The sequence below is a fragment of the Streptomyces sp. NPDC101165 genome (assembly GCF_044768135.1).
In the GTDB taxonomy this organism is placed as follows: Bacteria; Actinomycetota; Actinomycetes; order Streptomycetales; family Streptomycetaceae; genus Streptomyces.
This window is the reverse complement of record NZ_JBIWPG010000007.1, coordinates 256,440-371,782: the sequence shown is the minus strand read 5'-3', so window position 1 is coordinate 371,782 and position 115,343 is coordinate 256,440. Positions and strand designations below refer to the sequence as shown.

97 protein-coding genes and 3 pseudogenes (1 of these 100 only partly in view) are annotated in these 115,343 nt (G+C 71.0%); 62 read left to right on the top strand and 38 right to left on the bottom strand.

Annotated features, from left to right (window positions below; all coding sequences use genetic code 11):
- The 4 genes from ACIRVH_RS17685 to ACIRVH_RS17670 all read left to right on the top strand — a co-directional run.
- Positions 1–570 carry the 3' portion of an MBL fold metallo-hydrolase gene (locus ACIRVH_RS17685; RefSeq protein WP_403953761.1) on the top strand. Its footprint begins 66 nt before the window's first position, so 570 of the gene's 636 nt are visible here — the last part of the coding sequence; the start codon falls outside the window, past its left edge; its stop codon occupies positions 568–570.
- 253 nt (positions 571–823) lie between these two features.
- Positions 824–1,186 (top strand): bifunctional 3-phenylpropionate/cinnamic acid dioxygenase ferredoxin subunit, encoded by a 363-nt coding sequence (locus ACIRVH_RS17680; RefSeq protein WP_361793748.1) that lies wholly within the window; start codon positions 824–826, stop codon positions 1,184–1,186.
- Positions 1,183–2,346, top strand: coding sequence for an NAD(P)/FAD-dependent oxidoreductase (locus ACIRVH_RS17675; protein WP_403953759.1), 1,164 nt, complete (start codon positions 1,183–1,185; stop codon positions 2,344–2,346). The genes ACIRVH_RS17680 and ACIRVH_RS17675 overlap by 4 nt, the downstream gene beginning before the upstream one ends.
- Positions 2,347–2,475: 129 nt before the next feature.
- Positions 2,476–3,609: an aromatic ring-hydroxylating dioxygenase subunit alpha gene (locus ACIRVH_RS17670; protein ID WP_403953757.1), complete on the top strand. Its 1,134-nt coding sequence runs from the start codon at positions 2,476–2,478 to the stop codon at positions 3,607–3,609.
- 69 nt (positions 3,610–3,678) lie between these two features.
- Here ACIRVH_RS17670 and ACIRVH_RS17665 read toward each other — a convergent pair whose 3' ends face one another.
- The gene (locus ACIRVH_RS17665; RefSeq protein WP_403953754.1) at positions 3,679–4,476 is read right to left on the bottom strand and encodes an IclR family transcriptional regulator; all 798 of its coding nucleotides are present in this window, start codon (positions 4,474–4,476) and stop codon (positions 3,679–3,681) included.
- 150 nt (positions 4,477–4,626) lie between these two features.
- Between ACIRVH_RS17665 and betA the strand changes: the two genes are divergently transcribed.
- The 15 genes from betA (at position 4,627) to ACIRVH_RS17590 (ending at position 26,455) form a co-directional block, all read left to right on the top strand.
- A complete protein-coding gene (betA, locus tag ACIRVH_RS17660; protein WP_403953752.1) occupies positions 4,627–6,297 on the top strand; it encodes a choline dehydrogenase in 1,671 nt (556 codons plus the stop codon).
- Positions 6,298–6,300: 3 nt separating this feature from the next.
- Positions 6,301–7,137, top strand: coding sequence for a 5,10-methylenetetrahydrofolate reductase (locus tag ACIRVH_RS17655; RefSeq protein WP_403953749.1), 837 nt, complete (start codon positions 6,301–6,303; stop codon positions 7,135–7,137).
- A gap of 138 nt (positions 7,138–7,275) precedes the next feature.
- Positions 7,276–8,745, top strand: coding sequence for an aldehyde dehydrogenase family protein (locus tag ACIRVH_RS17650; RefSeq protein ID WP_403953746.1), 1,470 nt, complete (start codon positions 7,276–7,278; stop codon positions 8,743–8,745).
- 20 nt (positions 8,746–8,765) lie between these two features.
- On the top strand, positions 8,766–9,854 hold the full coding sequence (locus ACIRVH_RS17645) for a glycine betaine/L-proline ABC transporter ATP-binding protein (protein WP_403953743.1): 1,089 nt from the start codon (positions 8,766–8,768) through the stop codon (positions 9,852–9,854).
- Positions 9,854–11,854, top strand: coding sequence for an ABC transporter permease (locus ACIRVH_RS17640; RefSeq protein ID WP_403953741.1), 2,001 nt, complete (start codon positions 9,854–9,856; stop codon positions 11,852–11,854). Before ACIRVH_RS17645 ends, ACIRVH_RS17640 begins: the two co-directional genes overlap by 1 nt.
- Positions 11,855–11,867: 13 nt before the next feature.
- A complete protein-coding gene (locus ACIRVH_RS17635) occupies positions 11,868–12,836 on the top strand; it encodes an ABC transporter substrate-binding protein (protein ID WP_403953739.1) in 969 nt (322 codons plus the stop codon).
- Between the two features lie 219 nt (positions 12,837–13,055).
- Complete coding sequence (locus ACIRVH_RS17630; protein ID WP_403953736.1) at positions 13,056–15,494, top strand: FAD-dependent oxidoreductase; 2,439 nt, start codon at positions 13,056–13,058, stop codon at positions 15,492–15,494.
- Positions 15,495–15,516: 22 nt separating this feature from the next.
- Positions 15,517–16,377 carry a bifunctional methylenetetrahydrofolate dehydrogenase/methenyltetrahydrofolate cyclohydrolase gene (locus ACIRVH_RS17625; RefSeq protein ID WP_403953734.1) on the top strand — a complete coding sequence of 287 codons (861 nt, stop codon included), beginning with the start codon at positions 15,517–15,519 and terminating at the stop codon, positions 16,375–16,377.
- On the top strand, positions 16,374–17,660 hold the full coding sequence (glyA, locus tag ACIRVH_RS17620; RefSeq protein ID WP_403953732.1) for a serine hydroxymethyltransferase: 1,287 nt from the start codon (positions 16,374–16,376) through the stop codon (positions 17,658–17,660). The genes ACIRVH_RS17625 and glyA overlap by 4 nt, the downstream gene beginning before the upstream one ends.
- A complete protein-coding gene (locus ACIRVH_RS17615) occupies positions 17,657–18,889 on the top strand; it encodes a sarcosine oxidase subunit beta family protein (protein ID WP_403953730.1) in 1,233 nt (410 codons plus the stop codon). Before glyA ends, ACIRVH_RS17615 begins: the two co-directional genes overlap by 4 nt.
- 11 nt (positions 18,890–18,900) lie before the next feature.
- Positions 18,901–22,158 (top strand): sarcosine oxidase subunit delta family protein, encoded by a 3,258-nt coding sequence (locus tag ACIRVH_RS17610; protein WP_403953727.1) that lies wholly within the window; start codon positions 18,901–18,903, stop codon positions 22,156–22,158.
- Complete coding sequence (locus ACIRVH_RS17605) at positions 22,151–22,774, top strand: sarcosine oxidase subunit gamma (protein ID WP_403953725.1); 624 nt, start codon at positions 22,151–22,153, stop codon at positions 22,772–22,774. Before ACIRVH_RS17610 ends, ACIRVH_RS17605 begins: the two co-directional genes overlap by 8 nt.
- Positions 22,771–23,148 carry a bifunctional 3-phenylpropionate/cinnamic acid dioxygenase ferredoxin subunit gene (locus tag ACIRVH_RS17600; RefSeq protein WP_403953723.1) on the top strand — a complete coding sequence of 126 codons (378 nt, stop codon included), beginning with the start codon at positions 22,771–22,773 and terminating at the stop codon, positions 23,146–23,148. Before ACIRVH_RS17605 ends, ACIRVH_RS17600 begins: the two co-directional genes overlap by 4 nt.
- A gap of 112 nt (positions 23,149–23,260) precedes the next feature.
- Positions 23,261–24,112 carry a dihydropteroate synthase gene (gene folP / locus ACIRVH_RS17595; protein WP_403953965.1) on the top strand — a complete coding sequence of 284 codons (852 nt, stop codon included), beginning with the start codon at positions 23,261–23,263 and terminating at the stop codon, positions 24,110–24,112.
- Positions 24,113–24,124: 12 nt separating this feature from the next.
- Positions 24,125–26,455 carry an FdhF/YdeP family oxidoreductase gene (locus ACIRVH_RS17590; protein WP_403953721.1) on the top strand — a complete coding sequence of 777 codons (2,331 nt, stop codon included), beginning with the start codon at positions 24,125–24,127 and terminating at the stop codon, positions 26,453–26,455.
- On the opposite strand, the gene ACIRVH_RS17585 is transcribed toward ACIRVH_RS17590, so the two are convergent.
- Both ACIRVH_RS17585 and purU read right to left on the bottom strand, forming a co-directional pair.
- A complete protein-coding gene (locus ACIRVH_RS17585; protein WP_403953719.1) occupies positions 26,443–27,240 on the bottom strand; it encodes an IclR family transcriptional regulator in 798 nt (265 codons plus the stop codon). The two genes, ACIRVH_RS17590 and ACIRVH_RS17585, sit on opposite strands and share 13 nt — an antisense overlap.
- 18 nt (positions 27,241–27,258) lie before the next feature.
- The gene (gene purU / locus ACIRVH_RS17580) at positions 27,259–28,128 is read right to left on the bottom strand and encodes a formyltetrahydrofolate deformylase (protein ID WP_403953716.1); all 870 of its coding nucleotides are present in this window, start codon (positions 28,126–28,128) and stop codon (positions 27,259–27,261) included.
- A 320-nt stretch (positions 28,129–28,448) separates the two neighbouring features.
- On the opposite strand from purU, the gene ACIRVH_RS17575 reads away from it, so the two are divergent.
- From ACIRVH_RS17575 to ACIRVH_RS17540, 8 genes and pseudogenes are all read left to right on the top strand, one after another.
- The gene (locus tag ACIRVH_RS17575; protein ID WP_403953713.1) at positions 28,449–29,534 is read left to right on the top strand and encodes an S-(hydroxymethyl)mycothiol dehydrogenase; all 1,086 of its coding nucleotides are present in this window, start codon (positions 28,449–28,451) and stop codon (positions 29,532–29,534) included.
- Positions 29,535–29,557: 23 nt separating this feature from the next.
- Positions 29,558–29,686, top strand: a pseudogene (locus tag ACIRVH_RS17570) (N-methyltryptophan oxidase); the annotation flags it as partial.
- Positions 29,687–29,691: 5 nt separating this feature from the next.
- Complete coding sequence (locus ACIRVH_RS17565; protein WP_403953711.1) at positions 29,692–30,825, top strand: aromatic ring-hydroxylating dioxygenase subunit alpha; 1,134 nt, start codon at positions 29,692–29,694, stop codon at positions 30,823–30,825.
- Positions 30,826–31,053: 228 nt separating this feature from the next.
- Positions 31,054–32,235: an NAD(P)/FAD-dependent oxidoreductase gene (locus tag ACIRVH_RS17560; protein ID WP_403953708.1), complete on the top strand. Its 1,182-nt coding sequence runs from the start codon at positions 31,054–31,056 to the stop codon at positions 32,233–32,235.
- A 210-nt stretch (positions 32,236–32,445) separates the two neighbouring features.
- The gene (locus ACIRVH_RS17555) at positions 32,446–33,828 is read left to right on the top strand and encodes an L-serine ammonia-lyase (protein ID WP_403953705.1); all 1,383 of its coding nucleotides are present in this window, start codon (positions 32,446–32,448) and stop codon (positions 33,826–33,828) included.
- A 15-nt stretch (positions 33,829–33,843) separates the two neighbouring features.
- Positions 33,844–34,701, top strand: a complete 858-nt coding sequence (fdhD, locus tag ACIRVH_RS17550; protein ID WP_403953703.1) for a formate dehydrogenase accessory sulfurtransferase FdhD — start codon at positions 33,844–33,846, stop codon at positions 34,699–34,701.
- A gap of 29 nt (positions 34,702–34,730) precedes the next feature.
- The gene (gene mshA, locus ACIRVH_RS17545; RefSeq protein WP_403953962.1) at positions 34,731–35,981 is read left to right on the top strand and encodes a D-inositol-3-phosphate glycosyltransferase; all 1,251 of its coding nucleotides are present in this window, start codon (positions 34,731–34,733) and stop codon (positions 35,979–35,981) included.
- Positions 35,982–36,390: 409 nt separating this feature from the next.
- A complete protein-coding gene (locus tag ACIRVH_RS17540; RefSeq protein ID WP_403953702.1) occupies positions 36,391–37,398 on the top strand; it encodes an RNA-binding protein in 1,008 nt (335 codons plus the stop codon).
- 73 nt (positions 37,399–37,471) lie between these two features.
- Here ACIRVH_RS17540 and ACIRVH_RS17535 read toward each other — a convergent pair whose 3' ends face one another.
- Positions 37,472–37,831, bottom strand: a complete 360-nt coding sequence (locus ACIRVH_RS17535; RefSeq protein ID WP_336114730.1) for an excisionase — start codon at positions 37,829–37,831, stop codon at positions 37,472–37,474.
- A 68-nt stretch (positions 37,832–37,899) separates the two neighbouring features.
- Between ACIRVH_RS17535 and ACIRVH_RS17530 the strand changes: the two genes are divergently transcribed.
- The 4 genes from ACIRVH_RS17530 (at position 37,900) to ACIRVH_RS17515 (ending at position 41,994) form a co-directional block, all read left to right on the top strand.
- Positions 37,900–38,871: a Clp protease N-terminal domain-containing protein gene (locus tag ACIRVH_RS17530; RefSeq protein WP_403953699.1), complete on the top strand. Its 972-nt coding sequence runs from the start codon at positions 37,900–37,902 to the stop codon at positions 38,869–38,871.
- 17 nt (positions 38,872–38,888) lie between these two features.
- Positions 38,889–40,049 carry an FAD-dependent oxidoreductase gene (locus tag ACIRVH_RS17525; protein WP_403953959.1) on the top strand — a complete coding sequence of 387 codons (1,161 nt, stop codon included), beginning with the start codon at positions 38,889–38,891 and terminating at the stop codon, positions 40,047–40,049.
- Between the two features lie 274 nt (positions 40,050–40,323).
- Entirely contained in the window at positions 40,324–41,178 is an 855-nt protein-coding gene (locus tag ACIRVH_RS17520; RefSeq protein ID WP_403953697.1) for an alpha/beta fold hydrolase, read from the top strand.
- 75 nt (positions 41,179–41,253) lie between these two features.
- Complete coding sequence (locus ACIRVH_RS17515) at positions 41,254–41,994, top strand: hypothetical protein (RefSeq protein WP_403953694.1); 741 nt, start codon at positions 41,254–41,256, stop codon at positions 41,992–41,994.
- A gap of 376 nt (positions 41,995–42,370) precedes the next feature.
- Here ACIRVH_RS17515 and ACIRVH_RS17510 read toward each other — a convergent pair whose 3' ends face one another.
- From ACIRVH_RS17510 to ACIRVH_RS17475, 8 genes are all read right to left on the bottom strand, one after another.
- Positions 42,371–42,841, bottom strand: a complete 471-nt coding sequence (locus ACIRVH_RS17510) for a DUF5959 family protein (protein ID WP_403953692.1) — start codon at positions 42,839–42,841, stop codon at positions 42,371–42,373.
- Between the two features lie 288 nt (positions 42,842–43,129).
- Entirely contained in the window at positions 43,130–43,585 is a 456-nt protein-coding gene (locus ACIRVH_RS17505; RefSeq protein ID WP_403953689.1) for a hypothetical protein, read from the bottom strand.
- 65 nt (positions 43,586–43,650) lie between these two features.
- On the bottom strand, positions 43,651–43,788 hold the full coding sequence (locus ACIRVH_RS17500; protein WP_403953686.1) for a hypothetical protein: 138 nt from the start codon (positions 43,786–43,788) through the stop codon (positions 43,651–43,653).
- A gap of 12 nt (positions 43,789–43,800) precedes the next feature.
- The gene (locus ACIRVH_RS17495) at positions 43,801–45,648 is read right to left on the bottom strand and encodes an ABC transporter ATP-binding protein (RefSeq protein WP_403953683.1); all 1,848 of its coding nucleotides are present in this window, start codon (positions 45,646–45,648) and stop codon (positions 43,801–43,803) included.
- Positions 45,645–46,082, bottom strand: coding sequence for a lasso peptide biosynthesis B2 protein (locus ACIRVH_RS17490; RefSeq protein WP_403953680.1), 438 nt, complete (start codon positions 46,080–46,082; stop codon positions 45,645–45,647). Before ACIRVH_RS17490 ends, ACIRVH_RS17495 begins: the two co-directional genes overlap by 4 nt.
- Complete coding sequence (locus tag ACIRVH_RS17485) at positions 46,079–46,333, bottom strand: lasso peptide biosynthesis PqqD family chaperone (protein WP_403953679.1); 255 nt, start codon at positions 46,331–46,333, stop codon at positions 46,079–46,081. Before ACIRVH_RS17485 ends, ACIRVH_RS17490 begins: the two co-directional genes overlap by 4 nt.
- A 29-nt stretch (positions 46,334–46,362) precedes the next feature.
- Positions 46,363–48,213, bottom strand: coding sequence for a lasso peptide isopeptide bond-forming cyclase (locus ACIRVH_RS17480; protein ID WP_403953676.1), 1,851 nt, complete (start codon positions 48,211–48,213; stop codon positions 46,363–46,365).
- 26 nt (positions 48,214–48,239) lie between these two features.
- A complete protein-coding gene (locus ACIRVH_RS17475) occupies positions 48,240–48,350 on the bottom strand; it encodes a keywimysin-related RiPP (protein WP_107440887.1) in 111 nt (36 codons plus the stop codon).
- A gap of 600 nt (positions 48,351–48,950) precedes the next feature.
- Between ACIRVH_RS17475 and ACIRVH_RS17470 the strand changes: the two genes are divergently transcribed.
- Genes ACIRVH_RS17470 through ACIRVH_RS17455 form a run of 4 tightly spaced genes read left to right on the top strand, consistent with a single transcriptional unit; the run spans position 48,951 to position 54,290 of the window.
- Positions 48,951–50,084, top strand: a complete 1,134-nt coding sequence (locus ACIRVH_RS17470; RefSeq protein WP_403953673.1) for a gala protein — start codon at positions 48,951–48,953, stop codon at positions 50,082–50,084.
- Positions 50,081–51,883: an ankyrin repeat domain-containing protein gene (locus tag ACIRVH_RS17465; RefSeq protein WP_403953670.1), complete on the top strand. Its 1,803-nt coding sequence runs from the start codon at positions 50,081–50,083 to the stop codon at positions 51,881–51,883. Before ACIRVH_RS17470 ends, ACIRVH_RS17465 begins: the two co-directional genes overlap by 4 nt.
- Positions 51,880–53,091 (top strand): AAA family ATPase, encoded by a 1,212-nt coding sequence (locus tag ACIRVH_RS17460; RefSeq protein WP_403953667.1) that lies wholly within the window; start codon positions 51,880–51,882, stop codon positions 53,089–53,091. The genes ACIRVH_RS17465 and ACIRVH_RS17460 overlap by 4 nt, the downstream gene beginning before the upstream one ends.
- An 11-nt stretch (positions 53,092–53,102) precedes the next feature.
- Complete coding sequence (locus ACIRVH_RS17455) at positions 53,103–54,290, top strand: VWA-like domain-containing protein (RefSeq protein WP_403953664.1); 1,188 nt, start codon at positions 53,103–53,105, stop codon at positions 54,288–54,290.
- A 313-nt stretch (positions 54,291–54,603) separates the two neighbouring features.
- On the opposite strand, the gene ACIRVH_RS17450 is transcribed toward ACIRVH_RS17455, so the two are convergent.
- Complete coding sequence (locus ACIRVH_RS17450; protein WP_403953662.1) at positions 54,604–55,290, bottom strand: calcium-binding protein; 687 nt, start codon at positions 55,288–55,290, stop codon at positions 54,604–54,606.
- A 721-nt stretch (positions 55,291–56,011) separates the two neighbouring features.
- Between ACIRVH_RS17450 and ACIRVH_RS17445 the strand changes: the two genes are divergently transcribed.
- Positions 56,012–56,542 carry a hypothetical protein gene (locus ACIRVH_RS17445; protein ID WP_403953660.1) on the top strand — a complete coding sequence of 177 codons (531 nt, stop codon included), beginning with the start codon at positions 56,012–56,014 and terminating at the stop codon, positions 56,540–56,542.
- 244 nt (positions 56,543–56,786) lie between these two features.
- Here the strand turns inward: ACIRVH_RS17445 and ACIRVH_RS17440 are convergent, their stop codons facing one another.
- Together ACIRVH_RS17440 and ACIRVH_RS17435 are read right to left on the bottom strand one after the other, a co-directional pair.
- Entirely contained in the window at positions 56,787–57,656 is an 870-nt protein-coding gene (locus ACIRVH_RS17440; protein ID WP_403953659.1) for an ASCH domain-containing protein, read from the bottom strand.
- 195 nt (positions 57,657–57,851) lie between these two features.
- Positions 57,852–58,508: a hypothetical protein gene (locus ACIRVH_RS17435; protein ID WP_403953970.1), complete on the bottom strand. Its 657-nt coding sequence runs from the start codon at positions 58,506–58,508 to the stop codon at positions 57,852–57,854.
- Here ACIRVH_RS17435 and ACIRVH_RS17430 point away from each other — a divergent pair.
- Positions 58,405–58,764 carry a DUF4158 domain-containing protein gene (locus ACIRVH_RS17430; protein ID WP_403953656.1) on the top strand — a complete coding sequence of 120 codons (360 nt, stop codon included), beginning with the start codon at positions 58,405–58,407 and terminating at the stop codon, positions 58,762–58,764. The genes ACIRVH_RS17435 and ACIRVH_RS17430 overlap by 104 nt on opposite strands.
- Here the strand turns inward: ACIRVH_RS17430 and ACIRVH_RS17425 are convergent.
- Entirely contained in the window at positions 58,718–59,476 is a 759-nt protein-coding gene (locus ACIRVH_RS17425) for an SDR family oxidoreductase (RefSeq protein WP_403953653.1), read from the bottom strand. The two genes, ACIRVH_RS17430 and ACIRVH_RS17425, sit on opposite strands and share 47 nt — an antisense overlap.
- 298 nt (positions 59,477–59,774) lie before the next feature.
- On the opposite strand from ACIRVH_RS17425, the gene ACIRVH_RS17420 reads away from it, so the two are divergent.
- A complete protein-coding gene (locus ACIRVH_RS17420) occupies positions 59,775–60,623 on the top strand; it encodes a helix-turn-helix domain-containing protein (RefSeq protein WP_403953650.1) in 849 nt (282 codons plus the stop codon).
- Here the strand turns inward: ACIRVH_RS17420 and ACIRVH_RS17415 are convergent.
- Both ACIRVH_RS17415 and ACIRVH_RS17410 read right to left on the bottom strand, forming a co-directional pair.
- A complete protein-coding gene (locus tag ACIRVH_RS17415; protein WP_403953647.1) occupies positions 60,592–61,014 on the bottom strand; it encodes a transposase in 423 nt (140 codons plus the stop codon). The two genes, ACIRVH_RS17420 and ACIRVH_RS17415, sit on opposite strands and share 32 nt — an antisense overlap.
- A 192-nt stretch (positions 61,015–61,206) precedes the next feature.
- Complete coding sequence (locus tag ACIRVH_RS17410; RefSeq protein WP_403953644.1) at positions 61,207–61,557, bottom strand: hypothetical protein; 351 nt, start codon at positions 61,555–61,557, stop codon at positions 61,207–61,209.
- A 171-nt stretch (positions 61,558–61,728) separates the two neighbouring features.
- Here ACIRVH_RS17410 and ACIRVH_RS17405 point away from each other — a divergent pair, with 171 nt between their 5' ends.
- Together ACIRVH_RS17405 and manD are read left to right on the top strand one after the other, a co-directional pair.
- Entirely contained in the window at positions 61,729–63,174 is a 1,446-nt protein-coding gene (locus tag ACIRVH_RS17405; RefSeq protein ID WP_403953642.1) for a gluconokinase, GntK/IdnK-type, read from the top strand.
- 98 nt (positions 63,175–63,272) lie between these two features.
- Positions 63,273–64,514: a D-mannonate dehydratase ManD gene (gene manD, locus ACIRVH_RS17400; RefSeq protein WP_403953639.1), complete on the top strand. Its 1,242-nt coding sequence runs from the start codon at positions 63,273–63,275 to the stop codon at positions 64,512–64,514.
- A 77-nt stretch (positions 64,515–64,591) separates the two neighbouring features.
- Here the strand turns inward: manD and ACIRVH_RS17395 are convergent, their stop codons facing one another.
- Positions 64,592–66,964 (bottom strand): SpoIIE family protein phosphatase, encoded by a 2,373-nt coding sequence (locus tag ACIRVH_RS17395; protein WP_403953636.1) that lies wholly within the window; start codon positions 66,962–66,964, stop codon positions 64,592–64,594.
- Between the two features lie 510 nt (positions 66,965–67,474).
- On the opposite strand from ACIRVH_RS17395, the gene ACIRVH_RS17390 reads away from it, so the two are divergent.
- From ACIRVH_RS17390 to ACIRVH_RS17370, 5 genes are all read left to right on the top strand, one after another.
- Positions 67,475–69,544 (top strand): SpoIIE family protein phosphatase, encoded by a 2,070-nt coding sequence (locus ACIRVH_RS17390; RefSeq protein WP_403953633.1) that lies wholly within the window; start codon positions 67,475–67,477, stop codon positions 69,542–69,544.
- A gap of 491 nt (positions 69,545–70,035) precedes the next feature.
- Positions 70,036–70,449 (top strand): SseB family protein, encoded by a 414-nt coding sequence (locus ACIRVH_RS17385; protein WP_403953630.1) that lies wholly within the window; start codon positions 70,036–70,038, stop codon positions 70,447–70,449.
- Positions 70,446–71,099 (top strand): hypothetical protein, encoded by a 654-nt coding sequence (locus ACIRVH_RS17380; RefSeq protein ID WP_403953627.1) that lies wholly within the window; start codon positions 70,446–70,448, stop codon positions 71,097–71,099. The genes ACIRVH_RS17385 and ACIRVH_RS17380 overlap by 4 nt, the downstream gene beginning before the upstream one ends.
- 2 nt (positions 71,100–71,101) lie before the next feature.
- The gene (locus tag ACIRVH_RS17375; RefSeq protein ID WP_403953624.1) at positions 71,102–75,874 is read left to right on the top strand and encodes a putative T7SS-secreted protein; all 4,773 of its coding nucleotides are present in this window, start codon (positions 71,102–71,104) and stop codon (positions 75,872–75,874) included.
- Between the two features lie 13 nt (positions 75,875–75,887).
- Entirely contained in the window at positions 75,888–76,649 is a 762-nt protein-coding gene (locus ACIRVH_RS17370; RefSeq protein ID WP_403953621.1) for a hypothetical protein, read from the top strand.
- A gap of 82 nt (positions 76,650–76,731) precedes the next feature.
- Here ACIRVH_RS17370 and ACIRVH_RS17365 read toward each other — a convergent pair whose 3' ends face one another.
- Positions 76,732–77,355: a TetR/AcrR family transcriptional regulator gene (locus ACIRVH_RS17365; protein ID WP_403953618.1), complete on the bottom strand. Its 624-nt coding sequence runs from the start codon at positions 77,353–77,355 to the stop codon at positions 76,732–76,734.
- A gap of 219 nt (positions 77,356–77,574) precedes the next feature.
- Between ACIRVH_RS17365 and ACIRVH_RS17360 the strand changes: the two genes are divergently transcribed.
- From ACIRVH_RS17360 to ACIRVH_RS17345, 4 genes are all read left to right on the top strand, one after another.
- A complete protein-coding gene (locus tag ACIRVH_RS17360) occupies positions 77,575–79,716 on the top strand; it encodes an MMPL family transporter (RefSeq protein ID WP_403953616.1) in 2,142 nt (713 codons plus the stop codon).
- Between the two features lie 46 nt (positions 79,717–79,762).
- On the top strand, positions 79,763–80,482 hold the full coding sequence (locus tag ACIRVH_RS17355; protein WP_403953613.1) for an LmeA family phospholipid-binding protein: 720 nt from the start codon (positions 79,763–79,765) through the stop codon (positions 80,480–80,482).
- A 302-nt stretch (positions 80,483–80,784) separates the two neighbouring features.
- Complete coding sequence (locus ACIRVH_RS17350; RefSeq protein WP_403953611.1) at positions 80,785–82,758, top strand: nitrate- and nitrite sensing domain-containing protein; 1,974 nt, start codon at positions 80,785–80,787, stop codon at positions 82,756–82,758.
- Complete coding sequence (locus tag ACIRVH_RS17345) at positions 82,755–83,174, top strand: roadblock/LC7 domain-containing protein (protein ID WP_403953608.1); 420 nt, start codon at positions 82,755–82,757, stop codon at positions 83,172–83,174. Before ACIRVH_RS17350 ends, ACIRVH_RS17345 begins: the two co-directional genes overlap by 4 nt.
- 168 nt (positions 83,175–83,342) lie before the next feature.
- Here ACIRVH_RS17345 and ACIRVH_RS17340 read toward each other — a convergent pair.
- Positions 83,343–83,519, bottom strand: a pseudogene (locus ACIRVH_RS17340) (3-hydroxyacyl-CoA dehydrogenase NAD-binding domain-containing protein); the annotation flags it as partial.
- Positions 83,459–83,848, bottom strand: a complete 390-nt coding sequence (locus tag ACIRVH_RS17335) for a 3-hydroxyacyl-CoA dehydrogenase NAD-binding domain-containing protein (protein WP_403953606.1) — start codon at positions 83,846–83,848, stop codon at positions 83,459–83,461. The pseudogene ACIRVH_RS17340 and the gene ACIRVH_RS17335, both read right to left, overlap by 61 nt.
- A gap of 149 nt (positions 83,849–83,997) precedes the next feature.
- On the opposite strand from ACIRVH_RS17335, the gene ACIRVH_RS17330 reads away from it, so the two are divergent.
- The 4 genes from ACIRVH_RS17330 (at position 83,998) to ACIRVH_RS17315 (ending at position 87,169) form a co-directional block, all read left to right on the top strand.
- Positions 83,998–85,281 (top strand): acyl-CoA dehydrogenase family protein, encoded by a 1,284-nt coding sequence (locus ACIRVH_RS17330; protein WP_403953604.1) that lies wholly within the window; start codon positions 83,998–84,000, stop codon positions 85,279–85,281.
- Between the two features lie 81 nt (positions 85,282–85,362).
- On the top strand, positions 85,363–86,580 hold the full coding sequence (locus ACIRVH_RS17325; RefSeq protein WP_403953601.1) for a CaiB/BaiF CoA transferase family protein: 1,218 nt from the start codon (positions 85,363–85,365) through the stop codon (positions 86,578–86,580).
- Between the two features lie 64 nt (positions 86,581–86,644).
- Positions 86,645–86,914 carry an enoyl-CoA hydratase-related protein gene (locus ACIRVH_RS17320; RefSeq protein ID WP_403953599.1) on the top strand — a complete coding sequence of 90 codons (270 nt, stop codon included), beginning with the start codon at positions 86,645–86,647 and terminating at the stop codon, positions 86,912–86,914.
- Positions 86,915–86,950: 36 nt separating this feature from the next.
- Positions 86,951–87,169 (top strand): enoyl-CoA hydratase-related protein, encoded by a 219-nt coding sequence (locus tag ACIRVH_RS17315; RefSeq protein ID WP_403953956.1) that lies wholly within the window; start codon positions 86,951–86,953, stop codon positions 87,167–87,169.
- A gap of 50 nt (positions 87,170–87,219) precedes the next feature.
- On the opposite strand, the gene ACIRVH_RS17310 is transcribed toward ACIRVH_RS17315, so the two are convergent.
- The gene (locus ACIRVH_RS17310) at positions 87,220–88,482 is read right to left on the bottom strand and encodes a PucR family transcriptional regulator (RefSeq protein WP_403953596.1); all 1,263 of its coding nucleotides are present in this window, start codon (positions 88,480–88,482) and stop codon (positions 87,220–87,222) included.
- 57 nt (positions 88,483–88,539) lie between these two features.
- On the opposite strand from ACIRVH_RS17310, the pseudogene ACIRVH_RS17305 reads away from it, so the two are divergent.
- Positions 88,540–89,617: pseudogene (locus ACIRVH_RS17305) on the top strand (AMP-binding protein); the annotation flags it as partial.
- A gap of 45 nt (positions 89,618–89,662) precedes the next feature.
- Positions 89,663–90,166: an acyl-CoA synthetase gene (locus tag ACIRVH_RS17300; RefSeq protein WP_403953954.1), complete on the top strand. Its 504-nt coding sequence runs from the start codon at positions 89,663–89,665 to the stop codon at positions 90,164–90,166.
- Here ACIRVH_RS17300 and ACIRVH_RS17295 read toward each other — a convergent pair.
- The 3 genes from ACIRVH_RS17295 to ACIRVH_RS17285 form a co-directional block, all read right to left on the bottom strand.
- Entirely contained in the window at positions 90,087–91,199 is a 1,113-nt protein-coding gene (locus ACIRVH_RS17295) for an aminotransferase class V-fold PLP-dependent enzyme (protein WP_403953593.1), read from the bottom strand. The two genes, ACIRVH_RS17300 and ACIRVH_RS17295, sit on opposite strands and share 80 nt — an antisense overlap.
- A 131-nt stretch (positions 91,200–91,330) precedes the next feature.
- Positions 91,331–92,662 (bottom strand): cytochrome P450, encoded by a 1,332-nt coding sequence (locus tag ACIRVH_RS17290; protein ID WP_403953591.1) that lies wholly within the window; start codon positions 92,660–92,662, stop codon positions 91,331–91,333.
- Between the two features lie 185 nt (positions 92,663–92,847).
- Complete coding sequence (locus ACIRVH_RS17285) at positions 92,848–94,560, bottom strand: MFS transporter (RefSeq protein ID WP_403953589.1); 1,713 nt, start codon at positions 94,558–94,560, stop codon at positions 92,848–92,850.
- Positions 94,561–94,844: 284 nt separating this feature from the next.
- Between ACIRVH_RS17285 and ACIRVH_RS17280 the strand changes: the two genes are divergently transcribed.
- Positions 94,845–95,633, top strand: a complete 789-nt coding sequence (locus ACIRVH_RS17280; protein ID WP_403953586.1) for a TetR/AcrR family transcriptional regulator — start codon at positions 94,845–94,847, stop codon at positions 95,631–95,633.
- Between the two features lie 59 nt (positions 95,634–95,692).
- Here ACIRVH_RS17280 and ACIRVH_RS17275 read toward each other — a convergent pair whose 3' ends face one another.
- From ACIRVH_RS17275 to ACIRVH_RS17225, 11 genes are all read right to left on the bottom strand, one after another.
- Positions 95,693–96,118 (bottom strand): hypothetical protein, encoded by a 426-nt coding sequence (locus tag ACIRVH_RS17275; protein WP_403953583.1) that lies wholly within the window; start codon positions 96,116–96,118, stop codon positions 95,693–95,695.
- Positions 96,115–96,861, bottom strand: a complete 747-nt coding sequence (locus tag ACIRVH_RS17270) for a class I SAM-dependent methyltransferase (protein WP_403953581.1) — start codon at positions 96,859–96,861, stop codon at positions 96,115–96,117. Before ACIRVH_RS17270 ends, ACIRVH_RS17275 begins: the two co-directional genes overlap by 4 nt.
- Positions 96,858–97,622 (bottom strand): DUF2071 domain-containing protein, encoded by a 765-nt coding sequence (locus ACIRVH_RS17265; RefSeq protein WP_403953580.1) that lies wholly within the window; start codon positions 97,620–97,622, stop codon positions 96,858–96,860. Before ACIRVH_RS17265 ends, ACIRVH_RS17270 begins: the two co-directional genes overlap by 4 nt.
- Positions 97,619–98,542 carry a hypothetical protein gene (locus tag ACIRVH_RS17260; RefSeq protein ID WP_403953578.1) on the bottom strand — a complete coding sequence of 308 codons (924 nt, stop codon included), beginning with the start codon at positions 98,540–98,542 and terminating at the stop codon, positions 97,619–97,621. Before ACIRVH_RS17260 ends, ACIRVH_RS17265 begins: the two co-directional genes overlap by 4 nt.
- Positions 98,539–98,916 carry a DoxX-like family protein gene (locus ACIRVH_RS17255; RefSeq protein WP_403953576.1) on the bottom strand — a complete coding sequence of 126 codons (378 nt, stop codon included), beginning with the start codon at positions 98,914–98,916 and terminating at the stop codon, positions 98,539–98,541. Before ACIRVH_RS17255 ends, ACIRVH_RS17260 begins: the two co-directional genes overlap by 4 nt.
- Positions 98,917–99,088: 172 nt before the next feature.
- Positions 99,089–99,595, bottom strand: coding sequence for a winged helix-turn-helix transcriptional regulator (locus tag ACIRVH_RS17250; RefSeq protein WP_403953574.1), 507 nt, complete (start codon positions 99,593–99,595; stop codon positions 99,089–99,091).
- The gene (locus tag ACIRVH_RS17245; RefSeq protein WP_403953572.1) at positions 99,592–100,650 is read right to left on the bottom strand and encodes an LLM class flavin-dependent oxidoreductase; all 1,059 of its coding nucleotides are present in this window, start codon (positions 100,648–100,650) and stop codon (positions 99,592–99,594) included. Before ACIRVH_RS17245 ends, ACIRVH_RS17250 begins: the two co-directional genes overlap by 4 nt.
- Positions 100,650–101,156 carry an SRPBCC family protein gene (locus ACIRVH_RS17240; RefSeq protein ID WP_403953569.1) on the bottom strand — a complete coding sequence of 169 codons (507 nt, stop codon included), beginning with the start codon at positions 101,154–101,156 and terminating at the stop codon, positions 100,650–100,652. Before ACIRVH_RS17240 ends, ACIRVH_RS17245 begins: the two co-directional genes overlap by 1 nt.
- 113 nt (positions 101,157–101,269) lie before the next feature.
- The gene (locus ACIRVH_RS17235; RefSeq protein WP_403953567.1) at positions 101,270–102,394 is read right to left on the bottom strand and encodes a DUF2235 domain-containing protein; all 1,125 of its coding nucleotides are present in this window, start codon (positions 102,392–102,394) and stop codon (positions 101,270–101,272) included.
- 13 nt (positions 102,395–102,407) lie between these two features.
- Entirely contained in the window at positions 102,408–103,355 is a 948-nt protein-coding gene (locus ACIRVH_RS17230; protein WP_403953565.1) for a DUF6424 family protein, read from the bottom strand.
- Positions 103,356–103,459: 104 nt separating this feature from the next.
- The gene (locus tag ACIRVH_RS17225) at positions 103,460–104,563 is read right to left on the bottom strand and encodes a hypothetical protein (RefSeq protein WP_403953562.1); all 1,104 of its coding nucleotides are present in this window, start codon (positions 104,561–104,563) and stop codon (positions 103,460–103,462) included.
- Positions 104,564–104,826: 263 nt separating this feature from the next.
- Between ACIRVH_RS17225 and ACIRVH_RS17220 the strand changes: the two genes are divergently transcribed.
- From ACIRVH_RS17220 to ACIRVH_RS17195, 6 genes are all read left to right on the top strand, one after another.
- Positions 104,827–107,709, top strand: a complete 2,883-nt coding sequence (locus ACIRVH_RS17220; RefSeq protein WP_403953560.1) for a SpoIIE family protein phosphatase — start codon at positions 104,827–104,829, stop codon at positions 107,707–107,709.
- 87 nt (positions 107,710–107,796) lie between these two features.
- Positions 107,797–109,311: a sugar ABC transporter ATP-binding protein gene (locus ACIRVH_RS17215; RefSeq protein WP_403953558.1), complete on the top strand. Its 1,515-nt coding sequence runs from the start codon at positions 107,797–107,799 to the stop codon at positions 109,309–109,311.
- Positions 109,308–110,354, top strand: a complete 1,047-nt coding sequence (locus ACIRVH_RS17210) for an ABC transporter permease (RefSeq protein WP_403953555.1) — start codon at positions 109,308–109,310, stop codon at positions 110,352–110,354. The genes ACIRVH_RS17215 and ACIRVH_RS17210 overlap by 4 nt, the downstream gene beginning before the upstream one ends.
- A 26-nt stretch (positions 110,355–110,380) precedes the next feature.
- Entirely contained in the window at positions 110,381–111,547 is a 1,167-nt protein-coding gene (locus ACIRVH_RS17205; protein ID WP_403953553.1) for a substrate-binding domain-containing protein, read from the top strand.
- A gap of 118 nt (positions 111,548–111,665) precedes the next feature.
- Positions 111,666–112,133, top strand: a complete 468-nt coding sequence (locus ACIRVH_RS17200; RefSeq protein WP_403953550.1) for a MarR family winged helix-turn-helix transcriptional regulator — start codon at positions 111,666–111,668, stop codon at positions 112,131–112,133.
- Positions 112,134–112,188: 55 nt separating this feature from the next.
- A complete protein-coding gene (locus ACIRVH_RS17195) occupies positions 112,189–113,115 on the top strand; it encodes a pirin family protein (protein WP_403953952.1) in 927 nt (308 codons plus the stop codon).
- A gap of 93 nt (positions 113,116–113,208) precedes the next feature.
- Here the strand turns inward: ACIRVH_RS17195 and ACIRVH_RS17190 are convergent, their stop codons facing one another.
- On the bottom strand, positions 113,209–115,161 hold the full coding sequence (locus ACIRVH_RS17190) for a protein-arginine deiminase domain-containing protein (RefSeq protein WP_403953548.1): 1,953 nt from the start codon (positions 115,159–115,161) through the stop codon (positions 113,209–113,211).
- Between the last annotated feature and the right edge of the window lie 182 nt (positions 115,162–115,343).

Genomic DNA, 115,343 nt, shown 5'->3' with positions numbered 1-115,343 from the left:
TGGGACGTCGACAACAACGTGTGGATCGTGGGGGACGACGACGAGGCGCTCGTCATCGACGCCGCCCATGACGCCGACGCGATCGTCCGGGCCCTCGGCGGACGCACCCTGCGGGCGATCGTGTGCACCCATGCCCACAACGACCACATCGACGCCGCGCCCGAACTCGCCGACCGGACCGGCGCCCCGATCCTGCTGCACGCCGACGATCTGCCGCTGTGGAAACAGACCCACCCCGACCGGCTGCCGGACGGCGAACTGACCGACGGGCAGCGCATCCCGGTCGCGGACACCGAGCTGACCGTGCTGCACACCCCGGGCCATGCCCCCGGAGCCGTCTGTCTGCACGCCCCGGACCTCTCCGCGCTCTTCAGCGGCGACACGCTGTTCGCCGGCGGGCCGGGGGCGACGGGACGGTCGTACAGCGACTTCCCCACCATCATCAGCTCGATCGGGGACCGGCTACTCGGCCTGCCGGAGGGCACCGTCGTGCACACCGGCCACGGGGAGACCACCACCGTCGGCGCCGAGGCGCCGCATCTCCAGGAGTGGATCGACCGCGGTTTCTGACCGCGTCGGCGGAGAGGCGGCCCTGAGCCGGTGACGGACCTCGTGGACGGCACCGGGGCAGGGCCGTCGTCGTACCGGACGAGGTCGTGCCCCCTTGTTCACCTGCGCTTTCGAGGTCGCTTCGGCGTGCCTCGAAGACCGTCGTCGGACCGTGCGCAACCCGGCCTGTGGACGCCTTGACAACGCTTCAGAACGGCCCGCAGACTGGCGTTGCGTCAATCGCAATCCGTTTCGTTATACGCACCGAGGTGTCATGATGATTCCCGCGTGCCGGCTCGCGGATCTGCCGCGAGGCGAGGCCCATCGGCTCGACATCGACCCGCCCGTGTCGGTGTTCCACACCGACGACGGCGAGCTCTTCGCCATCGACGACACGTGCACCCACCAGGACGCCTCGCTCGCCGACGGCTGGCTGGAGGGCTGCGAGGTCGAATGCCCCTTGCACGCCTCCAAGTTCGACCTGAGGACCGGAGCCGTGGACGCACCCCCGGCCAAGCTCCCGGTCCGCACCCACGAGGTCGTCGTCGAGGACGGGACGGTCTACGTCCGGCTGTCCACGGACGCGCCCAACCTGCCGCCGTGCATCGCCGCCCGCCTCGCCGGAGGCCCCGCGTGAGGACCGTCGCCGTGGTGGGCGCGTCGCTGGCCGGTCTGTCGGCCGCGCGCTCACTGCGGCAGCGCGGGTACGACGGCCGGCTCGTCGTCATCGGCGACGAGCCCCACCGCCCGTACGACAGGCCACCGCTGTCCAAGGAGTTCCTGGCCGGTGCGCTCGGCGAGGCGGACCTGGCACTGGAGCGGGACGACGAGGAACTCCGGGCGGAGTGGGTGCTCGGGGTCCGCGCCACCGGTCTCGACCGCACCGAGCGGGCGATCCGGCTCGCCGACGGCCGCGAGATCCGCGCCGACGGCGTGGTCCTCGCGACCGGAGCCGCCGCCCGCACCCTGCCCGGCACCGAGGGGCTCGCCGGGGTCCATGTGCTGCGCACCGTCGACGACGCCCGCGCCCTGCGGGACGACCTCGCCCGCGGCGGACGGCTGGTGGTGATCGGCGGCGGGTTCATCGGCGCCGAGGTGGCCTCCACGGCGTACGCCCTCGGCCTCGACGTGACCGTGATCGAGGCAGCGCCGACGCCGCTGGCCGGACCGCTCGGCGAGGCGATGGGCCGGGTCGTCTCGGCCCTCCACGCCGACCACGGTGTACGACTGCTGTGCGGGGTCGGGGTGAAGGGGCTGAGCGGGGAACACAGGGTCGATGCCGTACTGCTGGAGGACGGTCGCTCCGTCCCCGCCGACACGGTCGTCGTCGGGGTCGGCGCGCGGCCCTGTGTCGAGTGGCTTCAGGGGTCCGGCGTGGCGCTCGACAACGGCGTGAAGTGCGGCGCCGACGGGCGCACCAGTGTCGCCGGGGTGGTCGCCGTGGGCGACTGCGCCAACTGGTACGACCCGCGCACCGGAATCCACCGCAGGGTCGAGCACTGGACCGGCGCGCTGGAGCGGCCCGACGCCGCCGTGGCCACGCTGCTCGCGCACGGTGCCACGGAACCGGGTGTGCCACGGCCGCCGTACTTCTGGTCCGACCAGTACGGCGTGAAGATCCAGTTCGTCGGTCACGCCGCCGGAGCCGACAGCGTGACGGTCGAGGAGGGCTCGGCCGACGACCGCAGCTTCCTGGCCGTCTACCGGCGGGCGGGCCGGCCGGTCGCCGCGCTCGGGATGAACCAGCCGCGGCTGTTCACCCGCTGGCGCAAGCAGTTCACCGCCACGGCATCTTGACACCGCGCCGGCGACCTCCCATGCTGCGTTGCACATGACACTCGAAGTTGCGTCATGTGCAACTCATAGGAAGTCGCTCTTCCCGGCACGTGACTGAACCTTCCACGACGTTTCCCGAGGAGTGCAGCGTTGACCTCGACAAACCTGCCGGACAGCCTCATCGCCACCCTGCCCGGCTCCGCCTACACGGACCCGGGGATCTTCGCCCAGGAGCAGGAGCGCATCTTCGAGACGATGTGGTTCTGCGTCGCCCGCGCCGCGGACCTGCCGAAGCCCGGCGCCTTCCGCACCGTCGACGTGGGCCGTGAGAGCATCCTCGTCACCCGGGCCCGGGACCACTCGATCCGTGCGTATTTCAACGTCTGCCGGCACCGCGGAGCCAAGCTCTGCACCGAGGATTCCGGCGAGGTCAAGCGGGCTTTCCAGTGCCCGTACCACGCCTGGACCTACGGCCTGGACGGCAAGCTGGTCGCGGCGCCCAACCTCACCAAGATGCCCGACGTCGGCCGCACCGAGTACGGCCTGGTGAGTGTGGCCGTGCGCGAATGGCTCGGCTACGTCTGGGTGTGCCTCGCGGAGGACCCGCCGTCCTTCGAGCAGGACGTGATCGGGGCCGTGGTCGAGCGGCTGGGCGACGTCGAGTCGATCGAGCGCTACGACATCGACAACCTCGCGGTGGGCAGGCGGATCGTCTACGACGTCAAGGCGAACTGGAAGCTCATCATCGAGAACTTCATGGAGTGCTACCACTGCGCCACGATCCATCCCGAACTCACCGAGGTGCTGCCCGAGTTCGCCGACGGCTACGCCGCCCAGTACTACGTCGGCCACGGAGCCGAGTTCGGCGAGGACGTCCGGGGCTTCACCGTCGACGGCACCGAGGGGCTGGACCGCATCCCCGGAGTCTCCGAGGACCAGGACCGCCGGTACTACGCGATCACCGTCAAGCCGCAGGTGTTCATCAACCTGGTGCCCGATCATGTGATCTTCCACCGGATGTATCCGGTCGCCGTCGACCGCACCGTCGTCGAGTGTGACTGGCTCTATCTCCCGCACGTGGTGGAGAGCGGCAAGGACGTCGGCCGGTCCGTGGAACTCTTCGACCGGGTCAACCGCCAGGACTTCGACGCCTGCGAGCGCACCCAGCCGGGCATGAGCTCACGGCTGTACGCCAAGGGCGGTGTGCTGGTGCCCAGTGAGCACCACATCGGCGCCTTCCACGACTGGGTGCACGAGCGGCTCGGTACACGGCAGCCGGAGTGAGGCGGAGGAGGGTGCCCGTGGCCCGCGCGGGGGCGGACGCGGGCCGTACAGCGGTCGTACTGTGTGCGCTCAGCCCAGGTACCCCATGCGGTGGCTGATCTCCTCGGCGCCCTTCACCAGCACCGGAGCCAGTTCGTGCATGCGCTCCTCGGTGAACCGGTACGACGGCCCGGAGGCGCTGATCGACGCGATGACCTGGCCCTCCCGGTCCCGGATCGGCGCGGCCATGGCGTGCAGCCCGATCTCCAGCTCCTCCAGCGTCCAGGCGTAACCGCGCTCCCGGGCCTCGGCGAGATTCTTCTCCAGCTTCGCCTTCGAGGAGATCGTGTGCGGGGTCAGCTTCTTCAGGCCGGCCTCCGTGACCACCGCGGCGCGGTCCTGGGCCGGCAGATGGGCCAGCATGATCTTGCCGCTGGAGGTGGCGTGCAGGGGGGTCAGCTGGCCGACCCAGTTGTGCGCGGTGACGGCGGACTGCCCACGCACCTGGTAGAGGTTGATCGCGTAGTGCTCCTGCATCACCGCGATGTTGACCGTTTCGCCGATCTCCTCGGCCAGGCGCTCGCACACGGGCCGGCTCTGCTGGGTGATGTCGATGCGTCCCGTCACGGCGCCCGCCAGGCGTACGATGCCGAAGCCGAGCCGGTACTTGCCGCGCTCGCCCGCCTGCTCGACGAGACCGCGCGCCTCCAGGGCGCCGAGCAGACGGAACGCGGTCGACTTGTGAACATCGATCTCGGCGGCCACCTCGCTCACGCCCGCCTCGCCGCGCTGGGCGAGGATCTCCAGAACGCTGATGGCCCGGTCGACGGACTGCACGCCGCCGGACGGTGAACCGTTCGTTTCGGTCTCCGGACTGTAGTTGCTCATAGCGGAACTATACGCGCAGTAAACAACGCAGTTGCAAGTAACGCGGTGTGAACAAAGATCTTACAAGTTGCGTTGTTCGCAACCTGGTGCGCATGGCGATACTCGTATTAGCATCCCCGCATAGCGACGACGCGAGCGAGACGAGGCACCATGGCTCTCCTGCACTACGACTTCGTCATCGTCGGTGGTGGATCAGCCGGCAGCGCACTTGCGAACCGGCTCTCGGCCGAGCCCGGCAACCGGGTGCTCGTGCTGGAGGCGGGCCGCCCCGACTATCCCTGGGACGTGTTCATCCACATGCCCGCGGCGCTGACCTATCCCATCGGCAGCCGCTTCTACGACTGGAAGTACGAGTCCGAGCCCGAGCCCCACATGGGCGGCCGGCGCGTCTACCACGCGCGCGGCAAGGTGCTCGGCGGCTCCAGCAGCATCAATGGCATGATCTTCCAGCGCGGCAACCCGATGGACTACGAGCGCTGGGCGGCCGACCCCGGCATGGCGACCTGGGACTACGCCCACTGCCTGCCGTATTTCCGCCGTATGGAGAACTGCCTGGCCGCCGACCCGGACGACGAGTTCCGCGGCCATGACGGCCCCCTCGTCCTGGAACGCGGCCCGGCCACCAACCCGCTCTTCTCCGCCTTCCTCGAGGCCACCCAGGAGGCGGGCCACGCGCCCACGGACGACGTCAACGGCTATCGGCAGGAAGGTTTCGCCAAGTTTGACCGCAATGTCCACCGCGGTCGGCGTCTTTCGGCGTCGAAGGCGTACCTCAAGCCCGCCAGGAAGCGTCCCAACCTCACCGTGAAGACGCGCGCCCTCGTCACCCGCGTCCTCTTCGAGGGCAAGAAGGCCGTGGGCGTCGAGTTCCAGCGCGGCAAGGGCGCCCTCCAGCAGGTCCGGGCCAAGGAGGTCATCCTCTGCGGCGGCGCGATCAACTCCCCGCAGCTCCTGCAGCTCTCCGGCGTCGGCAATGCCGAGGAACTGCGCGCCCTCGGCATCGACGTCGTCCACGACCTGCCGGGCGTCGGCGAGAACATGCAGGACCACCTGGAGGTGTACATCCAGTACGCCTGCAAGCAGCCCGTCTCCATGCAGCCGTACATGGCGAAGTGGCGGGCCCCCTTCATCGGCCTGCAGTGGCTCTTCCGCAAGGGACCGGCCGCGACGAACCACTTCGAGGCCGGCGGCTTCTGCCGCAGCAACGAGGACGTGGACTACCCCAACCTGATGTTCCACTTCCTGCCCATCGCGGTCCGCTACGACGGCTCCGTGCCCGCCGGCGGCCACGGGTACCAGGTCCATGTGGGTCCCATGTACTCCGACGCCCTCGGCTCGGTGAAGATCAAGAGCAAGGACCCGCGCGAACACCCGGCGCTGCGCTTCAACTACCTCTCCACCGAGCAGGACCGCCGCGAGTGGGTCGAGGCGATCCGGGTCGCCCGCAACCTCCTCAACCAGCCCGCGCTCGCCCCCTACAACGACGGCGAGATCTCGCCCGGCCCGTCCGTGGCGACGGACGAGGAGATCCTCGACTGGGTCGCCAAGGACGGCGAGACCGCCCTGCACCCCTCCTGCACCTGCAAGATGGGCACCGACGAGATGTCCGTCGTCGACCCGACGAGCATGCGCGTGCACGGCGTGGACGGACTGCGCGTGGTGGACGCGTCGGTGATGCCGTACGTCACCAACGGCAACATCTACGCGCCGGTGATGATGATCGCCGAGAAGGCGGCCGACCTCATCCTCGGCAAGGAGCCGTTGGCGCCGTCCAAGGCCGCGTACTACCGGCACCGCGACGCCCAGAAGCAGGCCGGGTAGCCGGTGGGCGCCGAGGCCCTGCGGGCGCTGCTCGCCCGCGTCCGCTACGAGGTGCTGCCGGCGAGGGCGACGGAGGAGAAGGTCCTCGCCCATGTGCCCCGCGACGTCGTGGTCACGGTCACGGCGTCGCCGGTCAAGGGGCTGGAGCCGACACTCGGCCTCACCGAGCGGCTCGCGGCGCACGGCTACCGCGTCGTCCCCCACGTCCCCGCGCGGCTGCTGCGGGACGACGCGCACCTCAAGGACGTGACCGAGCGGCTGCGGGCGGCGGGAGTCGACGACCTCTTCGTACCCGCGGGTGACGCCGACCCGCCGGCCGGGCCGTACGACGGTGCCCTGCCGGTGCTGCGCAGGCTGAGCGAGCTGGGCAACCCCTTCGCGGACCTGGGGATCACCGGCTATCCGGAGAGCCATCCGCTCATCCACGACGACATCACCATCCAGTCGATGTGGGACAAGCGGGCGCACGCCACGTACGTCGTCAGCAACCTGTGCTTCGACCCGCGCGCGCTCGGCGACTGGATCGCCAGGATCCGGCGCCGCGACGTGACACTGCCCGTGCACGTGGGCGTCGCCGGGCCCGTGCAGCGCGCGAAGCTGCTGTCCATGGCGACGAAGATCGGGGTGGGGGAGTCGACCCGCTTTCTCGCCCGGCACCCCTCCTGGTTCCTGCGGTTCGCGGCACCCGGTGGATACGACCCCGAGCGACTGCTGGCTCGCGGCGCGGAAGAGCTCACCCGGCCGTCGGCGGGGGTGGCCGGACTGCACCTCTTCACCTTCAACCAGATCGCCGAGACGGAGTGCTGGCGCCGTAAGGTGCTGCATCGGCTGGGCGGCTGACACCCCCGGTGGAGCGCCGCTGCGGTGGCCGAATCGGGACATGCAGACCCCTTGACGGGTGTCCGTACATTCGGCCAGGGTGTTCCACCACAAGCAATACAGTGCACAATGCGCAACGAATTTTCGAAGGGCGCGGCAGTGGCAGATCTGTATGTGGACGGAGAATGGCGTGCCGCGGTGGCCGGTGGTCACCGGGAGATCCGTTGTCCGGCGGACGGCACGGCGGTCGCCACGGTCTCGGAGGCGACCCGCCCCGACACCGAGGCGGCGATCGCCGCGGCCCGGCGCGCCTTCGACGACGGCCCCTGGCCGCGTACCCCCGAGCGTGAGCGCGGCGCACTGCTGCTGCGCACCGCCGACCTGATCGAGCGCGACGCCAAGGAGTTCGCCCGCGCCGAGTCGCTGGACACCGGCAAGCGGCTGGTGGAGAGCGAGTACGACATCGCCGACGTCGTCTCCTGCTTCCGCTACTACGGCGGGCTCGCCGGCACCGATGCCGGCCGGGTGATCGACACCGGCCGCGACGACGCCGTCAGCCGCGTGGTCTACGAGCCCGTCGGCGTGTGCGGACTGATCACCCCGTGGAACTATCCGCTGCTGCAGGCCAGTTGGAAGGTCGCTCCGGCGCTGCTCGCGGGCAACACGATCGTCCTCAAGCCGAGCGAGCTCACCCCCTCCAGCTCCGTCCTGCTGATGAAGGCGCTGGAGGAGGCCGGGCTCCCGCCCGGCGCCGCCAACCTCGTCCTGGGCACCGGGCCCGAGGTGGGCGCCCCGCTCTCCGAGCACCCCGCCGTCGACATGGTCTCCTTCACCGGCGGCCTGGAGACCGGCAAGCGGATCATGGCCACCGCCGCCGCCACCGTGAAGAAGGTGGCGCTGGAACTCGGCGGCAAGAACCCCAACGTGATCTTCGCGGACGCCGACTTCGAGACGGCCGTGGACTTCGCCCTCACGGCCGTCTTCCTGCACTCCGGGCAGGTCTGCTCGGCCGGCGCCCGCCTGATCGTCGAGGATTCCCTGCACGACCGCCTCGTCGACGAGATCGTCCGCCGCGCCGAGCGGATCCGCCTCGGCGGCCCCTTCGACCCCGAGGCCGAGACCGGCGCGCTGATCTCCGCCCAGCACCGGGACAAGGTCGAGGCGTACGTCGCGGCCGGCCTCGCCGAGGGCGCCGTACTGCGCTGTGGCGGGCAGCGGCCCGCCGACCCCGCCCTCGCGAACGGCCACTACTATCCGCCGACCGTCCTCGACGAGTGCCGGCAGGACATGCGCGTGGTGCACGAGGAGTCCTTCGGCCCCGTCCTCACCGTCGAGCGCTTCACCGACGAGGACGACGCCGTACGCATCGCCAACGACACCGAGTACGGACTCGCCGGAGCCGTGTGGACCCAGGACGCCGGAAAGGCCCAGCGGGTCGCCCGGCGGCTGCGCCACGGCACGGTGTGGATCAACGACTACCACCCCTACGTGCCGCAAGCGGAATGGGGTGGCTTCGGGCACTCGGGCGTGGGCCGGGAGCTGGGGCCGACCGGCCTGAACGAGTACCGAGAGCCCAAACACATCTGGCAGAACATCCACCCCCGGCCGCAGCACTGGTTCCGCGGCTGAACGCCGAAAAGAGGTCGATCGTGACCCCAACACAGACCGAGGTGCCGCAGCGGCGCGGCACACCCCAGGACTCGGACGCCACTCCGGTCATATCCGTGCGCAATCTGTGGAAGGTGTTCGGGCCGAAGGCCGACCGGGTACCGGGCTCAGAGGAGCTGTGCGGTCTCTCCCGGCGCGAGCTCATGGAGCGCACCGGATGCACCGCAGCCGTACGCGACGTGAACTTCGAGGTGGCGCCGGGCGAGGTCTTCGTCGTCATGGGACTGTCCGGCTCCGGCAAGTCCACGCTGGTGCGATGTCTGACCCGGTTGATCGAACCCACCGCCGGTGAGGTCGTCTTCGAGGGCCAGGACATCCGCGAGGCGGACGACAAGCGCCTGCGCGAGCTGCGCCGCCGCAAGTTCTCCATGGTCTTCCAGCACTTCGGGCTGCTGCCGCACCGCCGCGTGGTCGACAACGTGGCCTTCGGCCTGGAGATCCGCGGTATGAGCAAGGCCGAACGCACCAGGCGGGCCCTGGAGGTCGTCGAACTCGTGGGCCTCGCCGGCTACGAGAACTCCTACCCCGACCAGCTCTCCGGCGGTATGCAGCAGCGCGTCGGCCTCGCCCGGGCCCTCGCCGGCGACCCGGACGTCCTCTTCTTCGACGAGCCGTTCTCCGCGCTCGACCCGCTGATCCGCCGCGACATGCAGAACGAGGTCATCCGGCTGCACCACGAGGTCGGCAAGACCATGGTGTTCATCACCCACGACCTCTCCGAGGCACTCAAGCTGGGTGACCGCATTCTGATCATGCGCGACGGCAAGATGGTCCAGTGCGGCACCGGCGACGAACTGGTAGGCGCCCCCGCCGACGACTACGTACGCGAGTTCGTCAAGGACGTGCCGCGCGGCGACGTCCTCACCCTGCGGTGGATCATGCGCCCCGCCGAGCCCGACGACGCCCTGGACGGGCCCGAGTTGGGGCCGGACGTCGTGGTGCGCGAGGCCACCCGCGCCGTCCTCGCGGCCGACAGGCCGGTCAAGGTCGTCGAGAACGGCAAGCTGCTCGGCATCGTCGGCGACGAGGAGATCCTCTCCGTGGTCGCCGGGCGGGAAGGCGGCGCGTGATGACCGTCGCCATCGAGAAACCCGAGAAGACAGGGACGGCCGAGCCGGCCGCTCCCGCCCAAGCGACACGCAGGGTCAGCCGGCCCATGGTGGTCGGCGCGATCGTGGTCGTCTGGCTGGTGCTGTTCGCGGTGCTGCGCGGCAAGGAGACCCTGTCCCTGGCGGCGGCCGACCTCACCGATCTGCACCGGTGGCTCAACGACGTCAACGACTCCATCGGCGCCGACCGCAACTCCAACCCGCTCTTCCTGTACTTCTTCAACGAGATCCGGCTGGTCATCGACAACCTGGTGACCTTCGTCCAGCATCTGATCTCCCAGCCCTCCGGCGCCCGTCCGGTCCCGCAGATCGGCTGGCTCGGCGTCGTCGGCCTCGCCGGCTACGTCTCCTGGGCCATGGGCAACTGGCGGGTCGCGCTGCTGGCCGTGGCCGGGTTCACCTTCATGGGGCTGCAGGGCCTGTGGCAGCCGAGCATGGACACCCTGGCGCTGACCCTCTCCGCGGTCTTCGTGGCGCTGCTGTTCGCGATCCCGCTGGGGGTGTGGGCGGGGCTGTCCGACCGGTTCAACCGGATCATGACGCCGTTCCTGGACTTCATGCAGACGATGCCGACCTTCGTCTACCTGGCACCGCTGACCCTGTTCTTCCTCATCGGCGGGGCCTCCGCCACCATCGCCACCGTGATCTACGCGGCTCCGCCGGCGATCCGCATCACCGCGCACGCCATCCGGAACGTGCCGGCGACCACGGTCGAGGCGGCCGACTCACTGGGCGCCACGCGCCGCCAGTCGCTGCTGAAGGTCCTGCTGCCGATGTCCAAGCGGACCGTGGTGATGGGCGTCAACCAGACCATCATGGCCGCCCTGGCCATGGTGACCATCGCGGCACTGATCAACGCGCCCGGCCTCGGCCCGGTCGTCATCCAGGCGCTGCAGTCGCTCGACGTCGGCACGGCCTTCAACGCCGGTCTCGCCATCGTCGTGATGGCGATCATCCTGGACCGGGTCACGACCGCGGCCGCCGCACGCGAGGAGAACGCACGGAACTCCGGGCACGGCTTCGAGAAGTGGCGGCGGCCCCTGCTGGGCGCCGGTGCCGCGGTCGCGGCGGTCCTCGTCTATCTCTCGCACACCTACGTGTGGGCGGCCGACTTCCCCGGCGACGGCACCGTCGGCAGCCACATCGCGAGCGCGGCGGACACCGCGACCAACTGGGCGCAGGACAACCTGTCGGGCCTGACCAACGCCATCCGCGACGTCATCACCAACGGCCTGCTCAACCCGTTCCAGACGCTGCTCACGGACTCCCCGTGGTGGCTCGTCGGCGCGGTGCTGGTCGGGCTCGGCGTGGTGCTCGGCGGCTGGAAGGCCGGGGTCACCACGGCGGTGTGCGTGGGCCTGCTGGTCGGCACCGGCCTGTGGTCGGACGCCATGACCACGCTGGCCTCGACGCTCGTCGCGACGGTGCTGGTGATGGTGCTCGGCATCGTCTTCGGCGTGTGGATGGGGCGCAGCATGATGGTGGACCGGCTGATCCGGCCCACCCTGGACGCGGCCCAGGTCATGCCGCCGTTCGTCTACCTCGTGCCGTTCCTCGCCCTGTTCGGTGCCAGCCGATTCACGGCCATCGTCGCCGCGATCGTCTACGGGGCACCCGTGGCCATGAAGATCATCGCGGACGGGATCCGGGCCGTGCCCGAGACCACCGTGGAGGCGGCCACCTCCGCCGGGTGCAACACCTGGCAGATCATCACCAAGGTCCAACTGCCGATGTCACGCAGTGCCCTGACGCTCGCGACCAACCAGGGCCTGATCTACGTGCTGTCGATGGTTGTGGTGGGCGGCCTGGTGGGAGCAGGCGCCCTCGGCTACGACGTCGTGGCCGGATTCTCGCAGGGAGAGCTGTACGGCAAGGGGCTGGCGGCGGGACTCGCCATCGTACTGCTCGGAGTCATGTTCGACCGGATCACTCAGGCAGCGGCGCGACGCGCGAGCGCTTAAGGAGCACGACACCATGGCAAGACACTGGCGAGCCGGCGCGGCCGGCCTGGCCGTCCTCGGCCTCACGCTCACCGCCTGCGGTGGGGCGAAGGTCGGCGACACCTCCTCGGGTTCGGACAACGCCGGCAGCTCCGGCAAGTGCGGCACGTTCAACCTCGCGGTCAACCCGTGGGTGGGCTACGAGGCGGACGCGGCGGTCGTCGCGTACGTGGCCGAGCACAACCTCGGTTGCAAGGTCACCAAGAAGAACCTCAAGGAGGAGATCGCCTGGCAGGGCTTCGGGACGGGCGAGGTCGACGCCGTCCTGGAGAACTGGGGCCACGACGATCTGAAGAAGAAGTACATCACCGAGCAGAAGACCGCCGTCGACGCCGGCCAGACCGGGAACAAGGGCATCATCGGCTGGTACGTGCCGCCGTGGCTGGCCAAGGCGCACCCCGACATCCTCGACTCGAAGAACCTCAACAAGTACGCGTCCCACTTCAAGACCTCCGAGTCGGGCGGCAAGGGCCAGCTCCTGGACGGCGACCCGTCGTACGTCACCAACGACGCGGCGCTGGTGAAGAACCTGAAGCTGAACTTCAAGGTGGTGTACGCGGGCAGCGAGACCGCGCTCATCCAGGCCTTCCGCACCGCCGAGAAGAACAAGCAGTGGGTGATCGGCTACTTCTACGAGCCGCAGTGGTTCCTGTCCGAGGTCCCGCTGAAGAAGGTCTCCCTGCCGAAGTACACGACGGGCTGTGACGCCGTCGCCGAGAAGGTCGCCTGCGACTATCCCGTGTACGACCTGAACAAGATCGTCAGCGCGAAGTTCGCCAAGTCCGGCAGCCCCGCCTACAACCTGGTGAAGAACTTCAACTGGACGAACGACGACCAGAACGAGGTCGCCAAGTACATCGCCCAGGACAAGATGTCCGACGAGGCGGCGGCGAAGAAGTGGGTCGACGCCAACAAGGACAAGGTGGACGCCTGGATCAAGTAGGCCGAGTCGGCAAGACGGGTCGGACATGCCCGGCGGGCGGTGCGTGCAGGTGCGCGCCGCCCGCCGGGCATTGCCGTGTCCGGGGGCGTGTTTCGGGCCGTTCTCCGACGTCACGGACCCCTTGACACCCCCTTCCGGGACAGGCACATTGAGTTGCGCAACCTGAACCAAGTTGCGGAGAAAGCAACTGCACCGGTCTCAATGTTCGGAGGTTGGGCGATGGCGGGACCCCGAGTGGTCATCATCGGAGCGGGCGTCGTGGGAGCGGCCCTGGCGGACGAGATCTCCGCACGCGGCTGGACCGAGGTGACCGTCGTCGATCAGGGCCCCCTCCCGGCCACGGGGGGATCCTCCTCGCACGCGCCGGGCCTGGTCTTCCAGACGAACCCCTCGAAGACCATGACCGAGCTGGCGCGCTACACCGTCGAGAAGTTCTGCTCCCTCGACGTCGACGGCAAGCCCTGCTTCCTCCAGGTCGGCGGCCTCGAAGTGGCCACCAGCCCCGAGCGCCTCACCGAACTCCGGCGCCGCCACGGCTGGATCGCCGCCTGGGGCATCGAGTCGCGCCTGCTGACCCCCGACGAGTGCGTGGAGCAGCACCCGCTGGTCGACCGCGACAAGGTCCTCGGCGGTCTCCTCGTCCCCACCGACGGCCTCGCCAAGGCCGTCCTCGCCGTCGAGGCCCAGATCCGCCGGGCCACCGAGCGCGGTGTGCGCTTCCTCGCCCGCCACGAGGTCCTCGACGTGCGGCAGAGCGAGGGCCGTGTCACCGGCGTGGTGACCGACCAGGGCGAGATCCCCGCCGACATCGTCGTGTGCTGCGCCGGCATCTGGGGACCGAAGATCGCCCGCATGGTCGGGATGAACCTGCCGCTCACCCCGCTCGCCCACCAGCTCGCCTGGACCGGCCCGGTCCCCGCCCTCGCCGGCCAGACCGAGGAGGCGGTGCGCCCGATCCTGCGCCACCAGGACGCCGACCTCTACTACCGCGACCGCTTCGACGGCCTCGGTATCGGCTACTACGGCCACCGCCCCATGCCCGTCTCCGCCGACGACATCCTCTCCGTGGACGAGGCCGAACAGATGCCCTCGGTCCTGAAGTTCACCGAGGCGGACTTCGAGGACGCCTGGACCGAGACCCGGTCGCTGCTTCCCGCGACCCGCGAGGCCAAGGTCGAGGAGGGCATCAACGGCCTGTTCTCCTTCACCACCGACGGCTACCCGCTGCTCGGCGAGTCCCAGGACGTCCAGGGCTTCTGGGTCGCCGAGGCCGTGTGGGTCACCCACTCCGCGGGCGTCGGCCGGGCCGTCGCCGAATGGCTGGTCGACGGCTACTGCTCCTCCTTCGACCTGCACGAGTGCGACGTCAACCGCTTCGAGCCGCACCAGCTCTCCCCGGAGTACGTCCTGGCCCGCGACTGCCAGAACTTCGTCGAGGTCTACGACATCCTCCACCCCCTCCAGCCGAGCGGGAAGCCGCGCCCGATCCGCACCAGCCCCTTCTACGCCCGCCAGCAGGAACACGGCGCCTTCTTCCTGGAGGCGAACGGCTGGGAGCGGCCCCAGTGGTACGAGGCCAACGCCGGGCTGGTCGAAGGCCGCGCCATCCCCACCCCTAACGACTGGGCCGCCCGCTACTGGTCGCCCATCGTCGGCGCCGAGGCCCAGGTCACCCGCGAGACCGTAGCCCTGTACGACATGACGGCCCTCAAGCGCCTGGAGGTCAGCGGCCCCGGTGCCGCCGACTTCCTGGAGAGCCTGGCCACCGGCAAGGTCGCCAAGTCCGTCGGCTCGGTGACGTACACCCTGCTCCTGGACCACGACGGCGGCATCCGCAGCGACATCACCGTCGCCCGCCTCGCCCGTGACCTCTTCCAGGTCGGCGCCAACGGCAACCTGGACCTCGACTGGTTCACCCGTCACCTGCCCGTCGACGGCACGGTCCAGGTCCGCGACATCACCCCCGGCACCTGCTGCATCGGCCTGTGGGGCCCGCTCGCCCGCGAGGTCCTGCAGCCGCTGACCGACGAGGACTTCTCCAACGAGGGCCTCAAGTACTTCCGTGCCAAGCGCGCCTACATCGGCTCGGTGCCGGTCACCGCGATGCGGCTGTCCTACGTCGGCGAACTCGGCTGGGAGCTCTACACGACCGCCGACCAGGGAGCGAAGCTCTGGGACACCCTGTGGCAGGCGGCCGAGCCGCTCGGCGGCATCATCGCCGGCCGCGGCGCCTTCAACAGCCTCCGCCTGGAGAAGGGCTACCGCTCCTTCGGCACCGACATGACCTACGAGCACGACCCCTACGAGGCCGGCGTCGGCTTCGCCGTCAAGCTCGACAAGGGCGACTTCGTCGGCAAGGCCGCACTGGAGCGCCGCAAGGCCGACGTGCGGCGCAGGCTGAGCTGCCTCACCATCGACGACCCGCGAGCGGTGGTCATGGGCAAGGAGCCGGTCTACGACGGAGATCGCGCCGTCGGCTACGTGACCAGCGCCGCCTACGGCTACACCGTCGGCAAGGGCGTCGCCTACGCCTGGCTCCCGGCGGAGCTGGCCACCCCCGGTACCACGGTGCACATCGGCTACTTCGACCAGCGCGTCGAGGCGACCGTCGCCGAGGAGCCCCTGTTCGACCCCACCATGTCCCGCCTCCGTGGCTGACCGTGGAGAAGGAGAACCGCCGGTGACCGCACAACTCCTCGACGGCAGGGCGACCGCCGCCGCCGTCCGTCGTGAACTCGCCGAGCGCGTGGCCAAGGTGATCGCCGCCACCGGACGGCAGCCCGGCCTCGGCACCGTCCTGGTCGGCAACGACCCCGGCAGCCACGCCTACGTCGCCGGGAAGCACCGCGACTGCAAGCAGGTCGGCATCGCCTCTCTGCGCCGCGAGCTGCCCGCCGACGCCACCCAGCAGCAGGTCGAGGACGTCATCGACGAACTCAACGCCGACCCGGCCTGCACCGGCTACATCGTCCAACTGCCGCTCCCGCGCCATCTGGACGCCAATGCCGTACTGGAGCGCATGGACCCCGCCAAGGACGCCGACGGCCTGCACCCGGTCAACCTCGGCCGGCTCGTCCTCGGCGTCGACGCCCCACTGCCCTGCACCCCCCGCGGCATCGTCGAACTGCTGCGCCGCCACGAGGTCCCGCTGGCCGGAGCACGCGTGTGCGTGGTCGGCCGGGGCATCACCGTGGGGCGGCCGATCGGACTGCTGCTCACCCGCCGCTCCGAGAACGCCACCGTCACCCTGTGCCACACCGGAACCAAGGGCCTGGCCTGGCACGTACGCGAGGCGGACATCGTCGTCGCGGCGGCCGGCTCGCCCGGACTGATCACCCCGGACATGCTGCGCCCCGGCGCGGCCGTCCTGGACGTCGGCATCACCCGCACCGAGCACGGGCTAGTCGGCGACGTCCACCCGGAGGCCGCCCAGGTCGCCGGATGGGTCGCGCCCATGCCCGGGGGAGTGGGACCCATGACCCGGGCGATGCTGCTCGCCAACGTCGTCGAGGCCGCCGAGAGGAACGCGAACCCCGTATGAACGCGCTGAACACCCCGCTGGCCGAGCTGGACCCTGAGGTCCACACCGCGCTCCGCGCCGAGCTGCACCGCCAGCAGTCCACCCTGGAAATGATCGCCTCCGAGAACTTCGCGCCCACCGCCGTGATGGAGGCGCAGGGCTCGGTCGCGACCAACAAGTACGCCGAGGGCTATCCCGGCCGCCGCTACTACGGCGGCTGCGAACACGTCGACGTCACCGAGCGGTTGGCGATCGAGCGCGTCAAGTCCCTCTTCGGCGCGGGCTTCGCCAACGTCCAGCCGCACTCGGGCGCCCAGGCCAACACCGCCGTCTTCTTCGCCCTGCTGCAGCCCGGCGACACCGTCCTCGGCCTGGACCTCGCGCACGGCGGCCACCTCACCCACGGCATGCGGATCAACTACAGCGGCAAGATGCTCAACGTCGTGCCGTACCACGTCTCCCAGGCGGACAACCTCGTGGACATGGGCGAGGTGGAGCGGCTGGCCAAGGAGCACCGGCCCAAGATGATCATCGCGGGCTGGTCGGCGTACCCGAGGCAGCTGGACTTCGCGGCCTTCCGCCGTATCGCCGACGAGGTCGGTGCCCTCCTCATGGTCGACATGGCGCACTTCGCGGGACTGGTCGCCGCCGGACTGCACCCCAGCCCCGTCCCGCACGCCCACGTTGTCACCACCACCACGCACAAGACCCTCGGCGGGCCCCGCGGCGGAGTCATCCTGACCAACGACGCCGACCTCGCCAAGAAGCTCAACTCGGCGGTGTTCCCCGGGATGCAGGGCGGCCCGCTGGAGCACGTCATCGCCGCGAAGGCCGTCTCCTTCAAGGTCGCGGCATCGCCCGAGTTCGCCGACCGCCAGGCCCGAACGCTCGTGGGCGCCCGCATCCTCGCCGAGCGCCTCACCCGGCCCGACGCGGCAGCGGCCGGAGTGAAGGTGCTGACCGGCGGCACCGACGTCCACCTCGTCCTGGTCGACCTGCGGGACTCGGAGCTGGACGGCCGACAGGCGGAGGACCTCCTCCACGAGATCGGCATCACGGTCAACCGCAACGCCGTCCCCTTCGACCCACGCCCGCCCATGGTCACCTCCGGCCTGCGCATCGGCACCCCGGCACTGGCCACCCGCGGCTTCACCGAGGAGGACTTCGCCGAGGTCGCCGACGTGATCGCACGGGCCCTCCAGCCCGAGCCGGACGTGCCCGCCCTGCGCGCCCGCACGGAGGCGCTGGCCGGCAGGCACCCGCTCTACCCGCACCTTTCCGGTCCCTCAGGAGACGTCCGATGAGCCTGCGCACCCCCGGGGCCGACCTGCCCGACCACCCCGACTGGCTCTGGCGCGATCCCGAGCCCAAGCGGTCGTACGACGTGGTGATCGTCGGCGGTGGCGGACACGGCCTGGCCACCGCGCACTACCTGGCGAAGAACCACGGCATCACCAACGTCGCGGTCCTGGAGAAGGGCTGGCTCGCGGGCGGCAACATGGCCCGCAACACCACGATCATCCGCTCCAACTACCTGTGGGACGAGAGCGCCGGCATCTACGAGCACGCCCTCGGACTGTGGGAGGGACTGGAGGAGGAGCTCGACTACCCGATCCTCTTCTCCCAGCGCGGCGTGCTGAACCTCGCCCACAGCCTGCAGGACGTCCGCGACAGCGTGCGCCGGGTCGAGGCCAACCGGCTCAACGGCGTGGACGCCGAATGGCTCGACGCCGGGCAGGTCAAAGAGGTCTGCCCGATCGTCAACATCTCACCCGACGTCCGCTACCCGGTCCTGGGTGCCACCTACCAGCCGCGCGCCGGCATCGCCAAGCACGACTACGTGGCCTGGGGCTTCGCCCGCTCCGCTGACGCCGCCGGCATCGACATCATCCAGAACTGCGAGGTCACCGGCCTGGACGTGGCCGACGGCCGGGTGGTCGGCGTCCAGACCACGCGCGGCCCCATCGCTGCGGGCAAGGTGGCCCTCTGCTCGGCCGGCCACACCTCGGTCCTCGCCGCCATGGCGGGCATCGAACTCCCCCTGCAGAGCCACCCGTTGCAGGCCCTGGTGTCGGAGCTGCTGGAGCCGGTGCATCCCACCGTCGTCATGTCCAACGCGGTGCACGTGTACGTCAGCCAGGCACACAAGGGCGAGCTGGTGATGGGCGCGGGCATCGACGCGTACAACTCCTACACCCAGCGCGGCGCGTTCCACATCATCGAGGAACAGATGTCCGCCGCCCTGGAACTCTTCCCGGTCTTCGCCCGCGCTCATGTGCTGCGCACCTGGGGCGGCATCGTCGACGTCAGCCCGGACGCCTCACCCATCGTCGGCCTCACCCCGGTCGACAACCTCTACCTCAACTGCGGCTGGGGAACCGGCGGCTTCAAGGCCACCCCGGGCGTCGGCTGGGTCTACGCCCACACCATCGCGCACGACACCCCGCACGCCCTGAACGCCCCCTTCTCGCTCGACCGTTTCACCACCGGCGCGCTCGTCGACGAGCACGGCGCGGCCGCGGTGGCCCACTAGGGAGCCGAACCATGCTGCTCATCCCCTGCCCGTGGTGCGGGCCCCGCGACGAGGCCGAGTTCCACTACGGCGGCCAGGCCCACGTCCCCTACCCCGAGGACCCCGCGGCCCTCACCGACGAGGAGTGGGCGCGCTACCTCTTCTTCCGCGACAACCCCAAGGGCCCCTTCGCCGAGCGCTGGAGCCACGCGGCGGGCTGCCGCAGGTGGTTCAACGCGGTACGGAACACGGCGACGAACGAGATCCTGACGGTGTACCGCACGGGCGAGCCGCGCCCGGAGACGGTGGAGCGACCTGCGGCCGCTTCGCAGCCGACTCCGTCTCTGTCAGCCGGTCCGGCGTTTGAGGACGAGGCCGTTTCAGGGCTGACGGGGGTCCAGGGAGCGGAGCCCCCTGGCGGGGCCGAAGGGGCAGCGACCCTGGAGGACGTGACGGGCAGGGGCGGCGGGGGCGACCATCCCTTCCGCACCGCCACCGGCGGCCGAATCGACCGCACCACCCCCCTCACCTTCACCTTCGACGGCACCGAATACCAGGGCCACCGAGGCGACACCCTCGCCTCGGCGCTCCTCGCCAACGGCGTGATCCAAGCCGCCACCAGCATCAAACTCGGCCGCCCGAGAGGAATCCTCTCCGCCGGCGTCGAGGAACCCAACGCGGTCGTCCAGATCGAGGCCCCCTTCCCCGAGCCCATGCTCCCCGCCACCACCGTCGAGCTGTACGACGGCCTGGTCGCGAGCAGCCTCCCGGGCCAGGGACGCCTCGCCACCGAACCGGATCCCGCCCGCTACGACGCCGTACACGCCCACTGCGACCTCCTGGTCGTCGGCGCGGGCCCGGCGGGCCTCGCGGCGGCGGCAACGGCGGCGACCAGCGGTGCACGCGTCATCCTCGCCGACGACCAGCCGGAGCCCGGCGGCAGCCTGCTCGGCACCGGCGAACACGCCGACTGGGTGGCGGCGATCCGCGCCCGACTCGAAGCCGCCCCCGAGGTGCGCGTCCTGCGCCGCACCACCGTCTTCGGCCACTACGACGACAACCACCTCCTCGCGGTGGAGCGCCGTACGAACCACCTCGGCGCCGACGCCCCGGAGCACGTCTCCCGCGAGCGCGTCTGGCGGATCCGTGCCCGGCGCGTCGTCCTCGCCACCGGCGCCCACGAGCGTTCAGTGGCGTTCGGCGACAACGACCGCCCCGGCGTGATGCTGGCCGCCTCGGCCCGGACGTACCTCCACCGGTACGCCGTTCTGCCCGGCCGGCACGCGGTCGTGTTCACCACCAACGACAGCGCCTACGCCGCCGCACTCGACCTGGCGGCGGCCGGAGTGGGCATCGCGGCGATCGTCGACACCCGGCCCGAGCCGGGGGAGTGGGCCGAGCGTGCCCGGGCCGCCGGGATCGAGGTCCTGGCCGGACACGCGGTCACCGGCACGGAGGGCGTGGACCGTCTCACCGCCGTGACCGTCGCCCCCTACGGGGACACCGCCGGGCAGCGGGAGTTCGCCGTCGACCTGCTCCTGGTCTCCGGCGGCTGGAACCCGGTCGCGCACCTCTTCAGCCAGGCGGGCGGCAAGCTCCGCCACGACGCCGTGCTCGGCACGTTCGTGCCCGACAGCTGCCGTCAGGCGGTGGAGGTCGCGGGCAGCGCGAACGGGGCCTTCGACCTCGCCACGACCCTCGCGCAGGGCGCGGCCGCCGGCGCCCGCGCGGTCGAGGCGGAGGGGTACACCGCGGAGACACCCGCCCTTCCCGCCGTCGCAGCTCAGCCGCACACCCCGCCCATGCAGGTCTTCACCGTCCCGACCGCCACCGGCGCCCCCCGGTTCGTCGACCTCCAGCGCGACGTCACGGTCGACGACCTCGCGCGGGCGACCGGAGCGGGCCTGCGCTCGGTGGAGCACACCAAGCGCTACACCACGGCGGGCACCGCCAACGACCAGGGCCGGACCGGGGGCGTCCTGGCGAGCGGGGTCGTCGCCGAACTCCTCGGCGTGGACGTCTCGGCGCTCGGCCTGCCCACCTTCCGGCCGCCGTACACGCCCGTCTCCTTCGCCACCCTCGCCGGCCGCGACCGCGGCGCGCTGCACGACCCGATCCGCACGACCACCCTGCACGGCTGGCATGTCGAGCACGGCGCCCTCTTCGAGAACGTCGGCCAGTGGAAGCGGCCCTGGTACTACCCGCAGGACGGCGAGGACATGGAGACCGCCGTGCTGCGCGAGTGCCGGGCCGCCCGTGAGGGCGTGGCCTTCATGGACGCCTCCACACTCGGCAAGATCGATGTGCAGGGCCCGGACGCCGCGCTCCTCCTCGACCGGCTCTACACGAACATGATGGGCACCCTGAAGGTCGGCATGATCCGCTACGGCGTCATGTGCCGCCCGGACGGGATGGTGTTCGACGACGGCACGGTCATCCGGCTCGCCCAGGACCGGTTCCTGGTCACCACCACGACCGGCAACGCGGCGGCCGTCCTGGACTGGATGGAGGAGTGGCTGCAGACCGAGTGGCCCGAACTGCGGGTGCACTGCACCTCCGTCACCGAGCAGTGGGCCACCGTGGCCCTGGTCGGCCCCCGGTCCCGTGAGGTCCTTGGTTCTCTCGCGCCTCGACTCGCAGTGGACAATGAGGACTTCCCCTTCATGGCATGGCGGGAGACGGCCGTCGCCGGCATCGACGCGCGCGTGTGCCGGATCAGCTTCTCCGGGGAACTCGCCTACGAGATCAACGTGTCGCCCTGGGACGCCCTCGCCCTGTGGGAGGCGTTGTACCGGGCAGGCGCCCCGTACGGCATCACCCCGTACGGCACCGAGACCATGCACGTCCTGCGCGCGGAGAAGGGCTACCCGATCATCGGTCAGGACACGGACGGCACCGTCACCCCGCAGGACCTCGGTATGAGCTGGGCGGTGTCGAAGAAGAAGCCCGACTTCATCGGCAAGCGCTCCTACGCCCGAGCCGACACCGTCCGCCCCGACCGCAAGCACCTGGTCGCCCTGCTCCCGGACGATCCCGGCGCCTTCCTCCCCGAGGGCACGCAGCTGGTCGCCGAGAGCGAGCTGCCCGCCCCACCCGTCCCGATGCTCGGCCACGTCACCTCCAGCTACCGCAGCGCGGCGCTCGGCCGGACCTTCGCGCTCGCCCTCGTCAGGGGGGGCCGGGACCGCATCGGCGAACGCCTCTACGCGCCCGTCGCCGACCGGCTGCTGCCGGTGACCGTCGCAAGCCCTGTCCTCTACGACCCCGAGGGAGCCCGCCGCGATGGCTGACACCGCCCAGACCGCATGGCAGCGCAGCCCCATGGCGGACGCCGCGCACCGCCTGGCCGCCGTGACGCGCTCCTCCCGGGGCGCGATCCGCCTGGCCGAACTCCCCTTCCTGGCCCAGGTGAACGTCCGTCTCGATGCCAAGAGCCCGGCGGCGGACGCCGTCGGGCTGGTCCTGGGACTCCAACTGCCCCTGGAACCCAACACCGTCGTGCACGCGGGCGACGTGACCGCGGTGTGGCTCGGCCCCGACGAATGGCTGGTCGTGGGCCGGCCCGGCACCGAGCGGGACCTGGAGAGCCGGATCCGTGCGGCGGCCGGCGACGAACCCGTCTCCGTCACCGACGTCTCCGCCCAGCGCACCACCCTCCTCGTCGGCGGCCCCCGCGCCCGCGACCTGCTCTCCCACGGCTGCCCGCTGGACCTCCACCCGCGCGCCTTCGGACCGGGTCGCTGCGCGCAGACGACGCTGGCCCGCGCCCAGGTCGTCCTCGTCGCCCGCGACGAGACCAGGGCCGGCTTCTGGGTACTGGTGCGCTCCTCCTTCGCCGGCTACCTGGCCGACTGGCTGCTGGACGCCGCCGCGGAACACGCCTGTGCAGCGAGAGGGTCATCATGATTCCCGTGTGCCGTCTCGCCGATCTGCCGAGAGGCGAGGCCCTCCGGGTCGAGTCCGACCCTCCCGTGGCCGTGTTCCACACCGAGGGCGGCGAGATCTACGCCATCGACGACACCTGCACCCACCAGGACGCCTCGCTCGCCGACGGCTGGCTGGAGGGCTGCGAGGTCGAATGCCCGCTGCACGCCTCGAAGTTCGATCTGCGCACCGGCAGCGTGGACGCGCCACCGGCCAGGCTTCCCGTGCGCACCCACCATGTCCTGATCGAGGACGGCCTGATTCACATCAGGCTGTCCGAGGCACCGCCGAACCTCCCGCCCTCCTGCGTCGCGGCCCGGTTCGCGGGAGGCGCGGCCGCCGGGGGCGCCGCGTGACGAGCGTGCCGGTGCGCAAGGCGGAAGCCCGGTGACCGCCACCGTCTCGACCCGCCCCGGACTCCCGGACCTGCACCCGCACGGGCTGCCCCGGCCGGGCCGGACGCTGGTCATGGGCGTGGTGAACGTGACCCCCGATTCGTTCTCGGACGGCGGCCGGTCGTTCGCCCCGGAAGCGGCCGTCGCGCACGGACTCGCGTTGTTCGAGCAGGGCGCGGACATCGTGGACGTCGGCGGTGAGTCGACCCGCCCGGGCGCCGTACGTCCGCCTGCCGAGGAGGAGTTGCGGCGCGTACTGCCCGTCGTGCGGGAACTCGCCGCGGCGGGCGGGATCGTCAGCGTGGACACCATGCGCGCGGAAGTGGCCGCCCGCGCCCTCGACGCCGGCGCCCGGCTGGTCAACGACGTCTCGGGCGGCCTCGCCGACCCCGCGATGCTGCCGTTGATGGCACGCGCGGACACGCCGTACGTACTGATGCACTGGCGCGGACATGCCGCCGGTATGCAGGCCAACGCCGACTACGGAGATGTCGTTTCGGACGTGGTCGACGAACTGCGTCTGCGGATCGAGGCCGCGCTGCGGGCGGGGATCCCGCCCCACTGCCTGATCGTCGATCCAGGGCTGGGCTTCGCCAAGGAGCCCGGGCACAACTGGGAACTGCTGGGCCGGCTCCGGGAAGTGGCCGCACTGGGCCGTCCCGTCCTCCTGGGCGCGTCACGCAAGTCGTTCCTGGGCCGACTGCTGGCGGATCCGGCGACCGGAGAACCCCGCCCGGCGCCGCTGCGGGACGCCGCGACCACCGCCGTGTCCGTTCTGGCCGCCGCCCAGGGCATCTGGTGCCTGCGGGTGCACGATGTGGCCTCGACGTGCGACGCGGTACGGGTGACCGCTCGCTGGGGTGTCGAGGCGGATACGTCTGCGCGGGCCCAGCTGCGCCGACGGCACTGTTCGCCCTGTCCATGAGGAGAGACAGCCATGGCACGCAAGGCCCCGCGCGAGGAACCCGGCGAGGGCGCCCTGGAGGTGACCGCGCCCAAGCAGTGGGCCGCCGGGATCCCCGCGGTGACACACGCACTGCGCATGGGGTACGACCAGATGGGCGTCCGGCGCACCGCGTTGACCCTGCTCAGGGTCAACCAGAAGAACGGCTTCGACTGCCCCGGTTGCGCCTGGCCCGAGCCGGACCACCGGCACACGGCCGAGTTCTGCGAGAACGGCGCCAAGGCCGTCGCCGAGGAGGCCACCGACCGCCGGGTGAGCCCGGACTTCTTCGCCGCTCACCCGGTGAGCGAGCTCGCGGGCCGCAGCGACTACTGGCTGGGACAGCAGGGCCGGCTGACCCGGCCGATGTACAAGCCGGCCGACTCGGAGACCTATGTGCCGGTCACCTGGGAGACGGCGTTCGACATCGTCTCCCGGGAGCTCGGGGCGCTGCGCAGCGCCGACGAGGCCGCCTTCTACACTTCGGGCCGCACCTCCAACGAGGCCGCCTACCTCTACCAGCTGTTCGTGCGGCAGTTCGGCACCAACAACCTCCCGGACTGCTCGAACATGTGCCACGAGTCGAGCGGTTCGGCGCTCACCGAGACGATCGGCATCGGCAAGGGCAGTGTCCACCTCGACGACCTCTACGACGCCGAACTGATCTTCGTCGTCGGGCAGAACCCCGGCACCAACCATCCCAGGATGCTGTCCGCCCTGGAGATCGCCAAGCGCCGCGGAGCGCGCGTCGTCGCCGTGAACCCGCTGCCGGAGGCCGGGCTGCTGCGCTTCAAGAACCCGCAGAACGCCCGCGGCCTCGCGGGCGGCGGCACGTCCCTCGCGGACCGCTTCCTGCAGATCAGGCTCGGCGGCGACCTGGCGCTCTTCCAGGCGCTGTCGCGGCTGCTGCTGGACGCCGAGGACGCCGCGCCCGGCACGGTCCTCGACCACGACTTCATCGCCGCGCACACCGACGGCTTCGAGGCCTACGCGGACCAGGTGCGCAAACTCGACTGGGGCGATGTGGCGGAGGCGACCGGACTTCCGCTCGACGCCATCGAGGCCACCGCCCACGACGTCCTGTCCGCCCGGTCGGTCGTGGTGTGCTGGGCGATGGGCCTGACCCAGCACAAGCACTCCGTGCCCACCATCCGTGAGGTGGTGAACTTCCTTCTGCTGCGCGGCAACATCGGGCGTCCCGGTGCCGGGGTGTGTCCCGTGCGCGGCCATTCCAACGTGCAGGGCGACCGCACGATGGGCATCCACGAGAAGCCGGCGCCGGAGTTCCTCGACGCGCTGCAGAGCGAGTTCGGCTTCGAGCCGCCCCGGAGGCATGGTCGCGACGCGGTGGAGACGATCCGTGCGATGGGCACCGGCGAGGTGAAGGTGTTCTTCGCCATGGGAGGCAACTTCGTCTCCGCCGCCCCGGACACGGCCGCCACCGAGCGCGCCCTGCGCGGCTGCCGGCTCACCGTCCAGGTCTCCACCAAGCTGAACCGCTCCCACGCCGTCTGCGGCCGCGAGGCCCTCATCCTGCCCACGCTCGGCCGTACCGAGCGCGACCAGGGGCCGGACGGGGCGAACCGGTTCGTCACCGTCGAGGACTCGATGGGGATGGTGCACGCCTCCCGGGGCGGCCTGCCGCCCGCATCGCCGCACCTGCTCTCCGAGCCGGCCATCGTCTGCCGGCTGGCCCGGAGCCTCTTCGGCCCGGGCGGCGACGTGCCGTGGGCGGTCTTCGAGGCCGACTACGACGCCGTCCGCGACAGCATCGCCCGGGTCGTGCCCGGCTTCACCGACTTCAGCACCCGGGTACGCCGCCCCGGCGGCTTCACCCTGCCGCACGCCCCCCGCGACGAGCGGCGCTTCCCGACGCACACGGGCAAGGCCAACTTCACGGTCAACCCCGTGGAGGTGCTGCGGATACCGCCGGGCCGCCTGCTGCTGCAGACCCTGCGCAGTCACGACCAGTACAACACCACGATCTACGGCCTCGACGACCGCTATCGCGGTATCCACCAGGGACGACGGGTGGTCTTCGTCCACCCCGACGACCTCGCGGAGCGCGGTATCGACGACGGCGAGGCGGTGGACCTCGTGAGCGAGTGGCCGGACAGTCCGGACCGGCGGGCGGAGGCGTTCCGTGCCGTCGCGTACGACACGCCCCGTGGGTGCTGTGCGGCCTACTTCCCCGAGGCCAATGTGCTCGTCCCGCTCGACTCGGTGGCCGACACCTCCAACACGCCGACGTCCAAGAGCGTCGTCGTACGCCTGGAACGCCGTGTCGCACCCGCCGCGGGCCGGGAGGGGGCTCAGCCCAGGTAGCCCATCCGGTGGCTGATCTCCTGCGCGCCCTTGAGCAGCGCGGGGGCGAGTACGTGGATGCGTTCCTCGGTGAAGCGGTACGCCGGCCCCGATGCGCTGATGGCGGCGATGACCTCGCCGTCCCGGGAGCGGATCGGGGCCGCCATCGCGTGCAGCCCGATCTCGAACTCCTCCAGCGTCACCGCGTATCCGCGCTCGCGTGCCTCGGCGAGGTCCTTCTCGAGCTTCGTCTTCGCGGTCAGGGTGCGCGGCGTCAGCTTCTTCAGCCCGGAGGCCGCGAGCACACGGGCGCGTTCCGTCTCCGGCAGGTGGGCCAACAAAATCTTGCCGCTGGACGTGGCGTGCACGGGGGTGAGCTGCCCGACCCAGTTGTGGGAGCCGACGGCGCCCGGGCCGCGCACCTGGTAGAGGTTGACCGCGTAATGCTCCTGCAGAACGGCGAGGTTGACCGTCTCGCCGACCTCGTCCGTCAGCCGCTCGCACACCTGTCGGCCCTGCTGGGTGAGGTCGAGGCGGCCGGTGACGGCACCTGCGAGACGCACGATCCCGAAGCCCAGCCGGTACTTGCCGCGCTCGGCCGCCTGCTCGACCAGACCGCGTGCCTCCAGCGCCCCGAGCAGCCGGAACGCGGTCGACTTGTGGACGTCGAGCTCGGCGGCGACCTCGCTGACCCCCGCTTCGCCGCGCCGGGCGAGGATCTCCATGACGCTGACGGCACGGTCGACGGACTGCACCCCGTTCACTCCGGGAGCTGCTGTTTCTCCGTCTGCCGTGTAGTTGCTCATGGCGCAACTATAGGTGGGTCAGCGGAAGACGACCGTGCAATGGCCGTTGACCAGCACCCGGGACTCGCTGTGCCACTGCACGGCGCGGGCGAGCACCTGGGCCTCGACGTCGCGGCCGAGGGTGACCAGTTCGTCCGGTGCGTGCGAGTGGGTCACGCGGACGACGTCCTGCTCGATGATCGGGCCTTCGTCCAGGTCGGGCGTGACGTAGTGCGCCGTGGCCCCGACGAGCTTGACGCCGCGCTGGTGGGCCTGGACGTACGGCCTGGCCCCCTTGAAGCTCGGCAGGAAGGAGTGGTGGATGTTGATGGCCCGGCCTTCGAGCTGCTTGCACAGGTCGTCGGAGAGGATCTGCATGTACCGGGCGAGCACCACCAGGTCGACGTCGAGCTCGTCGACGAGCCCGAGCAGCCGGGCCTCGGCCTCCGCCTTGGTGTCGGGTGTCACCGGGATGTGATGGAAGGGGATGCCGTAGTTCTGCGCCAGCGGCTCGAAGTCGCGGTGGTTGGAGACGATCGCCGGGATCTCGATGTTGAGCGCGCCCGTCGACATGCGGAAGAGCAGGTCGTTCAGGCAGTGGCCGAACTTCGACACCATGATCAGCGTGCGGGTCGGGGTCGATGCGTCGTGCAGCCGCCAGGTGATCCGGTACTCCTCGGCGACCGGGCCGAAGCCGGTGCGCAGGTCCTCCAGCGAGGCGGGACCCGAGACGTCGAAGTGCACCCGCATGAAGAAGCGGTCCTGAAGCCGGTCGTCGAACTGCTGACTCTCCAGGATGTTGCCCGAGTGGCTCAACAGGAAGCTGGTCACGGCGTGGACGAGGCCGGCCCGGTCAGGACACGACAGGGTGAGGACGAACTCGCGGCCGGGCTGCGGTCGAGGAGACATGACATCCTCCCTGGGTGCGCGATGCGCAACGGTATGGGTAATACGCAACATGGTCCAGCCAGGGTGGCCGACTGGTCAAGGGGTGGTGTTCTTCTTGGTGCATCGCGCTGTGTGATGCGCAACGGTTGCACCTGACGCGCACGCACGGCGCGCGGTAACCCCTTGACAGCTGCCGCCGCAGGAGCAGACAGTTTGAGCGTTGCTTATGGCGACGCTTCATGCGTAATGCGCAACAACAGTGTTCTCTCCCTCCGTCGATCACTCCGGGGGAGTGGCCGACGCCCCGCCGTCCCGAACATCCCCTCAGTGAGGAGAGCCAAGTGGTACACGAGGTACGCGCCGTAGTCGCCCGGAAGAAGGGCGCCCCGGTGACGGTGGAGACCGTTCGGGTGCCGGACCCCGGCCCGGGCGAGGCGCTGGTGAAGGTGCAGGCCTGCGGCGTCTGCCACACCGACCTGCACTACCGGGAGGGCGGGATCGGCGACGAGTTCCCGTTCCTGCTCGGCCATGAGGCGGCAGGCGTGGTCGAGGCGGTCGGCGAGGACGTCACGGACGTCGCGCCCGGCGACTTCGTCGTACTCAACTGGCGTGCCGTCTGCGGCACGTGCCGGTCCTGTCGCAGGGGCAGGCCGTGGTACTGCTTCGCCACGCACAACGCCACGCAGTCGATGACGCTGTCCGACGGCACCGAGCTGTCCCCGGCCCTGGGCATCGGTGCCTTCGCGGAGAAGACTCTGGTCGCCGCCGGGCAGTGCACCAAGGTGGACGCGACCGCCTCGGCCGTCGTGGCAGGGCTCCTCGGCTGTGGTGTGATGGCCGGGTTCGGCGCCGCGGTCCACACCGGCGGCGTCGGCCGCGGAGACTCGATCGCGGTGATCGGCTGCGGCGGCGTGGGCATGGCCGCCATCGCGGGCGCCAAGGTGGCCGGCGCGAGCCGGATCATCGCCGTCGACGTCGACGAGCGGAAGCTGAAGTGGGCCGAGGAGTTCGGCGCCACCGACACCGTCGACTCCACCAAGACCGACGCCGTCGAGGCCGTTCGCGCCCTCACCGGCGGCTTCGGCGCCGACGTCGTCGTGGACGCCGTGGGCCGCCCCGAGACCTACCGACAGGCCTTCTACGCCCGCGACCTGGCCGGCACCGCCGTTCTGGTCGGCGTCCCCACCCCGGAGCTGACCGTCGAGCTGCCCCTGCTGGACGTCTTCGGCCGCGGCGGGGCGCTGAAGTCCTCCTGGTACGGCGACTGCCTGCCGTCCCGCGACTTTCCCGCCCTGATCGACCTGTACCTGCAAGGCCGCTTCGACCTGAAGGGCTTCGTCACCGAGACGATCGCCCTGGACGAGGTGGAGTCGGCTTTCGACAGGATGCACCGCGGCGAGGTGCTGCGCTCGGTGGTGGTCCTGTGACGGCGCGGACCGGTCGTGCCCCCGGCCACGGCTTCAAGTTCGTACCCGTGATCGGAGAGATCATCGCCGACCTGGCCACCGACGGCACCACCGATCACCCCATCGCCCTCTTCGCCCCGCGCCGCGTCCGCGTCCGACATCTTTCGAGGTGACATCGATGACCACGACCGATCTGCCCCCGAGCCTGATCTCCACGCTCTCCGGGGAGTACTACACCGACCCCGCCGTCTTCGCCCTGGAGCAGGAGCGCGTCTTCGAGGCCATGTGGTTCTGTGTGGCCCGCGCCGCGGATCTGGCCAAGCCCGGTCAGTTCCGCACCTGTCAGGTCGGGCGGGAGAGCGTGCTGGTCTCGCGCTCCCGGGACGGCGCGGTCAAGGCGTTCCTGAACATCTGCCGGCACCGCGGCGCCAAGCTCTGCACCGAGGAGTCCGGCGAGGTCAGGCGGGCGTTCCAGTGCCCCTATCACGCCTGGACCTACGGCCTTGACGGCAAGTTGGTCGCCGCGCCGAACCTGACCTCGATGCCGGACATCGACCGGACCGCGTACGGCCTGGTCGACGTCCATGTCCGGGAGTGGCTCGGCTATGTGTGGGTGTGCCTGGCCGACAACCCGCCGTCCTTCGAGGAGGACGTGATCGGGGCCGCGGTCGAGCGGCTGGGAGACACCGAGTCGATCGAGAACTACGGGATCGACGACCTCACGGTGGGCCGGCGCATCACCTACGACGTCAAGGCCAACTGGAAGCTCATCATCGAGAACTTCATGGAGTGCTACCACTGCGCCACCATCCATCCCGAACTCACCGAGGTCCTGCCGGAGTTCGCCGACGGTTACGCGGCGCAGTACTACGTGGGCCACGGCGCGGAGTTCGGGGAGGAGGTCAAGGGCTTCACCGTCGACGGCTCCGAGGGCCTGGACCGCATTCCCGGGGTCGCGGAGGGCCAGGACCGCCGGTACTACGCCATCACCGTCAAGCCGCAGGTCTTCATCAACCTCGTGCCCGACCACGTGATCTTCCACCGGATGTACCCGCTGGCACACGACCGTACGGTGGTGGAGTGCGACTGGCTCTATCTCCCGCACGTGGTGGAGAGCGGTATGGACGTGGACCGTTCGGTGGAGCTCTTCCACCGCGTCAACCAGCAGGACTTCGACGCCTGTGAGCGCACCCAGCCAGGGATGAGCTCGCGGGCCTACAGCAAGGGCGGTGTGCTGGTGCCCAGTGAGCACCACATCGGCGCCTTCCACACCTGGCTGCAGGACAAGCTCGACGTGCGGCCCGTCCGCTGATCCAGCCCGCCCCCGGTACCGCCCGTCCATCTGCCGCTCGGCCCCTCCGGCAGGTGGACGGGCCCATCTCCGCCTCCCTGCCGTGTTCCGCATGGTGATGTCCAGTTCGCCATAGAAAACAAATGTCCGCCCATCTCTTGACAGTCGATCGGCACAGCAGAAAGCATGTTGCGTATAGCGATCGATGTTGTGTTATTCGAGACAGTGATCCGTATCCGGAGGACCGGCATGAGGACCATCACCGTCGTCGGAGCGTCGCTGGCCGGCCTCAGCACGGTGCGCGCGCTGCGCGCGGAGGGCTACGAGGGCGAGATCGTCGTGGTCGGGGAGGAGCGTCACACCCCCTACGACCGGCCTCCGTTGTCCAAGGAGTTCCTCAAGGGCGACCTCGACGCCGACGCGCTCGCGCTGGGCGACGCGGGCGAGTACGAGGAGCTGCGGGTGCGGTGGCTGCTCGGCGAGCGCGCGGTCCGGCTGGACCCGGGGGACCGCTCCGTGACCCTGGCCGGAGGACGGCAACTGCGCACCGACGCAGTGGTCGTCGCGACGGGCGCCACACCCCGCAGGCTCCCCGGCATGGAGGGGCTGGCCGGCGTCCACACCCTGCGGACCCTGGACGACGCCCGGTCCCTGCGCACGGAGCTGCTGAACGGCCTGCCCCGGGTCGTCGTCATCGGCGCCGGTTTCATCGGTGCCGAGGTGGCGTCCACCGCCCACCGGCTCGGGCTCCATGTCACGGTCGTCGAGGCGCTCGGCGTACCGCTGGAGCGCCAACTGGGGCGTGAGATGGGTCTGGTGTGCGCCTCGCTCCACAGCGATCACGGGGTCGCACTGCTGTGCGGCACCGGCGTGGCGGGGTTCACCGGCAGAGGTCGGGTCACCGGAGTAAGCCTGGCCGACGGGCGAGTGCTGCCCGCCGACATCGTCGTGGTCGGGGTGGGGGTGCGACCTGCCACCGACTGGCTCGCCGGCTCCGGCGTACAGGTCGACGACGGTGTGGTGTGCGACGCCGGCTGTGCGACCGCTGTTCCGGGCGTGGTCGCCGTCGGGGACGTCGCGCGCTGCCCTCATCCGTTCACCGGACGGCATGCCCGCGTCGAGCACTGGAGCAACGCCACCGAACAGGCGAGGACCGCCGCCCGCACGCTGCTCTCCGGGGTGTCGGCCCCCGCCCCGTGCACCGCGCCGTACTTCTGGTCCGACCAGTACCAGGTGCGTATCCAACTCGCGGGACACGTTTCCCCCGGTGCCGTGCCCGAGGTCGTCGAGGGAGACCTCGACAGCCGCTCCTTCACGGCCGTCTACCGCCGCGAGGGCTCCGCCGTCGCCGTGCTCTCCCTCGACCAGCCGAAGCTGTTCAACCGGCTGCGCCGCACTCTCGTCCCGGCCACCGCGGTACCCGTCGCATGAGCCGCCCGTCCCCACCGCCCGCGCCGTCCACGCCGTCCACGCCGGACGGTGCCATGAGCAGCTCGCGGTACGCGCTTCAGGCGCCCGGGGGCCATGGCACCGCCCTGGCGCAGAAGCACCCGCTCCACCCGGGCCGGTGACCGACAACCCTCCCGCAGGGGCGTGCCCGGTACCTGCCCGGCAAGTCCCGCCCACCCCACGGAGTATGGCGTGGCAATCAGCGTCTTCGACCTGTTCTCCATCGGCATCGGCCCGTCCAGCTCGCACACCGTCGGCCCGATGCGGGCCGCCGGGATGTTCGCCGCGCGGCTGAAGAAGGACGGCCTGCTCGCCCAGACCGCCACGGTGCGGGCGGAGCTGTTCGGATCCCTCGGGGCCACCGGCCAGGGCCACGGGACCCCCAAGGCCGTACTGCTCGGGCTGGAGGGCAACGAGCCGCACACCGTCGACATCGCCCGGGCCGAGCTGGACGTCGAGCGGATCCACACCACGCGGCGCATCCGCCTCCTCGGCGCGGAGATCGGCGCGGCCCACGAGCTCGACTTCGACGTCTCCACCCACCTGGTCCTGCACCGCCGGCGGTCACTGCCGTACCACGCCAACGGCATGACCCTCTTCGCGTACGACGCCGACGGACTGCCGCTGCTGGAGAAGACGTACTACTCGGTCGGCGGCGGCTTCGTGGTCGACGAGGACGCCGTCGGCGCGGACCGGATCAGGCTCGACGACACGGTGCTGCCCCATCCCTTCCGCACGGGCGACGAGTTGCTCCTCCTCACGAAGGAGACGGGCCTGTCCATCTCGTCGCTGATGCTGGAGAACGAGAAGGCCTGGCGCACGGAGGAGGAGATCCGCGCGGGACTGCTGGAGATCTGGCGGGTCATGCGGGCCTGCGTCGCCCGCGGCCTGTCCCGCGAGGGCATCCTCCCCGGTGGCCTGAAGGTGCGCCGCCGGGCCGCGGCTGTCGCCCGCGCGCTGCGCAGCGAGGGCGACCCGGCGAGCCGGGCGATGGAGTGGGTGACCCTCTACGCGATGGCGGTGAACGAGGAGAACGCCGCGGGCGGCCGGGTCGTGACCGCACCGACGAACGGCGCGGCGGGCATCATCCCCGCCGTCCTGCACTACTACCTCGACTTCGTGCCCGGCGCCGACGAGGAGGGCATCGTCCGATTCCTGCTCGCGGCGGGCGCCATCGGCATGCTCTTCAAGGAGAACGCCTCCATCTCCGGCGCCGAGGTCGGCTGTCAGGGCGAGGTCGGCTCGGCCTGCTCGATGGCCGCGGGCGGTCTGGCCGAGGTGCTGGGCGGCAGCCCGGCGCAGGTGGAGAACGCCGCCGAGATAGGGATGGAGCACAACCTCGGCCTGACCTGCGACCCGGTCGGCGGCCTGGTCCAGATCCCCTGCATCGAACGCAACGGCATGGCCGCGGTCAAGGCCGTGACCGCCGCTCGGATGGCGTTGCGCGGCGACGGCCGGCACCACGTCTCCCTCGACAAGGTCATCAAGACCATGAAGGAGACCGGCGCCGACATGAAGGTCAAGTACAAGGAGACCGCGCGTGGCGGCCTCGCCGTCAACGTCATCGAGTGCTGAGGCGGGAGTAGGGCCATGGGACGGGTCACCGAGCGACGGCGCGTGCTGCGCATCCGGGACGGAGCGGTGAGCGCGCGGCCGGACACCCTGGTGGCCGAGGAGCCGCTGGAGATCCGGCTGGGCGGCAGGCCACTGGCGATCACCATGCGCACGCCCGGTGACGACTTCGCGCTGGCCGCCGGGTTCCTGGTGAGCGAGGGCGTCGTCCGCCGGGCCGAGGACGTGGCGAACATCGTCTACTGCGCGGGCGCTACGGAGGACGGTGTCAACACGTACAACGTCGTCGACGTCCAGCTCACTCCCGGTGTGCCCCTGCCCGACATCACGCTCGAGCGGAACGTCTACACCACCTCGTCCTGCGGGCTGTGCGGCAAGGCGAGTCTGGAGGCCGTACGGACCACCGCCGCGTGGCCGGTCCGCGACCGGCCCCCGCTCCGGGTCGCCCCCGAACTGCTGGCCGTCCTGCCCGACCGACTACGGGCCGCGCAAAGGGTGTTCGACCGGACCGGCGGCCTGCACGCGGCAGGGCTCTTCTCGTCCGAGGGTGAACTGCTGGATCTCCGGGAGGACGTGGGCCGGCACAACGCCGTCGACAAGCTCATCGGCAGCGCACTCCAGACCGGCGAACTGCCGCTGTCCCGAAGGATTCTGCTGGTCTCCGGGCGGGCGTCCTTCGAGCTGGCGCAGAAGGCGGTGATGGCGGGCATCCCGATGCTGGCGGCGGTCTCGGCACCGTCCTCCCTGGCGGTGGACCTCGCGGCCGAGACCGGACTCACCCTCATCGGCTTCCTGCGCGGCGGCTCCATGAACGTCTACGCCGGCGAGCACCGCCTCGACCCGCCGCCGCAGTCGGAGGGAGGGTCCGCGAAGTGAGCCGGCTCAGCCGCCCCCGCCGTGTCGCCATGCTCAGCGTGCACACTTCACCGCTGCACCAGCCGGGCACCGGCGACGCCGGCGGGATGAACGTCTACATCGTCGAGCTCGCCGTACGTCTCGCCGCCCTCGGCATCGAGGTGGAGATCTTCACGCGGGCCACCTCCGCCGAGCTCCCGCCGAGCGTCGAACTCGCGCCCGGAGTCCTGGTACGGCATGTGCACGCGGGCCCCTACGAGGGCCTGGCCAAGGAGGACCTCCAGGGCCGGCTGTGCGCCTTCACCCAGGGTGTGACGCAGACCTGGGCCGACCACCGCCCGGGTCACTACGACCTGCTCCACTCGCACTACTGGCTCTCCGGCCACGTCGGCCGTCAGGTCGCCGAGCGCTGGGGCGTCCCCCTGGTGCACGCCATGCACACCATGGCCAGGGTGAAGAACGCCTCCCTCGCCGAGGGCGACACCCCCGAACCCGCGAGCCGCGTGATCGGCGAGACACAAGTCGTGCGGGCCGCCCACCGGTTGATAGCGAACACCGAGAGGGAGGCGGAGGACCTCCTGCGCCACTACGACGCCGACACCCACCGGGTCGCCGTCGTCCACCCCGGGGTCAACCTGGAGCGGTTCAGGCCCGACACCTCCGGCGTCGTGGCCGGCCGGGCCGCGGCCCGCACCCGCCTCGGTCTGCCGAGGAACGCTCTCATCGCGCTCTTCGCCGGCCGCATACAGCCGCTGAAGGCGCCGGACATCCTGCTGCGCTCGGTGGCCCGGCTCCTGGAGGAGCGTCCATCGCTGCGTGAACGGATCCTGGTGCCGGTCGTGGGCGGGCCGAGCGGCAGCGGTCTGTCCGAGCCGGAAGGGCTGCAGAAGCTGGCGGCCCGGCTCGGCATCTCCGACGTCGTGCTGTTCCGGCCGCCGGTCGGCCAGGACCAACTGGCCGACTGGTATCGCGCGGCGTCCGTCCTCGTCATGCCGTCCTACAGCGAGTCCTTCGGACTGGTCGCCGTCGAGGCACAGGCCTGCGGCACACCGGTGATCGCCGCCGAGGTAGGCGGTCTGCCGGTGGCGGTGCGAAACGGTGTGAGCGGCGTTCTCGTACCGGGGCACGATCCGGCGGACTACGCACGGGAGTTGCACCGCTTCGTCGAAGACCCGGCACTCTCCGCCCGCATGGGCACATCCGCAGCCCGGCACGCCCGCTCCTTCGGCTGGGACACGGCTGCCGCGGCGACGGCGGGGGTGTATACGGCGGCGATGCACGAACGTCGCCCGCGGGGTTGACGCCCTCGCATCAACAAGCGGCCGACCGAGCCGAGCCATGGGCCGCGTCTGCTCCTGTCTCTGCTGCTCATGCCTGAGACGCACTCGGTCTGGCACCCCACGGTAAATCGGGTGCCGGAAGACGGGGATCGCACTAAGGTGAGCCGGGTTCAGGTGCGAAGGCTGCGGCTACTTCGCCTGTAAAGCGGGTGACGCGGGTTCGAATCCCGCCGCCGGCGCTACGCCGGTGTCGTCCAGCGGCCCAGGACGCCTTACGTCGCCGTCGCCGACTTCGATCTCTGAACGCCTACGGCACGAGCCGCCCGCTACGGGGGTACCTGCGGGCGGCTTCGTCGTACTCATCCCGACCAGCCCACGTCGTATACCTCGATCCCGTCCGCGAATGCGACGAACTCGCAAGGATGAGGCCGTGCTGACCTACGTGTACCGCGTCACCAAGTACGACCCCGCCGAGCGCGACGAACATGGCCACTACACCGGTCCTGAGGACACTGTCAGCGACCGTGGCGAGGTCGAGGCGGCCTGTCTTCAGGCGGTCGCGGCATGCGCCGCAGACACTGGCATCGATCACCTGGTCGTACGCGAACCGCAGGTTCCCTGCCTCGCGTACCTCGGTGTCGAGCCTCTGGTGGAGGGTTTCGGGCTGGACGGGCTCTTCCCGTCCGACATGGCCGGCTTCCACGACGGGGCACAGGTGCCGCTCGATATCGCGCTGGAGCTGGTGCGGGTCATGCTGCGCGGCAGCGGTGCCTGGTGCCGACTGGAGGCGGAGGACACGTTCGCGGTCCACGTGGGGTGGGACCAGTACCTCTACATCAGCAGCAGCCGGCCTTGCGAGGAAGCGCTGGCCCGCACCCGCGAGCTCGGGCTGTTCCCAGAACACCTGGACGCCTCCCCGTACGCCTTCGAGGCCGAGGAGGAAGAGCGAGACATCCAGCGGCCCGGAGACGATGACTTCTGGGCAGACCTGCACAGGGCAGTCGCCACCGGCCGCGCAGGAATCCTGGAAGAGACGTATCTCGAAGGCGCCTCACGATGGCACCACCTCACCAGCGACACCATCGATGCGGTTCGCGTCGGACTGGCTCCCCGGGCCCGACTCGCTGTCTGGCCACCCCTGTCCACCGACATCGACGCCGTCCTGAGAACTCTCCCCGCTGACGGCCTCGTCGAAGGCCTGTGGCAGCACGACGACGGCCTCATCCACAGCGCCGTCGCCGACGAGGAGGAGTTCCCGGAACTGACCGCCCGGATATCCAGTGCCCGCGCTGCCGCACTTCTGCCTGTCTATGCCGGTGAACGTGTTCCTCTGTGCACTGCTGTCATGCCCGACGACGACGGAGTCCTACGAGCTCGTTGGCGAACCGAACCAACGACGAATGACCAGGACTTGACACTCCGTCAGCCCAAAGGGTGAGCACACCGACCAGGTCGATGGGGCCCCGCGGCGCGCTTGGTCCGGCCCGAGAGCACGGTGCTGCTCGCCCCGGTCACTTCCGCTCCAGCGCGGCCAGCCGCAGCTCAAGCTGGTCAACCCGGTGTCGTAGCAGGGTGACTTGAGCCTCCAGGCTGACTTCGCGCTCCGCCCTGCGCTGAATGCGCGGTGATGCAGCCGCACGCTCGATCACCGCGTCCAGCCGGACCAGGCGCTGCGGCCCGTTCGGGCCGTCCACCAGCCGGGACTGGATCTCGCCGTTGCGGTACCAGGACCGCAGGGCCGAGCGGGAAACGCCGGTCTCGGCTTCTGCCTTGGCCAGTGTGACCCAGGGTGTCTCGTCCAGCTGCTCGAACAGCTCCAGTTCGTTCTGCCAGCGCGCGAGCCGGTCCTCCCAGTCCGACGGTGTCTCCATCACACCCTCCCTTCAGCATGGTGACCCTATCAATAACAGTGTATTGACAGGGCTGGGACCATGAAAGCATGACTTTTGAGAGGTTCACGGTGAAAGCCCGCCAGGCGGTCGTCGCGGCCCAGGAGCAGGCGAGGCTCCTCAAGCACAACCACATCGGCACGGAGCACATCCTGTTGGGGCTGCTCGACGTGCCGGACAGCATGGCCGCGACGGTTCTGCACCGGCTCGGGTACGACAAGGAGACGGCACAGGTCGATGTCGCCGCGGTGGTCAAGCCCGGCACGAAGGAGCTGAGCGGCCATATCCCGTTCGCGCCGCCCGCGAAGAAGACCCTGGAACTCGCCCTGCGCGAGGCGCAGCAACTGCACCACAACGACATCGGCACGGAACACATCCTGCTCGCCCTGGTCAGGGAAGGTGAGGGCGTCGGCGCGAAGGTGCTTGCCGCGCGGATCAGTCCGATCAGCAAGATCCGTGCCGCGGTGCTGGCATCAGTGGAGGGATCACAGGACGTCGCGGCCGGCCCATGGCCGTCCGGCACCCCCGCCACCGAGGACACCATGTCCATCGCCGGCGCACTGGCCGGTGGCGCACCGGTCGGCAGCCATCACCTGCTCGAGGCGATGCTGCGAGCGGAGAACAGCATGGCGGCCAGGGCACTGCGCGAACTCGGTGTCGACCCGGCCGCGGTCGCCGCCAAGATCGATGAACTGGATCCGGAGACGACCACGGACGCGAACCCGGAGGAGGCCGCCGCGCGCAAGATGGAGATCCGGCTGGTCGACGATGAGGTGCACCTGATCCTGCGGGACCCGGCAACGGTCACGATCGCCAAGAAGGTCACCGAGCTGTCCGATGGCCCGATCCAGGGCGTCGGGCCGGTTGCCGGCATGTTCGTCCCGCTCTGGCGGTCGACCAACCAGCTGCTGGGGCAGATCCAACGCATGCTGGAACCGGAACCCGAAGAGGAGGACGGATCCGCCGCGAGCAAGGTGACCAAGGCCGTGCGCACGGTGCTCGCGCCCCGGCTCCGCCGGTGAACCGGCTGATCAGCGGGCTGGAACCTGTCGGTGGGGCAGGCGAGGACGGGGGCTCGGTCAGCGCGACCGTCACCATCGTGGGAGCCGGCTTGGGCGGCCTGGCCCTTGCCCGTGTGCTGCACGTGAACGGCATCGACGCCGTCGTGTACGAACGTGAATCGTCGCGCGACGCGCGCGGTCAGGGCGGCATGCTCGATCTGCACTCAGGGACCGGGCAGCGGGCGATGCGCGAGGCCGGCCTGATCGATCAGTTCTACGCGATGGCCCGTCGTGCAGGTCAGGACCTGCGCCTTCTCGAGCCGGACGGCACCCTGCTGCTCCAGGAGGACACGCCCGACGACGCCCCGCTCGATCGACCCGAGGTCGATCGTGTCGATCTGCGCAACCTGCTGCTGGACTCCCTCCCCGAACACACGGTGCGCTGGGGGCACGCGCTCGAATCCGCCGACAACGGCCTGCTGCACTTCGCCGACGGCAACACCGCGACGTACGACCTGCTGGTCGGCGCCGACGGCGCGTACTCCCGGGTCCGCGCGCTGCTCACCGACGCCCGGCCGGCGCACACCGGCCAGAACGTCGTCGAGCTCGGCATTCCCGACATCGACCGCACCCACCCCGACCTCGCGGCGCTGGTGGGGCGCGGCAACTACTGGGTGCTCGGCAACGGACAGTCCCTGTCGGCGCAGCGCAACGGCGACGGCCGCGTACGCGTCTACCTCAGCTTCTACAACACCGCCGAGAACTGGCCCACCACCAGCGGCATCCCGTTCGACGACCCAGCCGCCGCCCGGATGCGGCTGATCGACCTGTTCACCTGCTGGGACGCACGCTTCACCGCACTGATCGCAGCCTGCGACGACACGGTCCTGCCGCGATCGATCACCACTCTCCCGGTCGGCCTGACCTGGCCGTCGAGACCAGGCGTCACCCTGCTCGGCGACGCCGCGCACCTGATGCCGCCGGTGGGGCAGGGCGCCAACATGGCACTGCTCGACGGCGCCCTGCTCGGCCTCGGGCTGGCCGCGCACCCGGACGACTTTCCCGCCGCCGTCAAGGAGTACGAACGCGAGATGTTCGAACGCACCAGCGCCGCCGCCCGGCAGTCCGCGCACGTCCAGGACATCCTGACGTCGCCCGACGCCGGCCGGAAACTGCTCGCGTTCTTCCAACCGGGCTGAAGGAAACCGAGTACGACCAAGCAACCGGCCGCCCGGCCAGTGCGATCACCCGCGGTTCAGGCCCCTCGGTTGTCTCACGGCACTCACACGACATGAGTCTCGGTGCCCGGACAGAAGCCAGGCCGGGCCGCGGGGGAGCCGGGACTGGAGCGACAGGTGGTCGTGCCTTCTCCCGAACCAAGGGGTACCGGCCCGTCTCCCGGCCGACGGTCGCGGGACGCCGATATGAGGACTTGAATGAGTCGTGTGACGCACAGGACGAGGGGAGGACGCCATGGACCCGGTCGTCCAAGCCGTGACCGTGTCGCGAGGCCCCTACCGCCTGCACGCGGAAGTCGTGCCGGGTACCGGCACGCCCGTGGTCCTGATGCACGGCTTCCCCGACAGCACCCGCCTCTACGACCGGCTGCTGCCGCACCTCGAGGGCCGGGTGCCCGTGGTGCGGTTCGACTTCCTGGGATGGGGGGAGTCGGACAAGCCGCGTGACCATCCCTACACCGTGGCCAGTCAGGTGGCCGACCTTGCCGCCGTCGCGGACACGGTGGCGGAGAGCCTGGGATCCCGCCGACTCGTGCTGGTGGCGCACGACGCCTCCGGACCGCCCGCGATCGACTGGGCGCTTGCCAACCCGGACCGTGTGGCACGGCTCGTCCTGCTGAACACCTACTACCACTGGACCCTCGCGCTGCGCCGGCCGCCGGCCATCGCCCTCTACTCCACGCCGCTGGTGCGCGGGGCGGCGCGCGCCGTGGTCCGGCGCCGGCCGGATCTGGACCGGCGCCTGTACGCATGGCAGGTGGGCCGGTTCATATGCGACTCCGAGGTTCGTGAGCAGTATGTGGCGCGGCTCTACGAGCAGTTTCCCGCCGCTCGACCGGCCTTTTGGCGGCTCAACGACGAACTCCTCGTGGCGGTGTTCAGCCGCAGACGGCGCCTCCCCGAACTGCGCACGTTCGAGCCGCCCGTACGGATCGTTTTCGGGGCTCGGGACCGTTACCTCAATGTGCGGGTGGCACGGCAGTTCGCCGACCTGTTCCCGAACAGCGAACTGCGTCTGCTCGACGACGCCGGCCACTTCGTCCAGATCGACGAGCCTGAGCGGGTGGCCGACGCCATTACCGCCACATAGCGCCCGCACCTCGGGCGACCCCTACGCTGATGCCGGGGCATCGAGGCACGCGGACGATCCTCCGGGGTGATCGAGATGCTTGATCTGTCCGCCAGGTTGTCGGACCTTCCGGCGGTACGGGGCCGAGCCCCCTGGCCGGGACATGAGTACGTCAAGGGCTGGGGCGTGTTCGCGCTGCCTTTCGACTCCGGCCACGTGCTCGCGCTGCGCGTCTTCCCGGAGAACGACTTCGGTCCGTACCGCACGCTGTGGCATCGCGATCCGGACGGCAACTGGTCGATCGACGTCGACGGGACACGGCTGGACACCGCGTGCCCCAGGTACTACGGCCCCGCATGCGACCGCACGGGACACGCGCACATACAGGTCACCTGGACGGGACCGGCCTCCCTGCGGGTGACGATGGATTCCCCCTCACTGGACTGGACCCTGACAGCCACCTCGACCCCGCTCCTGGACCTTCTGAACAGCGTCAGCGCGGCGCTGCCGCTTTCCACCTGGCGCACTCCTCTCTGGCTTCGGGCACGACAGCGACTGGCCCGCGCGCTGGGAATGGGCGACATGCGCTTCTCCGGTGTCATGCCGAGTGGCCATACCGGGATGCTCATGCCGCAGCGGATCTACTTCGTCGACACCTCGCGAGCCATGTTCGACGGTGTCGACCTCGGCCGCCCCGTTCATCTGCCGGAGTGCGTGCGTATCGGTGCCGCGACCCTGCCGGCCCGCGGCGTCCTTGCCATCGGCCAGGCGGTCTGGGAGATCCTGGACCCCGCCGAGTACGAGCGCACCCGCTCCGAGACCGCCCGGCAGCCGTAGTCACGGTGCCGCACCGCCGTCATTGGGGCTGAGGCCGGCGTGGCTGGCACGCCGAAGGCCGTGGGCCCGTTCCGCCGGGCGGTACACGGCCTTCGGAACGAGTTCGCCGATCACCCCGCATGGCTCTCTGACCTGCGGCGGACTTCGTCAGAGGTCGCCAGTGGCACAGACTGTGTCGGAGGCGTGTCACGAGGACGGACCGCGCCCTCCTGAGGTGACCAGTGGCAGCAGAGGCACTGGCGATGATGTCAAGCCGACGGCGCGCCATCAGCCTGGGAAGCTGAGGTGATCTATGCACGGTTGCCTGGCTGACCTGGGCAGGAGCACTGTCCTTGGGTGAACGCGTGATATCGGCCGGCTCGACAGGTGGCACGCCTCAACGCTTGCGGTTAGGGCTCCACTCGTAGGCCCCCGGCGCCGTCTCGACGACTTCACGGGGCCAGGTCTGCCGCACCTGTTGCAGACGTTCTTGATGTCTGTTGACCCAGTTCCCTTCCGGACGGATTCCCAGGTGCGTCGTGAGACGATCCGGATCTTCGACGGACACCCACAGCAAGCCGTCTTCGTGCAGGTGAAGGGTGAGGCCCAGGCCACGATCTCCTCCGATGCCGGCTCGCCGGCCAGGCGTGAGGTCAGACAGGTCCTGCTGCCAGGCATCAAGATCCTTCTGGAAGAGGTGGACGTCCAGCCGGGCGTCGATGAAACTCGCGGATACCAACACGTCGGCGCGCAGGATGTCGTGGCCGGTCAGTATGCCCGGCTGGAAGCGGCCAGTGACGCGCACGATACAGCGGTTCCCGTCTGCGTCCTCCAGGTGGATCAGATCCGCCGGGGCCGGTTCCGTCATCGGGTACTCGCTTTCCTGGAGTTGGGGTGAGCTTGCATCCTCTCTCATCGCCCCGTGGGCAACGCGGACGGCCGAGGGGGAGGAGAGTCGCGCCCCCAGGGCCAAGTCAGTGCCGGTGAGCCGGCCATCGATGACGTCGGGTCGGTACCGGATCCGCTTCGGCTTGCGCTTGAAGGCTCGCGTGACCTGGGCGAGTTCAGCGGCTGCGAGGTTGCCGGCCTTCAGCTCGTGGAGTCTCGCCTTGAACGCGAATAACTCGCGGAGAGGCCCTGAGCCGTCGGGAGCGAGTCAATGGACTGATTCATGGGACCAGTAGGCGCGGATCACCGACAGCTTCGTCTTGAGATCCTCGACGTCTTTCCGGCTGCTCGAGAACGCGCCGGGAACCCGGAGCGACCGTCCGTGGACCCGGAAAACGCGCAGTTCCCACCAGTCACCAAGGCGCGCATGGTAGCTACGCATCTCGATCCGGGTGACCTCAGCCCACGGTATCGACTTGCTGCCCAAAAAGGTGCGGAAGACCATACCGTCAGGCTTGAGGAGCGTGCGGCTGTAGCCACGGTTGATCCTGTAGAGGATTGAGATCAGGAAGACCGCGCCAATGGGTCCAACCCACCACCACAGGTCCGGCTCCGCCCACAGGCCCCATGCCAGCCCCGCCGCAATGACAGCGTGCCGGAAAGCGCTCCACCGCCAGTACCTGTGCCGCGCAGCGGTGTCGAGACCGATACATACGTCGGGCACACCGACAATGCTACGGACACCAGATGAGTGCCGCATCCTCGGCTGGACCACATGCAGGCGATCAGTCAGTGCCGCCATCGCGGAGCTCGGTCGCTGGACGAGGTGACGTTCTCGCCCTTCCACTTGCCGTAGGCGTCGGGCCGGCGCCGGGTGAGGCGATCGGCGATCCGCTCGGACCACACGGCCTTCTCGCCGGAGGCCATGACGCTGACGGCTCAACCGTCCGTTCCTCCACAGCTGCCGACCCCGGGCTCTCCGCCGGGCCGGAGCATCTGGCTCGCGGCCAGCTCGCGATAGAGGGCACTGCGGGCGAGCAACTCCTCGTGGCGTCCGCCGGCGGCGATGCGGCCGTCCTGCAGCAGCACGATGCGGTCCGCGTGCTGCACGGTGGACAGACGGTGGGCGATGACCAGCAGGGCGCACTCCTCGGCGACGTCCTTCATGACGGTGGTCAGCGCCGCTTCGTTGATCGCGTCGAGGTGGGAGGTGGGTTCGTCCAGCAGGAGCAGCGACGGGCGGGCCAGCAACGCGCGGGCGAGGGCGATGCGTTGGCGTTCGCCGCCGGAGAGGTTGCTGCCGCGTTCGCCGATGACGGCGGCCAGGCCGCCGGGCAGTCGGTCGACGACCTCTTCGAGCCGGGCCAGTTCGACGACGCGCCGGATCTCCGCTTCCGAGGCGTCGGGCACGGCGTAGGTGATGTTGTCGCGCAAGGTGCCGTGGACGACATGGGTGTTCTGGTCGACGACGGCGATGCCCCGTCGGCATGCGTCACGGGTGAGCCCGGTCGCGGGCCGCCCGTCGAAGAGCAGGGTGCCCGTGTCCGGCTCGTAGAACCTCGCCACCAGGGCGAACACGGTGCTCTTGCCGGCCCCGGACCGGCCCACCAGGGCCACCTGCCGACGATGCGGGACGGCGAACGAGACGCCGCGGAGGACCGGCCGTTCCGGTTCGTAGCCGAAGTGGACGTCGCGCAGGGCGAGGACGGGCTGTTCGAGGGTGACGGGCGGCCCGGTCGGGCGCGGTACGGGCGCGACGTGTCCCCGGATCCGGGGTGCGGCGGGCTCCACCGGCAGACTGAGCGCCCCGTCGATGCGCTGGTAGGCGCCCATCCCACGCTGGACCAGGCCCACCGCACGGAAGACGGAGGACAACGGCAGGGCGAGGTACGAGGCGTACAACAGGAAGGCGACGAGGTCACCGAGGGATCCGGCGTGGCCGCTCACGCGCAGGCCGCCGACGACCAGCACGATCAGGAAGGAGCCCTGGACGGCGAGTTCGACGGCGGAGCTCATGACGGAGGCGAGCTTCGCCGCGCGTACGCCCGATCCGTAGGCGGCGTCGACGCGGGCGCCGATGCCGGCCGCCTCGCGCTGCTCGGCGCGGTGCACCCGGACCATCGGCAGCGCACCGAGGGCGCGTTCCAGATCGGCGGCGACGGCACCGACCGCCTCCTGCATGTGTGCGGACGCGCCCCTGATTCCCGTGAGCAGCGAGGCGACGACCACGGCCGCCGCCGCCACGGTGACGGCCACCAGGAACAGCAGCAAGGGGTCGAGCCACGCCATGAGGACGATCGCCCCGGCGGAGACCACGCTGCCCGTCACCAGATCGACCAGGGCCTGCGACACGACCTCCCGGAGCACGGTGGTGTCGGCCGTGACCCGGGAGATGAGGTCGCCGCCCCGGTGGCGGTCGTACTCCCGCATCTCCAGCCGGAGCAGCCGCCCCACCAGCCCGTGACGGAGCTGTCGTACGACGCCTTCTCCCATCCGATCCAGCAGGAAGCGTCCCGTGGCCCCCGCCGCCGCCTCGACGACGAACAGCGCCCCCAGAAGTCCCAGCAGCGGCCAGATCACCTGTCCGTGGCCGCTCGCGTCCACCACGTCCTTGGCGACGAGCGGTTGGGCCAGGCCCAGGGCGGAGCTCACGAGGGTCAGTACGGTGGCGACGGCGATGGCGCCGCGGTGCCCGGCGGTGAGCCCGTACATCGTGGCCACCGCCGCCAGGGTGGACCTGTCACCCTCGGCCTCGGCCCGGTCGTGCGGAGCCGTCGCGCCGGTCATCGGTCCGTCGGCCGGGGCAGCGGGTCGACCGCCACCAGCCGGGCGAAGTAGCCCTCCGGCACACCCTCGCCGACGGGACCGCCCTCCGCCTCGATCCAGGCGTGCGCGGTGAAGGGCGGGACGATGCGTACCCCGGTGCACCAGGTGGGCCAGGTTCCGCCGAGCCGGCACAGCAGCGCGGCGCCCAGGGAACGCGGCAGGCACCCCTTCGGCCCGGCGCAGCGCAGACTGGCGGCGCACATGGCGTCGCGCGCGTTCCGGGCCTCTGCGGCGGTGGCGGGTCTGGCACCGCGCCGCAGGATGCCCAGTACGGAGCGGATGCGGCGGGGCGGCAGCAGGGCGACGGCGAGGGCGGGGAGCAGGACGATGCGTGCGGCCAGGCGGCGGGACAGGGGCACATCGGTCGGCCGCTCCAGCGCGCTGGGCGTCGTCATGAGGCGAGCCCCGAGTCGCGCAGCTGCCGTACGAGGGCCTCGACGTCGTGCAGTGCCTGTGCCTCGTCGATGTCGAACTCCCGGACCAGGGCGGCGACCGCGTCCGTCTCCTCGCCGCCGTCGAGCAGGGCCCGCACCACCAGGGTGGCCGACGGGTTCAACTCCCAGTAGGCGCCGGCCTGTTCGTCCAGCAGCACGGTGCCGTAGTCGGTCTGGGCCGTCGAGACGTTGTCGCCGAACCGCAGAGGCATGTGAGGACCTTTCTGATGGGAGGATGCGGTCAGGGGCGGGCGGCACGGGTGCGGCTGCGGTCCAGTCCCCGCAGCCACACCTCGGCGGCGATGGTGGAGTACAGGATGGCCTGGGACAGCCCCTTGGAGGCGGGCCGCTGGGCGAGGCGGCGCAGCTCGCCGCCGTCCACCAGGCCCAGCTCCGCCAGCCGTGAGTCCTGCCACAGGGCCAGCAGGTCGCCGCGGTGCCGGCGCAGTCCGTTGGAGTCGTCCATGGTGCCCGTGGCCTTGTTGGCCCGTCGCAGGCAGGCGTCCGGCACGATGCCGCGCATCGCCGCGCTCAGCACGGGCTTGTACCGCCAGGGCGTGACGCGCTCGCTCGGGCGTACGGCGAGAAACGCCTCGATGACCCGGTCGTCGAGGAAGGGCGAGGCCATCGGCAGGCCCACGCGGGCCGCCATCCGGTCCCACTGCCGGATGACGCGGCTGCACGAGCGGATCTGTTCCAGGTCGGCGTGGAGTCCACGGTCCGGATGCAGCGGCGATGCCGTCGGCGCCGCGGCGAGCAGTGCCCGGCGGGCCATCCGCTCGGCCTCCGGAGTCACCCAGTCGAACACGCGCGGGGCCATGCCCCAGCCGAGACCGGTGGCGACGGACGGGGGCAACGGGCCACGCAGGTGGCCCGCGGCGTCCGCGAGCCACTTCCCGTACGGCCGGGAGTCGGCGAGAGCCCGGACCGTGCCACCGAGCGGCCACTGCCACAGCGCCCGGAACCCACGCAACTGCCGCGCGGCGAACAGCGGACGGGTGCGCAGCAGCCGGTGGTAGTACGCCTCGGAGCACCACGCCACATGGTCGCCGCCGATGCCGGTCAGGTGCAGCCGGCTGCCGCGTGCGGCGAGGCCGGGCAGATGGTGCAGGACCCGGGAGCGGTCCATGACACCGATGGTGGGCTCGTCGAGGAGGTCGTCGATGCCGAGCAGTTCCTCGTAGACCAGAGGCGAGGCATCGGCGTCCCAGACCACGTGCTCGACATCCGGGAGGTACCCCATCGCCCGCTCGGCCCAGGACAGGTCGGTGTCCGCCGGATCGCGTCCCGGCCACGTGCTGGCCACCACGCGGGCGGGGGAGCGGTCGGCCAGGAAGCAGACGGACGTCGAGTCCAGGCCGCCGGACAGGTCGCAGCTCACCACGCCGCCCTGCCGGGTACGCGCGCCGACGGCCTCCTGAAGCGCCATCCGGATCTGGGGCGCCGCCTCGGCGAGTGGCCGTACCGGCTCCGGCGGCGTCCACCACCGGGTGTGCCGTACGGTGCGGCCGTCGGCGTCGACGACCACGGCGTCCTGCGGGGCAACGGCGGTGACCTGCCGCCACATCGACCTCTCGAACAGCGGATACGGCGCCGGCCACAGCAGCCGTACGGCCAGTTCCTCGACGTCGGGGTCGAGGCGCAGGGCGGCCGCGAGCGTGTCGGCGCGGGTGGCGGCTACCCGCACTCCGTCGATCTCCGCGTGGAAGACGAGCCGCAGTCCGGAGGCGGTGCCCTGCACCCTGATCCGTCCGTCGAGGGCGCCGACGAGGTGGAAACTGCCGGGGAGGGATCGGGCCAGGGCGTCGAGCTCCGCGAGATCACGCAACCGTGCGGTACGGCGCCGCAGTTCGTCGGGGTCGGCCGGGCAGCAGCCGACGACGGCGACGCGGGCGCCACCGGCGTGAGCCGTGCGGACGTCCTCGTCGTGCCAGCGGCCGACCAGCCAGGGCCGGCCCGACGCGTGGGCGAGGGTCCGGCTACCGGGGCGGGCGAAGGAGCGGGCCACGGCGGCCGCGTCCGCGCGGTCCGGGAAGACCGCGAAGTGCGCGTCGCCGGGGCCCGTCCCCGCACTTTCGTGCAGTTCGGTCATGACGTCGGGTCAAGGACCGTCGGTCGTCAGTTCTTGCTCAGGATCAGACGGTCGCGACCGTTGCGCTGCAGGAGCCCCGTCTCCTTCCGGAACGTACCGAGCCGGACGAGCGTCGGCGCCTCATAGGCCTTCTTCATGACCACTCCTCACATTCGGGTTTCCCGACCACTTCCTCTGACCGGCGGCCGTGCTCATCGGGAGCCCGGGCCAGGAAGTGGACGCAGCACATAGCTAGCTGCAGAGCGTGAGACCGGGGCAAGAGCATCCAGGAAGGTCGGATAATAGAGAAATTCTGGATTGCCGGGGTTGTGCGCCCCGTAGCGTTGTGGGTGTGGCCGGGCCGGCGTTGGCTTGCGGCCAGGGGTGTGCGCATGCGCGGACAAACGTTTCGACGTGGCACCTCGCCGCACCTGTCGGACGCGCTTGACGGCGGCCGGGGGGGCGGGCGCCGCCGGGCGCTCGGCGCCGGTGGATGTGCTCCCTTTTTTCACCTGCTGCGCCCGCGACCAACTGGGTTCGAACGCAGTGGCGATACCCGCTATGATCTCTGCGGCAAGGCTGTAGCGCAGAGGTCGTCGCGCCCAAGCATCAAGCTGGAGGACGTCGGTTCGAATCCGACCAGCCTTGCCGCCCTTGTCGTGGAGGAAAGTCGATTGGCGTCGGTTCGTCCTGGGCGGGCGGAGGGCGATGCCGCCCTCGGCGAGCCGAGGCACCGGCGATGGACCGGTGGAGTGGTGATGACGCAGCCGACACCCGTACGCTGCCCCGCGATCGAGCACCCCGACATCCCGAGCAGTGATCCGGCCGCTCTGGAGCCGTTGCTCGCCCGACTGCGGTCTGCCCAGCCGGTCGAGGCCGACGAGACCTTCCCGCTCGGCACGGTGCGCGCGGACGGACGTGTCGACCTGTGCAAGCAGGGCCTCGGAGCGGTGGGAGCCGCCCGGCTGATGCCCGTCGCCGCCGTCTCTGCGCACGCCGGGCACGTCCTGCTCGGCACCAACGCCATCGGGAACGAGGGAGCCCGCACGGTCGCCGACGCGCTGGTCGACGGCCACGGCCTGCACACGCTCTACCTCGGCTGCAACCGCATCGGCCCCGAGGGCGTCACCGCGCTCGCCGACGCGCTGACGACGGACGGCACCGTCCGCGCCCTGTGGCTCAAGCGCAACCCGGTGGGCGACGAAGGCGCCCGCGCGCTCGCCGAGATGCTCCGCCGCAACACCACGCTGCGCACCCTCGACCTGGTCAACACCGGTCTGACCACCCACGGTCTGCGGGCCCTGTACGACGCCCTCACCGACCGGCCCAGCCCAGTGGAACGCCTCTTCCTCGGCGGCAACGGCCTGACCGCCGACGCGGCCCCGCTGCTGGCGGCGCTGATCCGTGAGACGGGTGTGCGCGAGCTGTACCTCCCCGCCAACCACCTCGGAGACGAGGGCGCCGCGATCCTCGCCGCCGCGGCCGACCCCGCACGGCCGGTGCGCCTCGGCCTGGGCGGCAACGGGATCGGCCCCGCCGGTGCCCGGGCCCTCGCCGAATCCCTCGGCGGGATCGAGGCACTCGACCTGGGCCGCCCGATGTCGGAACGCAGCCTTGGCGCCCCCGCCAACACCACCGGCGACGAAGGCGCCCACGCGCTGGCCGCCGCGCTGCCGGGCAGCCTGCTGCGCCGGCTGGAGCTGTGCCACACCGGTCTGACCGGTCGGGGCGCGAAGACGCTGCTGGCGGCCGTGCCCGACAACTCGCCCCTGGAGTACGTCGGTCTGGGGCCCGGCCTGCCCCGCAAGCTGAAGCGGTCCTTCACCCAGCGGCTGCGGCCCGTCGGCAGGGCGCACCCCGACCTGCGTGCGATAGGGAGTGTCTACCGGTGAGCTCTCGTAGCGAACTCCGTTGTTTCCCCCCGGACGAGGCGGCGAGCCGGCGCCGGATCCGCCGGTACGCGGTGCCCGGCCGGATGATCGAGCGCGCGACCGAACGCCGTCTGGCCGGTGACTGGCGGGGCGCCTGCGCGGCGGCGAACGTCGACGTCACCTTCGACCTGTCCGAAGTCACCGACCACTGCGGCGACGAGGTCGCCGCGGCTGTCGCGGACGACCTCCGCCACTTCGCCCCCGACCTGCTGCGCTGGCACCTGCCGCGCGTGCTCGGCGGACGGACCACGCTCGCCACCGACACGACGGTCGTCCTCGCGCGCTACCGCCCGAAGGCAGCGGACGAGGGCCGCCGGATCACGCCCTACCTGCACATCACCACTCCCGCGATGATCGACGGACCGCAGCGGATCGCCCTGCGGTTCAGCACCGTCACGGACGAGGAGACCGCAGGCGTCTTCGGACGGACCACGCAGGACTGGCGGTACGCGCGGCACCTGTGGGACGCACGGCACGCCGCCGAGCTGCTTGAACGGTGCGGCGGCGGCACGGACAGGCCGCCGTTCCTCCACGCCGACGCCACCCCGCGCGGCACGGACGAACTGCCTGCGGCCGATCCCGGCGACGGCGACCCGGCGGCGCGGGCCGAGTGGACCACGCTGCTGCACCAGAAGGGCGAGACCCGGGCCGCCTTCGCCGCCGCCGGCATCGAGCTGGACCTGACACCCCCGCAGAAATCGGGCTGGTACCAGGCGGATCCGGAGCAGCTCCTGGGCGGGCTCGCGCTCGACCACACCCGCCTGGAGCCGGAGATCCGTCGGCAGACGGCCGAGGGCGTCGGCGACCGCTTCCTCATCGCCGCGCACTGGCGGACCTACATCCTGCTGGAGCCCGCGGACGCCGGCGGGCTGCTGGCGCGGGCCGTCGACCGGGACGACGTGAAGGGCGAGCCCATCCTCGCCGAGGCCCTGTGGCGCAGGCTCCCCGACCTGGACCTGATGCGCGTCGGAGGCGTCGCGGCGGAGCATCTGCATCCGCTCGTCCGCGAGGCGCTGTTCCCCGCCCTCCAGGTCCCGGACGGCCCGGTCGGCCCGCCGGGGGCGCCGGCTCCCGCACCTCTGCGGGTCAGGTGCCGCGGGGAATGGCACGAGGTGGCCTTCCGGCCCGGCGGCCTGCTGCACATGCCGCACAGCGACGAGGAACAGCAGCGCGAACGCGCCATGCGCGCCTTCGGCGGTGCCGTCGCCGGATGCTTCGCCGTGGAGCAGACGTGGACCTCCGGAGAAGGCCGCCTGCCGAAGGCGCTGCGGGCACAACGACACGAACTGTTCCTGCGCGCCCAACACGGTGACACCCAGGGCGTGCTGGACCTCCTGGACGCGGGCTTCGACCCCCGCGTGCGGGACGCCAGTGGCCGCACCTTGCTGCACGTACTGAACCTCCTCGACCACGAGACGCTGCTGCCGCGCCTCCTGGCGCAGGGACTGGACCTCGAGGCCCGCGACCGGCGGGAGCGCACGCCGCTGTTCGTGGCGGTCAACGACCTCGGTTCGAAGGCGTTGGTGGAGGCGCTCGTCGCCGCCGGGGCACGGCTCGACGTGATCGACCAGTCCGAGTTGTCGCTCGCCCAGCTCGTCCGCCGGTACAAGCGGCCCGACCTGGCCTTCCTCCGGGAACGCATACAGGAGGAGCATCCGGGCGTCGGCGCCGAGTGGTGGGACGAATGGATGGACGAGCAGGACGAGTACTACGCGAACGAAGCCGACGAAGCCGACGACGAGGAAGAACCGGCCCTTTGAGCACCGACCGTACCGCCCCCACCGCGCCGTCCGGCCCGCTGGCGGCCGCGGACGAACTCAACCGCAGGCTGCGCGCACGACGGACCGAGCCCGCCGCGAACCCGCAGCTGGAGGCGCTCGCCCTCGCCGTGACGGCCAATCAGCCCGTGCTGCTGTGGGGGGAGCCGGGAATCGGCAAGTCGGCCGCTCTGGAGCAGCTCGCCGCCGGGCTCGGCCTGCCGCTGGAGACGGTCATCGCCAGCGTCCACGAGCCCTCCGACTTCGCCGGACTGCCCATCGTCGGTGACGACCCCGCCGTGACCGGTGTCCCGATGGCCCCGCCGGACTGGGCGGTCCGCCTCGCCCGGGCCGGACAGGGCCTGCTCTTCTTCGACGAACTGTCCTCCGCACCGCCGGCCGTGCAGGCGGCGCTGCTGCGCGTGGTGCTCGAACGACGGGTCGGCAGCCTGGTCCTGCCGGAGGCGGTGCGCATCGTCGCCGCCGCCAACCCGCCGTCCAGCGCGGCGGACGGCTGGCATCTCAGCCCGCCGCTCGCCAACCGGTTCGTGCACCTCGAATGGACCCACGACCCCCGGACCGTCGCCCGCGGCATGGCCGGCACCTGGCCCGAGCTGAGCGTGCCCGTCGTCGACGCCGGCAAGGTGCCCGGTGCGGTCGCACGGGCCCGTGGCGCCGTCTCCGGCTTCCTCACGGCCCGGCCGGGCCTGGTCCACCACATCCCCGGCGACGCCGAGAGCCGCGGCCGGTCCTGGCCGTCCCCTCGTACCTGGGAGATGGCCCTCAAGCTGCTCGCCGCCGGATACGCCGCCGGCGTCGGCCGCGAGGCGCTGGCCGCCGCGCTCACCGGCGCCGTCGGGGACGGCGCGGGCATCGAGCTGCTGTCCTACCTGGAACACCTCGATCTGCCCGACCCCGACCGGGTCCTCGCCGACCCGGACGCCTTCGCCCTGCCCGACCGCGGCGACCGGCAACTGGCGTTCCTCATCGCGGTGGTCGCCGCCATCCAGAGCGACCTCACCCGGCCCCGGTGGGAGGCCGGCTGGGCGGTGCTGGCGAAGGCAGTGGAGGCGGGCGTACCGGACGTGGCCGCCCGGGCCGCCACCGACCTCGCGGCGATGCGGCACCTGGACTGGCCCGTACCGCCCGGCATCGACGGGTTCCTGGACCTGCTGCAGATGTCCGGGGCGCTGCCCGGCGCCGGCCGGTGAGGAGCGCGGGGATGACGGAGGACTCCCGGCACCCCCTGGACATGACCAAGCTGCTGGCCGCCCGCTACCGGGCGGCGAGCGACCGGCCGTATCTGGCCTCGGCGTTGTACGCCCTGACCGTCGTCCCGAGCACAGAGGTCCGGACGATGGGGGTGGACCGGCACTGGCGCTGCTACGTGTCGCCCGCCTTCGTCGACGCGACGCCGGTGCCCGAGCTCGCGGGCGTCTGGGTGCACGAGGCGGCGCACCTGCTGCGCGACCACCACGGTCGGGCGGACCGGCTCCCGGCCGCCGCCCAGCGCGACTGGCACCGCGTCAACGTCGCGCAGGACTGCGAGATCAACGACGACCTGCTCGCCGACGGCCTGCGCCTGCCCGAGGGGCGCATGGAACCCCGCCTCTTCGGTCTCCCCGAGGGCCAGTTGTTCGAGGTGTACCTCGACCGGCTGCCGCCGCATGTGCGGGCGCCGGACTGCGGATCGGGCGCCCACGGCCGGCCCGCGCCCTGGGAACTCCCCAACTCCGCCGGCCCCGCACGGCTCGGCGACGTCGAGGCGCAGGCCCTGCGGCGGCAGACCGCCGAGGCGATGCGCGCCCATCAGCGCACCCGTGGCACCCTGCCGGCGGGCTGGCAGCGCTGGGCCGAGGAGGTACTGGAGCCCACGGTGGACTGGCGGCGGGCGCTGTCCGGCGCGGTCCGGGAGGCCGCCGCATGGGCCGGCGGAGCCGTCGACTACACCTACCGCCGCCCCTCGCGCCGTACCCCGGCGCTGCGCGGCGTCGTCCTGCCGAGCCTGCGCCGCCCGTTGCCGCGGGTGGCCGTCGTCATCGACACCTCCGGTTCGATGGGGGACGCCGAACTGGCCGCCGCCCTGGGGGAGGTGACGGGCGTCCTGCGCGAGGTGGGGATACGGGGCAATCGCGTGACCGTGCTCGCGTGCGACGCCGACGTGCAGGCCGTGTCCCGGGTGGCGGCCACCGAGCAGATCACCCTGGGCGGCGGTGGCGGCACGGACATGCGCGTCGGCATCGACGCAGCGCTCGCGACGCCGGACCGCCCGAGCATCGTCGTCGTCCTCACCGACGGGTTCACCCCCTGGCCCGACGAGCCCCCACCTTGCCGCGTCATCGCGGCCCTGATCGGCTCCGCCGCACCACAGCCGCCGAGCTGGGTGGAGACGGTACGCATTCCCACCTGACACCGGGAGCCCGGTGCACGCTGGGGTCAGGCCCGCGGTACTGGTGGGCTCGCGTATTCAACTGTCGCCAGTTCCCTTCGGTGAGAGGCAGACCTGTCTTCGAGCGTCGCCTCCCGGAAGCGATGCCGACGTTACCGTTTCGGGGCGCGCGCTCGCCCCGCTCGTGCCGACGCCGCCAGGCCGGTCGTTCGGGTGTCCAGGATCTCGCATGTGTCGGGATACGCCGGGGTCTTGTGCGCTCACCTGTTGGTGGGTCCGAGGTCGGTCCGCCGGTGGCGGTCCGACTGCCGGTGTCTTTTGGCGGCAGTGTGCGCTATCGGACGTCGATGTAGTCGCCGGTGGCTGTGGCGGCGGGGGTGGTTGCGGTGCCGGTGAAGGCGTAGCGGTAGTAGCCGTCGGCGGTGGCTTTGACCGTGGTGCTCAGCTTGCCGGTGCTGTTGGTGGTGACTGTTTTGAGGGTGGTGTAGGTGTTGCTGTCCTTGGGCCGGTACTGCAGTTTGATGCTCTGGCCTGCGTATCCGGTGTACGTGTGGTTGTTCCAGTTGGCGCGGGTGAGAGTCCCTGTGACCGTGAGGGTCTTGCCCTTGGCGACCGGCTCGGGGGAGGCGTTGGCGGTGAGCTTGGAAGCGCGCTGGATCTTGATCGTGGCGTAGTCGTCGATGGTGGTCTGGACGCGATCCTTGCCGATAGCGCCGACGTGGATGTGCCAGGTGCCGGCCAGGGAGTTGCGCACGACATTGGTCATGTCGGTACGGGGGTCGGCCTTGACCTGGAAGTTCATGGTGCAGGTGGTCGTGGTGGAGCTGACGACGGTGCACTGTGGGGCGTCATAGCTGAGCTGTCCGTCGACGTCGCTGCCAGAACGGCCGTGCCACAGCGAGACCCAGGCTTCGGTGACCCCGGGCGTGTACCGGGCGGTGATCGTCGCGGAGAACTTCGTGGCCGTGGTGGAACCGACCACGATGCTGTGCCCCTTGTTGACCGTCACCTTGGCGATCACCGGCCTGTCCTCCGCGTGCGCAGCGGGGCACGCGAGAGCGGTCAGCAGCAGAGTGGCAGACGCTGTCCCAGCGGCCGCCGAAGCACCTATACGCATGTAACAGTCCAAATCAGAGAAGGCCGCAGCAACGTGAGACGTCCACGGTCGAGTGGATCAAGAAGAACCAGCCTTTGAGACTCCCCCACCGGATGGATGGTTGTACCCGTGTGGGGCGCCGCCTGTGTGCGACATCCGTGGGTTGCTCCGAGCTTGCGTTTTAACCTCTGCGGACGGTGAAACTGGTGGCGGCACATGATGGATCTGGGTGTCTGCGAGCATGTGTGCGCCATGTTCGTTTCGCCCGTGAGGTGATCCCTTGAGAAAGGTGGCACTGCGTCCCCACGCACTGTTGCCTCGGCAGCACGACCACCGGAGGGTCCTGGCAACCACTGTGGATGCCTGGGGCAGGGCCCACTGGCTGATCTGCCCTGATGCGGAACTCAAGCCGCAACCGTATGGAAGCCCGTGTCCCAGACCCCGCACCTACCCCTATGACGCGCTTCTCGTCACCGAAGACCGCGGCGCCATACACGAACAGACCCTGCACGACGTCAGCGTGTGGGTCGGACACGTGGACGCGCTGCCCAACGGGCGGTTCCTCCTTGTGCAGGCACGTGGAACCCGAGGAGAGCGCAACGCCCAGATATACGGCCGAGACGGCCGACGCAGACACGCCTTCCAGATGGGGGATGCCATCCAGTTCATGATGGCGGACCGACGGAACCATGTCTGGAGCGCCTACTTCGACGAAGGCGTCTATGCCGACCCCATCAGCGCCGCCGGCCTGGTGCGCTGGGACAGTGGAGGCCGCCAGGAATGGCGGTACTCGGCTCCCGAGGGCATCGAATACATCGACACGGTCTATGCTTTCAACGTCGACGACGGTGTGGCCTGGGCCAGCTATTACCCGACCTTCCCGCTGCTGGAGGTCCGCACGAACGGGCAGACCTACATCCGGACGTCGCCCGTGGTCGCTCCCCGAGGAATGGCCGTGTATGGGGAGGAGATCGTGCTGCTCGGCGGGAACCGGCAGGTCGACCGGCTCCACCGCTGCCGCATGGATGGACACGAAGTCCTTCCGGTCGAAGAAGCGCAGCTCACCCGCCCCAACGGCGCACCGCTCAAGCAGTACGCGCGCCCCGTTGGACGGGGACGACATCTATATCTACATCTACGCGGATCGGCCAAGCAGTGGTTCGTGACCGGCATATAGGCCGACATTGGCGCCTTGGGTTTCGGAACACCCGCGAGCCTCGGCTGAGCGTCGTCCGTGTCACCAAACCTGCGGCCGCTGGGACTGCTCGCGTTGGGGAACCCATGAGCCGGCCTCGGACAGGTTCTGATTTCTGAAATCTGTGCGATCAGGGGCTTGTCGCTTCGGGCGAGGCTGCCCGAAGCGACGGGCCCCCGTGCTCGTCGTCACCTTGCGACCCAGTCGTCGCTGGTGCCTCCGCGGTTTAGGCGGCGTCTGTCTTGTCGTTGATCTGGAAGGTGATTACATCGACCTCGTCGGTTCCCGCCAGATCCGGGTAGTGGCCCTTGAGGCCTTCCCGCAGTTCGGCTGCGGTCGTCAGCCCCTCGGCTTGGGCGTCCTGGTTGGTGAGGTCGCTGACCAGGCAGTGCCTGATGCCGGTCACCTCTGCCGGCAGTACGACTTCGGGGTCGCTCTCGAACACCAGCCGTGCCGGCCCGAGCTGGGCCGGGTCCCGGAAGCGGGTGGTCTTGGTCTTGGTGCCGGAGCGGACGCCTTCGAGGTAGCGGGGGTTGAACCGGATGATCGGGGGACCGGCCGTCTCGGGGTCTTGGTAGAGCGATGGGTCGAGACCGTTCATGCCTTCCGGGGTCCATCGCTGAGTCAGCGGCATCAGGTCGGCGGCGAGAACGGACCTGAGCCCCGCGGGCGTGGGCACGATGACGCGCATGGTGGGGTAGTAGTCCACGAAGACCTGCCGATCGCGCCCGCACGGGCCGATGACCCCGCGCCCGTGGTTTCCCACGGCAACGATGCAGCGCATCTGGCGGGCGCCCTGGGCTCGCGCGGCTCCCAGGGCCACGAGTTCGGCGCAGGGGCCGCCGGTGAAGTGGTAGAGGTTCACGCCGGCGAACATCCGGTAGTCGGCGGCCATGACCGCGGCGCCCATCGTGTGGATCCCGTCTTGGTCGGGCCCGGCGTCGGTATGCGCGTCTATGGTGCGGCGTGCCAGTTCCACGAGCTCACGCTCGTCATCATCGAGATCTCGTGCAGATGACGGGACGTACACGTTTTCAGCCTTCCCTTCCGTCAGCAGTCGCCGAAGAGCTTTCCATGCCGCGCAGGTGGGCTCCACGGGATTTCGGCTTGCCTTGACTGGGTCCCTATGGTGGTCCCGTGGGCAGGGATGGAGCGCCCTGGCCGAGGCTGGTCGTGGTCACGGACGACGATCCCGGGCCGCGGCTCTGCCGTGGCTGTGGTGGCCCATTGATGCCGACGGTGAAGGCGGCGGCGGTGTTCTGCCGGCCTCGTTACTGGTGTGATCGCCTAATCAGCTGTCGCCGGTTCCCCGAGGAGCCCAGCCCGCTGGTGACCTTCCGTGATCCCCTGGGGCGTATCGGCTCCATGTGCCGCCGGTCTCGTTGCGGAGCCGGGTGGTGGTTCTGTGGTGGTGGCCGAGCGCGTCCGCGACCACGGGGGCGGGCATTTCGAGGAGCTGCCGGCGGATGGCGGCGCCACGGGCAGCCGCGGCCGGGACCCCGATCTCCTTCAGCAGCGCGGACAGGTGATCGGGGCGGGCCGGCTGGCCTGCTCTGCGGCCGGGGAAGAGCCAGCGGGACGCCGGGTTGGTCGCGGTGTTCATGTTGTCGCGGTGCACGATGTGCTCCAGCAGCAGGTCAGCGACCGGCGCGGGGATAGGCGAGGGTGACTGCCCGAGCCGTAGCAGCACGGTGTCGCCGTCGCGGATGACGTCGTCGAGGGTGAGTCGGACGATGCGGCTCACGGGCTGCGCGTAGAGGAGCACGATGACTCCGGCGACGCGGAGCCGCATCGGTGTCTTCGTGTCGGCCAGCAGCCGGCCGAGGGCGCAGCCATCCATACGAGTGACACAGTTGGCGTTCTTCCGCCTGGACACCAAGGCCCTGGGTCTGTCGCGGGCGAAGCGCCGTCCGGCGACTCGGTCGGGGTGGGCGGTGCGGTGGGGCACGGTGCGGATGTTCGGCACCTTCCTGACTGAGGACCCCACGGCGGTCCCGGCCTCCGTGGTGCGGTTCGTCGCCGAGCAACTCGGCATCGATGACGAGCAGTTCGCCGCGTACGGGGCGTGCTCGCAGACGGCGTACGAGCACGCGTGGGAGGTCCGGGACGAGTACGGCCACCCCGGGACGCGAACGGTCCCGGGCGACGGCCGGAGGCTCAGCGCGTGGTGTAGCCGCCGTTGGCGAAGAGGGTCTGGCCGGTGATCCACCAGCCCTCGGTGGCCAGGAAGGTGACGATCGGCGCGATGTCCTCGATCTTCGTCAACTGGCCGCCCATCGCCTGGGACTTGTGGAAGGCGACCCGCTCCGGGGTCTCCTGGCCGTAGAAGAACGGGGTGTCCATCGGGCCCGGCGCGACGTTGTTGACCGAGATGCCGCGGGCGGCGAACTCCTTGGCCGCAGCCCGGGTGTAGTGCTCGACAGGTGCCTTGGCACCGGCGTAGGTGGAGTAGCCGTCGGTGAAGGCGGCCAGCAGGGAGGTCACGATGGTGATGACCTTGCCGCCGTCGTTCAGCCGCTTGCCCGCCTCGCGGATGAAGAAGTACGCGGCCTTGGCGTTCACCGCGTGCATCACGTCGTACTCGGCCTCGGTGGTCTCCACGATCGGCTTGCGCAGCACCATGCCCGCAGTGTTCACGGCGACGTCGATGCCGCCGAAGGTCTCCTGCGCGACGGCGAAGACCCGCTCCACGTCGGCGGTCTTCGTCAGGTCGCCCTGGACAGCGACCGCCTCGCCGCCGGCCGCCTTGACCGCCGCGACGGTCGCCTCGGCGTCCGGTGCGGTGCCGTCGGAGTGGTAGTGCACGACGACCTTGGCGCCGTCCGCGCCCGCGTTGCGGCTGATCAGCCCGCCGAGGTTCTTCGCACCGGCGCCGACCAGGACGACCTTGCCCGCCAGGGAGTGGTTGCTGCTCATGATCTACGGCTCCTCGCCAGATGAGTGGGTGTCCCCGACTCGGGGGACGTTCGCCGGACCACTGTCCGTCGCGGGGGTCGTCCGGGGCTTGAACAATCCGACGGGCCCTGGAACGAGCCGCTCACCAACCCGGCCGACACTCGGGACGAGGGCTCCGCCCGTTCGGCATTCCTCACCCGGAGGGACCAGAATCGACAGTATGGCGACACCCCCGACACCCCCGACACCCCCGACACCGCCACCACCCGCGACATCCGCGACGCCCCCAGCGCCCCTGCGGTCCGCGACGGCGGCGTCGTTGATCAAGCCCCACCTGGTCCGCCTCTCCGGCAGTGGCGCCGACCTGGACGAGGGCGTGGTCGAGCGCGGCCTGGAGCGGGCCGGTGGCGGCGCCGAGGGCGCGGACGGCCCGACCCGGCACGTCGTGGTGGTGCACACCGGCGGCTCGGCCGACCTCAGCTGGACCGTCGACGGTCGCCCCCGGCGCGAGCGCTTCCACCGCGGCCAGGCGCTGGTCAACCCGGCCGGCTGGGCGTCCCGGCCGCGCTGGGAACAGGACGCCGAGCTGATGCTGGTCGCCCTCGAACCGGCCTGGCTGGAGAAGCTCGCCACCGAGAGCGACCTGCCCGGCCCACTGGAGCTGGCCCCGCGCTACCACCTGACCGACCCGTTCCTGGGCATGCTGGTCGAGCGCCTGGTCGCCGAGTACGAGGGCCCGCGGCCCGCCGACCCGCTGTACGCCCAGTCGATGCTGCAGGCGCTCGCGGCCCACCTGATCCGCACCGCCGCGACCCGCGGCCCGCGCCTGCCCGAGCGTGCGGGCGGGCTCACGCCCAAGAGGCTGAACCGGGTCGTCGACCACATGAACGGCTACCTGGACGGCCGGCTCTCGCTGACCGAGCTCGCCGCCGTAGCGGGTGTCAGCCCCTCGCACTTCACCCGGGCCTTCCGCGCGTCCACCGGCCAGTCCCCGCACCAGTACCTGGTCCAGCTGCGCCTGGAACGCGCCCGCCGCGCCCTGCTCACCACAGACACCCCGATCGCCGCGATCGCCCAGATGTGCGGCTTCGCCGACCAGAGCCACCTGACCCGCACCATGCGCCTGCACACCGGCCTCACCCCGGCGGGGCTCCGCGCCGACCGGTAACCCTGAGGCACCGGGCCGGCCAGAGCATCGGGACGCCCAGAGCACCGGGACAGCCAGCCGCCGGGACGGCTGGAGCAGGATCACCGCCAGGCCGGCCGCCCAGCACCGCCGGTACCCCGAGCGCGAGGAGCCCGTACTCCAGGCCCGCCCGCTCCCGCCCGTCCACCAGCACCTGCCGGGGGTCGGCCGGGTCCTGGCGCACCGGCACGTAGCGGCCGTCCGGCCACCGGCTCGGGTGCTTCGGCCGGCCACTGGGCCGGGCGGAGCCCGGTCGGGCACTGAGGGCGGTGCAGATCCCCACGACGTAGTTCAGCCCGCGCTCGTTCAGGCCCATCCGGAACGCCACCGCGTCGCCGTAGCCGGCGTCCGCGACGACGAGCGGGACGTGCACGCCCCAGGACAGGAGCGGGTCTCATCGACCATGCCCAGGGCGAGTTGTCACGATCCCTGTCCGCTCGGGTGGACATGTCCGCACCCGCACAAGCCAGGATCATCAGGAATCGAAGCGGCACAGGCTCTTCTGCCGGGACTCACCACCTGACGCCTACCGCTCCTTTCCGTTCGGATACTCCCCGAGGGCCGGTCACAGCAGCAGCGGAAGACTCACCAGGGCCGCGCCGCTCGCGCCGAGCGCCGCCAGGATCGAGGCCGGCCAGTTGCGGGACTGGGCGTAGGTCAGCAGGCCTGCCAGCAGTCCCGCCACGACCGCGGCTAACAATATGAGCGCCCAGCGCAGTGACAGCCGCTCCGGCGGAGGCGTGGGCGAGGTCGGTTCGGGCATACGGCTCTCCTGCGGCAGCGTCAGAACGGGGACGAGGCAGCCCTGCGTCAGCTGCCGCGTGTCGAAACCGGCCCTGCGACGGCGCACATCCACTCGCTCGGGCCGGTCCTCGGCGATACCGAAACCTTTCGAATGGGTGACCACGGTACTCATGTGATCTAGGTCAGAGAAGGCTTCTGATGCCTCATCAACCGGCCTCGGAGTCGCGCGGGAGCGGTAGCGGCATGCGCAATGCTCCGGCGCGCGCCCCTAGGGCGTTCCGTGCTCCTTCAGGCGGTGATTGGACGGCTGACCAGTCCGCCGCTGTGACCTAGCATCTCCGCCATGACTGGTCCCGAAGCCGACCCGCCCGAAGGATCCGAGGACGCGTTACGGGGCTCCACCGCGAGGGTGGTGGAGCAACTGGGCTGCCAGATCGTGGAAGGCGGCAAGCCCCGCGACCACCACCTCACCGTGGACGCCGTCACGCACGAGTTCGACGTCACCCGGCCCATGGCCCGCGAGGCCCTGCAGACGCTGCACCAGAAGGGCCTGGTGAATCTGCAGCCCCGGATCGGGGCCACCGTCCAGGCGCTGGAACGGTGGGACCTGCTGGACCCCGACGTGATCGCGTGGCGCCTGCAAGTGGCCCCCGACAGCCAGATGCGGTCACTGACCGAGCTGCGCGAGGTGATCGAGCCCCGCGCGGCCAGGCTCGCCGCCCTGAGCCGGTCCGCGGAGATCTGCCACGACCTCACCAGCCACGCCCGCACCCTGCTCGCCCTGAGCGAGGACCCGGACTTCGCGCAGCCACGGGAGGGCGCGGCGATCCGGCAGCGCTTCAGGGACGTGGACGCGGCCTTCCACCGGACGCTCCTCGCCGGCTCGCGCAACGAGCTGTTCGTCCGCCTCTCCCATCCGGTCGTCATGGCACTGAACCACCGCATCGACAGGGACTGGGCCGGCGCCCACCAGGAGTCGGTGATCACGCCGACGCGGGCCGTCGTCGGCGCCGACACCGTCCAGAGGTATCCCACCCGGCCGGAACCGATCGCCATGTGGCTGCACATGGGACTGGCCTACGCCGTCGACCAGGGTCTGGCCACGGCCGCGGAGGCCTTCGCGGAGGCTCTCCTCGCCGAGATCCGCAGCGGACGACTGCACGATCCCGGCGTACGGGACCGACTGCGGGCGGGCCTGGACCAGTTCAACACCAACGGGCTGCCACCCGCTCATCGAGCCGGGTTCCAGGAGGCCATGTCCGGCTTGTTCCACGCCCGGCGCCCGCCCGTCGTCGTCATGGGGGTCAGCGGGTGCGGCAAGAGCACCATGGGCCGCTGCCTGGCGGAGTCGCTCAGGGTGCCGTTCGAGGAGGGGGACAGCTTCCATCCACGCCGCAACGTCCGCTCGATGGAGAACCGCACCCCTCTCGACGACCGCAGCCGCAGTCCGTGGCTGGCCGCCCTCGCGAGCCGTATGCGGGCGGCGGGTGCGGAGGAGGGGCTGGTGATCACCTGCTCCGCACTCAGACGCATCTACCGCGAGTTGCTGCGCGTGGGCCGGCCCGACGCGTTCTTCGTGCACCTGACGATCGACCGGGACGAGGCGACCTCCCGTGTGGAGAGCAGGAAGTCGCACTTCATGCCCGCCGCTCTGGTGTCCTCGCAGTTCGAGGACCTGGAAGCACTCGAGGACGACGAGGCCGGGATGACCGTCGACGCCACCCTGCCGGTCGAACGCATCATCGCCGAGGTCCAGACCGAGCTGGCCCGGCGCGCCCGGGGCCGCTGACCCCGGTGTCATCCAGGCGCGGCCACCACGCATGCCGGCCGCGCTCACCGAGAGGACCGACCGAACCGACCGAACCGCCGGAAAGAGGGGGATCCACCATGAAGATCGTGTCCGCCGAGGTGATCGTCACCAGCCCGGGACGGAACTTCGTCACCCTGCGCGTCACCACCGAGGACGGCGTCGTCGGCCTCGGCGACGCCACGCTCAACGGCCGCGAGCTGGCCGTCCATTCCTACCTGGACAGTCACGTCGTGCCCCTGCTCGTCGGGAGCGACGCCTCCCGCATCGAGGACACCTGGCAGCACCTCTACCGAGGGGCGTACTGGCGGCGCGGCCCCGTGACCATGGCGGCCGTCGCGGCCGTGGACACCGCGCTGTGGGACATCAAGGCCAAGTGCGCGGGGATGCCCCTCTACCAGCTCCTCGGCGGCGCGTCCCGCACCGGCGCCCTCGCCTACGGACACGCCTCCGGCCGCGACGTGCCCGAACTGCTCGACTCCATACGGGCGCACCGGGAGCAGGGCTACCGTGCCATCCGCATCCAGACCGGGATCCCCGGCTTCGACTCCGTGTACGGCGTGGCCGCGTCGAGCGCCGGCGGCGGAGACCGGTACGACTACGAGCCCGCGCGCCCCACCACCGGCGGCCGGTCCCGGCCCACCGTGGAGACCTGGGACACCCGGGCGTACCTACGGCACCTGCCCGGCGTCTTCGAGGCCGTTCGGGCGGAGTTCGGCCCGGAACTCCCGTTGCTGCACGACGGACACCACCGGATGACCCCGATCCAGGCCGCCAAGCTGGGCAAGGCGCTGGAACCGTACGACCTGTTCTGGCTCGAGGACGCCACGCCCGCGGAGGACCAGGCGGCCCTGCGCCTCATCCGGCAGCACACGACGACACCGCTGGCCATCGGCGAGGTCTTCAACTCCGTGTACGACTACACCACGTTGCTCAGCGAGAGGCTGATCGACTACGTGCGCTCCGCGGTGACCCACACCGGCGGCGTCACCGCGATGAAGAAGCTGCTCGACCTCGCGGCGGTCTACGGCGTCAGGTCCGGGATGCACGGTCCCACCGACATCTCCCCGGTGGGCATGGCCGCCGCCCTCCATCTGGACCTGGCCGTGCACAACTTCGGCATCCAGGAGTACATGCGCCACTCCGACCGCACCCTGGAGGTGTTCCGCACCTCCTACCGCTTCGAGCAGGGACTGCTGCATCCGTCCGACACGCCGGGTCTGGGCGTCGACCTCGACGTCGAAGCGGCACGTCACTTCCCCTATCAGCAGGCGTACTTGCCGGTCAGCAGGCTGCAGGACGGGACCGTGCACGACTGGTGAGGACGGGAAGGACGCCGCGAGGGTAAGTCTTGGGACGTTGCGGCCGGCGTTCCGGTGCGTCCCCGCGGCAGGGGCTCCTAGGGGATGGCCAGCTCGGCCCAGATCGTCTTCCCGGCCGAGGTGTACCGCGTGCCCCAGCGCTGAGACATCTGGGCGACGAGGAACAGGCCGCGGCCTCCCTCGTCGTCCCGGCGCGCTCGCCGCAGGTGGGGTGCAGTGTGCGCGTTGTCGGAGACCTCGCACAGCAGGGAGCGGTCTTTGATCAGCCGCAGCACGACGGGCCCGGTGGCGTACCGGATGCTGTTGGTGACCAGCTCGCTCACCACGAGTTCGGCGGTGAACGCCAGTTCGGACAGGCCCCAGGCCTCCAACTGCTGTTCGGCCACCGTGCGGGCGTGCGCCACCATGGCCGGGTCGGGCGGCAGCTCCAGGTCCGCCACCCGGTCGGCGTCGAGACGCCGGGTGCGGACGAGCAGCAGCGTGGCATCGTCCGCCTGTGGTCCGGGCGGCCGGGCCGACAGCGCCCGGTCACACAGTTCCTCCAGCGGGCAGCGTTGCCAGGTGAGCACATGGGCAAGGCGGTCGATGCCGCTGTCGATGTCGGTGCGCCGGTCCTCCACGACGCCGTCGGTGAAGAACGCCACCACGCTGCCGCTGGACAAGTTCAGATCAACGTTCTCGTACGGCAGGCCGCCCAGCCCCAGGGGCGGTCCCGGCGCCAGCGCGGACAAGGCCACCGAGCCGTTCGCATCGGCCACGATCGGCGGGGGGTGGCCCGCACTCGCCCAGGAGCACCGGCCGTTGACCGGGTTGTAGATGGCGTACAGGCAGGTCACCCCGAGCGCCTCGTCGCTCAGCCCGTCGTTCGCGTGGGGTTCCGAGTCCTGCGCGACCAGGCCGTCCAGCCGGGTGAGCAGTTCGGCCGGGTCCAGGTCCAGCAGGGCCAGGGTCCGTACGGTGGCGCGCAGCCGGCCCATGGTCGCGGCCGCGTGCATGCCGTGGCCCACCACGTCGCCGACGGTCAGGCCCACTCTGGCACCGGACAGGGGGATCAGGTCGAACCAGTCGCCGCCCACGCCCACGCGGCTGTCGGCAGGCAGGTAGCGGTACGCCACGTCGACCGCGCTCTGCTCGGGCAGGTGCTGGGGCAGCAGGCTGCGCTGCAGTACCAGGGCTGCCGCATGCTGGCTGGTGTAACGGCGCGCGTTGTCGATGCCGACGGCGGCTCGCTCGGCCAGTTCCACGGCGAGCGTCTGCTCCTCGGGGCCGAAGGGGTCGGGGTTGCTGCTGCGCCGGAAGGTGGCGAGGCCCAGGACCGTATTGCGGGTGAGCAGCGGCACGAAGAGGCAGGAGTGCGAGGCGGCCGGTCGCTCCTCGACCGGTGCCTCGGGCGGGGCGGCGTCGACGACGAGGCGGCCGGTGGCCAGACTCTGCGCCTGCGGTGACGACGGTGGATAGGAGACGGGACTGGTCCGGAACTCTTCCGGGGTCCTGCCGTGCATCCGCAGCAGACTGTGCCCCGGCGCGGAGCCCGTCGGCGGTTGCCGCCCCTCGATGACCGCCGGCGGCAGGTCCACCAGCACTTCGTCGGCCAGCTGAGGTACCGCCACGTCGGCGAGTTCCGCGGCCGTACGCCGCACGTCCAGCGAGGCACCGATGCGCTTTCCCGCCCGCACCAGCAGCGACAGCCGTTCCTGGGCGCGATAGCGCTCGGTGATGTCCAGGGACTCCTCGAACAGCCCCAGCAGCTCGCCCCGGGCATCCACCAGCCGGTGGTACGAGCAGGACCAGACGTGCTCGCGCACCGGGTCGGCGGGGGCGCGGCCGCGGTAGTGCATGCCCATGATCGGTTCGCCCGTCGTCATGACGTGCTCCATGATCTGGTCCTCGTCCGGGGGGTGGTGCCGGGAGATGAATTCGCCTTCGGGAAAGAGGTCCGAGGCCGGCCGGCCGATGTACTGGGCGATCCCCGCGAGTTCCAGATCGGTGGAGACGTTCCCCCAGACGACGCGCATGTCGGTGTCGAAGATCGTCAGGCCCACGGTCGACTCGGTGGCCATTCCCTGCAGCATCGCCAGCTGCGCCTCCCAGCCGCGCAGCGCCTCAAGCTCGGCCGCGACCACGACGGTCGCGGCGACGCCCAGGTGCTCGAGCGGGCTGAACGTCACGGCCGCGCGCAGGGTACGTCCGTCCCGACAGGAAAGGTCCAGGACGGTGCTGCGGGGCTTGTGCGTCCTGCAGAGAGCGGACAGCCGCTGCCCGGGGGCCGCTGCCAGCAGCCGGCCGGCCGGCTTTCCGAGTACATCCTCGGGTGGATGTCCGAGGAGGCGCTGGGCCGAGGCTCCCCACCCGGAGATGTTGCCTTCGGCGTCCAGTACCGCGGCGGCGGCCTTGGAGAGGTCCAGAGGACTGTGGAAATCGACGTTGGCGGCATTCGGAAAACGATCCATGACACCGCTTCCCTTCGTGCTCCCTCAGCATCCCGTGCCGCACGACGGACGACAACCGCACACACGATCGCGACCGCCGCGGTCCACCGACTGCCCCCCACCAGGTACGTGACCAGCAGCGTGGCCGGCCCGAGACCGTACGCGGTGGAGACCGCCGGGTGGCGGAGGTCCGCTACGCGCAGCCGGCCGCCGAAAGTGCGCCGCCGATCATCACGGCGGCGACGATCCGGGTATCCGCACCAACAGCAGCGGGTATGTGCCGCTGCGGTCGTGGGGTCCGCTTCCGGTGCTGATTCTGATCTCCGCCGCCGCTCCGAAGGCCGCTCAGTGTGTGCAGTCGATCGCAGGCCGTGATGTGGAGCGGCGTCACCGACCCGCCACACCACGCGGTGGCACGTCTGCGGCAGCCACGAGGTGTGCGCTGCCTCGGTCTGGGTCGACCATGGACGAAGGCAGAACGCCCGCCGGTACGGCACGAGCCAAGGCGCCGAGCGGGAAGGGACATGAGGCATGGGCACGACGGACTCTTCCGGAGCAGGCGACGGCTGGTCGGTGACCGACCGTGCCGCGCCGCCCAGTGGTCTGCTCGATCTGCTCAGCGTCGCCGCCGTGGTGCTGAACGCGAAGGGCCAGGTGGTCTTCTGGAGCCCGAAGGCCGAGGAGCTGTTCGGCTACACCGCGGCGGAAGCGCTGGGGCGGAACGCGGCTCGGCTGACGGTCCACGAGGAGCAGCAGGACGAGGTGATCAAGCTGTTCGCCGAGGTCATGGTGTCCGGCACCGACTGGGCCGGGGCCTTCCCGATCCGGCACAAGGACGGCAGCACCCGCCTGGTGGAGTTCCGCAACATGCGGCTGCTGGACGACCTCGGTGACGTCTACGCCCTGGGCCTCGCCGCGGACCAGGCGACCGTCGAGCGGGTGGAGCGCGATGCCGCACTGGCCGTGCGTCTGGTGTCCCAGTCCCCGGTCGGGCTGGCCATTCTGGACCCGGACCTGCGCTACCTGGCCGTGAATCCCGCTCTCGAACGCATCACCGGCCAGTCCGCCTCCGAGCGTCTCGGCCGGCGGGCCGGCGACGTCCTGGCCTTCCTGGACACGGACCCCGAGGCACGGCTGCGCCGGGTCCTGGAGACGGGCGAGTCGGTCGTGGACCGGGACATCGTCTGTCGTCCCCCCAACGACCCCGACCACGAACATGCCTGGTCCGTGTCGTACTACCGGCTGGAGGACTCCGGTGGGCGGGTGCTGGGCCTGGCCTACTCCGTCATCGACGTCACCGAGCGCTATCGAGCCGCTGCGGAGGCGGCACAGGCCCGGCAACGGCTGGCCCTGATCGCCAAGGCTTCCGCCTCCGTGGGCACCACCCTCGATCTGGACACGACGACGCGCGAGCTTGCCGACGTCGTCGTGCCGGTTCTGGCCGATGTGGCAGCCGTGGACATACTCGACAGCGCCCTCGACGGCCGGACCGCACCACCCGAGGGTCCGGCCCGCTTCCGAGCCCTGGCCGTCAGGGCGGCCCACTCCACCGAGGCGGTCCCGGCGGCCGACCCTCCAGGGGGACTCGCCTCCTACGACAGCGACCGTCTGATCACCCAGTGCGTGCGCACCCGTCAACCGGTACTGGTGCCCCACACCACCCGTCGGGATCTGGAGCGCATCGCCCGGGACGGCGAGGCCGCCTCCCTCCTCGCGGAGGCCGGCGTGCACTCCTACCTGGCGGTACCGCTCATGGCCCGGGGCGAGGTCCTCGGCGCTCTCGACCTCAAGCGCACCCGGAACCCCGCACCCTTCGACGACGACGACGCGTTCCTCGCCCGGGAGCTGGCCTCCCGAGCCGCGGTCTGCATCGACAACGCGCGCGGATACCAGGCCCAGCGCCATGCGGCCCTCACCCTCCAGCGCAGCCTGCTGCCCGAGCCCCCGACGCACCTGCCCGGCCTGGAGGTCGCCTGCCGCTACCAGCCCGGCGGCGCCATGAGCGAGGTCGGCGGCGACTGGTACGACGCCATACCCTGCCAGGGCGACAGAACCGCCCTGGTCGTCGGGGACGTCATGGGCAGCGGCATCAACGCCGCCGCCACCATGGGTCAACTCCGCAGCGCTGCCCGCGCCTTCGCCGAGGTCGCCCTCGCCCCCGCCGAGGCCCTGCGCCACCTCGATCACCTGACCGAAGGCGTCGAGCAGACCATCACCACGTGCATCTACTGCGTCTACGACCCCCACCAGGGCCAGTGCGAGATCTGCCTCGCCGGCCACCTGCCCCCGGTCCTGATGCGTCTCGGCCACGCGGCACAGCTGCTCGACCTTCCCACCGGCGCACCGCTGGGCGTCGGCGGGGTGCCCTTCGAGGCCACCACCATCGCCTTCCGCCCCGGCGACGAACTGGCCCTCTACACCGACGGGCTGGTCGAAACCCGAAGCGAAGCCATCGACGCCCGCCTGGACACCCTCCTCGACGCACTCACCGCGACACGTGGCCAGGATCTGGAGGACACCTGCGACCGCATCCTGGAGATTCTGCGCTCGCCCGGCGGCTCGGACGACGTCGCGCTGCTCGTCGCCCGAGCCCAGCCCTGAGCGATCACAGGAAAGACGCACGGGCCGAGCAGACGGCAGTTCGGCCATCGCCGGCCGACCCCGCGGACAGGGCAAGTCGCCACCCATCACGCAGAAGTACCAGGGCGTGTCGCGTCACAGGCGACGGGCCGGGCGCCAGTCCTCGCGGGGGACGGCCGTCAGCGGACCACGGGTGTAGGCGTGTTCGGGGGTGGTGAGCACCTCGTCCGTCATACCGCGCTCGACGACCCGGCGGATCCGGCTGGGCGGGACCGACGGGGCTCGACTCGGTCTGACCGTTGTGGTGTCGGAGCCTCAGCCGGGTGCCCGGGCCATCGGCAGCATCGGTTGCGACCCCTGGGCGGTGGGCGCTCGGTCGCTGTCCGGTAGTCGGCGCGCGCCGACCGGTCCCTTTGCCGTCCGACCCCGGTGAACCTCCACGAGAACCACCAGCACCTGCCCGCGCGTCCTGATCTGCGGTGCCATCAGTCACCCACGACCAGGGAGGAACCGTGCAGCAGCCGCAGACGGCGCTCGCCCAGCGCATGGCCGAGCGGAGAAGGGGTGACGACGACCCCCGTGCACTGGTGGGCGAGATGCGACGCTCGGTCCTTCTGGTGCCGGTGGCCGGCGGAGGCCTCTGGTCGGTGCGTTCGGGCGGGGTGCGGTGGATCTGCGGGTTCACCGACGAGGCCGCACTGGCCCGGTTCGCCCTGCACCACGCGTCCGGTGAGCAGCCCATGGACTACGCGGCGCTGCTCGGCGCGCGCATCGTGGACGAGATCGTGCCCGCCCTGGCTGAGCCGGCCGGCCTCGCCGTCGACATCGCCACGGAAGACGGGGCGATGTTCTTCCCGCCGGTCGTCGGCATCGTTCCGGACGCGGTCGCCGTGGACACCGGTCGGGCGGCAGCGGTGCGGTCATGAGCGGCGACGGAGCGGACCTGCAGCTCGACAAGGCATCCGTCGCCAAGTTCACCCAGGGCGTCGGTGCGACCATCGAGCAGCTCGGTGAACTCGGCGGCGCCACCGGTTCGGTGATGGGAAAGGGTTTCTCGGAGCTGGCGATGACCGGGATGGAGGCCGGACACCACGGCCTCTCGGTCGACTTCGAGGACTTCTGCGAGCGCTGGGAGTGGGGCGTGCGCGCCCTGGTGCGGGACGCCAGCGAGATCGCGAACCGGCTCGGCCTGGCGGCGGGCACCCAGTGGGAGAACGACCAGTACATCGCGGGCTCGCTCAAGGTGGGCGCCAACTCCGTGTCCGGCGGGAACCCGCACGCCAGTGAGGAGGAGATCGCCAAGCAGGGCTGGGGCGACATCTTCACGCCGGACTATCTGCACCCGGACTGGAGCCCCGAGTCGTTCGACAAGGCCGGTCACGACATGGCGCAGACGTGGAAGGACACCGGCCGCTCCGTTCTCACCGAGGGGCAGGGCGGCCTGCAGTCGCAGATGCTCAACCAGGTCGCGGGCGTGTCCGACGACCAGTGGAACCAGGCACTGGACGACACCTTCGGACCGTCGCCGCAGGAGCGCGCACAGCAGCAACAGCAGGGTGATTCCGGGGGGAACTGACAGTGGGCATCGGCGACTTCATCAGCGACATCACGCCCGACTCGGTCGAGGACGCGGTCGAGGACGGCGTCGAGTGGGTGGGCGACCGGGTCGAGGACGCGGGCAACTGGACCGCCGACCGGTTGCAGGACGTCGGCTGGGAGTCCGGCGCCGACTGGGTGCGCGAGCAGTCCCGTTCGGTCGCCAACCGGCTGGGCGCGGAGGTCGATGAAATGGACCTCGGGCAGACCGAGGACAAGACCAAGCTGATCTACGGCAGTGCGAGCAAGATCAATTCCACCGCGGAGAAGCTCTGCGCCTTCCAGGCGGCCTTCGACGACACCGGCGACGGTCTCAAGGGGCTCGACTCGTCCCGGCTCAAGGGCGAGGCGGCCGACGCGCTGCGCACCGCGGTGGGCATCCAGCCGCCCAAGTGGTACAGCGCCGCCGACGCCTGCGGGAAGGCGGTCGGCGCGCTCGTGGCGTTCGCCGAGACCGTCACCTGGGCGCAGGGACGGGCGCAGACGGCGATCGACAAGTGGAAGGAGGGCGTCAAGGCCTCCGAGGATGCCGCCGACGCCCACCGCAAGAAGGTCGACGACTACAACCGTGCCGTCGACCACTACAACGCCCAGCCCGCGGACAAGCGCGACCCGGCCTCGCTCCCTCCCAAGCCGGCAGAGACGTTCGACGACCCCGGCAAGAAGCTGATGAAGGAGGCTCAGGACCTCCTCGCCGAGGCCCGCAAGCAGCGGAACTCGGCAGCGGAGACGGCGAGTTCCGCGGTCCGCGCCGCCCGCGACATGGCGCCGAAGAAGCCGTCGTACTCCGAGCAGTTGCGCGACGGGTACGAGGAAGTGCAGATCATGCAGGACCACGTCGCCGGCGGCCTCATCAAGGGCACGGCCGGCATCGTGAACTTCGTCCGCAGCGTCGACCCCATGGACCCGTACAACCTCACGCACCCGGCCGAGTACGCGACGTCCCTCAACAGCCTGGCCGCGGGCCTGGTGGTGGCCGCCAACGACCCCGTCGGCGTCGGCACCCAGATGGTCAAGGACTTCATGAAGGACCCGTCCGAGGGCTTCGGCCGGCTGATCCCCGATCTGGTGCTGACCGTGGCCACCGACGGCGGCGGGGCCGCGGTGAAGGGCGCGCGCCTGGCCGAGGATGCGTCCGAGGCGGCGCGGGTGCGCAGGCTGGTGGACGACGCCGAGGACGGGGCCCACCGCCGTCCGGACGGTGAACGCACCACCGACGGCTCCGACCCGGTGGACCTCGCCACGGGTCGGATGTTCCTGCCCCAGACCGATGTCGAGATCCCCGGCATTCTGCCGCTGGTCTTCACCCGTCGCACCGAGTCCGGCCTGGCGACCGGCCGCTTCCTGGGCCCGTCCTGGTCGTCCACGGTCGACGAGCGGCTGGAGATCGACGCCGTCGGCGTCGTCCATGTCACCGCCGACGGCCTGCTGGTCACCTATCCGCATCCGGTACCCGGCGATCCCACCCGGCCGCGGTCGGGCAGGGCCCGCACGCTGCTCGCCCGTGACACCGACGGCGCCTACGCGCTCACCGACCCCGACTCGGGCGTGGTCCGCCACTTCGCCGCCCCGGCGGACGCCGAACCCGGCGGCGACGGAACCGCCTGGCTGTCCGGAATCACCGAACGCAACGGTCACGGCATCACCGTCGACCGGGCCGAGGACGGGTTGCCGCTGGCCCTCGTCCACTCGGCGGGGCACCAGGTGAGGCTGACCACCGCGGACGGCCGGGTGACCGCGCTCTCCCTGGCCGGCGCGGCAGAGGGCGGCGCGGACCTGCCGCTGATGGGCTACGGCTACGAGGACGGCGATCTCACCACCGTGACCAGGCCGTCCGGCGCCGCCACCACCTTCCGCTACGACGAACGCCACCGGGTCGTCGCCTGGATCGACTCCAACGGACGCCGCTACGACTACGTCTACGACGACCGGGACCGGGTCGTCGCCGAGGGCGGCGAGGCCGGCCACGTCCAGATCACCCTGGCGTACACCGAACCGGATGCCGCGACCGGCCACCGGACGACGGTCCTGACCACCGCCGACGGCCGGGCCACCCGGCATCTGGTCGGTCCGGGCTGCCACATCCTGGCGACGACCGACGCGCTCGGCCACACCACCCGGTTCCGCCACGACAAGAGCGGCAACCTGCTGTCCCGGACCGACCCGCTCGGCGCCACCACCGGCTTCGCCTACGACGAGGAGGGCCGGCTGGTCTCGGCCGTGCGTCCGGACGGTTCCGAACTGCGTGTCCGGCGAGGTCCGTTCGGGCTTCCCGTGGAGGTCGTGGGGCCGGACGGTGCCCGCACGGCGTACGGGTACGACGAACGCGGCAACCGTACGACGGTCACCGACCCGGCCGGCCACACCACCCACTCCGCCTATGACGATGCCGGCCGGCTCACCTCGGTCACCGACACCCTGGGGGACACCACCCGCGTGGTGTGCGACGCGGCGGGGCTCGTCGTGGCGGTGACCGACCCGTCCGGCGCCACCACCCGCACCGAGCGGAACGGGCTCGGCCGCCCGGTCCGCGTCACCGGCCCGACGGGCGGGGCCACCCTGCTCGCCTGGGACGCGGACGGGTGGCTCGCACGCCGCACCGGCCCGGGCGGCGACACCGAGTCATGGACCTACGACGGCGAGGGCAACTGCCTGACCCACACTGACGCTTCCGGCGGCGTGTCGAGCTACGCCTACACGCACTTCGACCTCCCGCTCGCCGGCACCCGCCCCGACGGCGGCCGCTACGAGTTCGAGCACGACAAGGACCTGCGCCTCACCCGGGTCACCAACCCGCAGGGCCTGACGTGGAGTTACGAGTACGACGCGGTCGGCAACATTGTGTCCGAGACCGACTTCGACGGGCGCACCCTGACCTACCGCGTGGACGCCGCGGGCCGGCTCACCGAGCGGGTCGACGCCCTCGGCGGAACCATCTCCTTCGAGCGCGACCGGCTCGGCCAGGTGCTCCGCAAGGACGTCGACGGGCGGGCGACGACCTACGCGTACGACCGGGTGGGCCGCCTCTTGGAGGCGGTCGGCCCGGAGAGCGAACTGCGCTACCAGTACGATCGCCGCGGGCAGGTCAAGACGGAACTGGTGGACGGCCGCCCGCTCGTGTACTCCTACGACGGCCTGGGGCGGCGCATCCGCCGGACCACGCCCACCGGCCATGTCACGTCCTACGCCTACGGTTCCGACGGACTGCCCCTGCGGCTGACCACGGGCGGCCGGCGGGTCGACTTCACCCACGACGCCGCCGGCCGCGAGCTGGCCCGCGCTTTCGGGGACGCGATCACCATGACGTCGGCCTGGGACGAGGCCGGTCGGCTCGCCGCGCAGCACATCACCGCCGCGGACCGGGCGGTCAACAGCCGTGCCTACGCCTACCGCGCCGACGGGCATCTCACCTCCGTCGCGGACCGGCTGTCGGGCACCCGCACCTTCGATCTGGACCCGATGGGCCGGGTCACCGCCGTACACGCCCCGGGCTGGACGGAGCGGTACGCGTACGACGACGCGGGCAACCAGACCTCGGCGACCTGGCCGGAGGGGCATCCGGGCGGTGAGGCGACCGGTGAGCGCGCCTACAGCGGCACCCGGATCACCCGCGCCGGAGGCGTCCGCTTCGAGCACGACGCCCTCGGCCGGGTCACCGTGCGGCAGAAGACCCGCCTCTCCCGCAAGCCCGACACCTGGCGCTACGAGTGGGACACGGAGAACCGCCTCACCTCCGTCACCACCCCCGACGGGACCCGGTGGCGCTACCGCTACGACCCGCTGGGCCGCCGCACCGCGAAGCAGCGCCTCGCTGCCGACGGCGAGAGCGTGGCCGAGGAGGTCCGCTTCACCTGGGACGGCCTCACCCTGTGCGAGCAGACCAGCCACCGGCCGGACGCCCCGCACACGGTCGCCCTCACCTGGGACCACCGGGACGTCGTGCCCCTGGCCCAGACCGAGCGCATCCTGACGGCCGACAGCAGCCAGGCGGAGATCGACCGGCGGTTCTTCGCCATCGCCACCGACCTCGTCGGCACGCCGACCGAACTCATCGACGAGTCGGGCGACATCGCCTGGCGACGCCGGAGCACGCTCTGGGGCACCACCGCCTGGGCCCGGGACAGCAGCACGTACATCCCGCTGCGCTTCCCCGGCCAGTACTACGACCCCGAGACCGGTCTCCACTACAACTGCTTCCGTCACTACGACCCCGAGACCGGCCGCTACACCTCCCCGGACCCGCTGGGCCTGGCTCCCGCGCCGAACCCCGTGGGCTATGTCGACAACCCGTACACGGGGTGCGACCCGCTGGGCCTGATGCCCAAGTACACGAAGGAGGAGAAGGCCCAGAAGGCCAGGCAGGACGCCCTCAAGGCGATGGACGAGGTCATCGAGAGGGCGCGGGCCGGCGGGATGAAGAAGGCCGGCAACTACCACGCGCACGACCATGGCTTCACCGAGGACATGGTCATGGACGTCCTCAAGAACCCGGACGCGGTCTACCACTCGACGGCGGGCAGCGGAAACCTGATCTTCCGTAAGGGTGAGGACATCGTGGTGGTCCGGGCCGACCGTACCGGTGCAGGCAATGTCATCACGGCCTACGGTTCGTCCGGCATCAAGGGTCCTTCGGGTGCTCAGGCGCTGGGCGGCCTGCCCACCGATCCCGGCAGTCCGATCACGCACGCAGACGTGGTGGAGGGCAGGATTCCGGCCAAGAACGGTTTCATGGCTCCCGCAGAGCAGGTCAGATGAGGTGGCATTCACCATGAGGATCACCATCGACGACGGCTGGACCGCGACGGTGACGGGCGATCCGCTGCGCAGCACGCCACGTTTCGATTTCCGGGACTTCCGTGTGCGCATCGCGCCGTACGCCACCGTCGAGGAACGCGGGCAGTTCCTTCTGGACACCTTCGGCAGCCAGCCGTGGCTGTGGGACACGCCTGACGAGCTGCGGTTCGATCAGGCCGGCCGGGAACTGGTCGGCGCCGAGTTCCAGATCCCCGGTGCCGAGGCCGCCGATGCCGAGGACTCTGCCCGCGTTCCCGCCACACCCCTCGTCCACCCGGGCGGTCTGCACGCGGACAGGGCCGAGGACTTCCGCCTGGAGGTGACCTCTGAGCTCTGCCGTGCCCCCGGCGACGCCGTGCTGACCTGCCTGCGTGACCTCGACGTCCTCGACGAGCCTCTTCAGGCCCGCGTCGGCATCGCCGACGACGTGGCGCTCCTGGTCCAGCACGGCGCCGTCGTCGGCTGGAGCCTCACGGATCCCGTGCGGTATCTGACCACCGGCTTCGCCGCCCACGACCCGGCTCCCCCCGTCCCGGTCACCCGGCTGCTGTTCACCGCATGCCTGGACGTCATCACCACGCCGCTGTTCGACGAGGTGCGGGATCGGAACCCGGCCGCCCTGGCCCGGCTCCGGGAGATCCACGAGGCCCTGCGCGCCCAGCGCGAGGACCGGCACCGCGCCGACGCCCTGCTCTCGCTCATCGGCGACCTGGTGGAGGACTACGGGGACCGGTGATGATCAGCCGGGGAGGCTGAGGCGCACCCGGCGCCGCGGGGTGTCGCGTGCGCCACCACCTCCTCCGGCATTCCACCCGTCGTCACGGCCGCTCGGCAGAGCCGATCTCGCGCAGCATCCCGAAGGCCCGCAGGAGGGGCGCCGGGCCCGTGTCGGTGATGCCGGACGCGCGGCGCGCCCGGCGGGTCCGCAGGACGGCACGCACCGCGGAGAGAGCGGCGCAGGCGATCACGGCCGCCTTGAGGTCGGCGTCCGGAGTCTCCGGCGGCAGCCTGCGCCGGACCAGGACGGTGAGCCGCTCCTCGAAGTCGGAGAAGGCCTGCACCAGGCGGGCCGTGACGACGACCTCGATGTCCTCGAGCGGGTGGCTGAGGGCGGTCAGGGTGGAGGCCGCGAACGGCTTGGCCGCCTCCAGCAGGGCGTTGCACACCGCGTCCAGGGGCTCCTCGTCCGCCGGACGCTCCAGCAGAGCGTTCTCGACGTAGGCGAAGATCTCGACGCCGTCCGGCAGCAGCAGTGCTTCCTTGCTGTCGAAGTAGCGGAAGAACGTGCGCGCGGAGACGTTCGCGTATGCGGCGATGTCCGCAACCGTCGTGGCCTCGAAGCCGCGTTCCCTGAACAGGCGTGCGGCCCCTTCGAGCAGCAGGCGCCGCGTCTCCTCCTTCTTGCGTTCACGCAGTCCAGCAGGGGTGATCTCACTCGGCATGGGTCGAAGCCTCCGCCATGGTGTCGTGGCTGTCAATTGGCACGCGTGTCACGCGAGAGCTGTCGCAGACGCAAAGTGTCATGGATGCCAATTGTCATTCGTGCCACTTCTTCTCTAGAGTTCGTGTCACTCGTGACACTTTCCTTGGAGACCACGGTGCCCCGACCCTCACAACACCCCCCGGCGCCGGCCGACGCCGGCACCGATACGCGTCCGCCGGTGAAGACCGCCCCGGTACCCGGCGGACTCGGCCGCCTGGGCGGCTTCTGCGCCCGGCATCCGGCCACGGTCGTCGCCGCCTGGCTGCTGGTCCTCGTTGCCGCCCTGGTCGGGCGGCACCTCGCCGCGCCCACCTTCAGCGACCAGGTCAGCCTGCCCGGCACCGCCTCCCACACCGGCACCGACCTTCTCGCCACCTCCCTGCCCCAAGCGGGCCGGCCCAGCGGCAGAGTCGTCTTCCACGTCGGCTCCGGCACCGTGGCCGACCAGCGGTCCGCCCTCGACCGAACCCTGACCGAGCTGCGCGACCTGCCCCACGTCACCGCCGCTTCCGCCCCCGTGACCAGCGACGACGGACGCACCGCGTACACCACCGTCTCCTTCGACGAGCAGCTGAAGAACCTCGGCCACGACTACACCGGGCGACTCGACACGGCGACGGAGCCCGCCCGGGCCGCAGGGCTGGGCGTCGCGTACGGCGGCGACCTCGAACAGGTGGTCCGGGAACCGGCCGACGACAAGCTGAGCGAGGGCGTGGGCGTCCTCACCGCCCTCGTCATCCTGCTGCTGGCCTTCGGCAGCGTCCTCGCCGCGTTGCTGCCGCTGGCCACCGCCCTGATCAGCGTCGGAGTCGGCCTCGGCGTCGTGGGCATCGTCGCCGCCACGCTGTCGTTCGCGACCTCCGCCACGACCCTCGCCGGCATGATCGGCCTGGGCGTCGGCATCGACTACGCCCTGTTCCTGACGACGCGCTTCCGCCAGGACCTCATGGACGGACGAGATCCGGTCGACGCCGCGGCCCGCACGGCGCACACCAGCGGACGCGCCGTTCTCATCGCCGCCCTGACCGTGGCCGTCGCCATGCTGAGCCTGTACGCGTGCGGACTGAGCTTCATCGGCAAGATAGGGCTGGCGGCCACCCTCGCCGTGATCGTGACCGCCGCGGCCGCCCTCACCCTGGTCCCGGCGGCCCTGGGCCTGGTCGGCAGACACATCGACCGGCTCCGCCTGCGCCGCCCCGTCGCCGAGAGCGGGGGAGCCCGCGACGGCTGGCACCGCTACGCGGAACTCGTCGCCCGGCGCCCGTGGACCTTCCTGGCCGTCGGCCTCGCCATCCTCGGCGTGTGCTCCGTACCTCTGCTGTCCATGCGCCTCGGCCACGTCGACGCCGGCGCGGACCGACCCGGCAGCAGCACCCGCACCGCGTACGACTGGATCGCGCACGCCGACGGCCAGGGCTTCGGAGCGGGGGCGAACGGCCCGGTCGTCACCGTGGTCGACGTGAGCCACGCGAGCACACCCGTCGACCGGATCTCGAACGACGTGACCGCGGCGCTGAAGGACACCCACGGCGTGGCGTCCTTCACCCCCGTCAAGGCCAGCGCCGACGGAAAGGTCCTCGTCACCACGGTCACCCCGACCACGGGCCCGCAGGACGCCGCGACCGCCGACCTGCTCGACACCCTCTCCGGGCGAACCCTGCCGAAGGCCCTCGACGGCACGGGCGCCGCGGCCTATCTCACCGGCAGCGTGGCCGGCCAGGCCGACTTCCGTGACACGGTCGGCGAGCGGCTCCCGCTCGTCATCGGCATCGTCCTGGTCCTCGCCTTCCTGTTGCTCATGACCGTCTTCCGCAGCGTGGTGATCCCCCTCAAGGCCGTCGTCCTCAATCTCTTCACCACCGCCGCGTCCTACGGCGTGCTCGTCGCCGTCTTCCAATGGGGCTGGGGCGACTCACTGCTGGGACTGTCCGAGCCCGTGCCCATCGAGTCGTACGTCCCGATGATGATGTTCGCGATCGTCTTCGGGCTGTCCATGGACTACGAGATCTTCCTGCTGTCCCGGATCGCCGAAGCCTGGCATCGCACCGCCGACAACCGGCTCGCCGTGGGGGAGGGGCTGTCCGCGACGGCCCGCGTGATCTCCGCCGCGGCCTTCATCATGACCGCGGTGTTCCTGTCGTTCACCTCCTCGCCGACCGTGGTGGTGAAGATGCTCGCCCTGGGGCTGGCGATCAGCGTGATCGTCGACGCCACGGTGGTCCGCCTGATCCTCGTGCCGTCCGCCATGTTCCTCATGGGCAGGGCGAACTGGTGGCTGCCCCGCCGACTCGACCGCGTCCTTCCGCGCCTGCACGCCTGACCACCCCGTCCGTCCGCCCACCGACCGATTCGGAGCAAGTGAGCACGTGGCCCTCAACCTTCGGAACAAGCCCCGCATCCTCGCCGCGGTCAGCGCGGCACTGGCCGCCCTGGTCTGCACGACCGATCTCCTGGTCGAGCACAGGACCGAGGAGCGGATCGACATCCAGGCGTCGCGCCAGCTGAAGCCGGAAGGCCCGGTGCACGCCGATCTCACCACGCCGCTCGCGGGGCTGCGCACCCTCGGCGGGGAGATCGGCGACGTCGAGCTGACCGCCAAGGGCGTACGCCGTCAGCACGCGGTGATGGACGTGACCGTCCGCCTGAAGGACGTCACGACGGACGGCGACAGCGCCGGCGGTACCGGGACCGCCACCGTCGGGTACGACCAGGTGAGCCGCCGTATGGGCGCGCTGGGTGACGGCCTGACAGCCGGTGGCCAGGACGGCGATCTGATCCTCGGCGGGAGCGTCGGCCGCCTCGGACTGCCGGTCACCGTACGGGCCAAGGTGTCCACGACCTCGCACGCCTTCACCGTCACGCCCACCACGGTCACCGTTCTCGGCCGCAGTATGTCGGTCGACGACCTCGACGCCCTGCCGGCCGCCTCCGGGCTGCGGGACAAGCTCGAACCCCGGACCGTTGCCGTCACCGGACTGCCCCATGGCGTCGCGCTCACCTCGGCGCACACCGCCGACGACGGCCTCGTGCTCGCCTTCTCGATCGCGGCCGGCCCGACACCGGGCGCACGCGGGGGAGCCGCCTGACGGCGCACCCCCGGCGTCGCCTTCCACGCCGGGTCGGCCGCGGTCACAGTCTCCTCGCCCGCGGTGTGAGGGTGGCGCAACCGAACGTCCCCTGCGGCCTTACGGGTCGGAAACCGCCCGGGGCGGCGGTCCGGCTAGCTTCGTGACGTATGAGGGTGTGGGAGCCGTTACGGCCGCTGCTCGGCAGGCTTGGCGCAATCCGCAAGGGCAGGTCGGACAAGAACAGTTCAGGAAGCCGCCAACACGGCCGAACCGCTCCGGGCCGGCGGTCGATACCTGGCTGGCGCAGCATCAGGGGCCGGGTGGCGGTGGTCGTCACGGTCCCGATCTGTCTGCTGCTGGCCGTGGCGGGTCTCGCGGTGCACGACCGCGTCGAGGACCTCGGTGATGCCCGGACAACCCGTGCCGAGGTCGGACTCAGTCTGCGGATCCAGGCCCTGGTGCACCAGCTGCAACGCGAACGCGGCCTGACCAACGGCCTGTTGGGAGGCGAGAAGGCGTTCCGCCCCACGCTGGACGCCACGCGCACGCGCGTGGACACCACGCTGCGCGCCATGCGAGGTGACAGCGCCGTCGAGGGTGTCGTCCGACGGAACCTGGGACGTCTCGCCGACATCCGTGCAGCCGCCGACCGGGGCACCGCCGACAGGGCGGCGACCCTCACCTTCTACACCGACGCGGTCGACGCCCTCGACGCCGTCGACCCGGTCGCGGAGACCGCGACGCGCGCCGACCGCCGACTGGGCGACGGGCTCGCGGCACTGCGGGAGCTGGCCGCGGCCAAGGAGTCCGTCGCTCTCGAACGCGGGCTCCTCAACGGCGTGTTCGCCGAAGGCGCCTTCCACGGCCGCGAGTACCTCACCTTCACCGAGGTGCGCGCCACGCGCGTCGCCGCCCTGACCCGCTTCCGGCACGTCGCCACCGCACCTCAACGCGCGGCCCTGGAACGGGCCTTCGCAACCGCGGACGCCCGACGCGCCCTCGACTACGAGAACCGGGCGGACGACGCCCCCGACGGCTCCCCACTGCGCGCCGACGCCGGCACCTGGTGGAACGCGATGACCGTGCTCGTCGACGATCTGTACGCCGTCCAGCTGTCGGTGGGGCACGACGTACGGGACCGGGCCGACGGGCTCAGCCACGAGGCCGAGACGGGCCTCGCCGCCCACCTCGTCGCGGGAACGCTCGTGGCCGTCCTGCTCGCGGGCCTCGCCGCCTTCGCCTCCCGCTCCCTCACGCGCCCGCTCGGTGCGCTCACCGAGACCGCCCACGACGTGGCACGGCACCGACTGCCCGCGACCGTCGCCCGTATCCAGCAGGCTCCGCAGGATCACATGGAACTCCTCCTGGCTGCGGACGCCCCCGACCAGCGCGATGCGCGGATGCTGGGCGGCGCGACGGAGATCACCGAGGTCGCAGCCTCCCTGCACCAGGTGGAGCGCACCGCTCTCCACCTCGCGGCCCAGCAGGCCGGGCTGCGCCGCAACACCACCGAGTCGCTCGCCAATCTCGGACGCCGCAACCAGAACCTCGTGCGTCGTCAACTCGCTCTCATCACCCGTCTGGAACGGCAGGAACTCGACCCGGACGCCCTCGCCGAGCTCTTCGAGCTCGACCACCTCGCCACCCGTATGCGGCGCAACGCCGAGAACCTGCTGGTCCTCGCGGGGCAGAATCCGCCGCGGCCCACGGCGGCACCGGCCGACGGCCTCGAAGTCGTCCAGTCCGCCGTCGCCGAGGTGGAGCAGTACCGGAGGGTGCTGATCGCGCCCGTGGAGCCGGTGCGGGTGCGCGGACACGCCGTCGCCGATGTCGCCCATCTCCTTGCCGAACTCATCGAGAACGGACTGACCTTCTCGCCGCCGACCGAACCCGTCGAGGTGCACGGCTGGTACGACACCGAGGACGCCACGTACTGCTTCGCCGTGGTCGACCACGGCGTCGGCATGTCCGAAGCCGACAAGGAACGCGCCCACGCCCGCTTCTCCGGCTCCGGCGAGGAGGCCCTCCTCGCCGCGCCCACCCGGTTCCTCGGCCACCTCGTCGTCGGCCGACTCGCCCACCGCCTCGGTGAAGGCACCCAGGTCCACCTCTTCGACACCACCGGCGGCGGTCTGTCCGCACTCCTCGCTCTCCCCGGGCACCTGCTCGCCCCAGCGGAGGATCCCACCGCCTCCTCCCAGCCCGCCCGGCCCGCCGTCTCCTCCCTGCTCAACGGCTTCAGAGCAGGTGTCGCCCGTGGCGAGGCCCGCACCACTCAAGGAGCGTCATCATGACCACCGCCGTGCAGAGTTTCGGCTGGCTCATCTCGGAGTTCGTCCGCACCGCCGACGGCGTCACCGACGCCGTCGCCGTCTCCTCCGACGGCCTGCTCATGGCCGCCTCGGACAACCTCGGCCGAGACCGCGCCGACCACCTCGCCGCCGTCGTCTCCGGCATCACCAGCCTCGCCCAGAACGCGGCGACGGCGCACGGCTTCCACGGCATGAAACTCGTCATGATCGAGATGCTCGGCGGCTTCCTCATGGTCGGCCGCATCCGCGACGGAAGCTGCCTCGGCGTCCTGGCGGCCGAGGGATGCGACGTCGGTCTGGTCGGCTACGAAATGGCTGTCCTCGCCGACCGCGCCGGCGAACTGCTCACCCCGCAGCTGGTACGCGAACTCCACTCCGCGCCCATGACCGCAGGGTAGGCGGGGCGCGAACGGCTGTGCGCGGGCGGCCGTTCGACCGGGCCCAGCCCCTCGTTCCGGTCGGCAGCACCGCACGGGCGATGCCGGTGAGGTTGCCCTGTCCTCCTTCTTGAGGTGGATCGGTTTCTTGCCGATCGCGGCGTAGAACGACATGACGTCCCGGATCGTCTGCGGAGCGGTCCTCGTTCCGCCGACGACCTCGGCCGGCGGGACGATGTGCGGTGGGTTGAAGGGATGACCGATGACGGTGCGTTCCGGACGCCGGCACTCGGCCTGGATGACGCTCATCGTGATGCCCGACGAACTCGACGCGATGATCGCGTCCGGCGGCCTCGCGTCGTCGATGTCGGCGAACAGCTTGACCTTGAGCTGCGGGCGCTCAGGTGCGTTCTCCGGTCGAAATCGGCGTCCGCGAGGGCCTGACGCAGGTCCGCGGTGAAGCTCAGGCGCTCCGGCGAGGCATCGGGCGCGAGCCCGATCGAGGCGGCCGCGTCCCATGCCGCCTCCACGTACGACCGCAGGGCCGTCTCCGCGGTGGGGGAGGTGTCGGTCGTCATGACGTCGAAGCCACGGACGAGATAGTGCGTCGCCGAGGCGGCACCTATGGTGCCGGTCCCGACGATCGCCACACGGTGGACTGGCTTGTACGCGTTGAAGGCCGTGCCGTAGCGCAAGGCTGACGCGCAGGGGCCGTCGGGCGAATTGGTATATGGACACCAAATCGGAAGGAAATGTGGTGTTCCGCGCCCAGTGGCCGCGCCCCCGCCCGCTCCTAGCGTCGATCTCACTGACGCCATCGGGTTCCGATCGGAAGGAGCGGCAGATGAAGGCGACTCACGGCACGGCGGCCGGCTCGGGCCAGAGCCTTCTGGGCGGGGTCGGCCCTGCCGGGAACGGGCATGTGGTGGAGCCACCGGTGCTGGGCGGACCCGAGCACTCCGACTACTACCTGCTGGGCGACCTCCTCACGGACGAGCAGCAGACCCTCCGGCACAAGGTCCGCGACTTCATGGACCAGGAGGTCATCCCGATCATCAACCCCTACTGGGAGCGCGCGGAGTTTCCGCACGAGCTGGTGCCGAAGCTGGCGCAGCTGGACATCGCGGGCCTCCAGCTCCCCGGCTACGGCAGCGCGGGGATGAGCAACGTGACGGCCGGCGTCGTGATCTTGGAGCTGGCCCGCGGCGATCTGAGCATCTCCACCTTCCTGGGTGTCCACTCGGCCCTGGCCATGGCCTCCATCGGACTGCTGGGCTCGGAGGAGCAGAAGCAGCGCTTCCTGCCGCCGATGGCACGCCTGGAGAAGATCGGCGCCTTCGGCCTGACCGAGCCCGCGCACGGCACGGACGTGGTCAAGCTGGAGACCAGCGCGCGCCGGGACGGCGACTCCTTCGTCCTCAACGGTCACAAGCGGTGGATCGGCAACGCGACCTTCGCCGACTACGTGATCATCTGGGCCCGTGGCGAGGACGGGCACGTGGGCGGCTACGTGGTCGAGAAGGGCACTCCCGGTTTCGACGCCCAGGTCATCACGGGCAAGACGGCTCTGCGCTGCGTCCAGAACGCCCAGATCACCCTCACCGACGTCCGGGTGCCCGCCGAGAACCGGCTGGCGAACGCCAACACCTTCCGCGACACCGAGAAGGTCCTGCTGGCCTCGCGCTTCTGCGTGGCCTGGGAGTCGATCGGCGCGGCCATCGCGGGCTACGAGACCGCCCTGGCGTACGCCAAGCAGCGCAAGCAGTTCGGGATGCCGCTCGCCGCCTACCAGCTCATCCAGTACCGGCTGGCGCGGATGCTCGCGGACATCACCGACATGGTGTGCATGCAGTACCGGCTGAGCCAGTTGCTGGACCAGGGCAAGTACTCGATGCCGCGCGTGGCTCTGGCCAAGATGCACTACACGGAGCGCGCCCGCGCCATCCTCGCCGACGCCCGCGACATGCTGGGCGGCAACGGGATCATCCTCGACTACCACGTGGCCCGGCACCTGTGCGACATCGAAGCGATCAACACGTACGAGGGCACCGACACCGTGCAGGCGCTGATCGTCGGCCGGGACATCACGGGATTCAACGCCTTCCTGCCGGCGACTCCGGGCCACTGACCCGGCACCCATCGCGTCGGCGCCCACGGTCGCGGGAGCGGCCACCGGCGCCGCGCGGGAGGTGCCGAGAGAGGATCTGTCATGGCGAACACGCCCCTGCTGGAGGGACTGCACGTCGTCGACCTCGCGAGCTTCATCGCCGGGCCCGCCGCGGCCGCCATCCTCGGTGACTTCGGCGCCGACGTCGTCAAGGTGGAACCACCGCGCGTGGGCGACGCGTACCGTTCGCTCAGCCGCATGCCGCCGAACCCTCGTGTCGAGGGGATCAACTACCCCTGGCAGCTGGACAACCGCAACAAGCGCAGCATCGCACTCAATCTGAAGTCGCCCGGCGCCAGGGCCGTGGTCGAGCGGCTGGCGACCTGGGCGGACGTGCTGGTGACCAACTTCCCGCCGCGCACCCGGGCCAAGCTGGGACTGGACTACGACGACCTGGCCCCCCTCAACGCCCGGCTGATCTACGCCGATGTCACAGGTTTCGGCGAGCAGGGGCCGGACGCGCACCTGCCCGGGTTCGACGTGACGGCGTTCTGGGCGCGCAGCGGCCTCATGGACGTGACGCGCCAGCGGGACGCGGCGCCGGCCATCAATGCGTTCGGATCGGGCGACCACCCGACGGCGATCACCCTGTTCGCCGGGATCATGACCGCGCTGTACCGGCGGGAGAAGACCGGTCAGGGTGCCCGCGTCACGGCGTCGCTGGTCGCCGAGGGCGCCTGGGCGGCCGGCATGTGGCTGCAGGCCGCGCTGGTCGGCGGGAAGGCCCCCCACCCGGCCGACCGGTCCGACCCGCCGAACGCGCTCGCCAACGTCTACCGCACCGCGGACGACCGCTGGCTGCTGCTGGCCTTCGCCAACGAGGACAAGCAAGTCCCACTGTTCCTGCAGGCCATCGGCCACCCCGAGGCGGCACGGAACCCGCACTACGTCGACTCGAAGAGCCGTCGTGCCCACGCCGCCGAGATCGCCGGCGTGCTGGACAGGACGTTCGCGACCCGCTCGCTGGCCGAGTGGCGTGAGCTGCTCGACTCCGCGGGCCTCACCTACGGAGTCGTTCAGACGCTCGACGAGTTCGCCCACGACCCCCAGCTCGTCGCCAACCGGATCCTCGTTCCGATCGAGGACGGCAACGCCGAGCCGCACCTGACGATCGACAGCCCCGTGCGACTCGACCAGGAGCGGAAGGTCCCGGCACGCCCGGCACCTGACCTGGGCGAACACACCGAGTCCGTGCTTCGGGACCTCGGCTACGACGATGCCGGGGTGACAGAACTGCGCAAGGCGGAAGCGATCGACTGAGGACGCATCCCGAACAGCGGAGAGGGGAGACGGGAGAACCGGGAGGGAGAAAGGAATCACCGCTGTGAGCGCGGCCACTGGCACCCCAACGGTGCGCACCGAGGAACGAGACGGCATCTTCGTGATCACGATCGACCGGCCGAAGGCCCGCAACGCCATCGACGGAGCCACCGCCCAGGCACTGGCGGCCGCCGTCGACCACCTGGAGTCCCGCGACGACCTGCTGGTCGGCATCCTCACCGGGGCGGGCGGCGTCTTCAGCGCGGGCATGGACCTCAAGGCCTTCGCGGCCGGGGACAAGCCCGTCGTCGAAGGACGGGCTTCGCCGGCATGACCCGCGCCCGGATCAGAACCCCAACCGGGCCAGGCCCTGAACCGGGCCCTGGAACTGGCCACCAGCATCGCCCACAACGCGCCCCTGGCCGTGGCAGCCGTGAAACAGGTCGTCAACGAGCGGAGATCCTTCTCCGACCGGGACGCCTTCGCGGAGCAGGACCGGATCGTCGCGCCGGTTCTGGCGTCCCACGACGCACAGGAGGGCGCCCACGCCTTCGCGGAACGGCGTGAACCGCACTGGCAGGGCCGCTGACCCCCGCACCGCGAGAAAGGGCACCCGACGATGACCGAGGCGTTCTCAGGTCATTCGGGGTCGGAGCGAAGAAGCGTCGAGCCGAGGTACTGCACGGCGCGCAGCGCGACCTCCAGATCGGTGTGCCCTTTCTGGACCGGGCGTCCCATGATTTCCTCGGCTTTCCGGATTCGGTACTGGACGGTGTTCTTGTGCAGAATCTGAGCGCTGGCGGTGGCGGTGTAACTGCAGCCGGAATCCAGGAATATGTGCGCGGTCTCCCGCAGCCGTGCGGAGTTCTCGTCGTCGACGGCCAGCGGACCCAGGACGCCCCACACCCAGGTGCGCATGTCGTCGATGTTCGTGGCCATCAGGGCGATGGGAGCGACGGTGGAGAAGTCGGTGAACCGGCGGGCCGGATTCGCCGCTGCCGCGAGTTCCTGTGTGCGCAGTGCCTGCCGGTGCGTGGACCGGAATCCCTCGATGCCGTACCCGACGTCCCCGGCGCAGACGTGCACGGAGGGCTCGCTGCGCTCGACCACGTTCGACACCTCTTGCCAGGAGACGTCGTCGCGCGAGCCGATCGGCAGCCAGGCCCAGGACAGCACCGCGTCCCGGGGGACGAACAGCGGCCGGGCGGGGCAGTCGAGCTCCCGGGCGATCTCGCAGGTGATCCGGTCGAGTCGGGCCAGTCCGGCTCCCTCGTCCGTCAGCGTGGGCAACCAGACCACCAGCCCGAGGTGGTTCTGCCGGAGGCGGTAACCAAGAGCCGGTTCGGCCCAGTTGAGGTCGACGTCCTTCTCGTCGAGGATGTCCCGCACACGCGCGGCGCGCGCGGCGCTCTGACTGAGCAGCCAGTGATCGCGTTCCTGTTGGTAGGTCACGATGACGTGCTCGGTCACGCGGTCGATGTAACCGAAGCTCACCTGCAGCATCCGCTGGTTGGTCGCGGCGTACAGCTCGTGGTCGGCGCCCTGCCGGTTGAGCTCGTCCAGGCACCACTGCAGAAAGCGCCAGTGCCCGATCCTGTACGCCCTGGTCATCGCGCTGAGGGGGACATCCCTCTGAGCGAGTCTCCTGGCGTACTCGAAAGCGGCTGCGGGGCCCTCGACGTTTTCCAGGGAAATATCGTTCTCGAAAACGTGCAGCAATGTGGCGATGTTTTCCTCGCAGCTTGCCTGCAGGATTTTGACGACGGTTGTGTCACCCCGGAGATCGGGGACCTCGGCCATGACGTTGTCGACGACGTCGCGGCCGACCTCCGAAAGGTGCGCCTCGACGTTCTCCGCGACCACGGACAGTTGTTTCGCGGCCTCGGGATGCTCCGCAGCCATGGGCCAATCCTACCGGGCGGCTCCTGATCCCACCGCTGCGCGATCACCGCCGACGGAATGGTCAAACGGAATAGTTCATCGGCACCAATTCCCACCCGAGGGGTGATTCGCGTGAGCATGAACCTCGCAGCCCGACTGGTCGGCAGCGCCCGCACCCATTCGGATCGCGCCGCATTGCGTCTCGGGGACACCTCCGTCTCCTATCGCGCGCTCGACCAGGGCAGCGCCCGCATGGCAGGACTGCTCCTGGACCGTGGAGTGAAACCCGGGGACCGAGTCGCGATCATGCTGCCCAACGTGCCGGAGTTCGCCCTCGTCTACTACGGCGTACTCCGGGCCGGCGGCACCATCGTCCCGATGAACCCCCTGCTCAAGTCCCGTGAGGTCGCCTACTACCTCGGCGACTCGGGTGCCCGGCTGCTCTTCTCCTGGCAGGACTTCGCCGACGAGGCGCGGGCCGGTGCGCAACAGACCGAGGCACAGGCGGTCGTCGTCGGTCCCGGCGCACTCGACGAGTTGACGGGATCAGCCCGACCCGTTGCCGAGGTGGCCGGCCGGCACGAGGACGACACCGCGGTCATTCTCTACACCTCGGGGACGACCGGTGAGCCGAAGGGCGCCGAACTGACCCATGCCAACCTCACCCGCAACTGCCACGTCGTGGCCACCGAGCTGTTCCAACTCACCGGCGACGACGTGATTTTCGGTGGGCTGCCCCTGTTCCACGCCTTCGGACAGACCTGCACGCTCAACGCAGCCGTCTGCACCGGCGCGTGCCTGACGCTGCTGCCGCGCTTCGACGCGGCGAAAGCACTGGCGGTCCTCGCCGAGCACGGGGTGACCGTCTTCGCCGGGGTGCCGACGGTGTACAGCAGGCTGCTGCGGCAGCCCGACCGCGACGCCTACGACGTCTCCCGGCTGAGCGTGGCCCTGGCCGGCGGCGCGGCCATGCCGGTCCAGGTGCTGTACGACTTCCAGGACGCGTTCGGCTGCGTCGTGCTCGAAGGGTACGGACTGTCGGAGACCTCGCCGGTCGCCTCGTTCAACACCCTGCAGGCCCGGGCCCAGGCCCGGCTCGGTCGGCACCCCGATCCCGGGCGTCGAGATGCGGGTGGTCGACAACGGCAGGGAGGTACCGCAGGGGGAGACCGGCGAGATCGTCATCCGTGGGCACAACGTGATGAAGCGGTACTGGCAACGCCCCGAGGAGACCGCCGCCACGATCCGCGACGGCTGGCTCCACACCGGCGACCTCGGCCGGGTCGACCGGTTCGGATACTTCTGGATCGTCGGACGGACGAAGGACGTGATCATTCGGGGCGGCTACAACGTGTACCCCCGCGAACTCGAAGACGTGCTGTACGAGCCCCCCGCGGTCGCCGACGCCGCGGTCATCGGCCTTCCCGACCCCGATCTCGGTGAGGAGGTCGGGGCTGCGGTCGTACTCGAACCGGGTGCCCGGGCGACAGCCGAGGAACTGCGTGCGTACGTCAGACGTCAGGTCGCCGCCTACAAGTACCCGCGGAAGGTGTGGATCGCCGACGCCCTGCCCAAGGGACCCACCGGCAAGGTTCTGAAGGGGGAGAACGTCCCGCCGGTCGGGGTCAGTTCCGCAGCGACGACAGCGCGGCAGCGACCCGATCGGACGCCTCCGGCGGGGTCGAGGCGTGCGGGGAGAGCCTGAGCGAGTCGGTGCGCACCGTCGGAGTGACACCCTCGGCGTGCAAGGACTTCGCGACGAGCGACGGATCGTGGTCCGGCATCGTGAAGGAGAGGATGCCCCCGCGCCGCGCCGGGTCGGTGGGGGAGAGGACCTGGCCGCCGTACTCCTGGACGACATCGGTGAGTTCGCCGATCCGCGCGGCGATCGCGGCCTCGATCGCCGCGACGGTGTGCCGCTCGACGAGGTCCAGCGCGGCCGCGAACGAGGCGGCCGTCACCGGGCTGAGGTTGGTGATCGACCACCGGCGCGCGTCCGGGGCGGGCGGATGCTCCGCTCCGTCGAAGAGGCCGACGTCCTCGACGCCCGTCCAGCCGGTCAGGACCGGCTCCAGGGATTCCAGCGCGCGATCGGACAGCGTCGCGAAGCCGGTGGCCCATCCCGCGCGCAGCCATTTCTGACCGCCCGCGACCACCATGTCGGCCGCGTCCCAGGGCATCCCGGCCACGCCGAACGCCTGGATGGCGTCCACGATCAGCAGTCGGTCCGGTCCGATCGCCTCGCGCAGGGCCGCCAGGTCGGCACGGAAGCCGGTGCGGAAGTCCACGGCACTGACGGACACGGCGACGACGTCGTCGGTCAGCGCGGCGCGGACCAGGTCGGGGGTGACCCCGCCGCCGGGCGCAGGGTCGAGCCAGCGCGGCGTGGCCCGGCCCAGGGCCGCCGTGCGGCGCCATGGATAGTGGTTGGCCGGGAAGTCGGTGCGCGGCGCGAGGACCACACCGTCCCGGATGCCGAGAGCGGCGTGGAACAGACCGGTGGACGCGTTGGGGAGCAGCACGGTGTGCCGGGCGTCCGTGCCCGCGAGCCGGGCTGCCGTGTCCCGCGCGACCCCTTCCGCGCCCATCAGACCGTTCACGGTCGTGTGGTCGGCGCCGACGGACTCCTCCATGGCCCGCGCGGTGGCGGCCACGGCGTCCCGCGAGGGCGGACCGAACCGTGCGAAGTCGAGATACCCGGCGGGCGTGTCGAAGTGGGCTGCGTACGACGTGAGCACGGGGCTCGTCCTTTCGGGACGGTGCGGGTCGGGCGGTGGGGGCATCGCCGAAGTCGTAGCGTAGGTCGTCCGCGTTCGCCGGGTGAACGCGGGCCGACCTGATCCTGAATCGTCCAGGAACCCGTGCAACGTCAGCTGTGTGGAGCTCCCAGCGTCGCCGGGGTGGGGCCGTCGGGGCGGACGGTGATGCCGAACGCCGCCTTCGTGGGGCTGGAGGAGAAGGCCGGGGTGTGGGCCGGGAGCAGGTGTTCGAGCAGGATGGTCGTCTCGCGGAGCGCGAACTGCAGACCGAGGCAGGCGCGGGCGCCGATGCCGAAGGGGAAGTAGGCGCCCGGATGGGTGGGGCGGCCGTCCGGGGTGAGGAAGCGCCGGGGGTCGAAACGCTCGGGATCCGGCCACAGTCCGGGATCGCGGTGCGTGAGGTACGGGCAGGTCAGGATGTCGGTGCCCGCCTCGACGGTGTAGCCGGCGAGGATGTCGTCCTCAGTGGCGTGGCGGGGCAGGATCCAGGCGGAGGGGTAGAGCCGGAGTGTCTCGTGAACCAGCGCCTGGATGGCCTGGCGGCGTTGTGCCGAGCCTTCCGCCCCGGCGGCGAGAGCCTGTTCGCGGGTGGCGGGGTGCCGGTCGAGGAGCAGGTAGAGCCACGTCAGGGTGGTTGCGGTGGTCTCGTGCCCGGCCACGAGCAGCGTGACCAGCTCGTCGCGGATCAGTCGGTCGGTGTACTCGGGGCGCTCGGTGGAGGCCTCGACCAGCACGTGCAGCAGGCCCGGGCCGTCGGGGCCGGCCGCTCCGTCGCGGGCGGCCTCGATGGCGTGCCGGGCGACCGCGTCGATCCTCGCGAGATCGGCGGCGACGGCGCCCTCGGCGTCGGTGGCATCGGCGGGCAGTGTCGGAAGGGCGGTCGCCACGGCTGCCACGGCGGCCAGTTCGTGCTCGGTTGCGTCGTCGAGAGGGTGTCCGGTGAGCGAGCGCCAGATGGCGTCGAGGGCGAAGCGGCGCATCTCCCCTGCGACATCGAAGGTCTGCCCGGTACGCGCGTACCCGCTCCAGCGCCCGGCGGTGGTCCGGGCGGCCCCGATGATCCGCTGTTCGTAGCGGCGCATCCCGGTGCCGGTGAACTGGGACTGCAGCAGGCGGCGTTGCTGCTTCCACGCCGTACCGGTGGCGGCGAGGACACCGTCGCCGATCAGCAGCCGGGCGCGGTGGGAGCGCTTGACGTACCGGTCCGGATGCCGGGCGAGCACGTGCTGGACCGCCTCCGGGTCGGTGACGAGCACGGTGGGCACCGGCCCGAGGCGGAACGCGGCGACCCCGCCGAGCCGCTCCCGCACCTGGGCCAGCAGGTCGACCAGTTCGCCGCCCCCGGAACGCCACCGCTCCACGAGCCCGGGCTCGGCTTCGGGAACCGGCCGCCCCGTTCCGGGAAGGTGGGCAAGGGAGTCGGGACTGGTTTCGGTGTCCATGGTTCCTCTCCTGGTCAACCGATGGGCGTGGGCGCGACGGAGCGCCGGCACCACGGACTGTACGGGAGCGGGCGCATCCGGTGACAGGCCGTCTCCGTGCGGCCATCTCGGACACGGGACGGCCGCCGGACACCCCTGAGGAGGGGGCCGGCGGCCGTACTTCGCGGTGCCGACGCGGCCGGGACTCAGTGTCCGGCGGAGCCCTCGGGGCGCGCGTGGCGGGGCAGGAGGAACGCGAGCAGGAAGGTCAGGGCGAGCATGCCGTCCACGATCCACAGCACCGTCTTCATGACGGAGCCGAAACCGCTCTGGAAGGCCGACGACGCGGTGGACTTGAGCGCTGCGGGTATCCGGGCCCCGGCCTGAGGCGAGGTCACGGCGGACCGGGTGTCCTTCTCCAGGCGCGTGCAGGACGCCGGGGTCGCGGCGGGATCCTTGGCCACGGCGCGGTCCGAGGCGCACGCACGCAGGTCCGTCACGATGCGGTCCCGAGCGGCGGGCGCGACGTGCGCGGCGGCCAACTGGCCCCGCAGACCGTCCGAGCGGTGGTCCACGGCGGTGGCGATCCCGCCGCCCAGCAGACCGAAGAACACGGTGCCGAGGATGGCCACGCCGAAGGCGCCGCCGAGCTGCTGCATCGCGGTCATCGTGCCGGACGCCGAGCCCGTCTCGTGCTGCTCGACACTGGCGAGCACGATGTCGAAGAACGGTGCCATGAGCAGGCCCATGCCGATGCCGGTGACGAGCAGGGAGGGCAGGAGCTGCCAGGGCCCGACGCCGCTGCCGACCATGTCGAGGGTCAGCCACACGCCGAACACGCCGAGCGCCATGACCAGCGTGCCCCCCTGCAGCACGGCCCGCCCGAACCGGGCGACACCCTGGGCGATCCCGAAGCCGACGATCATGCCGCCCGACCAGGGCACCATCACCAGGCCGGCCTTGAGCGGCGAATAGCCCAGGCCGATCTGGGTGTAGAGGTTGAAGACCAGCATGAAGCCCTGCATGGTCGAGAAGAAGACCAGCCCGAGGGCCATGCCCCCGCTGAACCCGCGCTTGCGGAACAGGCTGGGGACGACCAGCGGGTCCCGGCCGTCCTTGCTGCGGCGCGACTCGTACTTGGCGAAGAAGACGAACACGACCACCGAGGCGGCCATCATCACGAACGTCCACACGGGCCAGTCGTACTCGCGACCCTGGACCAGCGGGAAGATGATGAGCAGCGCGGCCAGGGAGACCAGGAGCATGCCGGTGATGTCGAGGCGCGGCTTGGTCTCGGAGCGGCCCCTCGGCAGGTAGCGCAGGGCGCCGAGGAATGCCGCGGCACCCAGCGGAAGGTTGATCAGGAAGATCATCCGCCAGCCGGTGCCGAAGTAGTCGGCGTCCACGAGCCAGCCCGCCAGGATCGGCCCGCACACCGCGGACAGTCCCATGACCGGGCCGAACATGCCGAAGGCCTTCTGCGACTCCTTCGGCGGGAACATCTCCTTGATCATGCCGAGGCCCTGCGGCAGCATCACCGCGCCGAACAGACCCTGGACGACGCGTGCGCCGATCAGCATCTCGGGCGACACGGATATCGCGCACAGCAGCGAGCCCAGGGTGAAGCCGGCGGCCCCGATCAGGAACATCCGGCGACGCCCGTGAATGTCGCCGAGCCGCCCTCCGGTGACGAGGCCGACGGCCATCGAGAGCGTGTACGCGGCGGCGAGCCACTGCAGGGTGGAGGCGCCGCCGCCGAGGTCGGCCCGCATGGAGGGGCCGGCGATGTTCGTGACGACTGCGTCGAGGAGATCCATCACCTCGGCCGCGAGGATCACGAAGAGCGCAGCCCAGCGCCACCGGTAGGGCGCTGGCGAGTCGGTGGGCGTCTCGACGGACGCGACACCGGTGGTGGACATCGGAACTCCTCGCACATGGGCCGCGCCGCGGTGAGGACCCGCGGGCGCGGTGGGACGGATGGATGTGACTGCCCGGATCGCTGGTGCTGGTACGGCCCGGGAAGACGGACGACCGGACGCACGGCAGAACACTGTTCACACTAACAGAACAGTGCTCACCGGGAGAACGGCGTTCATTAAGATATAGCGCAAGCATGACGCCGGGACAAGATATATCGCGTTCGTCGCCATGAATGCCGCTCAGTGAAGGTGAACAGTGTTCTCCCAGCGCCTAAACTGTCGTCATGACCGACGCGGCCTCGAACACCCCCGCAGCCCCTCCGCCGTCCCCCTGGGAGCGCGAACGCCCCGCGCGCGCCCGCGTCGCCCCCGCGCGCGCACCACTGTCCCGCGAGCGGGTCGTCGAGGCCGCCTTCACCGTGCTGGACCGCCAGGGACTCGACGGACTGTCGATGCGTCAGGTCGCGGCCGAGCTGGGGGTCACGGTCTCCGCCCTCTACGCCCACGTCAGGTCCAAGGACGACCTCCTGGAGCTGATGTACACCCGGCTCTTCGACGGCTTCGAGCTGCCCGAACCCGACCCGGAGCGGTGGCAGGAGCAGGTGCGGGACTACGCCCGCTCCGGACGGCGGCGTCTGCGCTCCCACCGGGACATGGCCAGGATCTCCATGGCCCACGTGCCGTTCACCGCCGAACTACTGCCGCACGTCGAGGCGTTGCTCGCCATCTTCCGCACCGCCGGGCTGCCCGACCGCATCACGGCGGAGGCGGGTGACCTCATCTCCACCTACATCGACGGGTTCGTCCTGGAGGAGGGCATGTGGCAGGACCGGGCCGACCAGCACGGCGATGACGGGTCCTCCCTGGCCCGCCCCGACTGGCGCGAGATGGCCGAGGAGATGAGGAACTACTTCGCGTCCCTGCCCGAAGAGGACTTCCCCCATCTGCGCGCCCTGTCCGGGCTGATGGTGTCGGACTCCTCCGACGAGCGCTTCGACATCGGTGTCGAGATCATCCTGCGCGGCCTGGCCAGCTACCTGCCGGACAGGGACAACGGCCGGTCGGGCGACTGACGCCTGCCGGCTGGGCGCCGACACCCTGGCCCGGGGTGAGGCCGCGCAGCCGGCACGACTCAGCCCACCGCTCGCACCGTCGCCAGGGTGAACACCGCGGTCACCCACGTCCACAGCAGGGAGAGCGCGAGGTGGCCCGCCGTCCGCAGCCGGTGCCCCCGCCACAGCCGCGGTGAGAAGTAGGCGAACTCCATCACCCAGCGCAGGCCCCAGAACAGGGTCTGTCCGCACAGCAGGGCCGTCGGCAGCGGCGCGCCGCTCAGCAGCTCACGGGAGAACGCCAGCGGCAGCGCGCCGAGCAGCACGCAGGTCAGGCCGATGAAGAACACGTGCGCGTACGAGACCTGACGGGTGAGCAGGCTGCTGCCGCCCAGGTCACCCGGCCAGCCCAGGATGCGGGGCAGGATCACGTGCAGCAGCCCCATGCCCACGAGGGCCAGGCCGACCAGGCGCAACTGCGCGGTGATCGTGAGCAGTTGGGTCACCCGCACTCCCTGGTGAAGGCGAACGCCGTGACCAGGCCTGCGACGCGGCGCTCGGCCGCGGGACGCAGCCCCGCGTGCGCGGCCAGCCGCAGCCACTCTCCGCGAGGGAAGAAGTGCCAGGCTCCCGGTCCGAAGACGGCCGTGTTCGCGCCGTCCCGCAGGTGTTCCACCAGGACCAGGCGCCCGCCGGGGCGCAGCGCCCGAGCGCACTGCGCGAACAGCCGCTCCCTGTCCCGCGCCCGCCGCAGCTCGTGGGCGGCGAACACCAGGAAGACGGCATCCGCCATGGCCGGCTCCACGGGCAGCGCCTCCGCCCGGCCGGGCACCGCGTGCGGCGGCGGGGGCACCCTGCGCCGGGCGCGGCGCACCGACCCCTCGGTCATCACGGCCGGGTCGTAGAGGTCGACGGTGGTCTGCCGGGAGGCCGGCCAGCGGGCGGCCAGCGGGACACTCGCCTCGTCGAGGCCGGTGCCCACCACCACGTGCGCGGACGGCGCCTGCGGCAGCAGCGCGTCCAGCCAGTCGTAGCCGTACAGCTCCGAGCGGTCGTAGACGAGCCAGCTCGCGACCGTGGCGGAGGCGAGCAGTCCGACCGCGGCGGCGGAGCCGGCCCGGGCCATGGTGCGCAGGGGTGGTGGCAGCCGGTGGGCGAGTGCGGCCGAAGCCGCCGCTGCGGCCAGACCGGCCGTGTACCGCGGCCAGTTGTAGGCGACCACCTCCCGGACACCGGAGCGGCCGATCACCGCTCACCACCGGTCTCGGTCCGGCGCAGGCCTCGCTCCCAGCCGTACTTCACGTCGGCGACGTGGAAGGCGTTGGCGAGGACCGGCCGCGTACCCGCGAACGGGGAGTGGTCGAAGAACGTCAGACGGCGCACGTCCACCGAGACCGGCTGCGGGTCCCAGTGCGTACGGAACGCCTTGATCACGATCATCGAGCGGGTCTGCGGTTCGTACTCGAAGGTGTACGGGAGCGGGCCCGCGAAGCGCCGGGCGGCGCGCGCGTCCGCGAACGGGCTGCCGGCGGGCAGCGGCGCCGGCGCGCTGCCGAGATCGGCCTGCACGTGCAGATCCGCCCGACCGTCGGCGCTGTCCACCCGGAACTCCAGCCGACCGGCCTCGACACGGGTGCTGATGCGGGCCAAGCGGTAGTTGTAGCGGGTCATCAGGTTGCCGCCGAGCACCATCATCCTGCTGTCGGTGTCGCTGCGCAGGATGCGCAGTCCGCGCATGACGCGGCCGCCCGGGGTGCGGAACCGGGTGAAGACGCGGTAGCCGGTGAGCAGGTAGTCCGCCCCGAGGCGGGCGGGCAGGCCCGCCGGTCGCAGGGCTCGGGTGTCGACCAGCGCGGCCGCCACGAACCCGTGCTCCCCGTAGGTGTCCAGCTCCAGGCCCGGCGGCACCAGCGGGCGCAGCACCTCGGCGGGCAGCGCGTACGTCAGCACCAGCGAGTGCGCGAAGTGCGTGCGTATGGCGACGGGATGACGCTGCAGCAGATATCTCACGGCTCGATCCTCCGATCCACGGCGTCGCCCCCGAGGCGCACCACGCGTACGACACCCCACAACACCGAGCTGTCCTGCGCCACCCAACCCGGCCCGCCCGGACCCGGCTCCCGGGCGCTGCGCAGCACCACCACGCCGCCGGGCCGCACCGCGTGGCGCACGGCCGCCCGCAGCCGACGGGCGAAGTCGGGGCCGGGCCCGTCGAGCACGTTGGACAGCGTCACCGCGTCATAGGCGCCGCGCGGCGCCTGCTCCAACGCGTGCACCACGTCGTCACGGACCAGCCGGACGCCCGGTGCCCGGGGCGGTGGAGTGCCCGGTGGCTCGGCCCCTGCCAGCAGCCGCCACAGCCAGGGATTGCTCGCGTTGGGATGCCCGCACACGGTCCGTTCGAGGCGCCGCCGCAGCACCTCGTCGAAACGTTGCGGGACGACACCGGCGAACGACGGGCGCAGGGCCACCGCCAGGGCGCCGCCGGGCCGCAGCGCGACCCGCATCAGCCGGCGCAGACCCGGGGTGTCCAACTCCTCACGCCAGCGGCAGGCTTGCTCCCGCGGATCGTCGAGGGTCAGGAAGTCGTGCAGCTCCGTCCGTCGCCAGGCGGGCAGCAGCCGGGCAGCGGTGCCCCGGCCCAGGCGCATGACCGCCTCGGCCGTTCCCTCCCGGGTCACACCGCCGGCCAGCCGCTCGCGCGTGTAAGCGAGCTGCACCGGATTGACGTCCACGGCCGTCACGTCGTACCCCGCCGCATCCAGGGCCGCCGCCGTGTCACCTGCCGAGGCGATGCACAGCACCCGTGCGCCGGCCGGCGGGAAGACCGCCAGCTCGACACCCCAGTCCTCGTACATCCGCCCGAAGAGCAGGCGTGGGCCGCCGAACCCGCCGAGCAGCCGACCGCGTGCCCAAGGTGTCGCGCTCACTCGGCCTCCGTCCGCGTCACCAGCCAGATCAGCGCCAGGAAGGCCAGATCCTGTGTCACGAGCCGCCCGGGCTCGTCGATCCGGTCGGCGCCGAAGAGCAGACCGCCCATGTTGAACGCCACCACCAGCACGGTCTGTACGACCGCGGCCTCCCGCGCCCGCCGCCCGCTCAGCACCCACACGCCGATCGCCACCTCGGCCAGGCCGATCGCGAGGAGCGCCCCCGTCACCGCCCATCCGGGCAGGAACGGTACGTCGCCCACGATCGCCCGCTGATCCGCCCGCCCCGGCCAGATCTTGCACCAGAACCCCTCGTAGAACCACACCAGGGCGATCGCCCACCGCGCCGCCCAGCCCCGCCATGTTCTGTTCACGCGGTGATCATGCCTGCTGCCCTCCCGCGCGCCACGTCCACCCCCCTCACCAGGAACCCTGGTGGGACCGGAGGCAAGAATCACTCGTCCGTGCGCGTCGCCGGGAGTTTGCGCCCGTACGCGAGCAGAAGAAGTTCCTGCGGCCTCCGCGGGAACCCAGTCGACATGGCCCTCAGGACTGAGCGAAACGGCGCTGTACGTCGGGCCGTGTCCTGAGGCGCTCCGGATAGCCGGGACCCATCCGCACGGACGTGTCCTCGGACCGCATCCGCTCGCCGCACGAGGAGCAGACCACCTCGGCGTGGGCGTCGTGGTCGCACGCGTCGTGATGGAGCGTGACGGGTACGCCCTCCTCACCCGCGAGCCACCGATCGCCCCAGCGGGTGATGGCGGCGAGGACCGGGAAGAAGTCGTGCCCCTTCTCCGTCAGGTGGTACTCGTGGCGCGGAGGCTCGCTCTCGTAGAGCCGCTTCTCCATGAGTCCTTCGTCGACGAGGCGGCGCAGCCGGTCGGTCAGCGTGTTGCGGGCGATGCCCAACTGCTGCTGGAACTCCTCGAACCGGCGGCTGCCGTAGAAGGCCTCCCGCAGGATCAGGGACGTCCAGGCGTCACCGATGATGTCGACCGTGCGGGCCACGGAGCACGGCCAGTCGGCGAAGGACGGGCGCGCGGGACTCACGAGGCGTCACCGACTTCGCGGACCAGCTCGATCGCCCGGCCCAGCGTGGCGAGCCGGGCGTCCAGGGTGTCACCGGCCGGGTAGAGACGGACGGTGTTCACGCCGGCGTCGCGCCACACGCGCAGCCGCTGCCGCACCATGCCCTCGGTGCCGATCAGCGTGGTGGCGAGCACCATCTCGTCGGTGACCAGATGCGCCGCTCCGTCCCGGTCACCCGCCTGCCACCGCTCGCGCACCTCCGCGGCCACCTCCGCCCAGCCCTGGCGGCTGTACGCCTGGTTGTAGAAGTTGGTCGAGGCCGAGCCCATCCCGCCGAGACTGAAGGCCAGTTCCTTCTTGCGGCCGCCGACCATGGCGCTCAGCGCCTCCTCGTCCGGTGCGAACGACACCTCGGCGCCCTGGCAGACGTCCAGGTCGGCGCGGCCGCGCCCGCTGCGGGCCAGGCCTTCGTCGAGCGGCGCGAAGTAGGCCTGCGCCGCGCCTTCCGGTACGAAGCTCGTGCCGAGCCAGCCGTCCGCGACCTGCCCCGTCAGCCGGAGCATGGCGGGGGACAGGGCGGCCAGGTAGACCGGGATCCGGTGCTCGGCGCGCAGGGAGAGCCGCATGGGCCGGGCGTCCCCGTCCGGCAGCGGGATCCGGAACTCGTTTCCGGAGTAGGAGATCTTGGCGCCCTCCATCGCCTGGCGCACGATCTCCACGGTCTCGCGGACGCGGGCCAGCGGCCGGGCGAACGGGACCCCGTGCAGCCCCTCCATCACCTGCGGGCCGGAAGGGCCCAGGCCCAGCAGGAAACGCCCTCCGGAGAGGTTGGACAGCGTGATGGCCGTCTGGGCCAGCGCCACCGGGGTGCGCGTGCCGACCTGCATGACCGCCGAGCCGAGCAGCATGCGGTCCGTGCGGGCCGCGTAGAAGCCCAGGGCGGAGGGCGCGTCGGGGCCCCACGCCTCGGCGACCCAGCAGATGTCGAGCCCCAGCTTCTCGGCCTCGACCACGAAGTCCGCCTGGTCCGACCAGGCCTCGCCGCCCGCCGCCTCGATCGTCGTCGCGGTCCGCATCACGCCTCCGCCCGCTTCTTGAGGTGTTCCAGGGTGACGGAGATGTTGCGCTCGAACTCACGCAGGCGTACGAACACGATCTTCTGTTCCTTCTCCGGCATCGCGTCGATCGCGAACGACAGGCCGGAACGTCCGGGACCCATCTGCATCCACTGGGAGAGTTCGGTCCCGCCGTCCTTGGGCGTGAGCCGGAAGCGCCAGACGGCGCTGGGGTCGGCGGGGTCCTGCACCGCCCAGGCGAACACCCGCGGCGGTTCGCACGCGACGACGTGGGAGGTGGTCTCCCACTCCCCGTACGCCTCGTGCCTGCTGCGCCCCACGAACCGGGCTCCGACGGCCGGCGCGGTGACGCCGTCGAGCCATTCCACCGACTGCAGCTCGTCGCTCATGGCCGGCATCAGGCTCACGTCCGAGACCAGCTTCCACACCCGCTCCGGCGGTGCGTCGATCCACGTCGCCACTTCGACCGTCGGTTTGTCCGCGTACCGCGCGCCCGTCCACTCCATCGCGAGACCGGCCTCCTCGTCGTCATCGACTTCTGAGGAGAGCGTTGCGTAACAAGACTTAGCTAGTCAAGATGTCTGCTACGAGATCTTCGCGGGAACGTGCCGGGCGGTCCTCAGCCGCCGGGCGGTGGTTCCGGTTTGGTCCAGTCGGGGTCGGCCCAGCGGCCCGGCTCCTGCGGTCCGGGCAGGTCCGGTCGGTACCCCGGATCCCGCTCCCGCCGCAGCCTGACGCTCGCGTGCAGCAGGGCGTCGTCGGGCAGGGGGCGGGGGCGCCGGCCCACGAGGATCCACAGCGGGCCGTTGTCGTGCACCGGAGCGCCGGCGAAGTCCTCGGTGACCGCGCAGGTCGTGCCGTAGGCCTGGGACCGGAACACCAGGTCCTGGGTGACGCCGTCGGTGATCCACTTGAGCGGGATCGTGGACAGCAGAGGGTCGTCCTCGGCATGCGCGAAGGTGCCGCCGACATCGGAGTGCACCCCCGTGAACCACACCTCTTCGGCGGTGTCCTGACGCGGCGCCGGGCGGGCCGTCACCAGGAACTCGTGGTAGGGGCGGCGGGTCTCGTCGAGCGACACGGCATGCCGGATGCGGGCCGCGTTCGGCAACTGGTGCGTGTACGGCCACTGCAGATTGCCCAGCCGCAGAAGGCCGGCCGCCTTCACGGTGTCCCAGACACCGAGGTAGGCCACGGGCAGGGCGTGGTGGGAGACCTGGCGTGGGTTGTTCTGCTTCACCTCCGCCCACAGCGGCTCGTTCTCCGTGCGTCGGCAGAACGCGTGCGAGAACCGCGCGACCTCCTTCTCGCTCCGGTCGATGTCCTGGTTGAAGGAGTACTTCGCCACGGCGTACGGCACCAGGTTCTCCGAGCCCGGACGCATGAGGCCGGGCTTGTTGAGCATCCCGACGAGCGCCCGGGCGGTGTAGGCACCGCGGCTGAAGCCGAACACGTAGACCTGGTCGCCCGGTTGCCAGTTCCGCATGAGGTACGTGTAGGCCTCGGCGAGATTGGTCCGCAGTCCGCTGCCGAAGGCGAGGCCCCACAGGCGGGAGAGCCGGCGGCCGACCGATCCGTGGGCGGTGGCCGAGGACATGGTGCCGACGCCGGGGTCGTAGTACACGAGCTGCCGTGCCGGGTCGTCCGCTTCCAGCATCTCCACCAGCCTGACCACGTTGGTGGGGTGGCTCGCGCCCACCTGGTTGCCCGTCCCGTCGAGGCAGACGACGATCGCGCGAGACATGCTGACCTCCCTGCTAGCCGGAAGTGGGTCCGCCGTCCGGCTCCGGGCCGCCGGACAGGGGGCCGGAGGCGGTGTGCCGGCCCGGGGCGATCTGCCGGGCGAAGGCCTGCATGGCCACCGGGCTGTTCGCCGGCAGGACGGCCATGAGCCCGCGGTGTTGCGCCTCCGCGATCGTCGCGGCGGCTTCGCTGCCCTCGGGGACGAAGGCCAGGCGGACATGTCCGTCGCCCGAACCGCGGCGGTCCACCGGGGTGACGGCACCGTGGGTGCCGTCCGGCAGGGTCACCCAGAGCTGGAAGTCGTCGAACCGGACGAAGTCCGCGCCCTTCACGGGCCAGGGATAGTGGTGTTCACCCGGCGTCTTGGGCAGGATCCCCTGGTGGTTCGCACGGCTCAGCGGTACACAGGAGTTGAACAGGGAGTCGGTCCAGGCCTCGACCCCGTCGGCGTCCTTGATCGGCGTGCGCAGCAGCTCCTCCGCGCGCCCGTAGCCCAGTTCGGCCAGGGCGGGCAGGGTGAGCGGGAAGGCGGCGACCAACTCGGCGGCCTCCTGCCGGAGCCGGTCGACCTTGTCGGGATCGGCGCAGAACTGCATGCTCCACTCGATGCCGACGCGGGCGCGGTACATCAGCCAGCGGTCGCGCGCTTTGACCCACAGGCTGCCGCCGTGGTGCATCTCCCAGTGCTCGGTACCGTTCGGTCCCGAGCCCGGGTCGACCGGTCTGGGCCCGTAGGGCAGGTCCGGGTCGTCCATGGCGCGCAGGATCGCGTGGGCCGTCTTCTTGGCTGCGACGAAGTGCGACGATTCAAACCGCTTCGGATGTTTGACGAGGCGGATCTTCCAAGGATGGTTCTCCGATTCGAAGCCGCCCGGCTGAAGCTCGGTGTGGGTCATGGCTGTTCCTCGGCCGGCCCCACGGCCTGTCACCGGCTCGCGGGGCAGAGTTTCCCCTGAGTCCATCGTGCGCCTCGAACGGGGCGGCCGCGAGTCGAGCGGAGGCATCGTCAGTTCTCGGTGAGGACGGCGTGCGACAGCTGTTTCTCCTTCAAGAAACCTGTGGTGCATCAGAAGCGGGGTGTCCGTTCCGCGTAGCGGAGCAGTACGCCCACGCCCTCGTGCAGCCGCACCTGCTCGTCGGGCACGAGGACGAGCTCGGCCCGGGTGCCGACCAGGGCGCGGGTGAGCACCGCGTCGGCACGTTCCTCGCGGACGTCCTGGAGGCCGTAGGAGCGCAGTTCCTGTTCGGTGAGGGCCAGTTGGCCGGGCTCCGGGCCGGCCCACAGGCGGAGCGGCGACTCGGGGTGGTGGTTGAGGAAGAGGGCCTTGACCCGGCCCCGTTGCAGTGCGGACACGGCTGGGGCGAGGCCTTCGGCCGACGCTCCGTCGCGTGCGCGCTGGGCAAGGAAGGCTGCCAGCAGGGACCGGTCGTGCTCGGCCATGCGTCCGCTGAAGAGGCTTTCGAGCCGGTGCTCCAGCAGTGCACGTCCCGGCCGGGACTCGCCGGCGCCCTCCAGGGTGCACACCCGTCCGCGCAGGGCAGGGGGAAGGCGGCGGACGAGAATGCCGCGGGCCCACATGTCTCCCGCCACGACCACTGCCTCGGCGTCGATGCGCCGTGCATGGCCCTCCAGTTCCCGGCCCAGTACTTCGGCGGCGTTCAGCCAGTCGGCCACCGGGATCTCCTCGTGGACGCGGTGCCCCGGCGTGACCTTGGTCAGGGGCCACAGGCCGATCTCGGCCTCGATCCGCACGGTGCCCGGTGCGTCCGTGGAGTGACGGCCGCTGTAGTGGACGTGCACCACCACGTAAGGGATCTGGGGGGAGTGCTGGACGACCAGCGGCAGGGTGTCCGGCAGCGTTCCGAAGTGCGCGGTGTCCCGTGCGGGTGGGTCGGGCAGTTCGTCCAGCAGGGCCAGCCGGCCGTGCGCGGTGAACACCGCCTGCCCGTGGGCGCCGGGGATGTTGGTGTCGCTGCCCACGGCCTCCGCTGCCGCGATGAGGGAGTCCTGATCGGCTCCCTCGGAGGTCAGAGCGGCCCGCAGGCGCCGCCAGCGCAGTTCTATGGCGGCGTCGGGATCCTCGATGAGCCTGTCGCGGGAGGTGTCCAGGTAGACCGATGCGAAAGGGCCGGTCTGCTTGTACAGGGGTTCGAGGAAGGAAAGTCTCATGCTCCGCTCCCGAGCGCACTCTCGAACTGCGCGTCCACACCGAAAGGGGTCGATCAAGGCTCGCGATCCAGCCACATCCGCGATGACCGGGTACCCGTGTCGGGCACGGCTGTCACGCAAGCGTGATCGTGGACGGACGGTCCCGATGCGCCACCGAGCGTGACCACCTCGGCACGCCATGACTCGTGACGGTTATGACCGTATTCTCGTCAATGCCGGGTTTCAGTAAATCGCGATCAATACGAGTGCGAGCGAGGCGAGGCGTGGTGCGGTCCGGCGGGGAACCGACGCCCAGGGGGCGTGCGACCGGTGGGGCAGGGCCCGCCCGTACCCGTGAGCGGTTCCTGCAGGGGGAGGCGGTCGAGGGAGGCGTACGGTCGCCGATCCTGGATTCCTGGCAGCGCTCCCGGTCCCTGGGTCTTTCGCCGGACCAGGCCGATCTTCCCTACCGTACGGATTTCGATCCGGACAGCAGGCTCGTCAGTGCGGCCCTTCCGGTGCTCGACCGGCTGCGGTCCGCATTCGCCGGCAGTCAGATGAACATCTCCGTCGCCGACGCGAGCGGAATCGTCCTCCTGCGCCGCTTCGGCGACGCGTCCATGGTCAGAACCCTCCCCGCGTTCCAGCGCGTTCCGGGATTCGTGTTCGCCGAGCGGTACGCCGGAACCAACGGCATCGGCCTCGCGCTGGCGGAGCGTCAACTCATCAGGGTCTACGGCGCCGAGCACTTCGCCGAGCGCGCCCAGGGCAACGCCTGCCGGGCGCTGCCCGTCCGCGACCCGCTCAGCGGGCGCATCGAAGGCGTCCTCTGCTTCGGCTATCCGCGCGGCGCCGAGAACCCGGCGCTCGCCACCGTGATCCGCAAGGCGGCCGAGGCCGTCGAACGGCGGCTGCTGGGACAGAGCTCCATGCGCGAGCGGGCGCTGCTGCGGTCGTACCTGAACGCCAAGGCCGATGCCGCCGCGGGGCCGCACACCCGCATCGGCGTCGACGAGCTGGCCCCCGAGCTGCACCCCCGCGACCGGGCCGTTCTCCTGGACAGGGCCACCGAGCTGATCTCCTGCGGACAGCGGGGCGCCGTGGACCTGCGTCTGTCCGACGGCCGGCGGGTCACGCTCGTGAGCCGGCCGACGACGAGCGCCTCCGGGGTGGAGGGCATCGCCATCGAAGCCGTCCTGACCGGCCCCGCGTCCCGGCTCCCCGGCGTCGTCCCGAGCCGAACCGACGACGCCGTCGGCAGCGCCCGGCTCGCCGCCCTGTCCGTCCTCCGGCCGCACGGAGACCGTCCTGTCCTCCTCGTGCCGGACCGTCTCCACGCCGGCCCGATGCCCGGTCTCCGTGCCGGAGCCGCGCCGGTCCAGGGCGGCGCCGGCCGTGAACGGGCCTACCCCGCAGCCCCCGCCGGGGCGCCCGGCCTTCCCGCGGACGCCCGGCCGCTGGCGAGCGGGCTCGTGCTGGTCGGGGAGCCGACGGTGGGGGAGTACGCCCTGGCCGCGCGCCGCCGCCTGGAGCTGCTCTCCGAGGCCAGCGCCCGCATCGGCACCACCCTGGACGTGCGCCGCACGGCCGAGGAACTCGCCGAGACGGCCATTCCACGACTGGCCGACTTCGTCACCATCGACCTGCCCGAGTCCGTCCTGCGCGGCGAGGAGTCCGCCGACCCCCTCGGCGAGCTGCGGCGTACGGTGGTGCGCGGCATCCGCGACGACCTGCCGTTCAGCCCGGTCGGCAAGGGGATCGACTTCGGCCCGACCACGCCGCAACTACGGTGCCTGGTCAGCGGGCAGGCGGTGCTGGAACCGGACCTGAAGGTCGCCGCGGGCTGGCTCGCCCAGGACCCCGAACTCACCGAACAACTGCTGGCCGCCGTCCACTCCCTCATCACCGTCCCCCTGGTCGCCCGCGGCGTCGTCCTGGGCGTCGCCAGCTTCTACCGCTCCCAGGACCCCGCCCCCTTCGGCGACGACGACCGCTCGCTGGCCCAGGAACTCGCCTCGCGCGCCGCCCTGTCCATGGACAACGCCCGCCAGTACACCCACGAACGCGCCATGGTCCTGGCCCTGCAGCGCAGCCTGCTCCCGCACGGTCTGCCCGATCTTGACGCCGTCGACGTCGCGCACCGCTACCTGCCCGCCGAGGCCGACGTGGGCGGCGACTGGTACGACGTCATCCCCCTCTCCGGCACCCGCGTCGGACTCTTCGTCGGCGACGTCGTGGGCCACGGCATGCTGTCCGCCGCCACCATGGGGCGCCTGCGCACCGCCGCACGCAGCTTCGCCGAACTCGAGTTCCCGCCGGACGAGGTCCTCGCCCACCTCGACAACGTCGTCGGACGCCTCGACCGGGAGGATCCCGAGTCCGCGGACTTCGGCATCATCGGCGCGACCTGCCTGTACGCCGTCTACGACCCGACCACGCAGCAGTGCGCCATGGCCCGCGCCGGCCACCCTCCGCCCGCGCTCGTCGACCCCGACGGCACCGTCTCGTTCCCGGACCTGCCCGCCGGGCCCCCGCTCGGCCTCGGCGGCCTGCCCTTCGAGACGGCCGAGATCCACCTGCCGGAGGACAGCCAGCTGGTGCTGTACACCGACGGACTCATCGAGGACCGGGACCGCGACGTCGACGACGTGCTCCACCACCTCTGCGGCGCCCTGGCGCACCCCGAGCACACACCCGACGAGGCCTGCCAGACCGTGCTGGATCTCGTGGCGCCCGACCACCCCTACGACGACATCGCCCTGCTGGTCGCCCGTACCCACGCCGTGGACCGGAACCGGATCGCCACCTGGGACCTGGCCGCCGACCCGGCCCTCGTCGGCGAGGTCCGCGGGGACGCCGTACGACAGCTGGCCGACTGGGGACTCGACGAGACCGCGTTCGCCGCGGAACTGATCCTCAGCGAGCTGGTCACGAACGCCGTCCGGCACGGCGCCGGGCCCATCCGGGTGCGGCTGCTGCACGCCCACAACCTGATCTGCGAGGTCTCCGACACCAGCAACACCGCCCCGCACCTGCGCCGGGCGGCCAGCACCGACGAGGGCGGCCGAGGGCTGTTCCTCGTGGCGCAGCTGTCGCAGAGCTGGGGCACCCGCTACACCAGCCAGGGCAAGGTCATCTGGGCCGAATGCGCGCTGGACGCGGCCTGACGGCCGACTGACCCGAAATTCTGCGTTTTGCCCCGTTAGTATCCCGTTGTGCGTATGGGATGAACCAGCCAGGCCGAATCTCCGGAGATGTCCGTGCACGACGCTCCACCCCTGGTCCGTGTCCGCGGGCTCGGCAAGCGCTTCGGCGGAACCCTCGCGCTGGCCGGGGTCGACCTCGATGTCCGGGCTGGCAGCGTCCTCGCTCTCCTCGGCCCCAACGGTGCCGGAAAGTCCACCCTCATCAAGGTGCTCGCGGGCGTCCACCGTGCCGACGCGGGGCAGATCACCGTGGCCGGGCACCCGCTCGGCACCCGGGAGGCCTCCCGCAGCATGTCCTTCATCCACCAGGACCTCGGTCTGGTGGAGTGGATGACGGTCGCCGAGAACATCGCGCTGAGCACCGGATACCCGCGCCGCGCCGGCCTGATCTCCTGGCGGCGCACCGGGGAGCAGTGCACCGAAGCCCTGCGGATCGTCGCCGCACATCTCGACCCCGAGGCGACCGTCGCCCAACTGGCCCCTGCCGAACGCTCGTTGGTCGCCATCGCCCGAGCCCTCGCCGCCCGGGCGAAGCTCATCGTCCTCGACGAGCCCACCGCCCGTCTCCCCGCGGTGGACTGCGCCCGGCTCTTCGGCGTCCTGCACGCCCTGCGCGACCGAGGGCACGGCATCCTCTACGTCACCCACCGCCTCGACGAGGTGTACGAGGTGGCCGACACCTTCGCCGTCCTGCGCGACGGCCGCCTGGTCAGCCACGGCCCGGTGGCCGGCCACAGCCCCGCCCGCCTGGTGCGCGACATCGTCGGTGCGGAACCGACCGACTTCCACCCCACCGGTGTCCGTGCCGTCGGTCCGGCCGTCCTGGCCCTGGACCGAGTCCGCACCCCTGGCGTGGGACCGGTCAGCCTGGAACTCGCGGCCGGTGAAGTCCTCGGCCTGGTCGGCCTGACGGGCGCCGGACACACCGATCTGGGCCGGGCCCTCGCCGGCGCCGAGCCGATCCTCGCAGGGCGGGTGCTCCTCGGCGGCCGGCCCTACCACCCTCGCACCGTCGCGGACGCCGTGCGCCTCGGCGTCGGCCTCGTCTCCGCCGACCGGCAACGGGAGGGCTGCGCCGCCGAACTGACGGTACGGGAGAACCTCCTGGCCAACCCCCGCGCGGGCGGCCGGCCGGCGCCGCGCTGGATCAGCCCCGGCCGGGAACGCGCCCACGCCACCGCTCTGATCGACCGCTTCTCGGTGCGTCCGCGCGACAGCGAGGCGCCCATCGCCGTCCTGTCCGGCGGCAACCAGCAGAAGGTCATGATCGGCCGGTGGCTGCGCGCGGATCTGCGTCTGCTGATCCTCGAGGAGCCGACGGCGAGCGTGGACATCGGCGCCCGCACCACGGTCTACCGCCTGCTCGACCAGGCCCTCGCCGCCGGCCTCGGCGCCCTGCTCGTCTCCACCGACTTCGAGGAGGTCACCCGTGTGTGCGGACGCGCCCTGGTCTTCGTCCGCGGATCCCTGACGGCCGAGCTGAGCGGTGCGGGCCTGACGGTCTCCGGGCTCACCCGAGCCGCCTCCGCCCTGCCCGAGTCCGGAACCGCTACCGCCTCGTGACCGCCTCGCCCTCCCCGCCCCGACCGCCCCGGCACCGACCCGGCGGCCACTTCGCCGCCGCCTACGGCCTCCTGGCCCTGACGGTCCTGCTCTTCCTGGTCTTCTCCCTCGCCCTGCCCCGCACCTTCCCCACCCGGGAGACCATCGACTCGATCCTGTCCACGCAGTCGATCCCGGCCATCCTCGCGCTCGCCGCCATGGTCCCCATCGTCACCCGGGCGTTCGACCTCTCCATCGGCTACGTCCTCGGTCTCGCGCACGTCATGGTGCTGCAGCTCATCGTCGACGCACACTGGCCGTGGCCGTTCGCCTGCCTCGCGGTACTCGTCGGAGCGGGCGTCGTGGGCGTCCTCAACGGCGTCATCGTCGAGTTCGGGCAGATCGACTCCTTCATCGCCACGCTCGGAACCGGCAGCATGCTGTACGCCGTGACCGGATGGGTCACCGGCGGTGCCCGCATCGTCCCCGGGCCCCGAGGACTCCCCACGGGCTTCACCGACCTCTACGACTCCACGTTCCTCGGTCTGCCCGTACCCGCCCTCTACGTGCTGGCCCTCGCAGCCGTCCTCTGGCTGGTCCTGGAGCGGCTGCCGCTCGGCCGCGGTCTCTACGTCGTCGGATCCAACCCGCGCGCCGCCGACCTGCTCGGCATCCCGACCCGCAGGTACACCGTCTACGCCTTCACCGCGTCGGGGCTGATCACCGGCTTCGCCGGGGTCCTGCTCGCGGCCCAGCTGCAGGTCGGCAACCCGAGCGTCGGCCTCGACTACCTGCTGCCCGCCTTCGCCGGCGCCCTGCTCGGCTCCACCGCCGTCAAACCCGGGCGCCCCAACGCCCTGGGCACGCTCGTCGCGGTCGCCGTCCTCGCCGTCGGCCTCACCGGCATCGCCCAGCTGGGCGGCGACTTCTGGACGACCCCGCTGTTCTACGGCGGCACGCTGCTCCTCGCCGTCGGCCTTGCGGGCTACTCCGCCCGCCGCCGTCTGCGCACCGGCACCGCGGCCGCGGGTGACCTGCCCTCCGCGCCGCCTCCACCCCCGTGATCGCGCCGCTTCTCCGAGGAGTTCCCGTGCACGGCACCCGCAAGGCCACCCGCGACCGGGTCAGGGCCCGGTCCACCGCCGCAGCCCTGCTGGCAGCGGCGGCAGCCACCCTTGCCGGCTGCGACCGCGGCTCCTCGGACGTGCAGGGAGGCTCCACCACCGGCCCGGTCGGCTGCCCCGCGGTCCACGCCGAGGCGCGGGCCGCGGTGGCACAGGCGGAGCAGACGGACAGGTCCTGGGACGGGCCCACGAACGGCCCCAGGGCGGTGTCCGGCAAGAACATCGTCTTCGTCGCCCAGACCATGACCAATCCCGGAGTCGCGGGCGCCGCGCAGGGTGTTCGGGAAGCCGCGCGCGTCATCGGCTGGAAGGTCCGGGTGATCGACGGGGGAGGCACCCCCGCCGGCATCCAGGGGGCCATGAGCCAGGCCGTGACTCTCAAGCCCTCGGGCATCGTCATCGGAGGCTTCGACCCCGACTCGACCTCCCAGCAGGTCGCCCGGGCCGACGCGCAACGCATCCCGCTCGTCGGCTGGCACGCGCTCGCCGCCCCCGGCCCCAGCCGCCGCCCCCCGCTCTTCACCAACGTCACGACCCGGGTCGAGGACGTGGCGGCCATCAGCGCGCAGTGGATCATCGCGGACTCCGACGGCCACGCCGGGGTCGTGCTCATCACCGACGCCTCGATCCCGTTCGCCAAGGACAAGTCCGAGCTGATCCGCAAGGAGCTCGCCACCTGCCCGAGCGTGCGGCTGCTCGCGTACGAGAACATCCCCATCGCGGACGCGAGCAGCCGTACCCCGCGGGAGGTCTCGTCGCTCCTCTCCCGCTTCGGGAGCAGGTGGACCCACTCCGTCGCCATCAACGACCTGTACTTCGCCGATGCGGCCCCGGCCTTCCGCGCCGCCGGCCGGAAGGGCACCGGCCCGCCCTTCAACATCGGCGCCGGCGACGGAGACCCGTCCGCCTTCCAGCGCATCGAGACCCGGCAGTATCAGACGGCCACGGTGCCCGAGCCGTTGTCCCTGCAGGGCTGGCAGATCATCGACGAGTTCAATCGCGCCTACGCGGGGCGGCCCGCCAGCGGCTATGTCGCCCCCGTCCACCTCGCCACCGCGGCCAACAGCGACGGCACCACGACCTGGGACCCACCGGGTTACCGGGACGGCTACCGAAGGATCTGGGGCCGGTGACCGGCGCCGCCTCGCGCGGGGACCGTCACTCCGACTCCGTCACCGTCCGGTGGGCAGTGGCTCGTGGGTTCGCGATTCGGCAGTTCGATGAGGTGTCAACCATGCCTACACTGCGCCCATGGAGGAGACGGTGCGGTGGCTGTCGGCGGAGGAGCAGCGGGCGTGGCGTGGCTTCATCCGGCTGCAGGAGAGGCTCGGCGGTCGGCTGGCGCGCCTGCTCCAAGCGGAGTCGAACATGTCGGCCGCCGACTTCGCGGTGCTGGTCAACCTGACGGACGTACCGGACGGGCGGCAGCGGTTCCTGGATCTGGCCCGCGCGGTGGAGTGGGAGAAGAGCCGGATGTCCCATCACATCGCTCGTATGGAGAAGCGCGGGCTGGTGGTGCGGCAGGAGTGTCCCGAGGACGGGCGCGGGGCGTTCGTGGTGATCACGGAGGCGGGGCGGGCGGCGATCGAGGTCGCTGCCCCGCGTCACGTGGCAGCGGTGCGCGCCCTGTTCCTGGACCATGTCACGCCGGCGGAACTGCGGACGCTGGCCCGGATCGCCGAGCGCGTGGTCGAGAAGTTGGACGAGGACCCGTCCTGACCTGGGGGATCTGCCCCAGGCGGTTGACTCGTCAACCGAGGGTCTGGGTGGCATGATGGTTGATATGGCAACTATCGATGTGCTGTCCGCGCGGGACGTGCCCCTGGGTGGACCGAGGGCTCTGCTCGTACGACGGACGCTGCCGCAGCGGGCCCGGACGCTGATCGGAGCCTGGTGCTTCGCCGATCACTACGGCCCCGTCGACGTCAGCGTGACCCGCGGCATGGACGTCCCTCCCCATCCGCACATCGGCCTGCAGACGGTGAGCTGGCTGTTCAGCGGGGAGATCGAGCATCGCGACAGCATCGGCACCCACGCCCTCATACGGCCGGGCGAGCTGAACCTCATGACGGGCGGGTTCGGCATCTGCCACTCGGAGGTCTCCACGCCGCGCACCACCGTGCTCCACGGCGTCCAGCTGTGGGTGGCGCTGCCCGAACAGCACCGCAACACCCAACGCGACTTCCAACACCACGTGCCCGAACCCGTGCGCGTCGACGGGGCGGAGATCAAGGTATTTCTCGGCTCACTCGCCGGAGACACCTCTCCGGTGCGGACCTTCACCCCGCTGCTCGGCGCCGAGATCGTCCTCGAACCGGGTGCGACGATCACCCTCGCCGTGGACACCGGCTTCGAGCACGGACTGCTCGTGGACAGCGGGGACGTCCGGCTGGCCGACACCGTGCTGCGCCCTGCCGAACTCGGCTGTGCGCCCCCAGGCGTCGACGCCCTGACTCTGGTCAACGAGTCGGACGGCCCGGCACGGGCGATCCTGCTCGGCGGCCCTCCCTTCGAGGAGGAGATCGTCATCTGGTGGAACTTCATCGGGCGCAGCCATGAGGACATCGTCCGGGCCCGAGCGGACTGGGAGGCCTCCTCCGACCGCTTCGGCGCCGTCGAGGGATACCCGGGGAGCCGGCTGCCCGCGCCCGCCCTGCCGAACGCCGTCATCACGCCGCGCGGGAACCCGCCGCGCAGCTGACCTCCTTCCGCGCAGATCGCCGGGAGAGGGCCGGACCAGCCGTACCCGACCGCTGGTCCGGCCCCTCGGACGGGCCGGGCTACCCGTCGCCGGTCACTGCGCCGGGAGCTGCCACCACGCGGCCGACGCGTCGCGCAGGGTGTTGGTGCCGCAGTGCACCTCGCCCATGCCGAGGTGGTACGTGTAGTAGTCGTCGATGTACGACACCTTCAGACCGGCCTGCCGGTACGTGGCGTTGACCGCCGCCGTGAAGATGTCCTTGCCGTCGATGACGGGTCCCCACTGGCGCGGGGCCAGGTAGCGGTCGCGGCCGAGGAGCACGCCGTTGACCGCTCCGGGGACGTACGCGCTGGTCGTCACCGTCGCGCGAGCAGTGGATCCCTTCCCGGCGAGCCACTTCTGCTGGCCGTGTTCCTTGAGCGCGCCCGAGAGCGGGGAGCCGGCGCCCATGCGCGTCAGACGGGGGACGGGGACGGCCCGTCCGCGGCCGGCCGACGCCCCCGAGTCACGCGTGTACAGGGCGGGCACCCGGACGATCTCGGCGTCGGTGATGCCGGTCTCCCGCTTCAGGATCTCCAGGTTGGCCGCGATGCGCTGCGCCGCCATCTCGTTGTCGGCCACCAGGTGCCGGGAGGCGAGCGCCTGGTCGATGGTCTCCTTCGGCGCCGGTTCACCGCTCAGGCCCGGGACGGAGAACATCTTCGTCCTGCCGTGGCCGTCGCGCTGGGCGTCACGCAGCAGCCGCAGCCCGGCCTTCGGGTCGGCGACGCCGATCCGCCAGCCACGCGGGCTGTCGGCCGGCAGGAACTGCACGAACTCGTCGACGTGGCCGACGCTCAGCCAGGAGGTGTCCAGCAGCAGCGGGTCCTGCAGGCCCTGCGAGGTGAGCAGCGTGCGCATCACCTTCGACGGGCGCGCCCCGCCGTCCTTGCGCTCGCCCATGATGATGCGTCCGGCCGGGAACGTACGCCCGCCGTGCGCGTAGGGCGGGATGGTCTCCAGGTTGCCCATGGAGTTGAGCGACCAGTCGTCCGGGCGGGCCCGGTCGGTGACCTGGACGACGCCGATGTTCCGGCCGCGCACCTTCTCGAACAGCTCCCGGCCCGCCTCCCGGTCCAGCTGGGCGGAGCGCAGCATCACCCGCATCACCTGCCGTCGGCCGTCCGGACCGGTCATGCTGACGTAGGCCGGCTCCACGAAGTCCTGGGCCCACGGGTCTCCGTACTTGTCGAGGGTGACCAGCGGCTCGGTGATGCCGGCCTTCGTGACCTGCTTCGCCAGGTCCTTGACGAACTTCCGCTGCAGGCGCCCGTACGGGCCCCCGCCGCGGACCTTGGTGACCATCACCTGCTGGGCGTTCTGAAGGTGATGCTGCGTCAACAGCGGTGCGACCCGCAGGGTGACCGAGTCGGAGGTGGACCCACCGGCTGACGTCACCGTCAGGTGGATCACCGCACGGCCGTCCCACTTCGCGCTGTCCCGGATCACGTCGGTGGCCTCGACGCCCAACTCCACGCCGGAGCGCAGCTCGGCCGCGGTCAGCCGGGTCCGCGGCGTGACCAGGACCCAGGTGCCGGAACGCTTCAGGAAGACGTGGGTGTGCTGGGCTCCCGCGGTGACCTTCAGGCTGCCCTCGGCGTCCGCCGGAAGGTCCGGCACGGGCACGGAGCGGACTCGGGCGAGGTCGGCGGCGTCCGCGCTGCCGTTGACCTTCTTGTCGGCCGCGTCGTTGCACGCGGCCAGCTCGGCGTCGGACAGCTTTCTGCCGCCGGGACCGGTGACCGGGCACCGCTTGGTGTCGTCGTCGAGGTTGGGCAGATAGACCGCTCCGCGTCCGACGGACCAGGAGTCCTCGCCCGTCTCGTCGGTGCTGCCGGTGATGTCGACCTGCCCGTCACGGTTCACGTCCGCGCGCAGATCGGCGCGGGACGACGGCTGGGGCACGGAGGCGGTGGCGCTCGGTGCGGCCAGTACGGTTCCGGCCGCGGCGAGGGCGACGATGACGGGTCCGGCAGGGTGCAGGCGTATGCGTGCACGTGAACGCACAGCGTGTTCCTCTCCATTGGGGGGTTTCGCTGTGCAAGAGGAGGAATACGAGCTGTGCGTTCACTGTGAGATGCGTATCTGGCCGAACGGCGGCGGGGGGGGGGGGGCGGGGGGGGGGGGGGGGGGGGCCGGGGGGGGGGGGGGGGGGCCGCGCACACGCCGCCGCCCGGGGGGGGGGGCGT

What these genes read in the sequence shown, in the direction of transcription:
- ACIRVH_RS17680 (WP_361793748.1), top strand. Translation starts at nt 824, where the DNA reads ATGATGATTCCCGCGTGCCGGCTCGCGGATCTGCCGCGAGGCGAGGCC.
- ACIRVH_RS17665 (WP_403953754.1), bottom strand. Translation starts at nt 4,476, where the DNA reads ATGAGCAACTACAGTCCGGAGACCGAAACGAACGGTTCACCGTCCGGC.
- betA (WP_403953752.1), top strand. Translation starts at nt 4,627, where the DNA reads ATGGCTCTCCTGCACTACGACTTCGTCATCGTCGGTGGTGGATCAGCC.
- ACIRVH_RS17640 (WP_403953741.1), top strand. Translation starts at nt 9,854, where the DNA reads ATGACCGTCGCCATCGAGAAACCCGAGAAGACAGGGACGGCCGAGCCG.
- ACIRVH_RS17635 (WP_403953739.1), top strand. Translation starts at nt 11,868, where the DNA reads ATGGCAAGACACTGGCGAGCCGGCGCGGCCGGCCTGGCCGTCCTCGGC.
- ACIRVH_RS17630 (WP_403953736.1), top strand. Translation starts at nt 13,056, where the DNA reads ATGGCGGGACCCCGAGTGGTCATCATCGGAGCGGGCGTCGTGGGAGCG.
- glyA (WP_403953732.1), top strand. Translation starts at nt 16,374, where the DNA reads ATGAACGCGCTGAACACCCCGCTGGCCGAGCTGGACCCTGAGGTCCAC.
- ACIRVH_RS17615 (WP_403953730.1), top strand. Translation starts at nt 17,657, where the DNA reads ATGAGCCTGCGCACCCCCGGGGCCGACCTGCCCGACCACCCCGACTGG.
- ACIRVH_RS17610 (WP_403953727.1), top strand. Translation starts at nt 18,901, where the DNA reads ATGCTGCTCATCCCCTGCCCGTGGTGCGGGCCCCGCGACGAGGCCGAG.
- ACIRVH_RS17605 (WP_403953725.1), top strand. Translation starts at nt 22,151, where the DNA reads ATGGCTGACACCGCCCAGACCGCATGGCAGCGCAGCCCCATGGCGGAC.
- ACIRVH_RS17600 (WP_403953723.1), top strand. Translation starts at nt 22,771, where the DNA reads ATGATTCCCGTGTGCCGTCTCGCCGATCTGCCGAGAGGCGAGGCCCTC.
- folP (WP_403953965.1), top strand. Translation starts at nt 23,261, where the DNA reads ATGGGCGTGGTGAACGTGACCCCCGATTCGTTCTCGGACGGCGGCCGG.
- ACIRVH_RS17590 (WP_403953721.1), top strand. Translation starts at nt 24,125, where the DNA reads ATGGCACGCAAGGCCCCGCGCGAGGAACCCGGCGAGGGCGCCCTGGAG.
- ACIRVH_RS17585 (WP_403953719.1), bottom strand. Translation starts at nt 27,240, where the DNA reads ATGAGCAACTACACGGCAGACGGAGAAACAGCAGCTCCCGGAGTGAAC.
- purU (WP_403953716.1), bottom strand. Translation starts at nt 28,128, where the DNA reads ATGTCTCCTCGACCGCAGCCCGGCCGCGAGTTCGTCCTCACCCTGTCG.
- ACIRVH_RS17565 (WP_403953711.1), top strand. Translation starts at nt 29,692, where the DNA reads ATGACCACGACCGATCTGCCCCCGAGCCTGATCTCCACGCTCTCCGGG.
- ACIRVH_RS17560 (WP_403953708.1), top strand. Translation starts at nt 31,054, where the DNA reads ATGAGGACCATCACCGTCGTCGGAGCGTCGCTGGCCGGCCTCAGCACG.
- fdhD (WP_403953703.1), top strand. Translation starts at nt 33,844, where the DNA reads ATGGGACGGGTCACCGAGCGACGGCGCGTGCTGCGCATCCGGGACGGA.
- mshA (WP_403953962.1), top strand. Translation starts at nt 34,731, where the DNA reads ATGCTCAGCGTGCACACTTCACCGCTGCACCAGCCGGGCACCGGCGAC.
- ACIRVH_RS17535 (WP_336114730.1), bottom strand. Translation starts at nt 37,831, where the DNA reads ATGGAGACACCGTCGGACTGGGAGGACCGGCTCGCGCGCTGGCAGAAC.
- ACIRVH_RS17530 (WP_403953699.1), top strand. Translation starts at nt 37,900, where the DNA reads ATGACTTTTGAGAGGTTCACGGTGAAAGCCCGCCAGGCGGTCGTCGCG.
- ACIRVH_RS17520 (WP_403953697.1), top strand. Translation starts at nt 40,324, where the DNA reads ATGGACCCGGTCGTCCAAGCCGTGACCGTGTCGCGAGGCCCCTACCGC.
- ACIRVH_RS17515 (WP_403953694.1), top strand. Translation starts at nt 41,254, where the DNA reads ATGCTTGATCTGTCCGCCAGGTTGTCGGACCTTCCGGCGGTACGGGGC.
- ACIRVH_RS17510 (WP_403953692.1), bottom strand. Translation starts at nt 42,841, where the DNA reads ATGACGGAACCGGCCCCGGCGGATCTGATCCACCTGGAGGACGCAGAC.
- ACIRVH_RS17500 (WP_403953686.1), bottom strand. Translation starts at nt 43,788, where the DNA reads ATGGCCTCCGGCGAGAAGGCCGTGTGGTCCGAGCGGATCGCCGATCGC.
- ACIRVH_RS17495 (WP_403953683.1), bottom strand. Translation starts at nt 45,648, where the DNA reads ATGACCGGCGCGACGGCTCCGCACGACCGGGCCGAGGCCGAGGGTGAC.
- ACIRVH_RS17490 (WP_403953680.1), bottom strand. Translation starts at nt 46,082, where the DNA reads ATGACGACGCCCAGCGCGCTGGAGCGGCCGACCGATGTGCCCCTGTCC.
- ACIRVH_RS17485 (WP_403953679.1), bottom strand. Translation starts at nt 46,333, where the DNA reads ATGCCTCTGCGGTTCGGCGACAACGTCTCGACGGCCCAGACCGACTAC.
- ACIRVH_RS17480 (WP_403953676.1), bottom strand. Translation starts at nt 48,213, where the DNA reads ATGACCGAACTGCACGAAAGTGCGGGGACGGGCCCCGGCGACGCGCAC.
- ACIRVH_RS17475 (WP_107440887.1), bottom strand. Translation starts at nt 48,350, where the DNA reads ATGAAGAAGGCCTATGAGGCGCCGACGCTCGTCCGGCTCGGTACGTTC.
- ACIRVH_RS17470 (WP_403953673.1), top strand. Translation starts at nt 48,951, where the DNA reads ATGACGCAGCCGACACCCGTACGCTGCCCCGCGATCGAGCACCCCGAC.
- ACIRVH_RS17455 (WP_403953664.1), top strand. Translation starts at nt 53,103, where the DNA reads ATGACGGAGGACTCCCGGCACCCCCTGGACATGACCAAGCTGCTGGCC.
- ACIRVH_RS17445 (WP_403953660.1), top strand. Translation starts at nt 56,012, where the DNA reads ATGGGGGATGCCATCCAGTTCATGATGGCGGACCGACGGAACCATGTC.
- ACIRVH_RS17425 (WP_403953653.1), bottom strand. Translation starts at nt 59,476, where the DNA reads ATGAGCAGCAACCACTCCCTGGCGGGCAAGGTCGTCCTGGTCGGCGCC.
- ACIRVH_RS17410 (WP_403953644.1), bottom strand. Translation starts at nt 61,557, where the DNA reads ATGAGTACCGTGGTCACCCATTCGAAAGGTTTCGGTATCGCCGAGGAC.
- ACIRVH_RS17405 (WP_403953642.1), top strand. Translation starts at nt 61,729, where the DNA reads ATGACTGGTCCCGAAGCCGACCCGCCCGAAGGATCCGAGGACGCGTTA.
- manD (WP_403953639.1), top strand. Translation starts at nt 63,273, where the DNA reads ATGAAGATCGTGTCCGCCGAGGTGATCGTCACCAGCCCGGGACGGAAC.
- ACIRVH_RS17395 (WP_403953636.1), bottom strand. Translation starts at nt 66,964, where the DNA reads ATGGATCGTTTTCCGAATGCCGCCAACGTCGATTTCCACAGTCCTCTG.
- ACIRVH_RS17390 (WP_403953633.1), top strand. Translation starts at nt 67,475, where the DNA reads ATGGGCACGACGGACTCTTCCGGAGCAGGCGACGGCTGGTCGGTGACC.
- ACIRVH_RS17380 (WP_403953627.1), top strand. Translation starts at nt 70,446, where the DNA reads ATGAGCGGCGACGGAGCGGACCTGCAGCTCGACAAGGCATCCGTCGCC.
- ACIRVH_RS17370 (WP_403953621.1), top strand. Translation starts at nt 75,888, where the DNA reads ATGAGGATCACCATCGACGACGGCTGGACCGCGACGGTGACGGGCGAT.
- ACIRVH_RS17365 (WP_403953618.1), bottom strand. Translation starts at nt 77,355, where the DNA reads ATGCCGAGTGAGATCACCCCTGCTGGACTGCGTGAACGCAAGAAGGAG.
- ACIRVH_RS17345 (WP_403953608.1), top strand. Translation starts at nt 82,755, where the DNA reads ATGACCACCGCCGTGCAGAGTTTCGGCTGGCTCATCTCGGAGTTCGTC.
- ACIRVH_RS17330 (WP_403953604.1), top strand. Translation starts at nt 83,998, where the DNA reads ATGAAGGCGACTCACGGCACGGCGGCCGGCTCGGGCCAGAGCCTTCTG.
- ACIRVH_RS17325 (WP_403953601.1), top strand. Translation starts at nt 85,363, where the DNA reads ATGGCGAACACGCCCCTGCTGGAGGGACTGCACGTCGTCGACCTCGCG.
- ACIRVH_RS17310 (WP_403953596.1), bottom strand. Translation starts at nt 88,482, where the DNA reads ATGGCTGCGGAGCATCCCGAGGCCGCGAAACAACTGTCCGTGGTCGCG.
- ACIRVH_RS17300 (WP_403953954.1), top strand. Translation starts at nt 89,663, where the DNA reads ATGAAGCGGTACTGGCAACGCCCCGAGGAGACCGCCGCCACGATCCGC.
- ACIRVH_RS17290 (WP_403953591.1), bottom strand. Translation starts at nt 92,662, where the DNA reads ATGGACACCGAAACCAGTCCCGACTCCCTTGCCCACCTTCCCGGAACG.
- ACIRVH_RS17285 (WP_403953589.1), bottom strand. Translation starts at nt 94,560, where the DNA reads ATGTCCACCACCGGTGTCGCGTCCGTCGAGACGCCCACCGACTCGCCA.
- ACIRVH_RS17280 (WP_403953586.1), top strand. Translation starts at nt 94,845, where the DNA reads ATGACCGACGCGGCCTCGAACACCCCCGCAGCCCCTCCGCCGTCCCCC.
- ACIRVH_RS17245 (WP_403953572.1), bottom strand. Translation starts at nt 100,650, where the DNA reads ATGCGGACCGCGACGACGATCGAGGCGGCGGGCGGCGAGGCCTGGTCG.
- ACIRVH_RS17240 (WP_403953569.1), bottom strand. Translation starts at nt 101,156, where the DNA reads ATGGAGTGGACGGGCGCGCGGTACGCGGACAAACCGACGGTCGAAGTG.
- ACIRVH_RS17235 (WP_403953567.1), bottom strand. Translation starts at nt 102,394, where the DNA reads ATGTCTCGCGCGATCGTCGTCTGCCTCGACGGGACGGGCAACCAGGTG.
- ACIRVH_RS17230 (WP_403953565.1), bottom strand. Translation starts at nt 103,355, where the DNA reads ATGGACTCAGGGGAAACTCTGCCCCGCGAGCCGGTGACAGGCCGTGGG.
- ACIRVH_RS17225 (WP_403953562.1), bottom strand. Translation starts at nt 104,563, where the DNA reads ATGAGACTTTCCTTCCTCGAACCCCTGTACAAGCAGACCGGCCCTTTC.
- ACIRVH_RS17215 (WP_403953558.1), top strand. Translation starts at nt 107,797, where the DNA reads ATGTCCGTGCACGACGCTCCACCCCTGGTCCGTGTCCGCGGGCTCGGC.
- ACIRVH_RS17200 (WP_403953550.1), top strand. Translation starts at nt 111,666, where the DNA reads ATGGAGGAGACGGTGCGGTGGCTGTCGGCGGAGGAGCAGCGGGCGTGG.
- ACIRVH_RS17195 (WP_403953952.1), top strand. Translation starts at nt 112,189, where the DNA reads ATGGTTGATATGGCAACTATCGATGTGCTGTCCGCGCGGGACGTGCCC.